Here is a 112,365-nt window from a genome sequence, read left to right on the forward strand (position 1 = left end):
GACTTGTGTTAGCGGCTGTTACTGTGCCGGCCAGAGCCAGGATACGCTGGCCTGGGTGCAGAATGTCGACAGCAAGACCGCCCGCTGCGCTGACCAGACACATGCCCGACGCCTTCAACTTTTCCGCCTCGCCGTTCGACTGCCTGACGCCCGATGAGCGCCGCCTGGTGCGCCACAGCGTGGACCTGGGCTACTACCGCGAGGGCGATACCCTGCTGGCCCCCGGCATGACGCCGACCCATCTGTTCGTGCTGATCAAGGGCCATGTCGCGCAATGGGACGGCGAGGAGCTGGTCGCGACCTTCGGGCCGGACGACTGCTTCGATGGCCGCGCCTTGCTGGCGGGCAAGGTCAGCGACCGCTTCGTCGCGACCGAGGAAGTGATCGCCTACGAGCTCAGGCAGCAGGCGGTCACCGAGCTGATCGCATCCAATGCCAGCTTCGGCGCGCTGCTGTTTGCCGACCTGGGCCAGCGCCTGGGCGCGCTGTCGCAGCGCCAGGACCAGCACCAGCTGCAGGCGCTCACGCTGGCGCGGGTGGACGAGGCCTATCTGCGGCCGGCGCGCGAGGTCGATGCCGGGACCGACATCGTCTCGGTCGCGCGCATCCTGAACCAGGAGCAGAGCAACAATGTGCTGGTGCGCGACGCAAGTGGCGCTGCGCCGCGGCTCGGCATCTTCACCGTGGCCAGGCTGGCGCAAGCCATCCTGGACGGGCGGCCGCTGGATCAGCTGCCGGTCGGCGAACTGGCCGACTACCCGCTGCTGACGGTGCAGCGCTCGGACCAGATCGGCGACGCGATGACGCTGATGCTGAGCCACCGCGCGCACCGGGTGGTGGTGCTCGACGGCGAGCGCATCATCGGCGTGCTCGAGGCGCTCGACCTGTTCAGCTTCCTGTCCAACCATTCGCACCTGATCAGCGTGCAGATCGAGCAGGCACAGGACCTGGACGCCCTGAGCCAGGCCGCCGCGCAAATCACGCGCATGATCACGCTGATGCAGCGCAGCGGCATGCGGGTGACGCTGATCGCGCGGCTGGTGCAGCAGCTCAATGCGCAGCTGTTCGAGCGCGCCTGGCAGATGATCGCACCGGCCGAGCTGGTGGCCAACAGCTGCCTGTTCGTGATGGGCAGCGAGGGCCGCGGCGAGCAGCTGCTCAAGACCGACCAGGACAACGGCCTGATCCTCCGCGACGGCTACCTGCCGCCGGCCGACCTGGGCGCCATCTGCGAGCGCTTCTCGCAGGCGCTGGCAAACTTTGGCTACCCCGAATGCCCGGGCCGCATCATGGTCAGCAACCCGGACTGGCGCGCACCGCTGGCCGATTTCTCGCGCCAGCTGCGCGAGTGGCTGATCCTGCCCGACCCCGACAGCCTGATGAAGCTGGCGATCTTCATGGATGCGCACGCGGTCTGCGGCGACACCGGATTGCTGCAGCAGGCGCGCGAGGCGGTGCTGGCGCTGGCGCCGGACAACCAGCTGGTGCTGGGCCGCTTCGCCGCGGCGATCACGGCCTTCGGCGAGAGCCAGGGCTGGTGGAACAAGCTGTTCTCGCTCGGCGAGGCCGATGCCGCGCTCGACCTCAAGAAGGAAGGCATCTTCCCGCTGGTGCATGGCATCCGCAGCCTGGCGCTGGCGCGCCGGCTGGCCGAGACCGGCACCGCCGCCCGCATCGCGGCACTGGTGGCCGACGGCACGCTGGAGCACAAGATGGGCGCGGAACTGAACGACTGCCTGAGCTTCTTCATGGGACTCAAGCTCAAGGCCGGCCTGGCCGAGCAGGACAGCGGGCGCGCGGTCACCGGCCGCATCGATCCGGCCAGACTCAGCCCGCTCGAGCGCGACCTGCTCAAAGACACGCTGGCCGCGGTCAAGCGCTTCAAGGCGCTGCTGCGGCTGCGCTTCCACCTGGATGCGATGTGATGGAGCACCCGCTGTTTCCCTACCGCCTGGCCGGCGCGCTGCGGCGCGAATGGCGGCTGCGCCACCTCAGCGATGCCCGCTACGGCTTCCTGTTCGATCCTGCGCCAGAAAACGAATGGGTCTCGCTGGCCTGCGCGACCACCGGCTACGACCAGCAAAGCGACCGGGTGCTGTCGCTGTGCGCGCTGCGCGTCTGCGGCAACCGTGTCGTGAGCAGTGACCGGCTCGAGCTGCTGCTGCGTCCCGACGGCCCGGTGCCCGCCGACGCCCTGCGCCGGCACCGGCTGCGCGAACAGGACCTGGCCCAGGGCTTGCCGGCGACAAAGGCGGCCGAGGCGCTGCTGCATTTCGTCGGCAGCCGGCCGCTGCTGGGCTACTACCTGGAATTCGACATCGCGCTGCTCGAGCCTGTCGTCAAGCCGCTGATCGGCATCGGCTTGCCGCAGGAGGCGGTCGAGGTCTCGGCGCTCTACTACGACTGGCGCTTGCGCCAGCTGCCGCCCTACCAGCAGGATGGCGTCCACATCGACCTGCGCTATGCCTCGATGCTGCAGGCGCTCGGCCTGCCCGAGCGCGAGTCGCCCGATCCGCTCGACCGTGCGGTGCTGACGGCGCTGGCCTTCATCAAGCTGCGCGAACTGGCGACAGGCTGAAGCGCCCGCCAGCGCGGCTCAATCCTGGCGCAGCGGCGCCGGCGCGCGCTCGACCTGCATGCGCGCCGCGGCGAGGACCGCCAGCAGGAACACCGCCGCCAGCAGCAGGAAGGCCTGCGAGTAGGCGGCCTGCAACCCGGCAGCGGCCGTCCCGTAGACCGACTCACGCCACTGCACGAAGACCGCGACCACCGCGATCCCGACCACGCCGCCGAGCTGGCGGGCGTAGCTGGTGACGACCGCCGCCTGACCCAGCTGGCGTGCCGCGACATGGCGCAGCGCCGCGAGATTGAGCGCTGGCAGGATCAGCCCGAGCCCGATGCGCCCGACCACCGTCGCGGCGATGATCTCGGCGTAGCTGATGCGACCCGCCTCGAGCGCGAACGCGACGAAGGAGGCACCAAAGGCGAGCAATCCGGCCAGCGTCACCTGCTTCGGGGGATAGCGGTCGGCCAGGCGGCCCGCCAGCGGCAGCGTCAGTACCAGCGCGAAGCCCGACGGCAGCAGCGCCAGGCCGGCTGCAGCGGCCTGGTAGGACAGCACGTTCTGCAGGAAGACCGGGACCAGATAGGTCGAGGCATAGAGGCCGAAGCCGTAGCAGAAGGAGACCAGGCTGCCCATCGCGAAGGTGCGATCGCCAAACAGCCCGAGCTGGATCAAGGGCGCGTCAAGCCTGCGCGCATGGCGGCAGAACAGCAGCAAGGCCGCCAGCGCCAGGCCGAGCTGGCCCAGCGTCCAGGGCGACAGCAGGCCGCTGTGCTGCAGGCTGGCAACCCCCTCGACCAGGGCGATGGTCGCCAGCGACAGCCAGCCCAGGCCGATCCAGTCGAAGCGCCGCGAGGCGAGCTCGCGCGGCAGCGGCAACAGGTAGAGCGCCGCGCCGCCGGCCAGCAGGCCGAACGGCAGGCCGAGCAGGAAGATCGCCTCCCAGCCGAAGCGCTCGAGCAGCAGGCCGCCGAGCGCCGGCGAGATGGCCGGCGTCAGCGCGATGCTGAAGGTCAGCAGCCCCGAGGCGCGGCCCTGGACCTCGCGCGGGAACAGGCGCAGCAGCGCCAGCATGGCGATCGGCTGCAGCACGCCCGCGGCCAGTCCCTGGATGACGCGCGCGAGCACCACCAGCGCGAAGCTGGGCGCGAAAAAGCCGAAGACGCTTGCCGCCATCAGCGTGAGCTGCGCGAGCAGGAAGACGCGGCGCAAGCCCACCCGCTCGAGTAGCCAGGAGGTCGGCAGCATGCCGACCGCCATCGCCGCCATGAAGCCCGTCATCGCCCATTGGACCTGGTCCTGGCCGATGCCGAAATGGCGGGTCATCGCCGGCACCGCGACGTTGAAGCTCGAGGTGCACAGCACGCCGGCCACCGTCCCGAGGCCGATGACCGCCAGCACGATCCAGGGATAGGCCGCGCCGTGGCGCTGGGACAGCTTGTCGTAGGTGGCGGGGTGGGGACGGAGTGGCATGTGTTCAGTCGCGCCGGCAGCCGCAGGCAAGGCTGGCGGCACCGGCTGTGCACGGGGCCTGCCAGTATGACAGCGCCACTCGGCGCGCAGCGCGCGCGCAAGAAAAAACCGGACCCCTGGGGTCCGGTTTTGCGACAGGCACGAGCGGGTGGCCCCGCCCGGTAGGGATCAGTGACCCGATGCGCCCGAGGCACCCAGGCCGGTCTCGGAGCGGACCTTCTGCACCGCGTAGGCGGCGCGCTCGTTGGCGGCGTCCTGGCTGCGGTCGAGGATCGAGAACAGCCAGATACCGACGAAGCCGATGGTCATCGAGAACAGGGCCGGCGAGCTGTACGGGAACCAGGCCGAACCCTTGGGGTTGCCCAGCGTGGCTTCCCAGACCGAGGGCGACACGACGGTCAGCGCAACCGAGGAGATCAGGCCCAGGAAGCCGCCGATCACGGCGCCCTTGGTAGTGCAGTCCTTCCACAGCACGCTCATGAAGAGCACCGGGAAGTTGGCCGAGGCGGCGATCGCGAAGGCCAGCGAGACCATGAAGGCAATGTTCTGCTTCTCGAAGGCAATGCCCAGGGTCACGGCCAGCACGCCGAGTGCCAGGGTGGTGATGCGCGAGACCTTCAGCTCGGAAGCGCTGTCGGCCTTGCCCTTCTTGAACACGGTGGCGTAGAGGTCGTGCGAGACGGCAGAGGCACCCGACAGGGTCAGGCCAGCCACCACGGCCAGGATGGTCGCGAAGGCCACGGCAGAGATGAAGCCGTAGAACACGTTGCCACCGACGGTCTTGGCGACCAGCACGGCGGCCATGTTGGCGGTACCGGCACCACCCAGGATGATGCCCTTGGCGACGTCAGCCATCTCGGGGTTGGTCAGCACCAGGGTGATGGCGCCGAAGCCGATGATGAAGATCAGCACGTAGAAGTAGCCGATCCAGGTGGTGGCCCAGAACACCGACTTGCGGGCTTCCTTGGCGTCCGGCACGGTGAAGAAGCGCATCAGGATGTGCGGCAGGCCGGCGGTACCGAACATCAGCGCCATGCCGAAGCTGATGGCGGAGATCGGGTCCTTGATGAAGCCGCCCGGGCCCATGATGGACAGGCCGGCAGCAGCAGCCTCTTCCGGCGTCTTGCCGGCGTTGGCAGCGATCGCGGTCTTGACCTCGACGCCCTTGGCGAACAGCGCCTCGGGCGAGAAGCCGTACTGCGCCATCACCATGATGGCCATGAAGGTCACGCCCGACAGCAGCAGCACGGCCTTGATGATCTGCACCCAGGTGGTCGCAGTCATGCCGCCGAACAGCACGTAGATCATCATCAGCGCGCCAACGATCACCACCGCCATCCAGTATTCGAGGCCGAACAGCAGCTTGATCAGCTGGCCGGCACCCACCATCTGGGCGATCAGGTAGAAGGCGACCACGACCAGGGTGCCCGAGGCCGCGAAGGCGCGGATCGGGGTCTGCTTGAAGCGGTAGCCGGCCACGTCGGCAAAGGTGAACTTGCCCAGGTTGCGCAGGCGCTCGGCCATCAGGAAGGTGATGACGGGCCAGCCGACCAGGAAGCCGATCGAGTAGATCAGGCCGTCGTAGCCGTTGGCCATCACGGCCGCCGAGATACCGAGGAAGGAAGCGGCCGACATGTAGTCGCCCGCGATCGCCAGGCCGTTCTGGAAGCCGGTGATGCCGCCACCGCCGGTGTAGAAGTCAGCCGCCGACTTGGTCTTGGCGGCAGCCCATTTCGTGATGTAGAGCGTGCCACACACGAAGATGCCGAACATGACGATGGCGGTCCAGTTGGTCGCCTGCTTGGCGGCCTCGCCGACATCGCCACCGGCGGCGTGGGCAGCGCCGGCGACCGCGAGGGCCAGCAGCGTGCCGAGGAATGCGCTGAGATTCTTCTTCATTTTGCAGCGTCCTTGAGGATTTGCTTGGTCAGCTCGTCGAACTCGCCGTTGGCGCGACGCACGTAGATGCCGGTGATCACGATCGTGAACACGATCACGGCCATGCCGATCGGAATGCCGATCGTGGTCACGCCAGCGCCCAGGGGCTGGGCCAGGAAGGGCTTGTTGAACGCGATCAGCGCGATGTAACCGTAGTACACGATCAGCATCAGGATGGACAGCAACACGCCGAAGCTGTTGCGCTTGCTTTGGAGTTCCTGATACTTGGGATTCTTCAGGATCTTGTCGACTACCGGATCACTCATGGATGTCTCCTCTCATGGTGTGGATGGGGCCAGGCATTAATGTGAGAAATTCACATGCATCCCATTCTCAAGCCGGGTCTGACGGTCTCCTTACGAAAGCGTCCAGATCGATCCGACGCGCGGGTTTACCCTAGACGGGAATTACCCTGCCCCCGTCAGGACAGGAGCGGCCAGTCCAGGCAATGCCAGCCGCCAAAGGCGGGCGCAGCGGCCGGCCAGTCGGTGGCCAGCAGGGGCTGGGCATCGGGGCGGGCATGCAGCAGGCTGGCGGCGCGGATCACGCCGGCATGGGTGAAGCAGACCAGGTCCTGGCTGCCGGGGCCTGGCGTGGCGGCGCTCGAATGAGCCGCCAGGTGGTCGCGCAGCGCCTGTCCGACCCGCGCGAGCAGTTCGCCCACGCTCTCGCGCCCGCCGAAGCGGTGCGAATGGAAGTCGTCGGTCCAGGCATCGAACTCGGCCCGGTCTATGGCGTCCCAGCGCTCGAGCTCGAAGCGGCCGAAATCCATCTCGTTGAGGCGCGGGTCAGCGACCGGCGGCGCGAGCTCGGGACGCAGCGCGTGCAGGGCAAGCGCGAGCTGCTGGGCGCGCTGCAGCCCGGACATCACCAGAGCAGCGCCTAGCGGCAGCACGGCGGCCAGCTCGCGGGCGGCGCGCTCGGTATCGGCCGCATCGGCCGGCAGGTCGCTGGCGCCGTAGCAAAGGCCGGGCTCGACCAGCGGGCGGGCGTGGCGCACCAGCCAGAGGCGGCGCGTGCCGTCCGTGCGGCTCATGTCACCGATGCCGCTCATGCAGCCACTCCCGTGCCCGCCGCAATCGCCAGGCCGAGGTAGAAGGCGATCTCGCCGACCTGCTGGGTGGCACCCAGGCCATCGCCGGTGAAGCCCTGCAGCCGGCGCCTGAGCAGGCGCCGCATCCAGAGCGCTGACAGCGCGGTTGCCAGCAGGGCCGCGCCCCAGACCGGATCGGTGCGCCAGCCGAGCAGCAGCGCCATCGCCCCACCCCACCAGAGGGTTCCGGTGAGCAAGGCGCCAGCGCTGATCGCATCGGCCAGCGGCTTGGACTTGGAGCGCGGCGTGTCGCCGACATGGGGCAGGGTCGCGATCACGAACAGCGGCGCCAGCCGCGAGCTGACATGGGCGCCGAACAGCGCGGCGACAGCCAGCGCGCCATCGACCTGGGCCAGCGTCGCGAGCAGCGCGGCCTTCAGGCCGAAGGCCAGCACCAGCGCCACCGAACCGAAGGAGCCGATGCGCGAGTCCTTCATGATCTCGAGCGCGCGCTCGCGGTCGTAGCTGCCGCCCAGGCCGTCGGCCAGGTCGGCCAGGCCGTCCTCGTGGAAGGCGCCGGTCAGCCAGCAGCTCCAGGCCGTGCTGGCCAGGGCAGCGACCCAGGGCGCGGCCGGCACCAATGGCAAGGCCGACAGCAGCAGGCCGAACAGCGCCGCCGCCAACGCGCCGATCAGCGCGCCGATGGCCGGCATGTGGGCGGCGCTCGCGCGCAACATGGCCGGGCTGTAGCCGACCCAGGCCGCCAGCCGGCCCGTGACCGGAATCCGGGTGAAGAACTGCAGCGCCAGCAGCCAGTGGCGCACGGACAGCAATAGGCGCTGCATCATCCCTGGCCCCGTCAGGCCGCGCCGTCCCGGGTCGAGACCCCGGCCGACTCGAAGCTGGCCATCTCGCGCAGGAGGGCGCAGGCCGAGGCCAGCAGCGGCCAGGCCAGCGCGGCGCCCGAGCCCTCGCCCAGGCGCAGGCCGAGGTCGAGCAGCGGCCGGGCGTCGAGCTGGGCCAGCATCAGGCTGTGGCCGCGCTCGCCGGAGCGGTGCGCGAATACGCAGCGCTGCAGCACCGCCGGCGCCAGGCGCGAGGCGACCAGCACCGCCGCGCAGGTGATGAAGCCATCGACCAGGATCACGCGCCGCTCGGCGGCAGCCTGCAGCACGGCACCGACCATGGTCGCGATCTCGAAGCCGCCCATCGCGGCCAGCACTTCCAGCGGCTCGGTCACGTCCGCGTGGCGCAGCAGCACCTCGCGCAGCACATCGGTCTTGCGCGCGATGCCGGGCTGGTCCAGGCCGGTGCCGGCGCCGGTGCAGTCGGCAATGTCGAGTCGCCCCAGGCGGGCCAGGATCAGCGAGGCCGGCGAGGTATTGCCGATGCCCATCTCGCCCAGCAGCAGGGCGTTGCCTGGCAGACCCTTGACCAGCTCGATGCCATGGTTGAGCGCCTGCTCGCATTGGGCGGATGTCATGGCTGGCTCGCTCGAGCAGTCGGCGGTACCATGGGCCACCTTGCGGATCTGCAGGCCCGGGCGCGGCGCGAAGTCGTGCGCGACGCCGCAATCGACCACCGTCATGCCGATGCCATGCTGGCGCGCCAGCACGGTGACGGCGGCGCCACCGGCCAGGAAGTTCTCGACCATCTGCCAGGTCACGTCGCTCGGATAGGCCGAGACGCCGCGCCGGGTCAGGCCGTGGTCGCCCGCGAACACCACCATCTGCGGCGCGCTGAGTGCGGGCGACTCGCTGCCCAGGATCAGTCCGATGCGCAGCGCCAGCGCCTCGATCGCGCCGAGCGAGCCCAGCGGCTTGGTCTTGTGGTCGATCTTGTGCTGCAACGACTGGGCCAGCGCCTCGTCGTGCAGGCTGTCGATCCGTGGCAGGGTGAAAGTCATGGTGTTTCCTATTGGGGTCAGAGACCGATTTTTCTGGCCGGCTACTGAAGCGCCGGCTTCAGGCGATCAGCGCGTCGAGCACGCCAGGAGCGACATGGCGCTCGAGATAATCCGCCAGGCCGTCGAACACGGCATCGAGCGTCGGCGCCGCGGCACCAAACAGCGCCTGCAGCACGGCCGGGTCCTCGAACAGGCCGTGCAGATAGCAGCCCAGCACGTTGCCGCGCGGGTTCTGCCAGGCCAGGCCGGGCAACACCTCGCGCGCCAGGTCGCCTGCGGCGGCCATGGCCGGATGCTGCGCGGTCTGGCCGTGGTGGATCTCGTAGCCCTGCACCGCCACGCCCGACAGGGCCGACCAGGCGCCCGCCAGCTCGCCAAAGCAGGCCTGGGTGCGCCGGACGGTCTTGTCGGGATCGAACTGGGTCACCAGCGGCAGCAGGCCGAGACCGGGTGCATTGCCGTCGACGCCATGGGTATCGATCAGCGCCTCGCCCAGCATCTGCAGGCCGCCGCAGATGCCCAGCACCGCACCGCCCTGCTCCGCGTGGTCGGCAATCGCGCGGTCCAGGCCCTGGGCCCGCAGCCAGGCCAGGTCCGAGCTGGTGTGCTTGGAGCCCGGCAGCACGATCCAGTCGGCACCAGCCAGATCGGCCGGGCTGCGCGCCCAGACCAGGCGCAGGCCGGGGATGTTCTTCAGCGGCTGGAACTCGTCGAGGTTGCTCAGGCGCGGATAGGCCACGACGGCAACGCTGCGCGAGACCGCACCGGAACTGCGGCTGCGGTCGTCGAACACGCCGTCCTCCTCGGGCAGGCCATGCTGCCACCACATCGGCAAGGTGGCCACGGTCGGCACGCCGGTCAGCTGCTCGAGCTGCTCGGGCGCGGGCGCCAGCAGCGAGGCGTCGCCGCGGAACTTGTTGAGCACGAAGCCCTTGATGCGCGCGCGGTCGGCCTCGGGCAACAGCGCCCAGGTGCCGTAGAGATGGGCGAAGGCGCCGCCGCGGTCGATGTCGGTCACCAGCAGGCAGGAAGCATCGGCCGCGCGCGCCACGCGCAGGTTGACGATGTCGCTGGCCATCAGGTTGATCTCGGCCGGCGAGCCAGCGCCCTCGATCACGACCACGTCGTGATCGGCGCGCAGCTCGTCGAGCGCCTGCTCGATCCGGGGCCAGACCTTTTCCGAGCGGCCGCGCCACGGCATGGCGCTCAGTTCGGCATCGACCTGGCCCAGCAGCACGACCTGGCTGCGGGTGTCGGCTTCGGGCTTGAGCAGCAGCGGGTTCATGCGCACCTCGGGCTCGGCGCGCGCGGCCAGGGCCTGGAAATACTGCGCCGAGCCGATCTCGCCCGCACCGGCCGGCGAGGCCACGACGCGCGCGTTGTTGCTCATGTTCTGCGCCTTGAACGGCGCCACCTTGAGGCCCTGGCGCGCATAGTGGCGGCACAGCGCGGTGGCGAGCCAGCTCTTGCCGGCGCCGCTCGAGGTGCCGAGCACCATCACGCATTTGGCCCGCTGGGGTCCTGGATTGGCTTGAGGATTCATGTCTGATGGCGGATGTGGGTCCAGGCCTGCGCCAGCGCGTCCTGCGCCGCGGGCGCAAGCACGCCAAGGCGCACGCAGCCGGGCAGGCCGAATGAGGTTGCGTCGCGCAGCTTGATGCCGGATGCGCGCAGTTGGGCCAGCTCGACCCCGAGGTCTGAATTGTCGAAGCCATCGGGACGGGCGACGAAGTAATTGGCATCGCTGGGCCGGGTCTGCCAGCCCAGTGTATGACAGAGCTCGAGCTGCCGGCCTTTCCAGGCGCGCAAGGTATCGAGGCTGGCGGCCAGCCAATCCTGCACCGCAGGCTGGGTCCAGGCCTGCAGCATGGCCACGCCATGGGCGCCGACCGGCCAGGAAGATGCCAGCGCCTGCAGGGCCAAGGCCTGCGCGCCTGCGGCACGCGGCGCGATCACATAGGCTGCGCGCACCCCGGTCAGGCCCAGCGCCTTGTTCGGCGTCCAGAGCTGCCAGACCCGGTCCAGTTGCTCGGCGTCCAGTGCCAGCCGGCCTGACAGGCGCAGCGGCCGATAGGCGCCATCGAGCACCAACATCTGTTCGGGGCGCAAGCCCTGGACCTGCTGCGCCAGGCCCTGATGGGACTGGCCGAGCGGACTCGAGGGGTCGCAGGCCCAGAGCAGGTCCGCCTCGGAGGGGTTTCTGACAGCCTGCAAGCCCCAGGCGCGGGCGGCCTGGGCATAGTCGACATAGTGGAAAGGCGGCAGCAGGACGGTGGCTGGCCGCTGGCATTGCCGCAGCCGATCCTGGGACGGCGCGGCTGCGGACTGGGCGGCCAGCGCGCTGATGCGGAAGATGAATTCGCTCGCGCTGCCGGCCAGCAGCAATCGCTCGGGATCCACCTGGTGAAAGCCGGCCAGGGCCTCGCGCAGCGCCTGGTAGGTCGGATCGGGATAGCAGCTCGGGTCGGCCGCCTGGACCGCCGCCAGCGCGGTCGGACAGGGGCCGCAGGCGTTGCTGTTGGTCGAAAAATCGAAGCGCGGCATGCCCAAGGCGTCCGGGCCACCGTGCAGCCGGGTGGAGTCAGCCATGCCCGCCTCCGCTGGCTGGCCACGCATCCGGCAGTCCCGTCCACAACTGCATCCAGAATTGCGTAAGTAACACGAACAAAGAAATCAGCACCAGCAGGCCGAGCGCCCGCCCTGCCAGCGCACAGGCCTGCCCGGTGTCCCGCGGCCCGGGCGCCCGCCCCTGCGCATTGAGCGTGTAGACCCCCGGCTTGCCGAGCCGGATGCCGAGCGACAGCGCCAGTGCCCCCATCGGCCAGCCGCCATTGGGCGAAGGCGTGCGGGCCGCCTCGCGCCTGAGCCTGGTCGGCGACAGGCCACCCGCAGCCAGCGCCAGCAGCAGCGCGCTCAGGCGCGCCGGCAGCCAGGACAGCAGGTCGTCGGCATGCGCCGCCCATTTGCCGGCCCATTCCCAGTGCCTCCCGCCGCGCTCGCCGCGGTAGCCCCACATCGCATCAGCCGTGTTGGCGAAGCGGTAGAGCGCCGCACCCGGCAGCCCCGCGACGGCAAACCAGAACAGCGGCGCGATGACCGAATCGCTCAGGTTCTCGGCCAGCGACTCGAGCGCGGTCTCGCGCACCTGCGACTCGCTCAAGGCGGAGGTGTCGCGGCTGCAGAGCCAGCTCAGGCGCTCGCGGCCCTGCGCCAGCGAGACCGACAGCGCCGCCTCGACCGCCTGCACCTCGCTCTTGAGCATGGCCCAGGCCAGCAGCGGCTTGAGCAACAGCCCGAGGCAGATCGCCGCCGCCCAGAGCGGCAGCTGCAACAGCAGGGATTGCATGGCAGCGGCCACTGTGAATACGACTGCACCACCCGCACACCAGGCCAGCGCGCCGCGAACGAAGGCGGCCAGATCAGCGGTTGCAAGGGGATGGATGGCATGAACCGCGCCCTGGTCAGGGCTCTGGCGCTCAGCCTGGCTGGCAGACGGCTTGGCGGCTTGAACTGCCAGGCTGACGCTTGCCAGCGGCGCGATGCGCTGCCCGGCCCAGCCCAGGTAGTTGCCGATCCAGACCACCGGATGCCAGCGGACCGGCGGCTCGCCGAGCCAGCGGTCGACCACCAGCGCCAGCAGCAGGGCCGGTGCCAGGATCATCCAATCGAGTTGGCCCAGCATCATGCGGGCTGGCCCTGCCCGCTCGAGCCAGCCGCTGGCGACACGGCCAGGTCAGCCGGTGTTGACGAAGCCAGCGGATCGACAGGATCGAACAGTGCGCTGGCCTGGCCCCAGCGCTGGTCGAACACCAGCTCGCCCAGGGGCTGGCGCCTGGCCCAGCCTTGCTGCTGCAGCATGGGCTGCTCGTAGAACTCGTGCACCGGACCGAGGCAGAGCAAGGCGATCGGCTCGGCACCGGGTGGCAGGCCCAGCAGCGCAGCCACTTCGGCCGGGTCGAACAGCGAGACCCAGCCCATGCCCAGCCCCTCGGCGCGCGCGGCCAGCCACAGGTTCTGGATCGCGCAGCTGGCCGAGGCCAGGTCCATCTGCGGCAGGGTGCGGCGGCCGAAGACATGGCGCTCGCGCCCGTCGGCCAGGCAGACTGCCAGCAGCTCGGCGGCGTCGAGCAGGCCCTCGACCTTGAGCCGCATGAACTCGTCGGCACGCTGGCCCAGCGCGCGCGCGGTCTCGAGGCGCTCGCGCTCGACCGCCGCGTGCAGCTGCTCACGCAGCGAGCGGTCCTGCACCCGGATGAAGCGCCAGGGCTGCATGAAGCCGACGCTGGGTGCGTGGTGCGCCGCCGTCAGCAGTCGGCGCAAGGTTTCTGGATCGACCGAACCGCCCGAAAAATGACGCATGTCGCGCCGCTCGAGGATGGCGCGGTAGACGGCCGCGCGCGCCTCGGGTGCAAAGGCCTGCTGGGACCAGGCCGCAGCGGCATCAGTCCTATCAGTCACATCAGCGACGGCGGCATCGGCTGCCCCGGCGGTGGCCCCGACAGCAGCAGCGCCAACAGCAACAGCGGGCGACGGGAGCTTGCTCATCGAGTATCAGTCCTCGATGCCGCGCTGGGCCGGAATGCCGGCCTGGAAGGCATGCTTGACCATTTTCATCTCGGTCACGGTGTCGGCCAGCGCGACGATCTCCTCCGGACAACGGCGGCCGGTCAGGCAGACATGGACCTGCTTGGGCCGGCTGTTCAGGGTATCGACCACGTCCTGCAGCGGCAGCCAGCCGTAGATCAGCGGATAGGTGATCTCGTCGAGCACGACCAGGAACAGCTCGCCCGACAGGATCGCGGCCTTGGCCTTCTCCCAGCCGTCGCGCGCGAGCTGGGCCGAGCGCTCAAGGTCCTGGCTCTTCCAGGAAAAGCCATCGCCCAGGCCTTCGATGGGCAAGCCGAGCTGCTCGAACATGCGGTGCTCGCCAAAGCGGGCCGACGGCACCTTCATGAACTGGAAGATGCGCACCGGCTTGCCGCGGCCATGCGCGCGCAGTGCCAGGCCGAAGGCCGCGGTGCTCTTGCCCTTGCCGTCGCCGGTGTTGACGATGACCAGGCCGCGGCGCTCGCCTTCGGCCTTCTCGTAGGGCTTGGTGGTCGGGGGGGTCTCGATCTGCATAGTAAATCCTCTGTTCATGTGACCGGTAGCGCCACCCACTGCCCGGCCAGGGCGTGGATGGCGATCCGGTGCTCGAAAACCTGTTCCAGCGCGCGCTGCGTCGCCGGATCGGCGCAGGCGCCATGGTGGGCGATGCGGCCCTGCTGCATGACCACCAGATCGTCGGCATGCAACGCGATCGAGATCTCGTGCAGCACGCTGACCACGCTGCGGCCGGCCGCGACGAGCTCGCGCACCAGCAGCAGCCAGTCGGCCTGATGCGGCGGATCGAGGTTGGCCAGCGGCTCGTCCATCAGCAACACCTGGGCCTCGACCGCGAGCGCGCGCGCCAGCAGCACGCGCTGGCGTTCGCCGCCCGAGAGCGCGCCGAGCGGGCGCTCGCGCCAGTCCCAGGCCTGGGTCTGGCGCAGCGCCCGCTCGACCGCCGCCCGGTCGGCCGGGCTGGCCGGCGCCAGCCAGGACTGGTGCGGCAGCCGGCCCAGCATCGCGACATCGTGGACCGTCAGGTCGTCGGCGGCCGACTGGTTCTGGCCCAGCCAGGACAGCGCGCGCGCGCGCTGCTGGCGCGGCCAGTGCTGCAGCTGGCGCCCGAGCAGCTCGACCTGGCCGCTGCAGGGCAGCAGGCCGCCGATCGCGCGCAGCAGGGTCGACTTGCCGGCGCCGTTGGGACCGACGACGGCGGTCCAGCAACCGGCGCGCAGCTCGAGGTCGATCTGGTGCAGCACCTCGGCCCCGCCCAGGCTCGCGCCCAGGCCGCGGATCAGGTAGGCCGGCGCGCTCACAGCAGGCCTCCGGCATTGAGTCCGCTGGTGCGGCGGTGCATCAGCCACAGCAGATAGCCGCCGCCGAGCGCGGCCGTGACCACGCCGACGGGCAGCTCCTGGGGCGCAATGACCCAGCGCGCCAGCAGGTCGGCGCTGGCCAGCAGCAGGCCGCCCATCAGGCTGGCCAGCCACATCAGCAGCCGATGCGGCACCTTGACGATGGCGCGCACCAGATGCGGCGCCGCCAGGCCGACGAAGGCGATCAGGCCGGTCTGCGCGACCGCGGTACCGGTGGCCAGCGCCAGCAGCGCGACCAGCGCCGCGCGCAGCGGCGCCAGCGGCAGACCCAGGCTGTGCGCCGTGGCCTCGCCCAGGCTCAGGCCGTCGAGCACGCGCGCCAGCGCCGCCGCCAGCGCCATGCACAGGCACCAGCAGGCGAACATCAGGCCCCAGGCGGTCCAGCCGACGAAGCTGGTCGTGCCGAGCATGAAGGCTTGCATCGCCTGCAGCGACTCGGGCGAGAACAGCAGCACCAGCGAGGTCATGGCGCCCAACACCACGCCGACGATGACGCCGGCCAGCAGCAGGCGCAAGGTGTGGCCGACGCCGCGCGCCAGCGCCAGCGTCAGCAGCACCGCCAGCACCGCACCGGCAAAGGCCGCGCCGGTCAGGCCCAGCCGGACCCAGATGCTGCCCGACAGCATGCTGAAAGTGGCCCCGTTCATCATGCTGCCGCCGACCATGCCGGCGCCGCCGCCGACGGCGGCCAGCGCGATCGCCACCCCGAGCGAGGCGCCCGAGGCGCTGCCGAGCAGGTAGGGGTCGGCCAGCGGGTTGCGGAACAGGCCCTGGGCGAGCGCGCCCGCCAGACCCAGCAGGCTGCCGGCGGCCCAGGCGCCCAGGGTGCGCGGCAGCCGGATTTCCCAGACGATCTGCAGCGCCATCGCGCGCTCGGCCGGATCGGCATGGTCGTCGAGCAGCGGGCGCAGCAGGTTCTCGAAGCCGGCGCTGCCGATGCAGGTGCCCAGCGCGGCCAGCAGCAGCCCGAGCAGCAACAGGCACCAGCCCAGCAACGCCGCCTGGCGCAACCTCACGCCTTGCCCCCGGCCGTCCTGGCCGATACCTTGGCCGGTGACGGATCAGGCTTGGCAGCGCCGGGCGCCTTCTCGGCCAGGCAGCGCGCCATCAGGCGCGCGCCTTCGGCCATGCGCGGCCCGGGTCGCACCAGCAGATCGGACTCGGCAACCGGGAAGATGCAGACCCGGCCCTCGCGCACGGCCCGGATGCCCTGCCAGCCCGGGCGTTGCAGCAGGCCCTCGGCATTGCGCTCGCCGATCATGATCAGGTCCGGATTGGCGCGCACGATGTACTCGGGGTTGAGCTTGGGGAAAGGCCCGAGGCTGGCCGGCAGGATGTTCTTCGCCCCCAGGCGCGCCAGGGTCTCGCCGATGAAGCTGGACTCGCCAGCGCCATAGGGGCCGCGGTTGACCTCGAAATAGACCCGGACCTGGCGCACGCTGGCGGGCAACGATTGCGCGGCGGCCGAGACGCCGGCATCGATCTGGCGCCAGATCTTCTGCGCGTCTGTCACGCCCAGCACCTGGCCAATCTTGCCGAGCACGCGCTGCACGTCGGCATGGGTCTTGGGCTCGAGCGCCAGCACCGGAATGCCCAGGGCGACCAGCCGCTCGGCCGCGCGCGAGGAAGTCGCGGCCAGCACCAGGTCGGGCCGCAGGGCGACGATGGCCTCGATGTTCGGGTCGAGCCCGCCGCCGACGCGCGGCAGCTGCTTGACGCTCTCGGGCCAATTCGAATAGCGGTCGACGCCGACCAGGCGCTGGCATTGGTCGAGCTGGCAGACCATCTCGGTCAGCGAAGGCAGCAGGCTCACGATGCGCTGCGGCGTCCTGGCCAGCGTGACCGGACGGCCCCGGTCGTCGGGCAGGGTCAGGGACCAGGCCGATGCCGAGGCCCACAGGGAACAACCCGCCAGCAGCAGGGTCAGCCAACGCTTCATGCTTCGTCCTTCAGGGTCAGCGGCAGGCCGGCAGCCATCAGCGTGGCGCGCGAGCAGACAGCGGCCACCGCCTGGTTGAGCCGGCCCAGCATGTCGACGAAGGCCCTCACCTCGCGCCCGAGCGGGATCACGCCCAGGCCGATCTCGTTGCCGACCAGCACCAGCGGGCCAGGCGCGGCAGCTATCGATTGCGTAAGTTTCATAATTGAACTTTCGACGGCCTCGGCCGGCAGGCCGCTGCCCTCGGCGGGCATCATCAGATGGGTCAGCCACAGGGTCAGGCAATCGACCACCAGCAGATGCTCGGGGCGGCTGTGCTCGGCCAGGCATTCGGGCAGGCGCAGCGCCTCCTCGAGCGTGGCAAGTCCCGGCACCCGCCGGGCGCGATCAAGCTGGTGACGCTCGATGCGCGCGCGCATCTCCTCGTCCCAGGGCTGGGCGGTCGCGATCAGCGTCGCGCGATGCCCGGGCGCAGCCTGCAGCCAGGCGCGCGCCAGCAGCTCGGCCCGGCGCGACTTGCCGCTCTTCTGCCCACCCAGGATCAGTTCACTGCGCGCGAGCTTCAGCACGATGCCCCCTGCGCCAGGAACAGGCTCGCCGCCGCCTCGGGGCTGGACGGAAACCAGGGATGGAAATAGCTGGCCTGGATCGACCCCAGGCAATAGACCGACTCGCCCTTGTCGGGCGCGGGCGCGGTGGCGGGACGCGCGGTGCGCGCGACCACCGCAACCTCGGAGGCCGCGGTCGAATAGTGGAAGGTGTGGCCGCGCAAGGTACCGGCCGGCAGCTCGAGCTGCTGCGGCCCGAGCGCCGCCAGGCGCTGCTGCATCGTGACGCGTCCCGGCAGCAGGCCCCACATCGGGTGCTCGATGTCCTGCTGGTCGACGATGGCATCGAACAAGGCCATCATGCCGCCGCATTCGGCCCAGACCGGCTTGTCCGCCGCGACATGGGCACGCAGGCTGTCGCGCAGACCTGAGTTGGCGCCCAGGCGCTCGGCATGCAGCTCGGGGTAGCCGCCCGGCAGCCAGAGCGCGTCGCAGGGCGGCAGTGCGCTGTCAAGCAACGGCGAGAAAAAGACCAGCTCGGCGCCGAGCGCACGCAGGGTGTCGAGATTGGCCTGGTAGATGAAGCAGAACGCCGCATCGCGCGCGACCGCGATCCGCTGTCCCGCCAGCAAAGGCGGCACCGACTCGCGCGCCGGCGGAGGCATGAAATCGACCGTCCAGCGCTGCAGCGCGGCCGCATCCATCCGGCCCAGCGGCGTGGCCGCCAGGGCATCGGCCGCGGCATCGAGCCGTTGTAACCCATCCTCGAGCTCGGTCGCCACCGTCAGACCCAGGTGGCGCTCGGGCAGGACCAGCGCCGGGTTGCGCAGCAGCGCGCCCAGCCAGTGCTCGGGCGCCACGCCCTGCTCCAGCATCCGGGCATGGCCCTCGCTCGCGACCCGGTTGGCCAGCGCGCCGGCCCAGGGCAGGCCGGGCCGGTAATGCTGCAGCCCGAAGGCCAGCGCGCCGAAGGTGCCGGCCATGGCCGAGGCGTCGATCACCGCCAGCACCGGCAAGCCCAGGTGCTGCGCCAGGTCGGCCGCGCTGGGCTGGCCATCGAACAGCCCCATCACGCCCTCGACGATGATCAGGTCGGACTCCTGCGCCGCCGCGTGGAGCCGGGCCCGCACATCGGCCTCGCCGGTCAGCCAGAGGTCGATCTGGTAAACGGGATGGCCGCTGGCGAGCTGGTGCCAGAACGGGTCGAGGAAGTCCGGACCGCACTTGAAGACCCGCACCCGCCGTCCCTGGCGCGCGTGCAGGCGCGCCAACGCCGAGGTGATGGTGGTCTTGCCCTGGCCGGAGGCCGGGGCGGCGACCAGGATGGCGGGACAGCGGACGGCGGCCGAGGCGCTGGCAGTCATTTACAACAGGCTTTCAGCGTCACTGCGGCGACCATTTCAGGCCGAGATAGAGCTGGCGCCCCGGCGTGTAGTAGCCGTTGGCCAGCTGATAGTCCTTGTCGGTCAGGTTGTCGATGCGGGCCTGCAGCGTGAAGTCGCGCGCGAGCTCGGTGCTGGCATGCAGGTTGAGCCGGCCGTAGCCGCCCAGGGCAATCTTGTTGTCCTTGTCGTCGTAGCGCTTGCCCGACAGCTGCAGTTCGGCGCCCAGCTGCCAGCGCTCCAGGCGGGTATCGGCCGCCAGCTTGAGCTGCTGGCGCGCGCGACGCGCGAGCAGCTTGCCGCTGTCGAGGTCGCGCGGATTCTGCCAGTCGAACGAGGCGCTCAGGTTGAAGCCGGCGACCGACTGGGCGCCCGACAGCGTCAGGCCCTCGAGCCGGGCCCGCTTGGTATTGCCGTAGCAGCCCGGGTACTTGCCGCTGCCGTTGACACAGCTGCCCGGTCCGCTGACATAGTTGATCAGGTCATCGATCTGGTTGCGGTAGAGCACGACGCCGAAGCGGGTCGATTGCAGCGCATAGTTCAGGCCGAACTCGACGTTGCGCGCCGTCTCGGGACGCAGGCTCGGGTCGCCATAGATGCTGAAGCGCTGGAACAGGGTCGGCGCGCGGAAGGCATTGCCCGCCGAGACGCTGGCACGCCAGTTCGGCGCGAAGGCATAGGCATAGGACGCGCTGCCGGTGTCCTGGCCGCCGAACTCGCTGTCCTCGTCATGGCGCAGATTGAGCTGCAGCGTGTGCGCCTGGTGCCGCAGGCCGTAGCCCAGCGCCAGCGCATCCTGCGAACGGTCGGTCAGCACCGGCGTGGTGCTGCCGTTGTTGAGCCGGTCTTCGCGCCGCTCGAGCGCGGCCGTCAGCAACTGGCCGCCGATGCGGTATTCGTTCTGCCACAGGTAGCTACGCACCTGGGTATCGGTCAGATAGGGCGAAGGCTGGGTCTCGTAGCGGTCCTTGCCCTCGCTGAAGCCGACCCGGGTCGAATAGGCCTGGCTCCACTGCGACTGCCAGTTCAGGCCGATGCTCTGCAGGTGATGCAGGTTGTGATCGTCGGTGGTCTTGCTGGCGTCGTAGCGCGAGTCGGACCAGCTGTCGAGCATATTGGCCTCGACGCGCTGCTCGGGCGACAGCTGCAGGCCCAGGCGCGCATTGGCCGAGCGGTTCAGGTAGCCGTCGCGGTCCGGGTTGCTGCCGGCCTTGGCATTGAAGCCCGCGCTGGTCTCGCGCGTCAGGCCGAAGGAGTAGTCGAGGCCCTGTTGTGCGCCACTGAAGCCGGCGTCGAGCTTGGCGGTGCGATCGCTGCCCAGGCCCAGGCCGAGATAGGGGGTGAAAGGGCCCTCGCCCTTGCGGGTGAAGATCTGCACCACGCCCGCGATCGCATCCGAGCCATAGATAGCGCCGGCCGGACCGCGCAGCACCTCGATGCGGTCGATCTGCGCCAGCGGGATCACCTCCCAGGGCGCGCCGCCGGTGGACTGGGAGTCGATGCGCACGCCGTCGAGGTAGACCGCGGTGAAGCGGGTATCGGCGCCGCGCAGGAAGACGCTGGTCGTGCTGGCGCTGCCGCCGTTGCGCGAGAACTCGACCCCCGGCAGGCGCGCGAGCAGATCGGCCAGGCCGGTCGCGCCGCTGCGCTCGATCTGCTCGCGGTCGATCAGGCTGACATCGGCGACGACATCGGTCAGCGGCTGGGCGACGCGCGCCGCGGTCACGACGACTGGAGCGAGCTGGGATTGCGCAAAGACGGGAAATGCCGCGGCCAGCGCCAGGTTGAGCACGGCCAGGCGTGCAGGGGAACTGCTGAACTTCATGGAATGGAACGGAAACGGATGCCCTCACCGCCTTCCCCGACGGTGCCTGAGCGTGACAGCCGCGCCTAGGCGCGACCACTTCGTTGGCCGGTATCCGGGCTGGCGGAGACAACCTTCATCGCCTTCCCAGGCGCACGAAGCGCCCAGTGGCTGGGAGATGAAAGCGGAGCCGGAAGGCTCGTCCGCTTACCGTTGCGGGGGCAGCGCTGGTTAAGAATCTGCCATGCGGCCGACTCCCCCCAGCTTCCCGTTGAACTGCCGCGCATGAACTGTGCAGCGAGCACCAACATGCAACATTCTACCCAGCTTGCACAGTCCGGACCTAAAATCGAAGCATGTCCTCTCAGACCCAGATAGACCAGATCGCAGACCGCGTCGAGCGGCTGCTGCTGCGCCATGCCGAACTGCAGTTGCGCAATCGCGAGCTCGAACGCGAGCTCGAGCAGCTCGGGCAGGAGCGCGACGCGCTGCGCCAGCGCCTGCAGCTCGCCACCGGGCGACTGGATGCCCTGCTTGAACAACTGCCGCTTCCCGTGGGAGACGAAGAATGAGCCAGCGCAACGCCAGTCAGAAGCTCGAGGTCCAGATCATGGGACAGAGCTACACCCTGTCCTGCCCCGAGGGGGGAGCGGCCGCCCTGCAAGACGCCGTCGACAAGGTCGATGCCACCATGTGCGCGATCCGCGACGCCGGCCGCATCAAGTCGCGCGACCGCATCGCCGTGCTGGCCTGCCTCAACATCGCCCACGAGCTCGGCCAGGGCCAGGCCGAGGCCAGCCACCAGCAACGCCTCGGCAGCCTGCTCGAGCGGCTCGACCAGGCCCTGGCGAGCAACGACAGCCCGGAGCCGGCGACGCGCTGAAGACCGGCACACCAAGGCCGGTTTTGCCCTTACAATGGGGCTGTCTGCTGCCATGGTCGGGCTTTATATTTCCTTGAACCAATGCTCTCTGAGCCCGGGCTTGGTACATTGCGCAGCTGGTGCGAGCGTCTCGCGTCAGATGAACCCGAAGCTGCGTTGCCCTCGCCCCCCTGAACCCCTCCGTTCAGGATGACGGTCCGGCTTGGCAGCAGACACCCTCATTTTCGGCCTGTGCGCCCAGCCCAGCGGCCTGCCTGCCCCTCCCTCTGCCCCAGACCTGGACCGCACCGATGACGTGCGGCTTGGCCTGCCATTGGCCAATCGGTCTTGCAGGCCTGCCACCCTGGTGCAGCCGCCGCTCGAAGCGCCATTGCCAGGGCAAAAAATCCCGGATTTGCCCCGGGTCGGCTAGGAAAAGCCCTGCTTTGCGTTTAGCATTCCACCACTCGCTCGCAGCCCTGCTGCCCGCGGAAACAGAATCAACCTCCACAAGGATTTGCTCTATGGCAACTGCAAAGAAAGCCCCCACCCAGACAGCTGTTGCTGCGCCCGCCGCCAAGCGCACCCCGAACGCCGCGTTCATGAAGGCCATGACGCCCAGCGCCGCGCTCGCAGCCATCGTGGGTGCTGCTGCCCTGCCGCGCACCGAAGTCACCAAGAAGGTCTGGGAATACATCAAGAAGCACGACCTGCAAGACAGCGCCAACCGTCGCAACATCAATGCCGACGCCAAGCTCAAGCCGATCTTCAAGAAGGATCAGGTCTCGATGTTCGAGATGACCAAGCTGATCAACGAGCACCTGTCCTGAGCAGCTCGCGATTCAAGCAAGAAACCGACCCCAGGGTCGGTTTTTTCATGCCTGTCGCTATCCGCTGCTGCTGCCGCGGCGCGCGGGGCCGCCTGGCTCAGGCCCGCGCCAGCGTGCGCCGCCCCACCCCGAGCGCCACGAATACCGCGAGAAGGAGCACCAGGCCGGCAGCCGCCAGCGTGGCCTCGTAATGACCATGGTCCATCAGGGTACCGAACAGCAGCGGCGACAGCGCCAGGCCGGCATCCAGGCCCGAATAGACGGTGCCGTAGATGCGGCCGGTCGCGCCAGGCGGAGTTGCGCGCTTGATCATCATGTCGCGGCTCGGGCCGCCGATGCCGACCGCCGCTCCGGTCGCGGCCAGGGCCACCATGGTGCCGGTCGCGCCGAGCCAGCCGCTGGCACACAACAGCAGCAGCAAGGCACCGCCGCTCATGCAAACCGCCACGACCTGCTCGCTGCGCCTGGCGCGCGCGGCGATGAAGCCGCCGGCCAGCATGCCGGCGGCACCGCACAGCATGTAGGCCGTCAGCGTGGTCGAGGCCGCCTGCAGGCTCACGCCATGCAGCGCGCGCAGGATCGAGACCGAGAAGGTGTGCACCACGGCCAGCGTCATGGTGGTCAGCAGGAAGAAGGCAAAGCACCACCAGACCACGGGCAGGCGCAGGAAATCGAACTCGCCCTCGACGGCCGGCCTGCCGTCAGCCCTGCGGGCGCCCCGGCCCACCGGAGCAGCCGGCCTCGGGGCGGCCGCCACCGTCGCCAGGTGCTGGCGTTGCCAGACCAGCAGCGCCAGCACCACCGCGTACAGCAGCAAGGCGGCCAGGCAGGCCAGGCGCCAGTTGCTCGAGGCCGCCACACCGACCAGCAGGGCCGAGCTCAGCGCCCAGCCCAGGTTGCCCGACAAGCCGTGCATGCTGTAGGCGTGGCCGAGGCGCGGCGCCGACACGCGCTGGTTCAGGATCGAGAAATCGACCGGGTGGAAGGGGGCATTGCCCAGGCCGGCGAGCAGCGCCGACAGCAGCAGGCCGGCATAGCCCTGGGCCAGCGCCGCCGACAGGGCTGCGCCCATGAACAGCACGATCGAGCCAAACAGCACCGGGCGCGCGCCGACCCGGTCGACGACAAAGCCCGACAGGGCCTGGCCCAGCCCCGAGACGGCGAAGAACAGCGTCATCAGCCCGCCGAGCTCGGAAAACGACAGGCCGAAGTCGCGCTGCAGGAAGGGAAACAGGCCCGGCAGCAGCAGGTGGGAGAAATGCGACATCGCGTGCGCGAGCCCGACCAGGGCCATGACGGTCGCGTCGGTGCGCCAGATCAGCGCCTCGGAGGCGCCGGATTGAAGGGGTTGACTCATGCCAGCGATATTAAGGCCGCACGACAGGAGGGACCGGCGTGGAGGGCCGATCTGCCGGCACAATATCGGCCATGAACATCGTGATACTAGACGACTACCAGGACGCCGTCCGCAAGCTGCAATGCGCCAGCAAACTGGAGCCCTATACCGTCAAGGTGTTCACCAACACCGTCAAGGGGGTGGGACAGCTCGCGGTGCGGCTGCGCGACGCCGACATCCTGGTGCTGATCCGTGACCGCACGCCGATCAGCCGCCAGCTGGTCGAGAAGCTGCCGCGCCTGAAGCTGATCGCGCAGACCGGGCGGATCGGCAACCATATCGACCTGGCGGCCTGCACCGAGCATGGGGTGGCGGTCGCCGAGGGCCTGGGCTCGCCGATCGCGCCGGCCGAGCTGACCTGGGCGCTGATCCTGGCCGCGATGCGCCGCATTCCGCAGTACGTGGCCAACCTCAAGCATGGCGCCTGGCAGCAGTCGGGACTCCGGTCAGCGTCGATGCCGAGCAACTTCGGCCTCGGCCAGGTGCTGGCCGGCAAGACGCTGGGCATCTGGAGCTATGGCCGCATCGGCCGCATCGTGGCGGGCTATGGCCGCGCCTTCGGCATGCGGGTGCTGGTCTGGGGCAGCGAATCGGCGCGCCAGCATGCCCGGGCCGATGGCTACGAGACCGCCGACTCCAAGGCCCAGCTGTTCGCCACCTGCGACGTGCTGAGCCTGCACCTGCGCCTGGGCGAGCAGACCCAGGGCTGCATCTCGCTGGAAGACCTGTCGCTGATGAAGCCGACCGCGCTGCTGGTCAACACCTCGCGCGCCGAGCTGCTGCAGCCCGATGTGCTGGTCGCGGCGCTCAACCGCGGCCGGCCTGGCATGGCCGCGGTCGATGTGTTCGAATCCGAGCCCATCCTGCAGGGCCATGCGCTGCTGCGGCTCGAGAACTGCGTCTGCACGCCGCATATCGGCTATGTCGAGCGCGACAGCTACGAGACCTATTTCACTGCCGCCTTCGACAATGTGGTCAACTTCCTGCACGGCCAGCCGAGCCAGATCGTCAACCCCGGCGCGCTGACGCTGCGTCGTTGACCCCTCCCCGGGGCGGGCCGGGCCGGGCCAGCCGCCCGCAAGCGCTCAGTCGTTGGTCGAGGCCCTGACCTCGGCCAGCGAGGTCAGTCCGGCCAGCACCTTCTCGATGCCGTCCTGGCGCAGCGAGCGCATGCCCTCGCTCAAGGCCAGGGCCAGGATCTCGGCCGGCCGCGCGCGCTTTTGCACCAGCTGACGCACGCCCGGGGTCGCGATCAGCAGCTCGTGCAAGGCCAGCCGCCCCATGTAGCCGGTACTGCCGCAATGGTCGCAGCCGGGGGCGTGATAGTCCTGCAGCATGCCGCCCTTGGCATGGCGTTGCCGCCATTGCTCGTGCAGGGCCTGGGTGTCGCGCAGTTCATGGCCCGGCGGCAAGGCGCGCTGGTAGTCCTCGGTGATCTCGCGCAGGCGCGGTGCCAGCATCGGACGCGATTGCCGGCAGCTGGTGCACAGCTTGCGCACCAGGCGCTGCGCCAGGATGCCTTGCAGCGAGTCGGCAAAGGAAAAACTGTCGACCCCGAGGTCGTTGAGCCGCACGATGGTGTCGGCGGCCGAGTTGGTGTGCAGGGTCGACAGCACCAGGTGGCCGGTCAGCGAGGCCTCGATCGCCATCTCGGCGGTCTCGGGGTCGCGCACCTCGCCGACCATGATCACGTCCGGATCGGCGCGCAGCAGCGAGCGCAGCGCCGCGGCAAAGGTCCAGCCGATGCGCGGATGGACCTGGATCTGGCGCAGGCCATGCTGGGTGATCTCGACCGGGTCCTCGGCGGTCCAGATCTTGCGGTTGGGTCGGTTGAGCCGCTGCAGCAGCGAGTGCAGCGTGGTGGTCTTGCCCGAGCCGGTCGGCCCGACGCAGAGGAACAGGCCGTTGGGGCGCTCGATGAGCTGCTGCAGCTGCTCGAGCTTGTCGGGCGCGAGCTCGAGTGCCTCGAGCGGCACCACCCGGAAGGCGGTCAGCAGACGCATCACGATGTCCTCGAGCCCATGCGCGGTCGGGATCGTGGCCACGCGCAGCTCCAGCGGCAGGCCACCGTACTTGGCGAAGGCGATCTTGCCGTCCTGGGGCTTGCGCCGCTCGGAGATGTCGAGCTCGGACATGATCTTGATGCGGGCGATCAGCGCGTTGCGGTAGCTCGGCGGCAGCTCCAGGTAGGGGCGCAGCTCGCCGTCGATGCGAAAGCGGATCGCCACCTTCTCGCGCCCGGGATAGGGCTCGATGTGGATGTCGGAGGCGCGCTGGTGATAGGCCTCGGTGATCATCGAGTTGATCAGCCGCACCAGGGTGTTGTCCGACTGCTCGAGCGGCTTTTCCTCCTGCTCGGGCTTGCTGTCGCCGCCGGTCAGCTCTGCCGCGAGCATCCAGGCATCCTGCTCGGAGGCAGCCAGCGGGGCGGCTGGTCGCTCGCGCTCGGCGCGCGGCGCCGACTCCTGCAGCGCCAGCTGGTCGGCCATGCCGATGCCGCGATAGGCCTTGGCGATCTGGGCCGGCAAATCGGTGCTGGTCGTGACCACCGGCCTGACCTTGCGCTGGCTGGTGAACTCGAGCTCCTCGAGGATGCGGAACTGCAGCGGATCGGCCATCGCCACCACCAGGGTGGATTGCCACTCCATCAGCGGCAGGACCCGCAGGCGGGAGGCCGTGGCAGCCGGCACCCGGCGCAGCGCGGCGGTATCGATCGGAAAGCGCTTGAGGTCGACGAAGGGATAGCCCATCTTGGTCACCAGCGCGAGCTGCAGGTCGGCGGTGGTGACCAGGCCCATGTCGAGCAGGATCTGGCCCAGCGGCATGCCCTTGGTCAGGGACTGGCGGTGCAGGGCCTCGGAGAGCTGCTCGGGCGTGATCTTGGCCAGGCCCAGCAAGGCCTCGCCGATCGGCATCGGCTTGAGCCGTGACTGCCACTCGAGCGCGGCGCGCAGGTCCTCGCTGCTGGCACGCACCGCATTGACCAGACTGACTGGCAGGGTATCAGGCGGCAAGCGGTCTCCTGGCTCGGACGAGGCCGATGGCACGAGGGTCGGCAGGCTTGGCGTCATGGTGCAGGCGAATGCCGGAAATGGCGCTTAGATGTGGATGAACCATTGAATCACATTCTTGGCAATGAAGCCCAGCATGCCAAAGGACAGCACGAGAAACAGCACGAAGGTGCCGAACTTGCCGGCCTTGGACTCGCGTGCCAGGTTGAACACGATGAACAGCATGAAGATGATGAAGGCGGCGACGCCGAAGGTCAGGCCGAACTCGGCGATCTGGTCCTCGGTCAGGCCGAACAATGAGTTGTCCATCTTCAGCGCCCCTTCGCAGCCTGGGCCGCCACGGCGCTGAGGTCGCGGTAGGCGTGCCAGCTCGCGTGACCGAGCAGCGGCACCAGCACCAGCAGGCCGAGCAGGAAGCTCAGCAGGCCCACGATGACCAGGCCGGCGATCAGGCTGGCCCAGAAGGCCAGCACCAGCGGCTGGTCGGCCACCGCGCGCCAGCTCGCGCGCACGGCGTCCGACATCGAGCAGTCGCCATCCAGCAGCATCGGCAGGGTCATGACGCTGGAGGCAAAGATGGGCGCGGCCAGCAGGCCACCGAGCAGCATCCAGAGCTCGAACAGGAAGGGCGACTCCGACAGCACGACATGGCGCAGGAAGTCGACCACGGTGTCGATCGGCGCCGGCGCGAGCAGGACCAGCAGGCTGGCCGAGGTCAGGACCCAGCAGGTGCCGGCCAGGCCCAGCCAGAGGCCGAAGCTGACCAGGCGCGGGTCGCGGCCACGCCAGAGCGCGACCAGCTCGGACAGGCTCATGAGCCGGTCGCGCTCGAGCTCGCGGCTGACCGCATACAGGCCGGTGGCCAGCACCGGCGCGACCAGCAGGAAGCCGGAGAAGGCACCCACCAGCAGGCCGAAATGGTGCTCGGCCAGCAGATAGAGCAAGGCGCCAAACAGGCTGACGCCCAGGCCGTGGAGCAGGCCCGGCAAGGGGTGGCGCACGAAATCGCGCCAGCCCCGGCCAAGCCAGAACAAGGGAGAGGCCAGTGTCACGCGGGACACCGGTGACACGCGGGCAAGCTTGTCGTTCATCGGATGGTTGATTGTGAGGGTGACAGCCCCGATTGGATCACAGGCCCGAGGCCTGGACGAGGCTGCGGGTATAGGACATGCGCGGGGAGCGCAGCACCGACTCGGCATCGCCCTGCTCCACCAGCTGGCCCGCCCTGAGCACCGTGACCTGGTGCGCCATGGCCCAGACCACCGCCAGGTCGTGGGTGATCAGCAGATAGCTCAGGCCGCGCTCGCGCTGCAGGCGCAGCAGCAGCGCGATCACCTGCTGCTGCACCGTGACGTCGAGCGCGCTGGTCGGCTCGTCGAGCACGATCAGCTGCGGCTCGATGACCAGCGCGCGCGCGATCGCGATGCGCTGGCGCTGGCCACCCGAGAACTCGTGCGGATAGCGCTGCAGCCAGGCCTGCTCCTCGGCCGGCGCCAGCCCGGCCAGCAGGCCGACCTCGCGCAGGGCGGCGAGCACGCGCAGCAGGCGCTGCTCGCGCGACAGGCCCGGCTCGTGCACCTGCAGGCCCTCGGCGACGACCTGCTCGAGCGTCAGGCGCGGCGACAGCGAGGCATAGGGGTCCTGGAACACGACCTGCACCCGCCGGCGCAGCCGACGCTGCTGCGCCCGCGGCAACTCGAGCCAGTCCTGGCCCAGCACACGCAAGCGGCCCTGGTGCGGCAGCAGGCCCAGCGCCGCCAGCGCCAGCGTGGTCTTGCCCGAACCCGATTCGCCGACCACGCCCAGGGTCTGGCCGGCCGGCAGCTGCAGATCGACGCCTTCGAGCGCCGCATGGCGACCACGCCGGAACCAGCCGCGCCAGCCGGGCAGCGCCACCGGGTAGGACACCTGCAGCGCCTCCGCCTCGAGGCAGGCCGGCTGGCCGGCCAGAGTCGCTTGGGTCGCGGGATCGAGCGGCGCCAGCTCGCGCCTGGGCAGGCTGTCCAGCAAGGTCCGGGTATAGGCCTGGCGCGGGGCGGCAAAGACCGCCTCGACCGTGCCCTGCTCGACCACGAGGCCATCCTTCATCACCAGCACCCGGTCGGCAAAGCGCCGCACCAGGTTCAGGTCATGGGTGATGATCAGCACCGCCAGCCCCAGGCGCAGCCGCATCTCGTCGAGCAGGGCCAGCATCTGCAGCCGCAAGCTGGCGTCGAGCGCTGTGGTCGGCTCGTCGGCCACCAGCAGCCGCGGCTCGCTGGCCAGCGCCATCGCGATCAGCGCGCGCTGGCGCTGGCCGCCGCTGAGCTGGTGCGGATAGGCGCGTGCCTGGGCCAGCGGATCGGGCAGGCCGACCGACGCCAGCAATTCCAGCACGCGCGCCCCCCCCGCCGCCCCGACCAGCCCGCGGTGCAGCTGCAGCACTTCGGCGATCTGCTGGCCCAGGGTCAGCAGCGGGTTGAGCGCACTCATCGGCTCCTGGAACACATAGGCGACCGCGCTGCCGCGCAGCCGGCGCAGCTCGGGCTCGGCCAGCGTCAGCAGCTCGCGCCCCTGCAGCCGGACCGATCCCGCCAGGCGGGCCTGCGGCAGCAGGCGCAGCAGGCTCAGCGCCGAGACCGTCTTGCCCGACCCTGACTCGCCGACGATGGCCAGCTTCTCTCCCGGCTGCAGGCTGAAGTCGATGCCGTGCACCACCTCGCGCCCGCCCAGGCTGACGCGCAGGCCCTGCACCTCGAGCAGGGGCGGCTGCGCGGCCAGCCCCGCATCCGCTGTCAGCGCTTGATCCTCCATGGCAGGCGCTTTCATGGCCGGGCCCTGCGCGGATCGAGCGCGTCGCGCAAGGCGTCGCCCATGAAGGTCAACAGCAGCAGCGTGGTCACGAGCAGCACGAAGGTAGAGAGCGTGATCCACCAGGCATCAAGATTGGCCTTGCCCTGGGCCAGCAGCTCGCCCAGCGAAGGCGTGCCCGGCGGCACCCCGAGGCCCAGGAAGTCGAGCGAGGTCAACGCCAGGATGGCCGCGCTCATGCGGAACGGCAGGAAGGTCACGACTGGAGTCAGGCTGTTGGGCAGCAGATGGCGCCAGATCAGCGGCCAGGGCCCGAGCCCGAGCGCACGCGCCGCGCGCACATAGTCGAGCTGGCGGTTGCGCAGGAACTCGGCCCGCACATAGTCGCTCAGGCCCATCCAGCCGAACAGGCTCAGCAGCAACAGCAGCAAGCCCACGCTGGGCTCGAACAGCGCCGAGAAGATGATCAGCAGATAGAGCTCGGGCAACGCGCTCCAGACCTCGATCAGGCGCTGCAGCAGCAGATCGGTGCCGCCGCCGAAATAGCCCTGGATCGCGCCGGCCACCAGCCCGAGCAGCACGCCGGAGGCGGTCAGCGCGAGCGCGAACAGCACCGAGAGCCGAAAGCCGTACAGCAGGCGCGCGAACAGGTCGCGGCCGCGGTCGTCGGTGCCGAGCCAGTTCTCGGCCGAGGGCGGCGCCGGATGCGGCTCGCGCGCGAAGTAGTTGATGGTGCCATGGTGATAACGGTTCGGCGCGCGCAGCACCCAGTTGCCCGGCTGCCCGAGCTGGCGCTCGATGAAGGGGTCGAGGTAGTCGGTCGGGGTGTCGAAGTCGCCGCCGAAGCGGGTCTCGGGCAGGTCCTGCAGCACCGGCACATACCACTGCCCCTGGTAGCGCAGCAGCAGCGGCCGGTCGTTCGAGATCAGCTCGGCGCCCAGGCTCAACACAAACAGCAGCGAAAACAGCCACAGGCTGAACCAGCCCAGGCGATGGGCACGGAAACGGCGCCAGGCCAGGCGCCAGGGGCCGGCCGGCGCAGCGCCATCGGCAGCCAGTTGATCAGTCGAACTTGACACGCGGGTCCACCCACAGATAGCAGAGGTCGCTCACCAGCTTGGTCAACAGACCGATCAGCGTGAACAGATACAGCGTGCCGAGCACGACGGGGTAGTCGCGCCGCAGCACGCTCTCGTAGCTCAGCAGCCCGAGGCCGTCGAGCGAGAACAGGGTCTCGATCAGCAGCGAGCCGGTGAAGAAGGCGCCGACGAAGGCGGCCGGAAAGCCGGTCACGATCGGGATCAGCGCGTTGCGCAGCACATGGCGGGTCAGCAGCTGGCGCTCGCCCAGTCCCTTGGCGCGCGCGGTCAGCACATACTGCTTGCCGATCTCTTCCAGCATGGCGTTGCGCGTCAGCAGGGTCGTGACCGCGAAGGCACCCAGCACGCTGGCCGTCACCGGCAGCGTGACATGCCACAGGTAGTCGACTACCCTGGCGCCCCAGCCGAGCGTTTCCCAGTTGGCCGAGGTCAGCCCGCGCAGCGGAAACCACTGCAGCTGGCCGCCAAACACCACCAGCAACAGCACGCCGAGCACGAAGCCCGGAATCGCGTAGCCGGCCAGCACCAGGATCGAGGTCACGGTATCGAAGCGGCTGCCGGCGCGCACCGCCTTGGCAATGCCCAGCGGCACCGACACCGAATAGGTCAGCAGGAAGGTCCACAGCCCGAGGCTGATCGAGACCGGCAGCTTGGAGCGCACCAGGGACCAGACATCCTGCTGGTGATAGAAGCTCTGTCCCAGGTCGAAGCGGGCGAACTGGCCCAGCATGCGCAGGAAGCGCTCGGGCGCCGGCTTGTCGAAGCCGTACAGGCGCTCGATCTCGGCGATGCGCTCGGCGTCCACCCCCTGGCGCCCGCGGTAGCCGGCGCCCGCCACGGCAGCGCCTTCGCCGCCGCTGTCGCGGCCCTGCAGCTGGGCGACCATCTGCTCGACCGGACCGCCCGGCACGAACTGGATCACGACGAAGGTCAGCAGCAGCACGCCGAACAGGGTCGGCACCATCAGCAGCAGCCGCTTGATGAGGTAGTTCAACATGGCAGGAAATCCCGTGGCCGCTCAGCGCCCGGCCCGGTTGGCCGGACTGGCCCACCAGGTCGAGAGCACCCAGGCCTCGGGCTGATAGTAGCGCGGCAGCCGACCCGGCCGCTCGAAGCGACCCGCGCGCCAGGCGATGCGGTGCACGCTGCCATACCAGTGCGGCAGCGCATAGTGGCCGTGGCGCAGCACGCGGTCGAGCGCGCGCAGCGCCGCGACCAGCTCCGGGCGCCGGCGCGCGGCCACGGCGCGCTCGATCAGCGCGTCGACCACCGGGTCGCGCACCCCCATCAGGTTGGACGAGCCCTCGATGCCGGCCGCGCGCGAGCCGAAGCGCTCGAGCAGCTCGGCGCCGGGCGCCTCGCTGCCGACGGTCCGGCTGCTGATCAGCTCGAAGTCGAACTGGTCCAGGCGCTTTTGCAGCAGCGCGAAATCGACCACCTTGTGCCGGGCCGCGATGCCGAGCTTCTCGAGGTTCCTGGCAAAAGGCGTGAAGACCCGCCCCAGCGCGCCGCTGCTGTCGACGAACTCGATCGTGAACGGCTCGCCGCGCACGTTGCGCAAGGCGCCGTCGCGGTAGGTCCAGCCGGCCTGCGCCAGCAGGTCGCGCGCGCGCCGCAGGTGGTCGCGCAGCATCTGGCCCGAATCCGGGTCCAGGCTGGTCACGGGCGGCAGCGGCACCGGCTGCTCGAAGACGGCCGCCGGCAGCCGGCTGCGCCAGGGTGCCAGCAGCGCGAGCTCGTCGGCGCCCGGCAGGCCGCGGGCCTCGAAGTCGCTGGCGACGAAATAGCCGCGCACCCGGGTATAGGCATTGAAGAACAGCTGGCGGTTCATCCACTCGAAGTCCAGCGCCAGGCCGATCGCCTCGCGCACGCGCGGGTCGCTGAACTTCGGCAAACGGCTGTTGAACAAGAAGCCCTGGAAGTCGCCCGCATTGCCATGCACGAGCTCCTCCTTGACCAGCAGGCCGCGCTCGAAGGGCCGGCCCTGGTAGGCCCTGGCCCATTCGCGCGCGATGAAGGCCTGGATGTAGTCGAACTCGCCAGCCTTGAAGGCCTCGAGCTGGGCCGTGCTGTCCTGGTAGAGCCGGTAGGTGATGCGGTCGAAGTTGTACATGCCGCGGCGCACATTGAGGTCGGCCGCCCACCAGTTCGGATCGCGCCGGTAGCTGACATCGCGCCCGAAGCCCCGGCTCTCGAGCCGGTAGGGACCGGAGCCGATCGGCGGCTCGGCGACGATGCGGTCGAGCGGCTGACGCTGCCCGTCCAGCAGGCCCCATTGGCGGCTGAACACCGGCAGGCTGCCCGCGATCAGCGGCAGCTCGGCGCTGGCGCGCGCGAAATCGAAGCGCAGCAGGCGCTCGCCGAGCACCGTGGCGCGCCGCACATCGGCGAAATAGCTGCGGAACTGCGGCGCGGCCTGCGGACCGGTCAGGCTGTCGAAGGAATGCTTGACATCGGCGGCCAGCACCGGGTCGCCATTGTGGAAGCGCGCTTTCGGGTGGAGCCTGAAGGTCGCCGACAGGCCGTCGGCGGCCACGCTGACATCGTCGGCCAGCAGGCCGTAGCCGGCGTTGGGCTCGTCGAGCGAGCCGGTCAACAGGGTCTCGAGCAGCAACGCGTTGAGGCCGGGCGGCGCCGTCCCCTTGAGCGTGAAGGGATTGAACTTGTCGAACTGGCTCACGCGGGTGGGCGGCACCAGCGCGATCTCGCCGCCCTTGGGCGCGTTCGGCTCGACATAGTCGAAATGGGCAAAGCCGGCCGGGTACTTGAGCTCGCCGAACTGGGCCCAGCCATGGGCCGCCAGCACCGGCAGGCAGGCGCACAGGAGCAAACTCGACAGCCCCAGCCGCAAGAGGGGTAAACGCATGAGACAATTCTGCCCAAGATTTTCTGGAGATTGACTCATGGGTTTTCTCGCTGGCAAGAAATTGCTGATCACTGGTCTGCTGTCCAACCGTTCCATTGCCTATGGCATCGCCAAGGCCTGCCACGCGCAAGGCGCCGAGCTGGCCTTCAGCTACGTCGGTGAGCGCTTCAAGGACCGCATCTGCGAGTTCGCGGCCGAATTCGACTCCAAGCTGGTGTTCGACTGCGACGTCGGCAGCGACGAGCAGATCGAAAAGATGTTCAAGGACCTGTCGGCCCACTGGCCGACCTTCGACGGCTTCGTGCACAGCATCGGCTTCGCGCCGCGCGAGGCGATCGCGGGCGACTTCCTCGACGGCCTGAGCCGCGAGGCGTTCCGGATCGCGCACGACATCAGCGCCTACAGCTTCCCCGGCATGGCCAAGGCCGCCAAGCCCTACCTGAACGACAAGTCCGCGCTGCTGACGCTGACCTACCTGGGCGCGGTGCGCACCATCCCGCACTACAACACCATGGGCCTGGCCAAGGCCAGCCTGGAAGCCAGCGTGCGCTACCTGGCCGAGGCCCTGGGCACCCTGCCCGACGGCCGCAGCATCCGCGTCAACGGCATCAGCGCCGGCCCGGTCAAGACCCTGGCGGCCAGCGGCATCAAGGACTTCGGCAAGCTGCTCGGCATGGGCGCGGCGGCCGCACCGTTGCGCCGCAACGTCACGATCGAGGAGGTCGGCAACGTCGCCGCCTTCCTGCTGTCGGACCTGGCCTCGGGCATGACCGCCGAGATCTCCTATGTCGATTGCGGCTTCAGCTCGACCGCCGGCGTCAGCCGCGACAGCGCACAGATCGCCTGATCGGCCGCTGCGCTTCTTCGGGCAGGCAGCGGTCAAGCTGCCCGCCTGAAACGGCCAGCCAGCCACCGGCAGCAAAAAACCCGCCAAGGCGGGTTTTTTTCATGGCTGGAGCGGGGAGCCCGTCAGGCCTGCGAGGCCTTCTTGAGGATCACGTAGAGCTCGTCCTTGAGCGCGAGCTTTTCCTTCTTCAGGTTCTCGATCTCGACCTGGGTGCCAGGAGCGACATGCGACTCCATGTTCTTGATCTGCTGGTCGATCTCGTTGTGCTTGTCGAACAGGCGCGAGAAATGGTGGTCGCTGGTCTTGAGCTGGGTGATCAGTTCGCGGTATTCGGGAAACATGTTGACTCCTGGTAAAAGCTGCATTTTTACGCCGTCCGGCGGACGGCGTATTGATCTAGTTCAAGAAAGCCGCACGCAGTCGGCGAAATAGCGCTTCTTGCCATCATCGCCCTCCTCGACCACCAAGCCGTGGATGTCGGTCTCGAAGCCCGGGCAGCGCTCGTTGAACTCGCGCGAGAACTTCAGGTAGTCGACGATCTTCTGGTTGAACACCTCGCCCGGGATCAAGAGCGGGATGCCCGGCGGGTAAGGCGTGACCAGGCCGACCGTGATGCGGCCCGCCAGGTCATCGATCGCCACCCGGTCGGTGTTCTTGCGCGCGATCTGGGCGAAGGCGTCGGTCGGCGTCATCGCCGGCTCGAGCTCGCTCAGGTACATGTCGGTGGTCAGGCGCGCGATGTCGTACTTGGCATACATCTCGTGCACATACTGGCACAGGTCGCGCAGGCCCATCTTCTCGTAGCGGCGGTGCTTCTGGCAGAACTCGGGCAGGATGCGCCACATCGGCTGGTTGCGGTCGTAGTCGTCCTTGAACTGCTGCAGCGCGGTCAGCAGCGTGTTCCAGCGGCCCTTGGTGATGCCGATGGTGAACATCACGAAGAAGCTGTAGAGGCCGGTCTTCTCGACCACCACGCCGTGCTCGGCCAGGAACTTGGTCACGATGCTGGCCGGGATGCCGGTGGCGGCAAAGTCGCCGTTCATGTTCAGGCCCGGCGTGACGATGGTCGCCTTGATCGGATCGAGCATGTTGAAGCCGGGCGCCATGTCGCCAAAGCCGTGCCAGGCCTCCTCGCCATCGACCGGCTGCACGCCCTCGCTGTCGGTGCGCTTGAGCACCCAGTCGCGCGCCTCGCCGATGCCCTCATCGGCCAGCTCGTCCGGACCCCAGACCTGGAACCACCAGTCGTCGGCGCCGAACTCCTCGTCGACCTTGCGCATCGCGCGGCGGAAGTCGAGCGCCTCGGCAATGCTCTCCTCGACCAGCGCGGTGCCGCCCGGGGGCTCCATCATCGCCGCGGCCACGTCGCAGCTCGCGATGATGCTGTACTGCGGGCTGGTGCTGGTGTGCATCAGGTAGGACTCGTTGAACAGGTTGCGGTCGAGCTTGGTGTTCTGCGACTCCTGCACCAGCACATGGCTGGCCTGGCTGATGCCGGCGAGCAGCTTGTGGATCGACTGGGTCGAATAGACCATGGTGTTCTGCGGACGCGCGCGCTTGCGCCCCATGGCGTGGAAGGAGCCATAGAAGGGATGGAAGGCCGCGTGCGGCAGCCAGGCCTCGTCGAAATGCAGGTTCTCGACATAGCCGTCGATCATGCCCTTGATGGTCTCGGTGTTGTAGAGCACGCCATCGTAGGTCGACTGGGTCAGGGTCAGGATGCGCGGCTTGACGGTCTCGGCATCGACGCCCTTGAGCAGCGGGTTGGCGCGGATCTTGGCCTTGATCGCCTCGGGGTCGAACTCGCTTTGCTGGATCGGACCGATGATGCCCCAGTGGTTGCGCGTCGGCTTCAGGAACACGGGAATGGCCCCGGTCATGATGATCGCGTGCAGGTTGGACTTGTGGCAGTTGCGGTCGACCACCACCACGTCGCCAGGCGCGACCGTGTGGTGCCAGACCATCTTGTTCGAGGTCGAGGTGCCGTTGGTGACGAAGAAGCAGTGGTCGGCGTTGAAGATGCGCGCCGCGTTGCGCTCGCTCTCGCCGATGGCGCCGTTGTGGTCGAGCAACTGGCCGAGTTCCTCGACCGCGTTGCAGACGTCGGCGCGCAGCATGTTCTCGCCGAAGAACTGGTGGAACATCTGGCCCACTGGCGACTTCAGGAAGGCCACGCCACCCGAGTGGCCCGGGCAATGCCAGGAGTAGGAGCCGTCCTCGGCGTAGTCGAGCAGCGCCTTAAAGAACGGTGGCTGGATGCCCTCGAGGTAGGACTTGGCCTCGCGGATGATGTGCTTGGACATGAACTCCGGCGTGTCCTCGTGCATGTGGATGAAGCCATGCAGTTCGCGCAGGATGTCGTTGGGCAGGTGGCGGCTGGTCTTGGTCTCGCCGTAGATATAGATCGGCACGTCCAGGTTCTTGCGCCGCACCTCCTGGATGAAGGCGCGCAGGTTCAGCACCGCCGGGTCGAGATCCGGGCCGGGCGTGAACTCCTCGTCGTCGATCGACAGGATGAAGGCGCTGGCGCGGCTTTGCTGCTGGGCGAACTGGCTCAGGTCGCCGTAGCTGGTCACACCGAGCACCTCGAAGCCCTCGGCCTCGATCGCCTGTGCCAGCGAGCGGATGCTCAGGCCGGAGGCGTTCTCCGAACGGTAGTCTTCGTCAATAATGACAATCGGGAAGCGGAATTTCATGGGGCGTATATATACCGATGGGCGCCAAATGGATAAGTGCACCGGTCTGCGGTGGCACAGCTTGCCCGCGACGAGGCCCCGCCCCATCGCGTGATGGCGCCAAGTGTAAGGAAATTCAATGACAGTCAAGCAGCGCATGGGCCGTTTCCTCTCAAATTCAGTCTCCCCAGCCGGAGAGGCCGGGCCGCCGCCGCTCCAGGCCAAGGTCGCGGCATGAGCGATTCAACCCTCTGGTGGCTGCTGACCGCCGCCGCGGTGGCGCTGGAGCTGCTCAGCGGCAGCTTCTACCTGCTGATGCTCGGCATAGGGCTGGCGGCAGGCGCGCTGGCCGCCCATCTGGGCGCCGGACTGGCCTGGCAGCTGACGGCTGCGGCGCTGATCGGCGGTGGCGCGGTGCTGCTCTGGAGCCGGCGCGCCCGCCCGGCCCCGGGCACCGAGGACAGCGCGGCGAGCGCCGACCTCAACCTCGACATCGGCCAGCTGGTCCGGGTCGAGCGCTGGAATGCCGACGCCAGCGCGACCGTCAGGCACCGGGGCGCCGAATGGATGGTCGAGCTCGCCGAGGCCGAGTCGGCTGCCGGCACCGACTCAACCCCGCCAGCCCCCGGCCGCTACCGCATCGTGGCCGTGCGCGGCAGCCACCTGATCGTGCAAGCCCTACCCCACTAGAAAGCCCGTCATGGAAATCGCCTTCGCCCTGTTCGTCCTCGCCGTCATCTTCACGATCAAGTCGATCAAGATCGTTCCGCAACAGAATGCCTGGGTCAAGGAGCGGCTCGGAAAGTACGCCGGCACGCTGGCGCCGGGGCTCAACTTCGTGCTGCCCTTCATCGACGAGGTGACCTACAAGCACAGCCTGAAGGAAATCCCGCTCGACGTGCCGAGCCAGATCTGCATCACCAAGGACAACACCCAGCTGCAGGTCGACGGCATCCTGTATTTCCAGGTCACCGACCCGATGCGCGCGAGCTACGGCAGCTCCAACTACGTGATGGCGATCACGCAGCTGGCACAGACCACGCTGCGCAGCGTGATCGGCAAGCTCGAGCTCGACAAGACCTTCGAGGAGCGCGAGATCATCAACGCCCAGGTGGTGGCTGCGATCGATGAGGCCGCGCTCAACTGGGGCGTCAAGGTGCTGCGCTACGAGATCAAGGACCTGACGCCGCCGGCCGAGATCCTGCATGCGATGCAGGCCCAGATCACCGCCGAGCGCGAGAAGCGCGCGCTGATCGCTGCGTCGGAAGGCCGGCAGCAGGAGCAGATCAACATCGCCACCGGCGAGCGCCAGGCCTCGATCGCGCGCTCGGAAGGCGACAAGCAGGCCGCGATCAACAAGGCCGAGGGCGAGGCCGCCGCGATCCTGGCGGTGGCCAATGCCTCGGCCCAGGCGCTCGAGCGCATCGCGGCAGCGCTGCAGGCGCCGGGCGGCGAGCAGGCGGTGCAGCTCAAGGTCGCCGAGCAGGCAGTGGCTGCCTACAGCCGCGTCGCCGCCGAGGCCACCACCACGCTGGTGGTGCCTGGCAACATGAACGAGGTCGCCGGCCTGGTCGCCTCGGCCATGCAGCTGATCAAGTCGAGCAAGGCTTGAAAAAATTTGCCCATCCTTGAAAAGGCCCGGATTTTGTGTCTACAATACGAGTCTTCACGGAGAGGTGGATGAGCGGTTTAAGTCGCACGCCTGGAAAGCGTGTGTGGGCTAATCCCCACCGCGGGTTCGAATCCCGCCCTCTCCGCCAGATAGCATATAAGCCGTTGATTTGATGGGATTCCCCTTAGAATCAACGGCTTATTTCTTTGTTTTTCTACACAAAGGTGCTACACAACATGTCGAAAAGGGATTCGGTGTCCATCAAGGAGCCGGACATGCCCCCACTTCCCACAGGCCTGGTACGCAACAACAAAAACGGCCGCTACTACCATCGCCGCAGAATCCCGGAGGATCTGCTCCAGGCCGATGGCAAGAAGGAACACCTCAAGTCTCTCAAGACCTCCGACTACCGAGTCGCTGTAGAGCGCTTCCACGTTGCCGATGCAAAGCTACAGGCTGACTGGCGCAAGCTCCGGCAACGCAAAGCAGACTTCTTTGCGGCGCGGCATGTCCAGGCAGCCACAGTGCTCAGGGAGTTGACCGCCGAAGACATCGACCGGATCGCCCAGCATGTCGAGGCAGCGGCTCTGGCAGGCGACGAGAAGCGGCGCGAGACTGGCACCTACGACATCTCCGAGATTGCAGACTACCAACAAGCCTACAACGATGTCCTGCCTGAAATGAAGGCGGCCGTGGCGGTTGGTGACATCGAGGTGTTGGGGCCTATGCTCAGGCAATTTCTGTACCTGCACCGTTACGACGAGCAACTGGGTGACAGTGACTTCAGACGACTGGCCATAGCCTACGGCAGGGCCGTCATCCGGACCAACGAGAAGCTGTTACGTCGCTACGAAGGTGAGGACGTGCCTACGCCCAAGACTGCCTGCCTGGAACAGCACCTACTGTCAGAGGTCATCAAAGACTACATCGACAAATACCAAGCCGACAAGTTTGAAGCCATGTACAAAAAGGTCTGTGCAGTACTCCCGATGTTCCAAGAGGTGGTGGGTAACAAGCCCATACACACGCTGAGGCAAACTGACATCAACCGCTTTTTTGAGGTCGTCAACAAGCTGCCGCCACGCTGGAAGGATGTCGCCCGGCAGAAAAAACTGACGGTTCTTGAGGTAGCGAACCTAGGGTTAGGAGAGATGGCGCCAGCGACCTTTGAAGGTACATATAAAGCCGTGATCACCCCATTCCTAAGCACGGCACGAACAAACTGGCAGGACAAAGGCTTCCCGACAACGCTGACTACGGAGATGATCCGCTACACCGGCAGCCGCGAAGAAGGCGAAGGGCATCAGCGAGCTTTTCTTCCTCAAGAGCTGGAACGCCTCTTCCAAGGACCAGAGATGGCGGGCTTTGCGAAGCAGCCAGATGAACTGCACATGTTCTGGCTGCCGCATGTGGGACTCCATACCGGTGCCCGGGTCAACGAGCTATGCCAGTTGAACCCCATGGTTGACATTCTCAAGGATGAGAGATCTGGCATCTGGTACTTGAACATCACCCCACAGTCTGAAGCCGCCGACAGTGTCAAAAAGACAGTCAAAACGAAATCTTCACGACGTAAGGTGCCTATTCACAGCCAGTTGATCAAGATGGGATTTCTGGACTATGTGGACGAACTTAAAAAGCAGGGAATAAAGCTACTGTTTCCCGGTTTCTCGCCTGGCAAAGGACGGGCAGCAACCGAGGCTGAGAAATGGTTCCGGCAGTTCTTACGTGATATAGGCCTGCGCGATGACACACACGGTGCAAAGATCGTGGGTATGCATGCATTCCGCTCAACACTCCTGAGCCGTGCAGCAAATTTAGGGGTCGTGAATGCAGAGTCTATAACTGGCCACGCCCAAAGCATGACTAACTTGGCCCAAGCACAGGACTCGATTGTCGCCGGGGAGGTATCAGCGGTGGTCAAAAAGTATCAAGGCGAGCTCGACGTCGATGTCAAGAGCGCGATCCTAGAACGCATCGTATTCCCCAACTTGGAATTTTTCACCCCCGTCCGCTTATCTTCAACAGGCCGTTAAAACCATTCTTCTACTTATTCGGCATAACGTGACCAACCTGCCGGACTTACTTGTAAACCTTGTGCAGGGCCGCGAGGATGTCGGTAGAGGGGCGTCTGCACCGTGATGCCCAGCAGCGACATGACGCGACTGACCGAGGACAGGGACATGGTATGACCAAACTGGGGCCGGATGAGCTCTCGCAGGATCGACAGCGTCCACGATCCGACCGCCAAGCTGTGCCCCACAATGGGGTCTTGTCAGTCACCGCCTCAGCCAGAGACTGCATCTGAGGCGCGTTGAGCTTCGTAGGGCGCCCCGGAATTGGCTTGGGCTTTAGCGCTGGCTCTCGCAAGGTCAAGCTTGCGAGAGCCAGTCTTTTTTCGGTGGTCATGCCTCGATTCTACGGAAGTAACTTTACCTCCGGAAACTTTAGTAAAACCAAGGCATCAATCAGGCATCGAACGACCTACTCATATCGACAGATTACGTTTAATAATAACTAAAAATTCGGATCAACACATTACATCAAGAAAATTTCAATCTTTATGCTGACTATCCAGAGCTTTAGATTATGACTTTAGCATGGTTGCGGTTGTCACCAATACAACCACATAACCATGGATTGAATGCGACCACATATCATACCTCACAACACGTGCTTGTGATGGTACTTTTGGTGATTTCAGTTTTTCAAGTGCGTTTGTTAGCAGGGTCTTGAAATCTGACTCCTTGCACCGAAGCCCCGAGAGTCGGTATAAATAACTAAGAGGAAGCTCTCTAGGATTTTTGTGTGAAGCAAAAAAGGAAGCAAGCCAGCCGACAAGGTCTTGCATTTTCAACACCTCATGCGGAAATCGCCACCATGATTGCCTACCAAAAAGCTCTGCAACCTCCTGACCTATCCTAAACTGAATTTTCTTAGGTCGCGATTGATCATCAAATTTAAACTTAACCTCCATCATCGGATTTAATGTAATTCTTGACTTTCCCAATGATTGACCAATTGTAAGTTTTGTATTTGCAAGGCGATTCAAGCTTGCCTTCATAGCCGCGTAGCTACTTGATCCGCGAGTCGTTCCACATAAATTCGCCAAGGCACCAAAGCTAAGTTCAATCCAAGGGCTGCCCGGCCCGCTAGAAAGTGGCTGATCTCTATATTTAGAAAGACATGCTGCGAAAATTGCACGATCATATGAATACAGGCGCCCACCCTCTAGTGTTAAGGTTATTTGCTTTTCCTTGGAAGAAGAAACTTCTATTTTATATATAGAACCTTCTTTAACATCCCGATCGACAGTCTCAAGATTTTGACCTTCTGTTACTTCTGCCGGGACTATATTTTTTACAAGCTCTTCTCGCTCAGTAGCAGGGAAAAGTGAAGACCGAGCAAAGCAGAGCGGGAGAATGCGTTCCAAAGGAGTGCAAAATGGCAGATAAACCTTCTCGCCAACTGAGACCGCTTGTAGAAGTCGCGCTTTTTTAACTACATCCTCATGCGTGTATATATCGAACTTTAAAATCGCTTCTTCTGATTTTCTTGGATTATCAATACGATCTGCAGCTATTTCTAAATTTTTCGCACCTTGGAGTAGCAAAATACGCTTTGTTTCGTCGAGTTTTGAACTTTCCAGGCTAGCTCGGACAGCTTCAGCCTGCTCGCGGTACGACCGAGATGAATGTGCTCCGCTGTGGCGGTAATCGTGTGAGTCTGAACTTTGTGTCATGTGCGTAGCAAGTCAGCAATCAGAATTTGGCGGGTCTAAATGCTCTAGGGATCCTCTGCAAAACCCGTCGCGTCGAAAATCGACCATACAAAATCAATGGGTTACATCTGTGTTTTCGTCATAAACTGTGGTTTTTCAGACCATCCCTAGGCAGGATGAGGTGTTATGTTATCTGCTCAGTATCCCTACTAAGGCTGAAGGTTAACAGTGCAGGCCAGATCATGAGCAGCATTAGACCCCGGCCAAGCCCGGCTCAACGCCTGAGCCGACCGAGTGGGGTGGTCACCGAAACCGTGATGCATTGGCAGATGGAGCACTGCGCCCACCCCGAGCAGCGCTACCGATCTTGCCTGGATGCGTTGAAGCGGCTGACTTGGCCAGTACGGCGACCAGCGACTGGAAGTGGCCTGTGAGGTACCCAGTCAATTCGCTCGCCCGTCATACAGGAGTGTGGATCCATCCTGAGCAGCGGACGGTGCAGTGCCCGCTCAACGTCCCAGCCGCTGCGCCACTTCCGCTACCTGGCCGACCTCAACGCGCAGGTACGGGTGTGGTTACAGACGAAGCGGGCCAGCGCTGCCACGGCACCACGCGCGTCGCCCCGCTGCAGCTCTTTGCGCTGGAGCGGACCCACCTGTAAGCCCTTGCCCGATCAGGCGCCCTACCTGGGCAGCTGGCACCTGGTCGTAAGCGTCGCCTCAATACCCGTCTTGACGGGGGGATGCGGAGAGCTCAAACGTCGAGGACGTGGCGCAGCAAGGAGAACCCCACGCGCCACTGGGTGCCGTCGCCGGGATCGATGGTGGCGGTACGACTGTTGATGCGCACGATGGTGCCCACCACGGTCTGCAGGTACTTGTCCTCGAAGGCGACCTTCTCGCCGCAGCGGAAGTCGTTGCGGGTGGGTCGTGGTGCTGCAGGCGGTTCTGGCTCTGCTGCCTGGGGAGGTGCCGCCGGATCGGGTTGCGGCGGCTCGATGGCTGCGTAAGGCAGCTTCCACTCACGGCGCTCACGCAAGTCGTGCAGCGTGACCTGGGTGTCGCGCATGGCCACGACCTTGCCCTCGCGCAGACTGCCATCGCGCCAGTCCACAAAGCGCACGGTCTGCCCCAGATGCAGGTCCTTGCGCACGGCAATGATGCGCCGCGGATCCGCCAGCAGACGTTCGATGACCGTGCTGAGCTGGTACAGCTCCAGGCTGCTGGCTTGCTGCAGGGCTTCGAGCACCCGCGCGTCAATGCTCGGTGCGCTCATGCCGCCAGCCGTTGTTCAATATCCCCGGTACCGATCGCCGCCAGGTTCCAGGGCAACAGTTCTTCGATGCGGTGGATGGGATGCTCGGCAATGCGGCTGAGCACCTCGCGCAAGTAGGCCTCGGGATCGAGCCCGTTGAGTTTGGCCGTCTGCACCAGACTGTAGATGGCGGCCGCGCGCTCGCCACCCGTGTCCGAGCCCATGAACAGGTAGTTGCCCCTGCCCAGGGCGACACCGCGCAGCGCCCGCTCGGCCGCGTTGTTGTCCATTTCAATGCGGCCATCGTCGCAATACCGGGTCAGGGCCCGCCAGCGCGTCAGGCTGTAGCCGATGGCTTGCGCCAAGGCCGATTTGGCCGACACCCGTCCCAGCAGTTGGCTCAGCCAGGCGTGCATCTCCTGCAGCAACGGACCCGCCCGCGCCTGGCGTTGCGCGCGCCGGACCTCAGGGGCTTGCCCCCGGATGTCGCGCTCGACGGCATACAGCTCGGCAATGCGTCCGAGCGCTTGTGCCGCGATGGAGGTCTCGTCCCGGCCACTGCTGAGGTACAAATCCCACCAGGGCCGGCGGGCGTGTGCCCAGCATGCCGCCTCGGTGATCTGCCCTGAGTAGAGCTTGCCCCAGCCGCCGTAGGCATCCGCCTGCAGGATGCCACGGTAGTGGCGCAAGTGGCGCTGCGGATGTTCGCCTTTGCGATCGGGTGTGTACTGGTACCAGGCCGCTGGCGGCTCGCTCGAACCCGCCGCGCGGTCGTCTCTGACATACACCCACAAGCGCCCCGTCTTGGTCTTGCCACGGCCTGGCTGCAGCACTGGCACTGGCGTGTCGTCGGCATGGACCTTGGCGGCTGCCAAGGTGTAGCGCCCGAGCGCTGCCACCAGCGGGTCGAGCAACTGGCCGGCCTGGTCGACCCAGCCCGCCAGCGTGGATCGGTCAAGCTCGACACCGCTGCGGGCGTAAATGCCACTTTGGCGGTACAGCGGCAGGTGGTCGCAATACTTGGCTACCAGCACATGGGCCAACAGCCCCGCACCCGCGACGCCTCGTGCAATCGGGCGACTGGGTGCGCTGGCCTGGAAGATCGCCTGGCAGCCCACACAGACCAGCTTGGGGCGCACATGCCGAATGACCTTGAAGTGCGCCGGCACATACTCCAGCTGCTCGGAGACGTCTTGCCCGATTCTGCGCAGCCGAGCCCCACAAGCCGTGCAGCCGCACGGTTGACCGGTGCTGTCGTGGTGGGTGTCGCGGGCCTCGGGCAGGTGTTCTTGGACTTCACGCCGCAGATGCGCTGGCAGTCGGCGGTCGATCTGCGCGTCGTTGGCTGAAGTCTGGGCGGGGGCTGCCTTGGCAGGCATCGCCACCGCAGCCTCGCCGCCATCGATCAGGGGGATTTGTGCCGCCCACTGTTCGCTGGAACTGCCGAACTCGGCGCGCACGCGGCGCAGCAGTTGCAGCTTGAGCTTGTCGACCATCAGCTTGAGCAGCGCCACCTCACTGTCGCGCGCTTCGATGATGCGCAGCAACTCTTCGATGGTGTGAGGTGGCTGATGGGACGTCGACACAGCCTTATTGTGCCGCAGTCTTTCTCCAGAAGACGTTCAGATTGAGACCATCCAACGAGCCAATGCGTCAGGTCACCTCGGTCATGTGCAACTTAGAGCGAGCTCCCAAATGTGACCTTGGCAGTCAAAAATGTGTCTATCAAAGCTAGAAATGTGACATCCATAGCAAATAAGGTGACACACATAAATGGAATAATACGAAGTGATTGGAATAATTTCAATTAAAACATATACTTACGTCGCCAGAAAGACCAGGAAATGGAGCTCCTAGGTAAAGCCTAGATGGTTTATATAGGTCTACCTACCCCCTCCCCGGCTTAACCCCTCGCTTCAGCTAAGCATCACTCAGGGGCTGGATCGTAACGCGAGCAAAAACACAACAACTACTCATTGGAAGGTTAAGCCAGAGATACCCTCAACCCACACGCTGCCTTGGCCGACAGCCCTTGTGGCGGAAGGATGGACTGTGACAAACACATCTCCTGGCTGCTGCCCTCACTGCTGCACGGTGCGGAGACATGGGGCCACAGAGTCCGAAGACTTAGGCTGCGGAGCATCTACAGGGTGCCTTGGCCGGTCTCGAGGTGCACTAGACCGTCAGGTGAGATAAGGTGGTAAGTACACCGTCTGCGATACCTCCAAAATTGTTCCGAATCAAGTCCAGCACGCCAAGCTCAAAGACGCGGAGACTCGGACCTAGTAAGCATCCTGTCGATGGCCCACCGGAACTACACGGTCAACTAAGCAAGAAAAGCCAACGAGCCGCCACTGGTCGGCTTGAACGACGAAACCTCTGTCCACGGCACAACAACCATCAGAGCCGGACTCGCACTACTCGCCAACAAGGATTGAAATGCCAGTTCTTACGACCTTGCAGCACCAAGTCAAAAATAAATAAGGCGAAATGGGTGAACTCTCTTGGACTGCGGTAGAACTGGTGGGCCATTGTTTGTACCGAGATACTTTACAGCAGCACCGCCTCGTCTGGTCGGTCTGTGTCCGCCAAACATATAGTCAACCGTGCTTCCACTTTTCAAGTGTTGCACCAACTATTTATGGGCATCCGGATTAGCATGTGGAATTTCGGACTCGCTAGCCAGGACAGGCGCTGCTCCACCTCAGCTTATCAAAATTCCGACCAGGATCAAGCTATGACTTCCGAGATCTAAAGTCAATCCGATCTCGTGGCCATCAGGTCTGATCAGCTTTCCATACAATATTACGAAAAGCCATACTTATAAAAAATTACCTCACAACAAGGCCACCATGTCATTATTAAGATTATCCAAAGATAAACCAACTACTTACTACCAGAAGGATTAACTAGCAGCCTCAAATCTGGCCAGATAAATACCCAAGTTTCGCAATGTGCTTTGTTAATACCTGAACTGTATGCAAGTGACTCTACAAAAAATTTGCTTGAAAATTTGGCCAACCAGGCATGGCACGACATAAGGTCAACACCAAAACAAAATCTTACAACTCAGCTTGCAAACAATCATATTTTGATTTTCAAATTGATACTGAAATTCAGCGGCATTAAGTCAAAAACAAATATATAATCTACATTGAAAAAATACCTAAACACCAAGACAACCAAGACAAGAATAGGAACGCATCAATAGAACCAGAATGGCTTAACCAGGAAAACACCCTCCCAGCTGTGAATGCGAATTGGCACCCAAATGAGGCTCCTCAGGTTAAGCCATAAAGGTAGAGTGCCTTAAAACAAGCCGAATTGCCACACCACCTAAAATACGGACCCTATGACTCCACATGATGGACCATGCTTTGCACGTTACTATCATGCAGAGCCTTAAATTGGAAAAATTCTCCCAAGTCAGGGCAACTCGATGCGCCAATCAGCCGCCCGCAGGAAATCCAAAGCAACAACTATCCAAGCGCACGGCGTAGTTCATATACCCTTTGAATGTGCAGCCCTATTTCTTGCGACACCTCTTTAGCACTCATCGTCCTATCTTTAATCATTTCTCGGCCAGCCTGGTTAATCTTGCACCTCCTATCATATTTAAAATCCCAATCATCAACATTCTCCCTACCAAATTTAACGATGTGATACGGATTTAAACAGTGCTTATTGTTGCATGCATGTATCAAGATATCATATTTATTCAGCGGCCCATTAAATAGCTGGTATATCTTTCTATGAGCTCCCACTACCGCCCCTGGATGCTCACTTTCACAAAGCTGCGGATATCCATCAAAAGTAAAATGAAGCCAATCAGCAAAGAAACACCTGTCCGGAAAGAAGCCGGGAAATCTTCTCGTCATAAGTGACTCTTCCTGACTAAGAGCTACAGGCTTAGGCTTTCGCACCCACTGCCCAACGTCTTCTGTAGAGTTCTCAACATTCATGGCAGCTCTAGCCGCCTCATGAAGTTTTCTATCCCTAGAGTTTTGATCAGCATCTCCAACATAAAGATGGTAGGGATTCAGACAGGAAGCGTTTCCACAACGGTGCAGCACCCAGCCATCCAGAGGCCCAAGCAACAATTTCACGACCAGCCGATGACCAACTTCAGTTCTGGGTTCTGCAAACTCTTTAGCACCAACAAAGTGATAACCAGCGTTGTTTGTCTTTCGCCAACCTGGGATGAAGCATAGTTCATCACTGAAACCCTCGAAGGGTGGATCAACAGGGTAGCCAGCACGCGCCAGAAAATTTCGAAACATAATATCAGCCCCAGTAAAAACAGGAACTGGCATAGTACATAAATTTCATGAAATAGCAAGTCTTTTGCTAAAACTCGCGCCAGGACACAGATTTCACAACCAAGGCCTGAGAACTCAAAATCAATTTACGGACGCAGTCAGAATAAATTGTGTACCCAAGCTCTTCAAGCAATTAAAATTCCAACCTCACGTCCGAAATATTGCCTAAAATTTCAGCGATTGTCAACAATTTCCAAAATATCTTACAGACATCATCTCACCCTGCCCGCAGCGCTTCGTACAGCTGAGCCGGTCCCAGCAGGATGTCCTTCAGCCCGGTCCGCACCCGCTCCGAATCCAGCGCCTGCTTGCTCATGGTGGTGTGCGCCGTCAGCGCATCCATGACGGCGTTCAGGATCTCGTTAGCCAGGTCCGGTGAATTGGCGAACTGTTCCTTGGTGTTGTTCACCGCCTGCTGCCGCAGCAGGTCGGACTCCATTAGCTTGCCCTTGAGCACGTGGTTGACGTAGACCAGCTTGTCGTCGTCGGTCAATTCGCCTTCGAACAGGTCATTGACCTTCTCGACGATCTCTGAGAGCAGCACCTTCTGCTTGTCCTGCACCTGCCCGCCACCAGGCTCGGTCAGGGGGCGCAGTCTGTAGTCGGCGCCCTGCTCGCCCAGCGGCAGATTCCGGCTTCCCTGGTCCTTCAGCCGGTGATGCGTCAGCACCACCTTGGACAGGTCGATGCCCTCGCGCTCGCGGCCGAACTCCAGCAGCGGCAGCAGCCGCTTGAAGAACAGCGCCCTCTTCTCGATCGCCGTGTTGCCGTAGTCGAACATCTGGCTCAGGAAGGCGTAGACGCGCACGTAGGTGCCCAGGTCGCGCTTGAACAGTAGCAGTGCGTCCAGCTCGTCCTTGGCCTGCTGAGATGCTGGCCCGCCTGGGTGTTTGGCCTCCGCGATCGCCATGGCCTGCTGGGCGGCCTTGTACTGCTTGAGCAGCCGGTCCGCCATAGGCTCGATTGCCGCCACCAGCATCGCCTGCGTGGCCTTGGGGTTCAGCTCGGCCAAGACCACACGCTCGACCTCGAAATCGTCGTAATGGCCGCTGCCGTCCAGCTTGGCGCGCAGGGTGTAGATCAGCTCCGGATCGGTCACGCCGGCCAGCTCGGCCGTCTCGTAATAGGTCTGGAAGGCGGCCAGCACCTCGTCCGGGTCGTTGACGAAGTCCAGGATGTAAGTGGTGTCCTTCAGGCCGAAGGGGCCGTTGTAGGCCCGGTTCAGGCGGCTGAGCGTCTGCACCGCCTGGATGCCCGCCAGCCGCTTGTCCACGTACATGCCGCACAGCAGCGGCTGGTCGAAGCCGGTCTGGAACTTGTTGGCCACCAGCAGGATCTGGTATTCGTCGGTCTTGAAGGCGTCGCGGATGTCGCGGCCCTTCAGGTTGGGGTTGAGCTGGGCGCTGGTTTCGGTCACGGGCTCGGGGAAGCTGTCGGGGTCGTTGACCTCGCCCGAATACGCGACCAGGGAGCCGAGCTGGTAGCTGTTGTCCTGGATGTACTGATCCAAGGCCACCTTCCAGCGCACGGCCTCGACTCGACTGCCGACCACCACCATGGCCTTGGCGTTGCCTTTGAGCAGGGGCTGCACGTTCTCTCGGAAATGCTCTACCACCACCGCCACCTTCTGGCTGATGTTGTACGGGTGCAGGCGCACCCAGCGCATCAGGCCCTTCATGGCCTCGCTGCGCTCGACTTCCTTGTCGTCCCACTCCCTGCCCTCGTTGGCGAGCCTGAAGGCCAGCTTGTAGGGCGTGTAGTTCTTCAGCACATCCAGGATGAAGCCTTCCTCGATCGCCTGGCGCATGCTGTAGACGTGGAAGGGCTGGGCTAGGTTGTCAGGTCCTGCGGGCTGCTCCGGATTCGGTCGGCGGCCGAACAGCTCCAGCGTCTTTGCCTTCGGGGTGGCAGTGAAGGCCACGTAGGTGATGCCCGCGTCATTCGCCCGGGCGGCCATCTGCGCTGCCAGCAGGTCTTCTGCACCGACCTCGCCGCCATCGGCCAGGTCCTTCAACTCGTCGGCACTGAGCAGTTGCTTGAGCCTGGACGCTGCCTCGCCGGTCTGGCTGCTGTGCGCCTCGTCGGCGATCACCGCGAAGCGCTTGCCCTGCGTCGCCGCCAGCTCCTGCACTGCCTTGAGGGCGAACGGGAAGGTCTGGATCGTGCAGACGACGATCTTCTTGCTGCCAGACAGCGCCTCGGCCAGCTCGCCGCTCTTGCTGCCGGCCTCGCCCTTGATGGTGGCGACCACGCCGGCTGTGCGCTCGAAGTCGAAGATCGCCTCCTGCAGTTGGGTGTCGAGCACGGTGCGGTCGCTGACCACCAAGACGGTGTCGAACAGCTTCCTGTTCTGGTCGTCGTGCAGGTCGGCCAGGAAGTGCGCGGTCCAGGCAATGGAGTTGGTCTTGCCGGAGCCCGCGCTGTGCTGGATCAGGTACTTCTGCCCAGGCCCTTCGGCCAGCACCGCCTGCACCAGCTTGCGGGTGGCGTCCAGCTGGTGATAGCGCGGGAACAGGATGGAACGGACCTGCTTCTTCTTGTCGCGCTGGGTGACGAGGTAGCGGGCGATGATTTCCAGCCAGCTGTCACGCTGCCAGACCTGCTGCCACAGGTAGGCGGTGCGGTGGCCCTGGCCATTGGGCGGGTTGCCGGCACCGCCGTGGTCGCCCTGGTTGAAAGGCAGGAAATAGGTGCTGGGGCCTTGCAGCCGGGTGGTCATCATCACCGTGCGGTTGCTGACCGCAAAATGCACCAGCGCGCCGCGCGGGAAGTCCAGCAGCGGTTCGGCAAACGGCTTGCCCTTCGGCTTGGGGATGCGGTCGAAACGGTACTGGTCCACCGCCGCGTTGATGTCCTGGGTGAAATCGGTCTTGAGCTCGGCGGTCGCCACCGGAATGCCGTTGAGGAACAGCACCAGGTCGATGATGTCGTCGTGGTTGGTGCGGCACTGGCGCACCACGCGCAGCCGGTTGGCGGCGTAGCGGGCCTGCAGATCCGGGTTCATGGCCAACGCCGGCTTGAACTGCGCCAGTTTCAAGGGGCTCTTGAGGCCCAGCATGTCCATGCCGACCCGCAGCAGTTCCAACGTGCCGCGTTCGTCCAGGGACTTGCGCAGGCGGTCCAGCAGCACGGTCTCGGCTGCCTTGCCATGAGTCTTGCTGATGGCTTCCCAAGCCTGCGGCTGGGTGGACTGCACCCAGGCGATCATATCGGCCGGAAACAGTGCGCGAGGGGTGTCATAGCCCTTGGCATCGCCTTCGGCATACAGCCAGCCATGGGCGCCCAGGTGCTGGCAGATGTCGGTCTCGAACTGGATTTCGTTATGCAGTGCCAAGTGATCCTCCCCTGCTTTGTTGTCAGAACTTCAGGGCCTGTATGGGTGCCTTGAGCGCCTTCTCGAGCTTGGCCGACTGTTCCGACAGCCACTGCTGCAACAGCGGCCATTCGGCGTCCGGCGACTTCCAGCCACCGGCGGAGTTGTCGATGCAAATCCGGCAACCGTCCTTGCCGGGCAGCTCCTGCCAGTCCAGCTTCTCGCCAAATGCGGCTTCAATGCTCTCGCGCTGAGCTTTCAGGGTGTTGAACAATTGCTTGTTGAGCGCGGCATTGTTCTTGCCCACCCGCCAGTAGCACTCCACTCTCGCTCGATCCTCGGTCAAGGACGCCGTAATGTTGAATCCAGCCCGCCCGATGCCGGCCGACAGCCAGTGATCCGTGGTGGAGGACCGATTCGCAAACAGGTCAGAGTGCTGAGTAGAGAGTTCGATGAACTGCGACCAGAAGCGTTTGAACGTCTCCTGCCGCTTGGTACGCAGCTTCTTAGTTTCCTGAGTCTGCTCGCGCAGCTTGACCTCGTAGTCGGCAGCCTCGGGCAAGGGAATGATCTGCGTCGCATCCACCAGCACCTTGTCGCCCATCTTGTAGGGGCACAAGCGAATGCAGCGAATGTCCAGCCCACGCTTGTTCAGCCACATCACCGAGGTGGTGATCTCGGACGAGAAATCGGCCGACACCAGGATGATGCGCACCTCACCCACCAGTTCGGCTTCCTCGATGGACTCCAGTTTCAGAAACTCGGCTACCGCGTTGCGAGCCTTGACCTCTGCCTCTGCCGGGTCGCCGCCCAGGTACCTGGCGTGGGCCGCTACTGCCTGGTCCAGCGTCATGCTCGACACCATGGCGGCGTAGCGGATGGCCTGCAATTCCATGTGGCCGCCGTCCTCGGTGCGCTTGATCTCCACCACCACCAGCGTAGCATCACGATCCAGGCACAGCAGGTCAATGCGGCGGTTGCTGTCCTCCCAGTTGCCGAACTCCTCGGCCAGCACCAGCAGATCTTCGCCAAGCGCTGCCGTGTCGGCACGTAGCAAGCGCTGCAAGTGCTTGCGCTCCAAAATGGCTTCGGCCACGAAGGTGGTCGTGGGTACCGGGCTCAATTTGTCGGTCTGGATTTCGTACAAAGCCATGTGTGTGGTTTCCAGGTTGCGCTGTTTCTCAGGTTCTCAGGTCGCGAATGTCGTTAGCGCGGCTGCCTTGGTAGCGTGCAGACCACGAACGGCGATCTGGCCGGTGTGAGAGGCGGGCAATGAGCGTCAAGCCATCTGGTTGCGCACGTCGATCTGGCCGGTGACGGCGGCGAAAATCAGGGCGGAGCGACGTTCCTGCAGCAGCGCGATGGCGGATTGAGCTTCCAAGATCAGCGCATCAAAACTGGTAGTTTCGCGGTCGAGGAATCGGGTCAACGTTTCCTGCTCACAGAGAGGCGGCACGGTGACGAGCAGACTCGAGACATCCGAAAGGCTGAGCTGCACCTTTGTTCCGCCATAGCCAAGCGACTCAAGACAGGTTTTTCCAACATCCGAGGCGGTGACATACGCGATCCATTCGGGTTGCAGTTGACGCCCGCGTGGTCGAACCAATGCCACATGCTGGCTAACGAAAGCACGCCCCAAGCCGGGCGGAACGACTGCGACTGAACCAAGGAACGCTGTTATCGAGAAAAGAACGTCGCCAGCCCGGACTTGGGTGCGTGCGACCTCTGCGCTTTCAGGTACTGTCACGCGCTGTGTATCTGACAGGTCGAGCCGGATGGAGTCACGTGTCAGATTGCCAATCCGGATAAACAAATCGCCTTCATCTGTGTAGTTCTCTGCCCAGCCACGAGCGCCACTGGTAACGAACTCGATGTCGCGCTTGATCGGCATGACCTGCCAGTGCGCCGGCACCTCCCCCAACCACTCGACGCCCGAATCCTTCATCGGCACCGACGGGTCCAGCCCCTTGGTCACGGCGTGGGAAATGACGGCTTGGCGCTTTTCCTTCAGCAGCTCGATGAGCCGGTCCTGCTCGGCCACCAGCGCGTCGATCTTGGCAGTTTCGCTGTCGAGGAAGGCGGTGATGGCGACTTGCTCCTCCAACGGTGGAACGGGAATCAACATGGCACCCCAGGCGTCCATCCGAAGAGCCTTGGTACCGTGACCGGCTTCGTCGAGGCGATCCAGCGTCTCGGGCTCAGTCCCCCTCAAGAGCCACGGCAGGAATTCCTTGCCCATGTGCTTGTTGGCTCTCAACGCCTTCAGGTCCTGATTGATCGCCATCGGGCTCCTGGCTGTCACGACCGGAAAGGTCCGGGCAAGGATCATGCCGCGAACCACAACCAGCACGGCGCCCTGATCCACGAGGGTGGCTGCGCCTTCCTCAACGGCTTGCTGGGTGATGTGGTCAACCGTGTCGTAGAGGTTGTCTACCTTCAAGTCCTTGGCAGAAGCCCAAGGGATGTCACCATCCCAGTATTCACGGTTCGACTTGTCGGGCGTTCCTCCACTGCGAAATTGAACGGCATGCTTCAGGGGTTGCACAAGCCAATGCGCCGGTACATCCCCCAACCAAGGCACGCCGCTGTCCTTGTAGCTCGGATACCTCGGAAAGCTCATGCCGAGAGCCCCTTGATCATGTCCAGGATGCGGTCGGTGCTGCGCTTGAGGTCGGCGTCGATCTCGGCCAGCGGGCGCGGCGGCTTGAACACATAGAAATGGCGGTTGAACGGGATTTCGTAGCCGACCCTGGTCTTGTCATGGTCGATCCAGGCGTCGGGCGCGTGCGGCAGCACCTCGCGCTCGAAGTAGGCTTGCACGTCTTCGCTCAGCGGCACGTTCTCGCTGTCGCGCAGGGCGCTGTCGGGCTGGGGCTTGCCCTTCTGCTTGCCCTTGACGCCCAGCACGGGCTGGCCGGCTTCGTCGCGCAGCGGGCGCTCGACGGTGATGGTGGTGTAGCCGAAGTCCTGGTTCCGGAAGATGCGGCTGATGGGCTTGCCGTCTTCTTCGGCCTGGACGAACTGGCCGAACAGCTGCGTGATGCGGTCGATGTGGGCGTCGCTGAGCTCCTTGCGCTTGCTCCCCAGGCTCTTGCGCATCTTCTGCCACAGGCCGCTGGCGTCTATCAGCTGTACCAAGCCATTGCGTGTTGCCGGCTTGCGATTGCTAATGACCCAGACATATGTGCCGATGCCGGTGTTGTAGAACATGTCATTCGGCAGGCCGACGATGGCCTCCAGCAGGTCGTTCTCCAGCACGTAGCGGCGGATCTCGCTCTCGCCGCTGCCGGCGCCACCCGTGAACAGCGGCGAGCCGTTGAGCACGATGCCGAAGCGGCTGCCGCCCTCGGCGGCCGGGCGCATCTTGGCAATCAGGTGCAGCAGGAACAGCATGGAGCCGTCCGATACGCGCGGCAGGCCCGGTCCGAAGCGGCCGTTGTAGCCTTGTTGCTCGTGCTCCTTGCGCACTTCCTTCTCGACTTTCTTCCATTCCACCCCGAACGGCGGGTTGGACAGCATGTAGTCGAACTTCTTGTGCGCGTGGCCGTCGTCGCTCAGGGTGTTGCCGAACGCGATGTTGGCCACGTCCTGGCCCTTGATGAGCATGTCGGCCTTGCAGATCGCATACGACTCGGGGTTCAGCTCCTGGCCGAAGACGGTCAGTCGCGCCTGCGGGTTGTGCTCGGCCAAGTACTCGCCTGCCACGCTCAACATGCCGCCGGTACCTGCCGTGGGGTCGTAGATGGTGCGCACCACGCCGGGCTTGCTCAGCACCTCATCGTCCTCGATGAAGATGAGGTTGACCATCAGCTTGATGACCTCGCGCGGGGTGAAGTGCTCGCCAGCGGTCTCGTTGCTGATCTCGGCGAACTTGCGGATCAGCTCCTCGAACACCAGGCCCATCTGCATGTTGCTGACGGCCTCGGGGTGCAGGTCGATCTGGGCGAACTTCTCGGCCACCTGATACAGCAGGCCAGCCTTGGCCAGGCGCTCGATCTGCAGCTGGAACTCGAAGCGCTCGAAGATGTCGCGCACCTCGGGGCTGAAGCCCTGGAGGTAGGTGGTGAGGTTCAGGGCCACGTAGTCCGGATCGCCCAGCAGCTTCTTCAGGTCCATGGGACTCTGGTTGAAGAAGTTCACCCCGGCCATGCGGCGCAGAAAGGGCTCGGGGTTGATGCCCATCCGGATCTTGGCTTCCAGCTCCGCCAGCACCGCCGCTTTGGTGGGTTCCAGCACGCAGTCCAGCCGGCGCAGCACAGTGAAAGGCAGGATCACCTTGCCGTAGTCGGATTGCTTGTAGTCGCCGCGCAGCAGGTCGGCCACCGACCAGATGAAGGCAGAGAGGGTTTGTTGGTTCATGCGTCCAGGCGGGCGTTGTTTTTTCTTCGTTCTGGCGAGTATGCCAGCTCAAATCCCACTTGCCTTGCCTGCCTGGCACAGACCCAAAGACCCAGCGCAAGCAGCTCCGGCATGTGCATTACCAGCATGCCTAGCAGGAGGCAAGGAACGGCTTGTTGGCAAGACAATCCTGGGCGAAGCGGATGGCGAGAAGGCTCACCCATTGCGCCAGGACCAGGCCTCGCAGCGCTGCGCCTGGCCCAAGCAGCACCGCACCAGTGAATCTCCGCAGCAGTTCCTAGTCGGCAGGACCGCACCCGGCTTGCCCTGTTCCGAGCCCACGTCAGGACAGTGGCTCGCCGACCCACATCACGGGGTAGTCTGGCCTGAAAAAGGCTCACCACCGCATGGGTAAAAAGGGGTTTGGAACGCTCGAAAAAGGACTCGAAAACGCCTCGCGCAAGTAGGTCAGCAGCCCCCGCACCGACAGTGGGAGAACTCTCTCGCCAGGGTGGAGGTTTTCCGGGATGTACGGTTCACGAGGGAGATCGCGGGAGGGGGTGGAGGCTGGCGTCTTGCCGGCGAGGGGGGAAAGAGGTTGGCTTGAGGGGAAGGCCGAGGGGAAAGGTGTGGGGTGCGGACGGATGGAGATATGGGTGAGCAGGTCTGCGACAGGGGTGTGCGGTGGGGGTGAGACGCCGCCGCGCGGCGGGGTACGCGAAGCGGGCCGCAGGGGAAGCAGGCGGGGTGAGAGTTTTCCAGCGCCACACCCTCCCACTACAAGCTCTAAGCTCTCGAGTAGGCCCGACACGACACGAATTTATGAGTAGGGTGGTCGTGCTGTACGACGTTAGAGAAGAGTCATGCAGCCTCCCCGAGCTCTCCGACTTCTCACAGCCCGGGATCGCTCGGACAAGATGCGGGACCGTCCGGTCGCGGTAGCGGTGCCATAAACGGGACCAAGACCTGTTTTTATGTCGGAGTCTTGGAGGTTCAGATTCCTATATCGGAAACCACTTACGAGCCTCACCATGGACGACGATTTTGATCCGCACCCTACCCGTCCGCCCCGAGACTGTACCGATGGCTCGGCGGGTTATGCGGAGATGAGGCAAAGCGCGAAAAACACATCGTCCGACGAATTGGGGTGGCAGCTACAGCTGGTTCAGTATGCACTCCAGAACGGGGCGACTTCGGAGACGATCCGGCAAGTGCTGGGTGACCAGCTTGCCTACGTCGTGACGGCTCAGCCGGAGCATCAAAAGGCGATTGTCTGTAGCACTTCCACAGGCGCCAATCTGGATTCCAGCCAGGCGACTCAGCCGGCAATTTCGCCAAGCACGGATCCGGCCAATCCGGTGAACCTGCTGAAGCCCTTGGGCAAGCTCTCGTCAGGCAAAAAGAATCCCGCTGCCGTAAGTTCGGACTCAGCATCCGTGGGTGCCAAAGGAGCGCTCCATCAGGCGCCTCGAAGCTGACTGATCTGGGATCCGCGTTGGTCGCCATCCGACTGAATACCGGCTCAGCCGCCTCTACGCCACGGCCGGCGTCATGCTGCTCGAGCTGCAGCCGGAGGGTAGCTGCCAACAGAAGCTCGACCTCGGCGACCAGGCGGGCATTGCCGACCATCGCAGCCAGCGACTGGTGCAGGCGCTCAATGCCGTCAACGACCGCTATGGAAAGGGCGCGCTACGGCTGGGTCGGGCACACTGCCGTGGAACCGAGTCACGGCGCAGGAGCAGAAGCACAGGGAGATGCGGCAGGCGTGGCGATCGCCGCGCGCTACACGACGCGATGGGAGGAGGTTCTGTCGGTCAGTTGAGGACGGCTAGCGACCCGATGAGTGCCTTCGCATAGATGGCTCATGTAACCGCTTTGCAGCGTCTCTTGCCCTTCATGCCTGGATGCCAATGTAATCCAGGCCTGCAGCCCCCCTTCGGGCGGGCTGATCCACTGGAGTTGCCAACCGTTGGCCTTAGCCAGTTCCCTGACTATGGCCAGCCCCAGCCCAAAGCCGCCAGTATCCTGGTTGCGTGAGGCTTCAAGGCGCTGGAATGGCAGTTGCATCCTGTCGAGTTCGGCCAAAGGAATCCCCGGACCTTGGTCCAGTACACCGATACGAGTGCCTTGAAGTCCTGGCTCACTGACCAGCCTCACGGGATGCCCGGAGGCGTAGCGTTGTGCATTCTGAATCAAATTGCTCAATATACGACGCAGGGCCAGAGGAGCAGCCCAAACCGTTCCGACGTCACAACGTGTCTGGAGAGGCGTTTTTTCGTCCTTGAAATCTTCCTGCAAGGAAGCAAACATCATGTTCAAGTCGAGCTGCTGTGGGGGTTCCGCCTCGAGCCCTCGTGCCAGCTCCATCACCTGAGTAATCAGCTGGTTCATCCGCTCCACTTCCCGCTCCATGCGGTCCAGGAGTGCAGGAGTCGGCGTGTCGCGCAACAATTCCAGTGCCAGCCGCATTCGAGTCAGGGGCGTGCGCAGATCATGTGACACCCCCGCTAGCATCGTGGTGCGAGCGGTCAGCAAGACTTGCACTTGCTGGACCATGACGTTGAACTGCCGACTGACAGCGGCCAGTTCCTGGGGGCCATCCTCAGGGAGCAGGGTCGGCGTGCCGCCTTCGCCCACGGCAGCCATGGCTTGGCCCAGCGATGACAGGGGCTGCACGATGCGGCGAGCCAGCCAGCGCGCACTCCACCACGACAACCAGAGGCTGCATAACAGTCCCACACCCAGGGCGATCAGGGGCTTGCTGTCGTTGCGGTTCTCAGGCCAGCCCACGGCCAGTTCCCGGTCGCCAACGGGGATGTTGACCCAGTACCAGACTTCACCAGCTCTTTGCTCGCGCAGTAAGTGGGTGGATTGAGGTAGGCGACGGTTGATGGATTGTTCAAACAGATAAACAAATGGTGGATGGACTGCGGGTGACGTGGTGGAGCCGTGAGCTTGCCGGATCTCCAGCCCATGGTTCGCGCGCAGTTCTTCCACGAAGGCTGGACGGGTTTCTGGTGGCAATTCGGACCAGGTTTGCGCCGACAGCACCACCAGGCCGGCCAGGTCATCGGCCGCACGTCGCGCGAGAGGCACGACCAGCAGAGCCAGGAACACGATGGCCAGCACCAGCTCAAGTACAACGAAAGCCACCATCAGGCCGAGCGTGTGCTGTTGCAGCAGGGTGCGGCGGGCCTTCACGCCTGCTCACCTTCCGGGTTGAACAGATACCCTTCGCCACGCACGGTGCGGATGTAGTGGGGTGATGCCGGCCCGGATTCGATTTTCCGGCGCAGTCGCGTCACCCGGTTGTCGATGCTGCGATCAAAGGCATCACGCTCGTAGCCTTTGAGCAGACTGATGAGCATGTCGCGCGACAGGACCCGCAGCGGGCGCCTGACCAACGCCTCCAGCAGTTCGAACTCGGCCGTGGTCAATTCAATGTCCTGCTCATCCCGCTTGAGGGTGCGCGCCGCCGTGTTGAGGCGAAACGGGCCAAACGTCAGGATGTCAAGCGCTGGTTGCGTCACGGGCGTGATCGAGGGGCCGGCGGATGGCCTTTCTGTCGCGTGTGGCGCTGGAGGGTGCCGGCGCAACAAGGCGCGCAAGCGAGCCAGCAACTCGCGCGGACCAAACGGCTTGGGCAGGTAGTCGTCGGCGCCGACCTCCAGTCCGATGATGCGGTCCATTTCCTCGCCACGGGCTGACAGCATGAGGATCGGAATGTCCCAATGAGACTTGATGAAGCGGGTCAGCGACAGGCCATCCTCCCCCGGCATCATCAGGTCCAGCACCAGCACGTCAGGGCTTGCCTGGCTCAGCATTTGTCGCAAGGCTGCGCCACCGTCGGCCACACTGACCTGGAAGCCGTTCTGGCTCAAGTAGGTGCTGAGCAATTCGCGAATGTCGGCATCGTCATCGACGACCCAGACCTGTGGCAGCGTGATTTGGTTCATGGCCGAAAGTTTAGGTGTGACCGAGCGTTACGACCTGTCAGGCATGTGACAGATACAAACCGCGACACATGGCGACAAGTCGCGACTTCGCCGCATGACGCCGGCACATGCCTGCGACAGGGCCAGCGCAAGATACCTCCATCGAACACGACACACCATGAAAGTGCTGCCTTACTCCATCTGGTTGGGATTGCTGCTGACGGTCAATGCCTCGGGCGTTCTCGCAGCCGAAGCTGAACAAGCAGAAGCAATACCCACCCAGTTGAACCTGAACCTTCCCCGTCAAACGGGAAATGCGGTCACTCATCAGCCTGCAAAGTTGCCAGAAACATTGCGCTCCTCGAACCTGCAACGTCTGCCTTACGGCAGTGGCTACGAGGCGCGACAGGGCGACTGGCGAGATACCGGTCATCGTTCCCCGATAGTTGGCGGACGCGGTGCAGGTCGTGGTCGATAAGTCTCACAAATGCATTCCAAGCAAGGACTCATCATGACGAACTGGAAACAACTCACCATTCTGGCCGCGCTCGCGGGCTTGACAGCCGTGGCGCATGCGCAGGGCGGCGGGCAGGGCAAGATGCACCAGTATGGCGCATCCGGTACGCAGCCGACGGGGCAAGGTGGGCACCAAGGCGGCGGCCAAGGCAGCCAGGCGCGCATGCAGGCTCGTTCCCAGGACGGGACCCAGATCGGCGGCGAGGCAGCCGTGCGTGAACGTATGCGTACCCATACGAGCGCCACCACCCCCACGACCAGTACCACTCAGTAATTCCAGTCTTTGACCAGGTTCGGAGGAGTTCGCTTCACCCGAACCGGCAGGGGTAGCCATGAAGAAATCACTCTACATGTGGGTCGCATTGGCGGCAATGGCCACGACGCCCGGTTTTGCGCAAGAAGTCGGCAAGGTGCTGTCATCGACGCCGATCGTGCGTCAGGTGGCAGTGCCGCGCCAGGTCTGTCGCGCCGAAACCGTGGCGATCCAGGCGCACAAGTCTGGGGCTGGGGCGCTGGTGGGGGCCATAGCCGGCGGTGCGATTGGCAATGCCATCGGGGATGGTGGTGGCCGGGCAGTCGCCACCATGCTGGGCATGGTCGGTGGTTCGGCGCTGGGTGACCAGCTCGAAAACCAGCCCGCGCCGCAACTGCAACAGGTACAGCGCTGCGACTGGCAGCAGGTCTACGAGAACCAGCCGGCGGGTTACCGGGTGGTTTATGAGTATGCCGGCAAACAGTACAGCGTGGAGTGGCCGACCGAACCGGGCGCCACGATACCGCTACAGATCAGCCCGGCCATGGCCGTCGATTCTGCGACCGCTGCCGTCATCAGCACGGCCGAACCGGTCGTCGTGAGGCAGGCGGCATACACCCCATACAGCACCCCGGTGCGGATTTACCTCGGGCCAGGTCGCTGGCCGGGCTTTTACGGCCATCACTGAGACCAGCCTTTCAACATTCAAAGGACGTGAAATGAAAAAGACCATCCTTCAGTTCGCCGCAGCTTCAATCACGGCTCTGACTCTGGTGGCTTGTGGGGGTGGCGATGATGCCACGCCAGCAGGTGGGCCTCCGATCATCGTCAACGCGGACGGCACCACCAATTTTGAAGGCACGGCACTGGCTTCCAGCCTGTCAGCCTTGCCGCTCGAGGCCCTGAGTGAGGCCGAGAAGGCGTCGCTGGCCTACATGCGCGAAGAAGAAAAGCTGGCACATGATGTCTACACCAGACTGGATTCGCTCTGGGGTAGCCAAGTCCGCGTCTTTGGCAACATCGCCAACAGCGAAGCCACGCACACCGAGGCGGTGCGACAGCTGCTCATCCGTTACGGCCTGCCAGACCCGGCCGCCAACCTGACCGAGGGGATGTTTGCCAACGCCACCCTGCAACAGCTCTACCATGACCTCGTAGCACTGGGCACGCCTTCTCAGGTGGCTGCGCTGCGGGTCGGCGCGCAGATCGAAGAACTCGACATCGTGGACATTCAGACTGCCCTCAACGACATCGACAACCAGGATATCCGGCTGGTCTACGAGAACCTGATGAAGGGATCCAGGAACCACCTGCGTTCGTTCGTCAAGACGCTGACGCAGCAAGGGGAGTCCTACAGTCCGGTCTACTTGAGTCAAGAAGACTACGATGCGATCGTGACCACGCCGATTGAGCGCTGAGCCGGTCTGACTTCACCCAGCCAGCCTGCACGGAAATCCTGGATCGTCGGGTAGCTCTCGACCTCGGTGTTCGTCACAATGATAAACTATCAGGCATGTTCCTGACGCGCCTGCAACGCCGCTTCACCGCCTGGGTCGCCCTGCTGGCCCTGGTGCTGGGCGCGCTTGCGCCCACGGTGGCGCACGCCATGGTGGCCGGCAGCGACCGCGCCGACTGGCTGGAGGTCTGCAGCGTCAGCGGCATGGTTTGGTTCAAGGCCGACACCGGCGAGGTGCGCGACCAGTTGCCTGACGGCAGAGCACCCGCCAGCGACACCAGCCAGCAGTGTGCTTGGTGCACGCTGAACGGTGGCAACGCCTCCCTGCCGGTGGTGGCGGCCAGCCTGTATCTGCCACCACGCCTGATAGATTTTCCGCCCGCCTTCTACCACGCGCCCCTGGCTTCCACCGTCTGGGCGCCAGCCCAGTCGCGCGCACCACCCTCTGCCGCCTGAAAACCCTCTACCGTGATGCGCTGGTCGAGCGCATCGTGTGTTGTCCCGTTTTCAGGAGGCGCCATGCCTTCCACCTCATCACCCATTGCATCCCGCCGCCTGGCTCTGGCCTGGCTCACGGCCAGCGGCACGCTGCTGCTGGCCGGCTGTGACCAGCTCGCTTCCGCATCACACGGCAGCGCTTCGCCATCCAAGGGGATCGACATCAGCGGCGCCTACTACGCGCGCAACTTCAAGCTGACCGACTTCAACGGCCAGACCCGCAGCCTGAGTGACTTCAAGGACAAGGTCGTGATGCTGTACTTCGGCTTCACGCAGTGCCCCGACGTCTGCCCTACCGCGCTCATCCGCGCCGCTTCGCTCATGCAGCAGCTGGGCACGCAGGCGGACGATCAGCAGCTGATCTTCATCACCGTGGATCCCGAGCGCGACACACCCGAGATGCTGCGCGAGTACATGACCGCGTTCCACCCGTCTTTCCTCGCACTCACCGGCAGCAACCAAGACATCCGCCAGACTGCCGACGAGTTCCGCGTGTACTACAAGAAAGTGCCCACGGGCAGCAGCTACACGATGGACCACACGGCGCTGAACTACCTGTTTGACCGCCAGGGCAGCATCCGAGTCGCGCTGCGCCACGAACAGACCGCAGACGACTACACCGGCGAGGTGCGCAAGCTGCTGGCCGAGCCTGCATAAGCCACTCCCCCTTTTTCATCTCCCAAAGCAAGGATCAACTGAAATGAAGCAACTCATCGTCACCGGCCTGCTGGCCATCACCACTGCCGCCTGGGCACAGACTACCGTCAAGGTGGAAGATGTCTGGGTGCGCGGTACCGTCGCCACGCAGAAGGCCACCGGCGCCTTCATGCGCCTGACGCCTTCGACCAACGCGCGCCTGGTCGCCGCCCAGTCGCCGGTGGCCGGCGTGGTCGAGATCCACGAAATGGCGATGGAAAAGGACATCATGAAGATGCGCAAGATCCCTGGTCTGGACCTGGCCGCCGGCCGCACCATGGAGCTCAAGCCCGGTGGCTACCACGTGATGCTGATGGACCTCAAGCAGCAGCTCAAGGGTGGCGAGCAGGTACCCATCACCCTGGTGTTCGAAGACGACGCCAAGAAGCGCTTCACGCAGGCGGTCCAGGCACCCGTGACCGCGCTGGGCGGCGGCAACGCACCGATGCCCATGAAGCACGGCGAGCACAAGCAATGATCACTTTCCCTGCACAACCGGAGTTCACCATGCAAACCACCATCCAGTTTCTTCGTCGCAGCGCCCTCCTCCTGGCCCTCTTGGCCGCTACCGGCCTGGCTGCTGCCAAGGGAGTGCCCGGCGACGGCGCCATTCCCGTAGTTGAGCTCATGCCGCTGACCATGAAGCACGAAGTCGAGCTCAAGCTCTCGGCCGAGCAGATCCAATCGCTCGACGCTTACCGCAAGCAGGCCATGCCTAGCCGCGTGGCGCTGCAGAAGAAGATCATCGAACTGCGCGGCCAGCTGCGCGTGGCCCTGCTGGACAACAAGCCGCAGGCGGACCGCGAAGCGCTGATGAAGCAGATCGCCGAAGCCGAGGTGCAGCATTTCCAAGGGCGAGAACGCTGCGTCGAGCACTTGCGCAAGCTGCTGAGCGCCGAGCAGTTCGCGCAACTGAGCAAGCTGTACCTCGACGGCTTGCGCTGAATTGACATCATATTCATTACTATAATCAAAACATGTTCATCACGCGTTCAACTCGTCGCATCACCGCATGGCTGGCCATGCTGGTGCTGGTGTTGAACGCGTTAACGCCGCTGGCCGCCCAGGCCATGTGGGCATCCGGCCAGGCGACCAACATGGTCGAGGTCTGCACCTCGACGGGCATGGTGCGGGTGGCGATCGATGCAGCGGATGACTTGGACGACGCAGGCAGCAGCGCTTTCGCGCAATCCTGCCCCTTCTGCCTGCTGCATGACGGGCAGGCCATGCCGCCACCCTCCGCAACGGCCTTTCCGTTGACCGAGTCCTATGCCGGGATGCCGCCGGCCTTCTATCAGGCGACCCATACCTCAGCTGTCTGGCTGGCCGCGCTATCGCGCGGACCGCCCTTGCTCCTGAGCTGATCTTTCCGCCTCCCGCTAGGGAAGCCTCCGGGTCGTTGCGCTTGCGCCTCGGCCCCGATCAAGCCAGGAGTTTCAAATGATTCAGGAAAAGAACCTGCCGCGCGAACTCGCGCGCGGCAACACGGTGTTTGTCGCGGGCGAATCCGGCCCGCTCTGGCGCGTCACCTGGGGCGTGGTCGCGCTGCAGTCCTCGCCAGGGGCCGACGGCCGGCTGGTGCAGCTGGCCGTCGCCGGCGACCTGCTCGGCATCGAGTCGCTGTGCGAGCAGGATTACGCCCTCGAGGCCCGCGCACTGACTGCATGCCGGCTTGAGCTGATCGAGCCCGTGGACGGGCAGCACCGCTCGCTGCTGATGCGCGAGGCGCTGCTGCAGCAACTCGAGCGCAGCATCGACATGGCCGAGTTGCGCACGGGTGCCGTCTCTGACCGGCTGTCGCAAATGCTGCACCTGCTGGGCCACGACTGGCTCGAGCTGCGGACGGCCCCGCGGCCGACGATTGAGGCCGTTCGGCGCGACCTGCCTTCACTGAGCGACCTGGCGCGTGCCATCGACGCCCAGAAGGAAACGGTCTGCCGCGTGCTGGGCCGACTGCTGCCCAGCCAGAAACCGCGCCGCGCGATGGCTACGGCTTTCGTGCCAGCAACGCTGGGCCTGGCCGCATGAAGCGCCGCAGCCCGTTGAATTTTCAAGACAACCCAGAAGGACGCCAGATGCCTCCCCTGAAAACCTCCCTGCCCCACAGCCTGCTCGTGCTCGCCCTGCTCGCTGCCTTCCCTGCTGCCCATGCGCAGAGCTCCGACGCGACGGCTCAGCTCCCCCTGGTCACCGTCAGCGCCGAGCGCGAGCTGCCGCTGCCGCAAGCCGCCGCCGAGTACCAGGCCGAGCAGCTGCTGTCGCGCCGCGCCGCCAGCAGCGACACCGCCAGCCTGCTGCAGGACATCCCTGGCGTCAGCCTGTACGGCGCCGGCGGTGCGTCCAGCCTGCCGTCCATCCACGGCCTAGCCGACGACCGGCTGCGCGTCAAGGTCGATGGGATGGACCTGGTCGCGTCCTGCCCGAATCACATGAACCCGCCGCTGTCCTACCTGGATCCGACCCAGGTCGGCAAGATCGAGGTCTACGCCGGCATCGCACCGGTCAGCAGCGGCGGTGACAGCATCGGCGGCACCATCCTCGTCGAGACGCCGGCGCCCGAGTTCGCCGCGCCGGGACAGGGGCTGCTGAAGAAGGGCGAGGTCGGCAGCTTCTACCGCAGCAACGGCGACGCGCATGGCGCCAACCTGTCGGCCACCGTCGCCAGCGACAGCCTGAGCCTGAGCTACAGCGCTGCCACCGCCCAGGCTGGCAACTATCAGGCTGGCGGCGACTTCAAGAGCTCGACCGCCACTGGCCGTGCCGGTCATGAACTGCCGCTGGACGAGATCGGCTCGACCGCCTACGAGACGCGCAACCAGACGCTGGGCCTGGCGTTCAAGGACGGCCGTCATCTGGTCGAGGCCAAGGTCGGCGTGCAGGACGTCCCCTACCAGCTCTATCCGAACCAGCGCATGGACATGCTGGACAACCAGCAAGAGCGCATCAACCTGCGCTACCAGGGCAACTACGACTGGGGCCGACTCGAGGCGCGTGCGTATCACGAGTCCGTCGACCACTTCATGGACTTCGGCGCTGACAAGCGCTTCTATTACGGCGAGGCCTCGGGGCCTGGCGGAACGGGGGGAAAGACAAGCCTGAATGGCGAATACTGTTCACCGATGAGCCTGACCTGCGCGCACGGCATGCCGATGTACACCCAGAGCAAGACCGACGGACTGAGCGTCAAGGCCGATATCGCGTTCAATGAAAGAGACCTGCTGCGCGTCGGGGCTGAGCTGCAGCAGTACCGGCTGGACGACTGGTGGCCGGCATCCGGTGGCAGCATGTGGCCGGGTACCTTCATCAACATCCAGGATGGCGAGCGTGACCGCAAGGCGCTGTTCGCCGAGTGGGAGGCCAGGCTGAGCCCGCAATGGACCACGCTGGCCGGCCTGCGCTACGAGCGTGTCAGCACCAACGCTGGCAATGTGCATGGCTACAACACAAACTATGCCGGCACTGATGTCGCCAATCAATATGCCGAAAGTACTGCCTTCAACGACAAGAATCGCAAACGCAGCGACGACAACATCGACCTGACCTTGCTCGCGCGCCACCAGATCGACGCCAGCCAGGACCTCGAATTCGGCTTTGCGCGCAAGACCCGATCACCCAATCTCTACGAGCGCTACACCTGGTCGACCTGGAGCATGGCTGCTGGCATGGTCAACTTAGTTGGCGACGGCAACGGCTATGTCGGCGACCCGAACCTGAAGATCGAGAAGGCCAATACCCTGTCGGCCACCTACGACTGGCATGACGCCAAGCGTGAGCGGGGCTTCAAGGCGACGCCGTTCTTTACCCAGGTGCAGGACTACATCGATGCAGTTCCGAATGGCAGCCTCACACCCGGCCAGTTCAACGTGCTGAAGTTCGCGAACCAGTCGGCGCGCCTGTACGGCATCGACCTGTCGGGCCATATGCCGCTGGCACAGACCGGCTACGGCCGCTGGGGCCTTAAGGGCCTGCTCAACTACACCCATGGGGAGAACCGAGAAACGGACGACTCGCTCTACAACGTGATGCCGCTCAATGCCAAGCTGACGCTGACGCACCAGCAGGGCGGCTGGGACAACGCGCTCGAGCTCGTGATGGTTCAGGGCAAGCACGACACGTCTGACGTGCGCAACGAGATCAAGACCGCAGGCTACAGCCTGGTCAACCTGCGCGCCAGCCACAGCTGGAAGCAGGTGCGCGTCGACTTCGGCATCGAGAACCTGTTCGACCGTGCCTACGCGCTGCCGCTAGGCGGCGCCTATGTCGGCCAGGGCAAGACCATGAGCCTAACCGGTGGTCCGGCCTGGGACACAGCAGTACCCGGCGCTGGCCGCACCCTTTACACGGGCGTGAACATCAAGTTCTGAGTCCGCTTTCTACCCATCAGGCAAAAAAACGTCGGCAAGGCAGGTCTCAACCTTGCTTTGCCTGCCGATTTCAAGCCCTGACTATTTCCGGAGCTGGTCCAGCGCCTGTTGCTGCAGCTGTTCCTGTGCCTGCAGCTGGTCGCGGGTCTTGAGCTGGACCTGCTCCTGCAAGCGCAGTTGCTCAAGCATTTGCAGTTGCGCCCGCTCCAAGGCCTGCAACTGTTCGCGAGCCCTGAGTTGTTGCTGGCTGCGCAGCTGGTCGCGCGTCTGGGCCAATGACTGCTCCTGCTCGCGCAACTGAACGCGGGTCTGGTTGATCAGCTGTTCCTGCGTCTGCAGATGCGCCTTGTTGCGGGTTTGCATGCCTTCCAGGCTTTGGACCTCAGCTCGTGACTGTGTTTGAGCCTCCTGTTGTGATTGCGACTGCGACTGTCCAGCCGAAGCCGAACTGCCGGCACCCGCGCCACCGGAGCCCGCCGAGCCTGAACCGGCACCACCCGATCCTGCACCGCTCGATCCAGAGCCACCAGAGCCGCCCGTCCCGCCGCCGCCTGCTCCGCCACCATGCCCTGCTGCCGAGGCCACGCCGCCAACTCCCATCGCAGCAGTCAGCAGCAACGCAAGCGGCCATGAAGTTCGTTTCATCATTATTCCCTCCCGTCTTGCATCAAGGATTGATGCGTGCGCATGGATCACGCCTGGGCTGGTCAAGGGCCTTGCGGCCCTGCTCCTTGGCGCGTGCCGTCATCTGTTCGTGATGCTTGGCTATGTAGGCCTGGCATTCCTCGCGGTTTTTCAGGCTGGACATGCGCTGCTGGTGCGCTTCGCGCTCCTCGGGCGTCATGAGCGACCAGCCCGGCGTGTTGTCGCTGTTCCAGTGCGACCCCTTGCCCTGTCCTCCACCGGCACCAGGTCCGCCTTGTGCGGCCGCAATCGACATTCCCAGAACGCAGAATGCCGATATGGCAACTTTCTTGAAGATATGCATGAAACCTCCCTGCTGAAAACGATCGGGTTGCATCTTGTCATCATGTGCGAGAAGAGGCAATAGCTGGGGCTGGCGGTCGTCGGAACGCTTGCACTGGCCATCTTGCTTGCTCGCGTACATACCCTGGTTTCGCGCCGGCTCGTGCAAGCCGAATTGCTTGGGCTGCTCGGAGGCGTGCTGTCGCTCAGCATCATGGCCAAGGTCTCGTCATCAGGCTTTACCGATGCGGGAGGCCCAGCCGACTGGTTCCTGATCGCCAGTGTCTTCGGTTTCGGGCTGGTTTCAACCACCATGCTCGCCTACACCCTGCTGGGCTGGATCAAGCCTGCCAAGCCTGCTGAGTGAGCGCTGCCAGTATCTTCAGCTCCAACGCATTAGATCAAGGCAGTCCGGTTGCCTGCCTCAAGCCTTCGACAGCACGATGATCGCTGCAACCAGGATGCCTCCACCCAGCGCAACCAGACTGTAGCGCCTCCGCTCCTGTTCGGCCCTGGGCAGCAGGTGGGTGGCGCCCACATAGACGAGAGCCCCCGCAGACAAGGCAAGCAGCAGCCCCAGCGTGGGCTGGTCGATTGTGCTGACCATCGGCCAGGAAACCAGCATGCCCATCGGCGTCGAGGCTGCTGCGGCCATGAAAGCCAGCCAACTGGCCCGGCGCTCGGCAAAGCCGCTCTTGACCAGTAGCAGATAGGTCACGATCCCCTCCGGAAACTCGTGCAGGACCATGCCCACGGTGGCCAGCAAGCCGGTCAGCACGCTGGAGGTGAAGGTAATCGAATAGATGCAGCCGTCGATGAATGAATGAAAGCCGATGCCAAGCATCGGCAGGATACCGAGCGCGTAGTCCTTTCGCTGCGGATCCCGGTCGCAAACGAATGCAGTGATGAAGCGGTTGAAGAGATGCATGCCGAAGAACCCGACGAGCAGCATGGCTGGCCCATGCGGGTTGAGAGCGAACGCCTTCGGGATCATGTGCAGGAACGAGGCCGAGATCAGCACCCCGGCAGCAAAGCACATGAAGTAGGCGCTGTGGCGCTGCCCCCAGTCGGCAAAGCGGCGTATGGTCCAGATACCCAGTGTGGTGACTATCGCCGCAGCCAGACTAGTCAGCAACGCGCTCCAGAAGGCGACAGGCATGCTTCGCATCCCAGTCATGTCCCAGCCTTGTCAGAGCTCGCATGAACGACCACGAAGCCCCCCTGCCCTCGCCCCGGACGAGCCGCTTCGATTTGCTCGTCATCCCCCAGTCCGTGCGTCAAGGTCTGGGCCCATGACCGGACAAAAAAACCGGCCTCGATGAGCAGACGCCCGACTTCGGCTGCTGAGTAGAAGGTCGCATCGCGGTAGAAGACGCTGGCCTCCCGGTACGCTTCATAACGCTGCCCGAGGGCACTGTCGCGGTCGATGAAGCCGATCACCAGCGCGCCGCCCGGCTTGAGCACACGCCTGGCCTGTGCCAGCATGGCCTGGGGTGAATCGACGAAGCACAAGGTCGTAACGACCAAGGCGTGATCGAAGCTGTGGTCGGCAAAGGGCAGCGCCTCGGCAACGCCCTGAACCACTTCGATGCCGCGCGTCCGGGCGCAGTCAAGCATCGCCCTCGACGGATCGATGCCGACCTGCACCCCCAGCGGTGCAGCAAAACGGCCGCTGCCCACGCCGATCTCCAGACCACGCCCGCTCAGCGGAACGGAGGGGCGCAGCGCCAACAGTTCGGCGATGTAGGCGGCTTGGTGGCGTTCGAACCAGGCATCGTAGCGATCGGAATGCGCCTCATAGGGTTCGATCTTGGCCATGGTGCAGAATCTCTCTCAAGGCCTCGACGAAATGGTCATTTGCTGCGCACAGCAGCAGCTTCGGGCCCTGGAAGCTGCCGCCACCCTTTTCAGCCAGGGTGCTCATCTGCGACCTCGCTGGTGGCGATGTTGGTGGCCGCCGCAGCCTGCGCCCTCGGCACCACGGCTGGCACAACGCTGAAAGGCCGGCAAGTGACGCTGCTGTGACGCCTCTTGCAAGCGCTGGAATACCGACAGAATGTCGGGCCGGTGCGTGGCCGCCAGCAGGCGCTCATAACAGCCGCTAACACAACTGGACAGGTCGGTGATGTTGCGGTAATTTCGCCGGCATGGCCAGAAGACCAATCAGTGATGAGCTGTGGCTGACGCTGGAGCCGCTGCTTCCACCCTTCATCCCGTCACCCAAGGGCGGACGGCGCCGCTCGGTCGATGACCGGGCCGCCTTGAACGGCATCCTGTTCGTGCTGCAGACGGGCATCCCGTGGGAAGACCTGCCCAAGGAGCTGGGCATGGGCAGCGGCATGACCTGCTGGCGACGCTTGCGCCATTGGCAGGCCAGCGGGGTCTGGGCGAAGCTGCACCAAGCGATGCTGGCCAAGTTGCGCGAGCACGACCGCATCGACTGGAGCCGTGCCAGCATAGACAGCGCCAGTGTGGCCAGCCCCCGGGGGTCAGGAGACAGGCCCGAACCCGACCGACCGGGGAAAGCTCGGCAGCAAGCGTCACCTTGTCGTAGATGCGCAGGGCATCCCGCTGGCCCTGACGGTCACGGGAGCGAACCGGCATGACTCGATGGCGTTCGAGGCAACGCTGGATGCGCTGGTGGCAGTACCAGGCTTGCGAGGACGCCCGAGGAAGCGTCCAGACAAGCTGCATGCAGACAAGGGCTACGACTTCGAGCGCTGCAGGCGCTACCTGAAGCGGCGCGGGATTCAGGCGCGCATCGCTCGCAGAGGCGTAGAGAGCAGCGAGCGCCTGGGGCGCCACCGCTGGGTAGTGGAGCGCACACATGCCTGGTTTGCCGGGTTTGGCAAACTGCGCATCCGCTTCGAGCGCAGCCTGCAGACGCATCTGGCGCTGCTGACCTTGGCAGCGGCCGTCATCTGCTCACGATTTGTTGAGGACTTGTGTTAGCGACTGTAAAGCGCGGCGTTGGCCACTTCGGCGGCCACTCCAGCCTCGCAGGCCTGCAGCAAGCTGGCAAAGCGCGGAACCTTGCCAGGCCAGTCGTTGTCGGGGATCGCCAGCCCGTAATGGCGGAACAGCACCAGCAGCGCCTCAATGTGGCGCGCCTCGGCGTCGCGGATGTTCATGAAGGGCATGACTTCGCCAAAGTCGGCGATCACCTGGTCATAGGTCGCCCAGGCCTGGTACTCATCATCGAGCGCATCGTGAAGCGCCGAAATCTCGCGATCTGCAAGCTCGCTCATGGCTCCTCCATTGGCGCACCAAGGCGCCGATCACGCCAGTCTAAATCCTGCGTAGGCAGGATGCAAACCGTCATACGCCCCGTCTGTCGGCCAGCTGGTGCGGACGTCGACGGAGGTCAGATTGGCTCGGGGCCTGCCAGTGTCAGCACGGCCTGGTGATGACTCAGGAACACGCGCCCGGACAAGTGGCGCAAGAAGTCGGTCCGGTTCAGGCGGTCCATCACAGGCCCCTTGATCTCCGACAAATGCAGCTGCAGGCCGGCGGCGCGCAATCGCTGGTCTATCGTCTCCAGGCTCTCGAGCGCACTGGCGTCGATGTCGTTGATGGCACTGCATTGCAGCACCACATGGCGCAGTGCCGGCTGTCGTGCCACGGCAGCGGCGACCTGGTCTTCCAGATACCGGGCGTTGGCGAAGTACAGGCTTTCGTCCACCCGTAGGCTCAGTACAGCCGGGTGTGTGATGACCTCATGCCGCAGCACGTTCCGGTAATGTTCGGTGCCGGGTACCTGTCCGACGGTGGCGATGTGCGGCCGACTCGTGCGCAGGAGCAGCAGCAGCACCGATACACCCACACCAGCTACAAGGCCGACTTCCACTCCAGCCAGCAAGGTCAATGCAAAGGTCAGCAGCAAAGCCGTGAAGTCGGCCTTGGCATAGCGCCAGGTGCGGCTGAACACCGAGAAATCCACCAGTGTGAGCACCGCGACCATGATGGTGGCCGCTAATGTGGCCTGCGGCAGATGGTAGAGCCAGGGGGTGAGAAACAACGCTGCAAAGGCCAGTCCGAGGGCCGTGAAGATGCCTGCGGCCGGGGTACGGGCGCCGGCGTCGAAATTGACCACCGAGCGTGAAAACCCGCCCGTCACCGGAAAGCCGCCACTCAGGCCTGCGCCCAGGTTGCTCAACCCCAGGGCACGCAGCTCGGCATCGGGGTCGATGCGCTCGCGCCGGCGTGCGGCCAATGACTGGCCCACCGAGACCGACTCCACGAAGCCCACGAGCGAAATCAGCAGCGCCGGCACCAGCAACTCCTTCAAGACGTCCAGGCTCTGTGCAGAAAAGCTGGGAAGCGTCAGCGGGGGCATGCCCTGTGGCACCAAGCCGACCACGCGAACGCCATGCTCGGCCAACTGCAATCCGGCCGCCAGCGTAATGCTCAACAACAACACCGTCACCGGCGCTGCCTTAGCTGCCAGGTCAGCCGCCATGCTCGAAGCGCCCAAGCGGCGCAGGGCGGGCTTGATCCCCTTGCGGGCGAGCAGCAGCAAACCCACCGCCCCCAGCCCCATGAGCGCGGTGGCCAGGTGGATCCGCTCGAGCTGACGGGCTAGCTGGGGCAGCAGATGCAGCAGCGTGTCGCCTTGCAGCGAGATGCCCAGCAAATGCTTGAGCTGACTGGCTGCGATCAGCAAGCCCGAGGCCGAGACAAAACCCGAAACTACCGGGTGACTGAGAAAGTTGGCCAGGAAGCCCAGGCGCGCCGCGCCCATCGCCAGCATCAGGGCTCCGCTGAGCAGGGCCAGCCATAGTGCGGCCTCGGTGTAGGAAACAAGGCCCTGCGTGACAACCGCCCCCACGCTGGCAGCGGTCATCAGGGAAGTCACCGCGGCCGGCCCCACTGCCAGCGAAGAACTGCTGCCCATCAGGGCATACAGCACGAGAGGCGCCATGCTCGCATACAGGCCCGCCTGCGCCGGCAGTCCGGCCAGCAAGGCGTAGGCCAGGCTTTGCGGAATCAGCATCAAGGTGACAACGGCAGCGGCGACGCCATCGGCGGCCAGCCGTGAGCGGTCATAGCGCCGTCCCCAGTCAAGGATCGGAAACCAGCGCTGCCATGCCGTGAGCCCTGTCACGCCTCAGCTCCGTGACCTGAACAGGGGGCCGACCAGGAAGGCCCCGAAAGGCACGAAGGCCGCCAGCAACAGGCCAGGCACGGCCACGGGCCGCAAATGGCCTTTCAAGGAATAGGACAGGACCATGGCCAGATAAATCAGAAATGCCGCGCCATGAATCGGCCCCATCACGGACACGGCCTCGGGCAGCCCGGCCAAGCGCTTGAGCGGCACGGCTACCAGCAGCAAGGCAATCAAGGTAGCCCCTTCGGCGAAGGAAGCCAGTCGCAGGGGTCGCAATATGGGATTCATAGCGCGTTGATCGGGATCTTGAGATAGCGCTGACCGTTGTCCTCCGGTGGCGGAAACTGTCCGGCTCGCATATTGACCTGCACCGAGGGCAGGATCAGCACCGGCATGGCCAGCGTGGCGTCGCGTTGTTGACGCATGGCCACGAACTCGTCCTCGCTCACGCCCTGGTGCACATGCACATTGGCACGCTTCTGCTCGGCTACGGTCGTGACGCACTTCGGCTCACGCCCATCAGGCGGATAGTCGTGGCACAGGTAGAGCTCGGTGTCATCGGGCAGGCTCAGCACCTTCTGGATCGAGCCGTAGAGCGTGCTAGCACTGCCACCGGGAAAATCGCAACGCGCCGTGCCGTAGTCGGGCATGAACAACGTATCGCCCACAAAGGCCAGCTGTCGTACCGGATCAGCGCTGTCGTCCGTCACCACATAGGTCATGCAGGCGGGGGTATGTCCTGGCGTGTGCAGGGCACGGGCCTTGAGCGATCCAATCGAGAATATCTCGCCATCATCGAACAGGCAGTCGAACTGGCTGCCGTCGCGGGCAAAGTCGCTGCCGGCGTTGAAGAGCTTGCCAAACACGTTTTGCACTGTCCTGATGTGCGAGCCGATGGCGAGCTGTCCGCCGAGCTGCTGCTGCAGATAAGGCGCAGCCGACAGATGGTCGGCATGCACATGGGTCTCCAGCAGCCACTGGACTCGCAGGCCCAGGGCCTTCACGCGCGCTACCAGCCGATCCGCACTGGCGGTGCTGGTCCGGCCTGACTTGGGGTCGTAGTCCAGCACGCTGTCGATCAAGGCGCACTGGGCGGTTGATGCGTCCCAGAGGATATGACTGAAGGTGTAGGTGTCCGGATCAAAAAACGACTCGACTTGCATGCGGCCCTGGCTCATGGCGACTCCGATTCAACATCCATCACGGAAGGCGAGAACAGCGGCCCGGAGCCTGCCTGCGCTGCAGGTCAGCCCCCCCGTGCAGCCGTGCTGCGGTTTACAGCGACTTGGTGGCGAAGTACCAGTCCTTCATCGCATAGCCTTCACCTTTGCGTGCTTCAATCGCCTCGGGTGACTTGGGCGGAGGCACGATCACATCGCAGCCAGGAGTCCAGCCCTCGGGGGTGGCGATCTTGTTGGCGTCGCTGGTCTGCATGGCCTGCAGCAGGCGCACGAACTCGTCGATCGAGCGGCCATTGCTCATCGGGTAGTACACCATGGCGCGCAGCTTGCCCTCGGGGTCGATGAAGAAGGTGGCGCGCACGGCCTGGGTGTCGGCAGCTCCGGGATGGATCATGCCGTAGGCCTGTGCCACTTCCATCTTGATGTCGTCGATGATGGGGAACGGGATCTCGACGCCGAAGTTGTTCTTGATGCTCTGCATCCAAGCCAGGTGCGAATAGATGCTGTCGATCGACAGGCCCAGCAGTTCGCAGTTCATGCTCTTGAACAAGTCGGCCTTCCTGGCAAAGCCCATGAACTCGGTGGTACATACAGGCGTGAAGTCAGCCGGGTGCGAGAACAGGATCAACCACTTGCCCTTGTAGTCCTCCAGCGAGCGGGGACCGTGAGTCGTGTTGGCGGTGAAGGCCGGTGCAGCTTCGTTGATGCGGGGCAAGGACATGTGGTGACTCCTGACGGGGTTGGAAAAGGCCGCTCAATGTGGCCGGTATCGAAGCAACGATCTGTGCTTCGATGAATTCATTCTACATACCCTGGCGGGTATTTTTGATAACCTGCCTCAATACCCTCAATTGAAAAAATTGAAGCCATGCTGGGCGCAGCAACATAGGAGCGCGCGCTCCAGGCCTCAGGGCTGCAGGCCCAGGGCGGCGCGCAATTCCGCCTCGGTCGCGGCAGACCGAATCCGGCTCACCTTGCCCTGCTCGAGGTCGATCAGCAGCACCGCATCAGACTGGGCCGGCCAGTCGGCCAGCACACGCTCGTCAAGCGACACGCCGACCCGGAACGGCTGCTCGCGCAGCGAAGGCAAGGCAAAGGTGCGTGTGACAAACCCCGGCATGCGGCTCAGGTCCGCCAGGTACACCGAGTGGCGCTGTGGCAGGAAATCCTTAGGCTGTGTGCTTAGCACGGCCAATGCCAGGTTGGACGCCTTGCGGCCGGCGGCGAACAAGACCAGCTTGGTGTCGGCCTCTATCTGCCAGGCCTTGTCATGCTGGTCCTTGAGCGTCAGAGCCGGCAGCGGCTGGCCGACCTCTACCGGTCCGGCAAACAGGGCCAGTGGCAGCAAGAGCGACAGGGTGCAAAGTGCTTTTTTCATGGATGCTCCAAAGTGGGTGTGGCAGTCACGACCGCTTCACCATCGGCATGCGGTCGATTGACTCCTATTGATAACAGGCCGTGGAATCGAAACGGTACTGCGGCCGGGCTGCAGATCAACTTGCCGTCAAGCTCAGTCCGGAACGCAAATCTGGCCACGTGCGGCGGCCTGCAAGGTCTTGAAAGACAGCAGCGTCACCACGATTGACAGCACGGCCAGCAGGATCCAGGACAGCAAGCCATAAAAATCTGCCCCGGTGCGCAGCGCCATCTCGAAAGTGGCCAGCGTCATCGCCGCGATCGGAAAGGAGTAGGCCCAGCCGGAGATGAAGAAGGGCAGCCGGAAGAATCGCATCGCATTGCTGGCCAGCAGCAGGGTCAGGAACAATGCGCAGAAATACAGGATGCGGGCAAAGGCATCGATCTGGTCGACCAGCGCCACATAGGACAGGAAGCCGACCGCAGGCGGTGCGATCAGGATGAACAGCATCGGTGTGAGGCGAGCCGGCAACGGTTCGTGGAAGAAGAGCCGGTACAGCACGATCGTCATCAGCACCAGCCAGAAGACCAGCCCAATGCTGAAGAAGAACCAGCTCAGGTCGGCAGGTGCCAGGCGCACGCCGGCAATCGGCACCAGGATGTTGCCCACGACCGGGATGAACCAGGCCGGATTGGCGTGCTTGATGTCGTAGCGGGTGTGATGGATCCAGCTGCTCATCGTGTAGAGCGTGAAGCCCAACTGCACTGCAGCGCCGACACCCCACATCCAGCGCGCCAGGCTGGGTGCCGGCTCGGACCACAGCAAGGCCAGCATCATCAGCCCGATCGAAGTCGCCGGAAAGAAGTTGAGCTTGACCGGGTGCTCCAGATCCGCCCGGACCTGGGCGGGATGCCTGAGTAGCTTGGCGCCAAACAGCAGCAGCAGGAACAGGTAGAGCCCGCTCGTAGCCCAGCGCAAGGTCATGCCAATTTCGACCGGCATGGCGCCAATTTGATGGGCCTTGAACCAAGCCACGGTCAGTGCGGCCAGTCCCATCACGCTCGAGAACAGGGCAACCGGGAAATGTGCCAGGGTAGAGGTTGGCTTGGCAGAGTGGTTCATGAGATCGGTCAGATTGAGCCTTCAGGCGTGAGCGTGACTGTGATGGCTGCAGTTCGGCAACCCATCGGTGTTGACCATGTGGTCGGCCATCTTCTGGAAGGTCTCGGTCAAGGCGTCACGCAGATCGGCGTCCTCGACCTGCTCGGTCAAAGCCAGGCGCATGCAGAGCATCCATTCATCGCGCTCGACCGGTCCGACGGCATAGGGGGCATGCCGCATGCGCAGCCTCGGATGGCCCTTTTTGTTGCTGTAGAGCGGCGGGCCGCCGAACCAGCCGGAGAGGAACTCGAACAGGCTCTCCGCGCTGCCCGCCAGGCCCTCGGGGTGGATCTTGCGCACTGTGTAGGCCTCGGGCAATTCATCCATCAACTCGTAGAAGCGGTTGACGAGTCGGTGCAGGGCAGCAGCGCCACCAAGGCGCTCATAGACTGAAGTGGGATTTGGATTTGACATGTCGGGTTCAGCAATCATGCGAGACATCGCATATTCAGGTGAAAGGGAAAGCCTGGCCGCTTGCTCTCAGCTGACATTCATGCGCAACAGCACGGCCGCAAGCAGCGCGATGGCGCAAGCCCAGCCGGAGAACAGCCAACGCCACGGCTTCGCCCGCGGGATGAAGCCGACCCCGCGCACGAAGCCTGCGCTCATGGCCCAGAATGCCAACATTGCCAGCCCATGATGGGCATGGCCCTGCGCGTCGGCCAGATAGACCGGAGCAATAGATCCCACCAGCATCAGGACGATCGCTACCAGCAATGAGGGCCAGTGCAGCCCGGCTTGCGCCTGCATCGCTGACCGCCTCAGTGTCCGCCTGGGCTATTCGGCCCCGGATCTGGCGTGTTCCCCTGCGGGGCGGCAAAGGCGACCTCGCGTGCCTCCTCGTTCTCACCCCACATCGCGTTCAGGATGGCAAACAGGATCGCGAAGCCTACCCCCAGCATCCAGGCAAAGTACCACATGGTTTTCTCCTCGTTTTAGTAGGCGCTGTGTTCGTTGGCGCGGATATGCGACTCGGTGACCTTGCCGCGCATGACGCGGTAGGCCCAGCTGGTGTAGATGACGATCAGCGGCATGAAGATCAGCGTGGCAACCAGCATCAGGCCCAGAGTCAGGTGGCTCGAGACACTGTCCCAGACCGTCAGCGAGGCGTTGGGCATGGTGCTCGACGGCATGATGAAGGGGAACATGGCGGCACCCGCCGTGCCGATCACGCCCGTGATGGCCAGTGACGACAGGATGAAGGCCAGGCCGGTACGGCGAGCAATCAGCAGCGCCATGGTCAGCAGAGCCGAACAGGTACCAATCACCGGCAACAGCCACAGCATCGGTTGCTGCTCATAATTGCGCCACCAGCCGTCGGCCGCACGCACCACGGTCTTGGCCAGTGGATCGGGCATGGCAGCTGCGTCAACCACCGAGGTGATGACGTAGCCTTCGATGCCGCCCAGGCGCAGCCAGAGTCCTGCCAGCAGGAAGCTGACCACCATCACCATGGCTGCGATCAGGGCGCCGCTGATGGCCCGGTGCTGGATCTGGCCTTCGGTGCGGTGCGCCAGATAGACACCGCCATGCATGGTGATCATGGCACTGCTGACCACGCCTGCCAGCAGGGCGAAGGGATTGAGCAATTGCCAGAAGCTGCCGGTGTAGGTGGAGACCAAGTAGTCGTTGAAGTGGAACGGTACCCCCTGCAGCAGGTTGCCAAACGCCACGCCGAAGATCAGCGGCGGCACCGCGCCCCCGATGAACAGGCCCCAGTCCCAGGTACTGCGCCAGGTGGCGTTGTGGATCTTGCTGCGGTAGTCGAATCCGACCGGGCGGAAGAACAGCGCCCACAGCACGGCCAGCATCGCCCAGTAGAAGCCGCTGAAGGCCGTCGCGTAGACCAGTGGCCAGGCGGCGAAGATGGCGCCCCCTCCGGTGATGAACCAGACCTGGTTGCCGTCCCAGTGCGGGCCGACGGTGTTGATGACCACCCGGCGCTCGATGTCATTCTTGCCGACGAAGGGCAGCAAGGTGCCCACGCCCATGTCATGGCCGTCCATGATGGCGAAGCCGACCAGCAGCACGCCAACCAGCAGCCACCAGATGACCTTGAGGATTTCGTAATCGAACATGGCAGCTTCTCCTTCAGGCGTGGACTTCGTTGTCGTAGCGGCCAGTGCCCAGGCTGCCTGGGCCCTGGCGCGCGAACTTGACCATCAGGTACATCTCGACGATCAGCAGCACGGTGTAGAAGCCGACGAAGCCGGCCAGCGAACCGTACAGGCTTTCGACACTGAGGGTCGAGACGCTCAGGTGCGTGGGCAGCACGCCATAGATGGTCCAGGGCTGGCGGCCGTACTCGGCGACAAACCAGCCGAGCTCGCAGGCGATCCAGGGTGCCGGCAACATCCACAGCGCCCACTTGAGCAGCCAGGGGCGCTGCGTCATGCCACCAGGCTTGAGCGTGCTCCAGAAGCTCAGGGTGAACAGGGCCAGCATCAGGAAGCCCAGGCCGACCATGACGCGAAAGCCCCAGAACATCGGCGCCACGCGCGGCACGGTGCTATCGACTGCCTTCTGAATCATCTCAGGGGTGGCCTGGCGCACATCGACGACATATTTCTTCAGTAGCAGACCGAAGCCCAGGTCGGCCTTGTGCTGCTCGAACAACTGCAGCGCCGCGGCGTCCTGGCGGTTCTTGCGCAGGGCCTCGAGCGCGACGACGGCGTGGATGCCGCTTTCGATGCGCAGGCGGTTCTCGGCCTTGATCTCCTTGATGCCGGGAATTTCCTTGTCGAGCGAGCGCGTGCCGATCAGGCCCATGACCCAGGGAATCTCGATGGCCCAGTCGTTGGCCTGCTTGGCCTCGTTCGGCCAGGCGATGACGTTGAAGCCAGCCGGCGCGGGCTCGGTCTCCCACATCGCCTCGATGGCGGCCATCTTGGTCTTCTGTGCCTCGCCGACCATGTAGCCCGACTCGTCGCCAAGCACGATCACGCTCAGCACCGAGGCCAGGCCGAAGGCCGATGCAACGCGGAAGCTGCGCTTGGCGAACTCGACATTGCGGCCCTTGAGCAGGTACCAGGCCGAGATCGACAGCACGAACATCGCGCCCGTGACGTAACCGGCCGAGACCGTGTGCACGAACTTGGCCTGGGCATCGGGGTTGAACACCACGGCCCAGAAGTCGGTCATCTCCATGCGCATGGTCTGGAAGCTGAACTCGGCGCCGACCGGGTTCTGCATCCAGCCGTTGGCGATCAGGATCCAGAGCGCGCTCAGGTTGGTGCCGATGGCCATCAGCAGCGTCACCAGCAGATGCTGCGTCTTGGGCAGTCGGTCCCAGCCGAAAAAGAACAGCCCGATCATGGTCGACTCGAGGAAGAAGGCCATCAGGCCCTCGATTGCCAGTGGCGCGCCGAAGATGTCGCCAACGTAATGCGAGTAGTAGGCCCAGTTGGTGCCGAACTGGAACTCCAGAGTGATGCCAGTCGTCACGCCGAGCGCGAAGTTGATGCCGAAGAGCTTGCCCCAGAAGCGCGTCATGTCCTTCCAGACGGTCTTGCCCGTCATGACATAGACGCTCTCCATGATCACCAGCAGCCAGACCATGCCGATGGTCAGTGGCACGAATAGGAAGTGGTACATCGCGGTCGCTGCAAATTGCAGCCGCGACAGGTCGACCAGTTGGTCAGAAATCATGACCTTGCTCCTTGCTTGAGTCAGTTATGGGGCGCATCAGCAGATGATGAGAAGCCCGCTCGGCATCCACCTCTACTTTCTGGTCGGCCAGGAAAAACCACCAGATTGCGGTCAGCAGCAGCAGCTTGATCGCTACGGCCCAGGCCAGCTTGCGTACCAGCGGATTGGGAGGATTTTTCATGCCTGCGCCCTCTTGTAAAAAAGCCCATCCGGTAGAACGGGCCAAATCAGCACCATGAGTGGCTTTGCTGAAAACCGGTTGTGACCCTGTCTCAAGCTTTCGCAGCTTGATCTTCGCCGATCAGCAGCTTGCTGTCATCCAAGTAGAAGTGCGGCGGGATTTCGAGGTTGGTCGGAGCTGGCTTGTTGGCGAAGACGCGACCCGCCAGATCGAAGGTCGACCCGTGACAGGGGCAGAAGAATCCTCCCGGCCAGTCTGCCGGTACGCTCGGGTTGGCCGAACCCTTGGCAACGTTGACTGGCGAGCAACCGAGGTGGGTGCAGATGCCGACCGCTACCAAGACTTCAGGCTTGATTGATCGCTGAGTGTTCTTGGCATAGTCAGGCTGATCGCTGCGGTTGGACGCTGGATCGGCCAGCCCGGGAATCTGCTCCAGCTCGGCGAGCTGCTCGGGCGTGCGGTGCATGATCCATACTGGCTTGCCACGCCATTCAACCACCTTGAGCTCGCCCGGAGCCAGGCTGGAGATATCGACCTCGACCGAGGCTCCAGCCGCCTTGGCACGTTCGCTAGGTGCAAAGCTCGAAACAAAAGGTACGGCCGTGGCTGCGGCTGCAGCTGCACCTGCCATGCTGGTAAGGGTCAGCCAGCGACGGCGTTCTACATCTATGCCCTGGGCTCTGGCATGTTCGTCAAGGGGTAGATCTGAGGTCATGACAAGTCTTTCGTGGATTTGTGCTCATTTACTCAAGAAACGTGCCATATTTCTCTTGCTCCCATTTTCTTTTTATTATTGAAAATATTTCTTTTAAATCAATAACTTGATGGCATCTTTCCGGCTGACTCCCCAACGTAGATCTGAAGACAAGGCATCTTCTGTCACTGACATTTGTCAAAAATGTCTGACATAGTGATGCAATCCTGCTACCTTCTGGTCTGTCATGACAAATAACGTTTCATCTGATTCCCAGTCCCAGTCCCAGCCGATCTTGAGCCCTGACCGTGCCGAACTGACCTCTTTTCTCGAGGGCTTGCCTGAGCCGCACATCCTGTGCGATCCGGACTACCGCATCGTTGCGGCCAACCAGGCCTATCGGCACCTGTACGGAGGTGAGGGAGAACTGACTGGCAGAACCTGTTATGAGGTTTCACATCACTTTGACCGGCCTTGCGATCAGGCGGGCGAATCCTGTCCGATGGCGCGTGCACGCGAATCAGGCCAACGCGAGCGCATACTGCACCTGCACCACACCTCTTGCGGGCAGAGCTACGTCAATATCGAGCTGACTCCCCTGCTGAATCCCCGTGGAGAGATGACGGGCTACATCGAGAAAATGGAGACCGTGCAGCATGCTCACCTGCAGCCACAAGCACAGGGTCTGATCGGGCGTAGTCCAGCCTTTCGCCAGATGCTGGCCTTGGTGATGCGGATCGCCCCAACCGATTCCGCCGTGATGCTGCTCGGCGAGACCGGCACCGGCAAGGACTTGGTGGCGCAAACGCTGCACGCCTCCAGCCAGCGTGCTGCAAAACCATTTGTGCCAGTAGACTGCTCCAGTTTGACCGAAACACTGTTCGAAAGCGAGTTGTTCGGTCACGAACGAGGAGCCTTCACTGATGCGCATCGAGCCAAAGCCGGCTTGGTCGAAACCGCTCATGAAGGCACGCTCTTTCTTGACGAGGTCGGAGACATTCCTCTCACGATGCAGGTCAAATTGCTGCGCTTGCTTGAGAACGGCGTGTATCGCAGGGTCGGGAGCACTGAGCAGCGCCAAGCCGACGTGCGTATCATCTCGGCTACGCACCGCGACTTGCCGACCATGGTGCGCGAGGGTCGCTTTCGCGAAGACCTCTATCATCGCCTGTGCACTTTTCCGATCCGTCTGCCCCCGCTCAGAGCTCGCGCAGACGATCTGCCCCTGTTGGCAGACAGCCTACTGAGCCGTCTGATGCCGCAGCGCCGCATCAAGCTAACATCCGACGCGCTGGAATTGCTGGGTCATCAGCCTTTTCATGGCAACGTGCGCGAACTGCGCAACCTGCTTGAGCGTGCCATCGTATTGACCGACGACACGCAGATTGGAGTAGAGGCTGTGGAGTGGGCGCTTCAACTTGACCGGGATCTGCTGAAAGACCCGCAGGACGGAGCCAAGGAGTCAACCTTGTCAGGATCACACTTGCCGATGGGGGGCACCGCAGAGGGGACACTGCGGGGTTCCTGGCAGCGGCTGCGAGTTGAACAGTTGCGCGAGCGCTTGCAAGGCTGGAGTGGCACCCGGACCGAACTGGCACGTGAGTTGGGCGTCAGCGAGCGGACGCTTTATCGCAAGCTCAAAGCCTTGGGCATGGTGTGAGCAGGGCTGCCTGGTCAGGCAGCGGTTGGCAATCACTTGAGGGAGGCAAGCAGGGACTGGCTGTCGTGCAGCAGGCAGGACGGAAGTCCTGCATCCGGGCGGCGACGGACTTGCCGGAGCCCTCACCTTCGTCAACTGACATGCGGACCATGCCAGTGGAAGTGCAGATCTCGACCACATCGACTTACCCGGTCGACACGAGCATGGCCTGGGCGGCCAGCGGCATCAGGGCGTTCACACCAGCACCAGCATGGATAACCATGCGGTGGGGCGGCGAATCGGGCAACGCTGCGACATTTGAAAAATATAGGGTGAGATGAAATCAGAACAGTCAAGCCAGAATATACTCCACGTAGTATTTCTCAGACGGAGCATCTATGAAAAACAATATCGGCGGCATCGATCGTGTGCTGCGAATCGTGGTTGGGGCTGCGCTCGTCGCTTCAGCTGTGGGTGGTTTCGTCGGAGCCTGGGGCTACATCGGCTTACTGCCGCTGTTGACCGGCTTGGTGGGCTGGTGCGGTCTTTACAGCTTGCTGGGCAAGAGCACCTGCTCGCTCAGAAAGTGAACTTGGTCGCGCCAGATTCAGCAAAACTGCGGACCGTATTCGGCTAGCAGCCGCAAATCCCTTTAGACAAGCAGAAAAGAAATGAGCACTTTCGATCATGCGGGCCTGATAAAAGACATCAATGCGAACCTGGCCCCGTTGCGCCAAGCGCAGCCAGAAGCGATGAGCGGTTTTGCCAAGCTGGCCCAAGCTTCGATGGCAGAGGGGGCGATCAGCGCCAAGCACAAGGAACTGATAGCACTGGCAATCGGCATCAGCCAGCGCTGCTCGGGCTGCATCGGCTTCCACGTCAAGGCACTGATCAAGCTGGGCTGCACCCGTGCCGAACTCGAGGAAATGCTGACGGTCTGCGTCTATATGGGCGGCGGGCCCGCGCTGATGTACGCGTCCGAAGCCCTCGCTGCCTGGGAAAAAATGCAGCCAGCCCAGGCGTAAGCGTTGCGGGTCTTGAAACCCTCAAGCCCAACATCACTCCAGCCAAGTAGCGCAGTTCGAGAGAGAGACCACCGGGAGGCTTTGTTCCGGGCGTTCAGCTACTTCCATAGAGGCATAAAAAATGTTCGGTGTCAAGTATTTTCAAGGCATCCCATTTGGCCTGAAACCTTATACGAGACAGCAAGTTAGCTCTGTATCGTGCCACCCGATGGCACCTCGGCGGTGTGGGCTAGGTGCCACATGAGAGCGTTGGGAGAGAAAGCCGGATCGCGCTACATCGGACACGGAGTGCAGCGTCGGCAACCGACCTGAACTCCCATATTACCGGCTTCCCAAACGAAGAACGCACGGCCTGGAGCCGCGCGTTCTTCATTAAATCTATGTCGGAGCATCGTCATCCTGACTTCGGGGTGGCGACGGCCTTGGCCTTGCCACCCCGCTTGAATCCCCGATCCCCCGCCATGAAGGCTTCGAGCATGTGCGGGATCAGCGTGGCCGCATCGACCGCTTCGCCATAGGTCTGCGCATGAAGAGCGGCGTACCGGTCTAGATCCATTTTCAGGCTGGCTGGACAAGCGAATGTCAGCTTGGTGCTGCTGGTCGATGGCAGCGGCCCAAGCCGGAGTTTTCTGGCCATGTTCATCGGGCACCTCCACGCTGAAGAAAGAGCGGCTGGTAAGGTCGAACCTGTAAATCCCTTGCCACGATGATCCGCACCGGCAACCCCGGCCGCGCTGTCAGCGTCGGCTGGATGTTCATGTTGCGCCGGGTCATCTCCTGCCCCACTTGGTTCACACTGTCCTGCAGACCATCGCGCCCGGCAATGACGATGCGGTTGCCGTTCTGCCGATTCTCCGGCGCGGCCAACTCGGCGCCGATACCCAGCAGCGTGGTCAGCGCCGCCCCGGCAAAGATGCGGCCCCAATGCTGATCCACTTCATCCTCCAACCCTGCGTAGCCCGCAGGATCGGTGCCGACAAGGTTGTCGAGCGTCAGCGAGGATGTGTCTGGCAAGATGATCCGGTTCCACACCATCTGCACCCGGCTCTGCCCGAAGCTCACCTGGCTGTTGTATTTGCCCAAAATGCGCGAGCCCTGCGGAATCAGCAGGAACCTGCCCGTAGCCGTGTCATAGACCGGCTCCGTCACCGTGGCGATCACATCGCCCGGCAGGTCGGACTTGATGCCTGTGACCAGCGCCGCTGCGATCACCGTCCCGGCCATCACCTGGTACGGCGAGGCTGGCATTTGGAGATTGCCGGAATTGCGAGTCTCCTTGGAGCCGCCTTTCAGGAACGCCTCTTTCTGGTCTTGCCGGTTCTGCACGGTGGTGGGATCACTGGGCTGGGCCGCCGTCGAGGCCGGACCGGCCGCCAGCGGATCGAACCCTGCCAAGGCGTTGGCCATGCCGGGTGCTCCGGGCGCCGCCTGCGCGACAGCGCCAGCGGCTTGGCCCGGCTTTCCCGAGCGGAAGAACACCGCCGAAGCCGCCGCCGCTTCGGCCTCCTTGCGCAAGGCGTCGTTGGGATCATGTCCCGGCGGCATGTAGGTGGGCTGCTGCGCCGCCACGATGGCCGGCCCCAGGTCGCCCGGCAGCGGCGGCCCCAGCTCGGGCGCCTTCGGCAGTTTCGAGTAATCGGACGGCAACCCATCCAGCCCTTCGGACTTTGAGACCCGATCCACGTTGTACAGCTCGTTCTGCCAGCCTGCGCCGCGCCGGTGCGGCTGCAGGGCCCAGATCGTGGCCCCGAGCACGGCGACCGACAGGCCGCCGGTGAGCATGGCCAGCGTGCGCCGGTTCAGGCGCGTGACCGGGCGCGGCTGGGCGCGCAACGCCATCGCTTCGGGCGCCGCCTTGCCCCCCTGAGAAGTGGCATGGTCGGGGGTGTTGTCTTGGCTCATGCTCAATTCCTCCGTGCCACGCCATCGGTGCGCTCAATTCGCACCACGGCGCCCTTATCGCCACCCAGGCGCAGCTCGGCCGCACCAAACAGCCGATCCACGATGTAGTACGGCGAGCGGAAGCGGTAGTTCACCAGTTGTCCGTCGCCTTGCGCGCCGATCACGAACATTGGCGGTAGCTCGCCTTGAGCGATGCCCGCCGGAAACTGGATATAGACCTTCTCGCCATCGTCAAAGGCCCGCAACGGCTTCCACGGCGGATTGCTGCCGCTGACCGCGTAGCGGAAACGGATCTTCTCCAGCGACAGCCCGGCATCGACCGGCGCGGCGGCGCTGGCCGCTTGTGCCTGGCGCTGCAGGGCCAGCATCCTGTCCTTGGGGTATTCCCAGGACACCGAAGCCATCCATGTCTTCTCGGTCGAAGTCAGTTCTAGCAGGTAGGTGCGCCGACTGGTCGTGATGACCAAATTGGTCTTGAGGCCCGAGCGGATGGGCTTGACCATCACATTGACGCGCAGCGCATCGCCGCTGCCGCTCGATGTGTCGCCCACGATCCAGCGCACCGTGTCACCGGCAGCCACCGTCACCAGTTCCTCGCCCGGCTGGAGCGCGATCACGGTCACGCGACCCACGGCCGCATAGACCTGGTACAGCGCGCCATCAGTGAACGGCCAGACCTGGATGGCGTTCACATAGCCCTCGCGTGTGGGCGCAACACGGGCCTCCGTGTTCGCACGGGTCACGCGCACCTTCTCGTCGGGCGATTCCAGTGTGGCCTTGGCATCACCGGCCAGCGGCTTCATCTGTCCAGGCAGTGCCAGCACCTCGGGCACGGTCACGACCTCCACGGGCTTCGGCGCCTCGGGCAGCGGCTGGGCCTGCACCGGCCCATCCAACGAGATGGATGGCGGCGGAGTCCCCTGCGTGGCGCAGCCCGAGAACAAAACGGTGGATGCCAGTAGGATCACAGGCAAGGCGGGTTTACGGAAATGTCCATTCATGGTTTTGCTCCTTCGTTTCCTTCCAGCTCGCGGCTCCACGCCAGCCCGTTGACGTAGATACCCAGCGGGTTCTTGCGCACGCGCTGCTCCGTGCGCGGGGTCTGCAGCACCGTGGAGATCACCGCGTTCCAGCGCTCGGTGCGATCCAGCGCGCCGTTGACGAAGCGCGTCTCGGTCCAGCGCACGTTGAAGGACTGGTCGCTGGCGCGGGTCACGCTGGACACCTGCACCGTCACCGACTCCTTGCCGATGCGCGAGAACGGATCAGCCACCCGCGCGTACTCATTGAGCACCACGGCGCCCTTGTCCGTGGTGTAGTCATAGGCATCGAGCCAGTTCTGCCGCACCACGATGGGGTCGATGGACAGCGAGCGCACCAGGCCGATGAAGCGGCCCAGGTGGTAAGCAATCTGCGCATCGCTGGGCTGGTACGGCGTGGCGGCTTCGCCGACAGCGCGCACCTGGCCCGCGTTGTCCACCTCGATCACGTAGGGCGTGACGATGGACTGCGCCGAGCGCCAGACCAGGCCGCCGGCCATCAGCACCGCCAGCGTGAGGCAGCCGAAGGCCATAAGCCGCCAGTTCTTCGCCTGCACGCGGGCCGAGCCGATGCGGTCGTCCCAGACCTGGGCGGCGGATTGGTACGGGGTGGCAGGCTGCGGCGTATCGGCGTAGCGCACCTGCGGTCGTTTGAATCGCATGGGAGTTCTCCTTATGAATCGGAATCACGAAGGCTTGGCCCCTGGCTGGAGCTGCCGCCGTCGCCGCCGCGCAGCGTGTGGGCGGCCGTGGTCGCGGCATGGGTGAGCTGCTGCCTGCGGTGCAGGCGCTTGGCCCAGGCAGGCTGTTCGTTGGATGGAGGCGCATCTGCGGCATCAGCGCCAGATGCCGGCGCCTCATCCGGCCGGAAGGCCGCTGCCACGCGCTCCTTCATCGAGCGTGCGCCGTCGGCTACCTTTTGCCCGGCGGTCTTGGCCACGTTGCCCGCGCCAGCGGCAGCGCCTTGGATGCCACTGCCTGCGGCCGTAGAGCCAGCATCGAAAGCCGCCTTGGCGCCGCGCGCGCCGCCGGCCGCAAGGCGGGCTGCACCAGGTGCCATCCGCGCCCCTGCAGCCACGGCGCTGCCGACGCCAGCAGCCGCAGCCCCGACGCCAATGGCAGCGCCTGCGGCCCCCAGCGTTGCTCCGGCCATCGCACCGGCTCCAAGCTGTGGCCCGCCGGACACCAGCCCGGTGGCAATGCCCGGCCCGAAGATGCCCAGGGCCAGCATGGACAGCGAAGCCAGCATGATGACCAGCGCCTGGTCGATGGAGGGCTCGGCACCTGCGGGAATCCTGAACTCGGCAAACAGCCCGGTGCCGATCCCCACGATGACCGCGAGCACCAGCACCTTGATGCCCGAAGACACCACATTGCCCAGCACCTTCTCGGCCAGGAACGCCGTCTTGTTCCAGAGGGCGAACGGCACCAACACGAAGCCCGCGAGCGTGGTCAGCTTGAACTCGATCAGCGTCACGAAGAGCTGCACCGCCAGCACGAAGAAGCACAGGAGGACGATGCCCCACGCGAGGAACAGCACCACGATGGAGGTGATGTTGACGAACACCTCCGGGAAGCCCGCCATCTGCTTGATCTGCTCCAGGATGGGGGCCGCCGCGTCGATGCCGGTCTTGGCCAGCCGCCCCGGCTGCAGGAAGTTGCCCATGCTCACGCTGGAACCGCTGGCCGTCAGGCCCAGCCCCGCGAAAGAGCGAAACACCACGCCCGCGAGCATGTTGAAGTTGCCGATGATGTAGGCGAAGGCGCCCACATAGAGCACCTTGCGGATCAGCTTGGCGATCACGTCCTCGCCCTGGCCGCTGGCATGGCCCATCGCCCAGAACAGTCCGGCGAGCGTCATGTCGATGACGATCAGCGTGGCTGTCAGAAACGCCACCTCGCCCTGCAGCAGCCCAAAGCCCGAGTCGATGTAGCGCGAGAAAACATCGAGAAAGCGGTCGATGACCGATACGTCGTTCATGGCCCGGCCCCGTCAGCGGTTGTAGAAATCGACGGGGTGCGGCGTGTATGGCGTTCCAGAGCCCAGAAAGCGCCGCGTGATTTCGCGCCCGCGCTCCGTGGCCGCGGCCTGCCGCGCCTGCTCCAGCGATACGGCGCGATCCTGCGTGAGCTGCAAGCGTTGCGTCTGGATCGACTGCTTGGCCTGCAGGGCCAGCAACTGGTTCATGGCCTGCATCGCTTGCAGCGCGCCCACGGCCGATTGGCTCTTACCCACGAGGTCAGCCAGCACGGCCTCGTCATCCTTGAGGTTCTGCGAGGCCTGGGCCTGCATCTGCATCGCGGTCTGCAGGCTGGTGAGCGTGTTCTTCCAGCGTTCCTGCGTGTCCCGGTACATCTGGTCGCCGCTCACGGTGGCAGCGTACTGCTCGGGATACAGGCGCTTGAACTCCTTGTCCATGTTCGTCACGTCGTAGGCCAGGCCCTTGGCCTGGTCGATCAGCCGCTGGGTCAACGCCAGGTTGGCGCGCAACTGACCGACCACGCTGGATGGCAAGCTCGCCAGGTTGCGCGCCTGGTTCTCCAACATCTTGGCCTCGTTCTGCAACTGCTTGATCTGGTTGTAGAGCTGCTGCAGCGTCTGGATGGCCGTCAGCATGTTCTGCACGAAGTTGGACGGATCGAACACGATGAGGGCCGCCGCGGGCTGGGCGAACATCAGGGAGCCGGTCAGGACGGCGGCGATTGCGGCGGGAAGGATGCGGGTTTTCATGGTGAGTTCTCCTGCGGGTGGGAAGGAAACGAGGACAGCAGTTCGGCGGCCCAATGCAGGCCGCGATGGCGCAGCCAGGTGGCCGCGAACGGGGTGGAAGCGGAAGATGTGGAGGTGGTGGCGGCAGCGAGCACCGCGTCGATGTCGCGCTGGTCTTGCGGCGTGGACGCACCCGCGAAGGCCAAGGTCGCGGCGCCCAGGTCGAGGTCGAACAGGCGATTGCCGAGACGCGACTGGTAGTAGTAGTCCCGCTTGGGCTGTGCAGTCGCCACGATCTCGATCTGGCGGCTGTTGAGCCCGAAGCCTTCGTAGATCGTGCGAATCTGCGGCTCGGTCGCCTGCGGGTTGGGCAGGAAGATGCGGCTCGCGCAGCTCTCGATGATGGCCGGCGCGATGCTCGAATCCTTGATGTCCGCCAGGCTCTGCGTGGCAAAGATGACGCTGACGTTCTTCTTCCTGAGCGTCTTGAGCCACTGGCGGATGTGCGCCGCAAACACCGGGTCATCGAGAAACAGCCACGCTTCGTCGAGGATCAGCAGCGTCGGCGCACCGTCAAAGCGTTCATCGAAGCGCGCAAAGAGGTAATGCAGCACGGCCATGACAGCGGCCTTGCTGTGCATCAGTTCCTCCATCTCGAAGCACTGCACGGAACCAGCGCCCAGGCGATCCGAATCCGCATCCAGCAACTTGCCGTGTGCGCCACCTAGCACATAGGGCGCCAGCGCTTGCCGCAGTGCGTTCGATTGCAGCAAGACGGAAAGCCCGGTCATCGTGCGCTGCTCCAGCGGAGCACCGGCGAGACTGCCGAGTGCCGACCAGATGGCCACCTTCTCGTCGGGGCCGACCGCGACACCCTCATGCCGCAAGCGGCCTTCGAGCCATTCGGCCGCCCAGGTGCGATAGCCCTCGCGGTCGATGCGGGCGAGCGGCTGGAAGGCAATTTCTCCATCCGTGCCCAGGTCGTAGTGCTCGCCGCCCAGGCCCAGGATGGTGGCGCGCATCGAGCGCCCCATGTCGAAGGCGAAGATGCGCGAGCCGCGATAACGACGGAACTGCATCGCCAAGGTGGCGAGCAAGACCGACTTGCCCATGCCCGTGGGGCCGGCCACCAAGGTATGGCCCACGTCGCCAATGTGCGTCACCAGCCGGAACGGCGTTGCCCCCTCGGTGCGCGTGACGATCAGCGGCGGGCCGTCGAGGTGGTCGTTCTTCTCCGGCCCGGCCCATACGGCGGACACCGGCATCAGATGTGCCAGATTCAGCGTCGAGATGATGGGCTGGCGCACGTTCGCGTAGGCGTGCCCCGGAATCGACGATAGCCAGGCATCCACGGCATTGAGCGTTTCGGGGATCGTCACAAAGCCGCGCCCCTGGATGACGCGTTCCACCATGCGCAGCTTCTCATCGGCCTTCGCCGGGTCGGCATCGAGCACCGTCACCGTGGTGGTGACATAGCCGAAGGCCACTTGGTCGCTGCCCAGCTCCTGCAACGCCGCATCGGCATCCGCCGATTTTTTGCTCGCGTCGGTATCGACCAGCGGGGTTTCCTGCTGGAAGATGGTTTCGCGCAGCAATGCGATGACGTTCTTGCGCTTGGCGAACCATTGGCGGCGCAGGCGGGAAAGCTCCTTTTCCGCATCGGCTTTGTCGAGGCACAGGAACCGGGTTGACCAGCGATACGCAAAGCCGAGGCGGTTGAGGTCATCCAGAATCCCCGGCCAGGTCGAGGTCGGGAAGCCGCGCACCGTCGCCACGCGCAGGTGCTGATCGCCCAGCATGGGCGCCAGCCCGCCAATGAGCGCGGAATCGGCCAGCAGCGCATCGAGATGGAATGGCACTTCCGGCACACCGACGCGATAGCACCGCGTGGAGATGGTCGAGTGCAGGTAGGTCAGCGTCTGGCTGTCATCGAGCCACGCGATCTCCGGCATCACGCCATCGAGCAGGTCAAAGATGCGATCCGTTTCCGCGACGAAGGCCGTCAGGCGCTCGCGCCAGTCCACGCCTTCGGTCGGACGGTTCTCGTAGAGCAGGCCCGCCGCGCGGGCGCGTGCCTCCTCGGGCGGCAGATACATCAGCGTCAGGTGGTAGCCGCTCTCGAAGTGGTTGCCCGAGTCCTGGAAGGCGGCGCGGCGTTCCTCGTCTACCAGCCACGACAGCGGCTCGGGAAACTCCGAGTGCGGGTAGTTGGCGGCGGGCCGGCGCTCGGCTTCGATGAACAAGGCCCAGCCCGAACCCAGCCTGCGCAACGCGTTGTTCAATCGTGCTGACGTAGAGATCAGCTCGCCCTGCGTGGCACTGTCGAGGTCGGGGCCACGAAAGCGCGCCGTGCGCTGGAACGAGCCATCCTTGTTCAGCACGACGCCCGGCGCAACCAGCCCGGCCCAGGGCAGCCAGTCGGCCAGCAATGCGGGCCGCTGGCGGTATTCGGCAAGGTTCAGCATGGCATTCCCCTCACACGTCCAGCAGCGGCCGGTGCTTGATGTGGCGGGCGAAGACCTGCATGAACTGCGGATCGACGCGCGCGCCCCAAACCGCCAGCGCATGACCGACGATCCAGAGCACCACGCCGGGAATCCACATCTGCAAGCCCAGGCCCACGGCAGCGGCCAAGGTGCCGTTGGTGATGGCCACGGTGCGCGGAGCGCCGCCCATCAAAATCGGCTCGGTCAGCGAGCGATGCAGCGGCACCTCAAAGCCGGGAGCGAAGCCCTGCACGCCATCGTGGGCCGCGTTCATACGACGGCCCCGCCCGAGAAGCTGAAGAACGACAGGAAGAACGAGGACGCGGCAAACGCGATCGACAGACCGAAGACGATCTGGATCAGCTTGCGGAACCCGCCCGAGGTATCGCCGAAGGCCAGCGCCAGGCCCGTGGCGATGATGATGATGACCGCGATGATCCGGGCCACCGGCCCCTGGATGGATTCGAGGATGGATTGCAGCGGCCCTTCCCAGGGCATCGAGGAACCCGCGGCCTGGGCGGTGCCCGCAAGCAGCAGCATCAGCGCCGCGAGCATCAAGCCTTGCATGGCCGGGCGAGCCAGGTTATCCAGCCGCGCGGGCCGGCGAAGAGGATTTGCGGAAGTACGGAAAGCAGGAACGATCATCTGCGTCATGGCAGTTCTCCAGAGTGGTCAGGGGACGGGGAGGAAAGGTCGGACTGCGGCAGCAGCTCCGGGAATGGAGCCTCCAGTGCATCCGCCAGTTGGTAGCCCACGCCATCGAAGCCGACGACGCGGGCGATGCTCTCGATGCGGCGCTTGCGCCCGCGCCCGGCGATGTGGATGACCACATTGACCGCTTCCGCGATCAGCGCACGGGGCGGGTTCACCGCCACTTCGAGAATCAGTTGCTCCAGGCGCAGCAATGCGCCCAGCGCGGAGCCGGCGTGGATGGTGGCGACGCCGCCTGGATGGCCGGTGCCCCAGACCTTGATGAGATCCAGCGCCTCGGCGCCGCGCACCTCGCCGACGACGACACGATCCGGGCGCAGGCGCATCGAAGACCGCACCAGCTCGGTCATGGACACCACGCCCTGGCGTGTGCGCAGCGGTACGTGGTCGCGGGCTGCGCATTGCAGCTCCACCGTGTCTTCGAGCACCAGCACGCGGTCGCCGGTGGCGGCGATCTCGGCCAGCAACGCATTGGCCAGGGTGGTCTTGCCGGTACTCGTCCCACCGGCGATCAGGATGTTCTGGCGCTCGCGCACAGCGCGCACCAGCAGGCCCGCCTGTGCGGCGGTCATCATCCCGTCCTCGATGTAGCGCGACAACGGGATCACGCCGAAGGCGCGCTTGCGCAGCGCGAAGGCTGGCCCCGGTGCAGCGGGCGGCAGGATGCCCTCGAAGCGTTCGCCGGTTTCCGGCAGCTCGGCTGTCAGCAGTGGCTGACCCCGATGCACTTCGGCGCCGACGTGGGCAGCCACGAGGCGGATGATGCGTTCGCCATCGGCCTCGGACAGCTCCACGCCCATCGGCGCGCGGCCCGTGGACAGGCGATCCACCCAGAGCGTCCGGTCGGGATTGAGCATGATTTCCACCACGTCCGGGTCTTCGAGCGCGGCAGCGATCAGCGGCCCCATTGCCGTGCGCAGCATCTGGATGCGGCGATCCAGCGATGTGGCCGTGAAGGAGGAAGGAACGGCGCTCATGAGGCTCGCTCCTGTGCTTCGGCCGTGTCCGCCATCCGCATCGGATCGGGATTCAGTTCGTCCACCACGTCGCGCACCAGACTGCGCCCACGCAGCAGGTGGCGGCCAAGCTGTTCGACAAACTGCTCGAAGCGGGCCTTACCCTGGGCGCGGGCGGCGTCCTGATGGGCCTCGGGAACAGGTGTGCTGACGGTCAGGAAGTAGCGGATGAACAGCGCCAGCGTTTCGATGGCAATGTTCTGGTCGCGCTCCAGGCGCTCGGCGTGGCGCGACAGGCGATCCAGTCGCTTGGCGATGGCGGCTTCGCGCTGGTCGCCAGCGTCGGGCGACAGCCACGATGCAAGCGCTGCCGCGACGATGCTGGACTTGGACACGCCCTTGGCGGCGGCCAGTTCGTCGAGCCGCCTGGCGTGCTCGGGCTGGATGAAGAGATTCAAGCGGTGCTGACTCATAGCGCGATTCCGTCGTCAGGGTCGAGGGATGCCAGCCGGGCCGTGCGCTGCAGGGCCGGGTCGAGCTGGCGCGGGAGGGAGACCGAAAGAGGCAAAGGCATGTCGTCGTCATCGAGCAGCCCGAGGTCGGCTGCGGGCGCAACCAGGTCGGGGTCGTAGGCGACGGTCTCGGAGAGTTCGGGCTGACGGCGCGGGCCGCCGTCATCGGTCGAACCCAGGTGCTCCAGGCCATCGGCCGATGCCGCGGCCGGTGCGACGGGCACGGCGGGAATCGCCAGCCCACTCCAGTCATCCGCACGGGCCGGCGGCACGTCGGCATAGCGCCCCGCGGCGAGCACCGGCGGCGGCAGCACCCGTCGCTTGAAGTTGGCGTCCGCGTAGTAGCGCAGCTTCCTGGCCTTGATCGGCGCCACGCTGGAGACCATCACCACCGCCTCGTCGGGCGGTAGCTGCATGACTTCGCCGGCCGTCAGCAGCGGGCGGGCTGTCTCCTGCCGTGACACCATGAGGTGCCCCAGCCAGGGCGCGAGCCGATGGCCGGCATAGTTGCGCTGCGCGCGCAGTTCGGTGGCGGTTCCCAGTGTCTCGGATATCCGCTTGGCGGTGCGCTCATCGTTGGTGGCGAAGGTCACGCGCACATGGCAGTTGTCCAGGATCGAATGGTTCTGGCCGTAGGCCTTATCGATCTGGTTCAGGCTCTGCGCGATCAGGAAGCTGCGGATGCCGTAGCCCGCCATGAAGGCCAGCGCCGTCTCGAAGAAATCCAGCCGCCCGAGCGCGGGGAATTCATCGAGCATCAGCAGCAGCTTGTGGCGGCGCTCGATGCCATCGGAGCCGTCAAGCGATTCGGTGAGGCGTCGCCCGATCTGGTTGAGGATCAGGCGGATCAGCGGCTTCGTCCGCGAAATGTCCGAAGGCGGCACCACCAAGTACAGCGACACCGGATGCTCGGCCGCGATCAGGTCAGCGATGCGCCAGTCGCAGCGCGACGTGACTTCGGCCACCGTAGGGTCGCGGTAGAGGCCCAAGAACGACATGGCCGTGGACAGCACGCCCGAGCGCTCGTTGTCGCTCTTGTTGAGCACTTCGCGCGCCGCTGAAGCCACCACCGGATGCGGGCCACCACCCTCCTCATTCACGAGGTGGGGCGTGGTCATCATGCGGTGCAAGGTCAGATCGAATGGGCAGGCAGGATCGGAAAGGAAGTTCGCCACGCCGCGCAGCGTCTTGTCTTCGCCCGCGTAGAGCACATGCAGGATGGCTCCAACCAGCAGCGCATGCGAAGTCTTCTCCCAGTGGTTGCGCCGCTCCAGTGCGCCTTCTGGATCGACCAGGATGTCCGCGATGTTCTGCACGTCGCGCACCTCATGCCCGCCGCGCCGCACTTCGAGCAGCGGGTTGTAGGCCGCCGACTGGCTATCCGTCGGGTTGAACAGCAGGCAGTGCGAGAAGCGCGAACGCCAACCTGCGGTAATGCTCCAGTTCTCGCCCTTGATGTCGTGGATGACGGCGGATGCGGGCCACGACAGCAGGGTCGGCACCACTAGGCCCACACCCTTGCCCGAGCGGGTGGGCGCGAAGGTCAGGACGTGTTCCGGGCCTTCATGGCGCAGGTACTGCTGGCGATGCAGGCCGAGGAACACGCCCGCGGACTGGTCAAGGCCCGCTTTGTGAATGTCCTCCGCGTTGGCCCAGCGCGCAGAGCCATAGGTCGTGACCAGCTTGGACTGGCGCGAGCGCCAGATCGACATGCCGATGGCGACCAGCACCGCGAACAGGCCACTGCCCGCTGCAATGACCCCGCCCACGTCGAAGACATGCGGCGCGTAGGCATCGAAGAAGAACCACCACTCGAACAGGCGCCACGGGTGATAGACCGGCGTGCCGAGGAAATCGAACCACGGCGATCCCAGGCGTAGCTGGTACCCCAGAGCCGCTGCCGTCCATTGCGTGGCGCTCCACACTCCGGCGATCACGATGCCGAATACGACGGCAATCTGACCGAACAGCACGTTCGTCCCTTGCATGATCCTGCCTCCGAGAACGGCACAACAACGTGCCGCCCCTATCAGGATCAATGCCATAGGGAGTACCGGTCAAAGACTGAAATCGCCGGGATTAAGGCTTAAAAAGCCATAGTTCTTGCTGTGGCGAAGACAATAAAAATGCCGCAGGCACAAAGGCGCTGCGGCGTATCGAGGTAACAGTGCGCAAGCTGTCGCAGAAGCGCGACGCCGGTGCGCCTTGCGTGGGCTACGGGGCTTTCTTCTGCTCCGGCCTGTCGCCGAAGAAGCGCCGTTCGGCGGCTGCGGCTGCGCGCATGCAAAGTTCATCGCCGATCTTCGCGCGATCTTCCTTGCATTGGCGCTGGATTTCCTTGATGCGTGCGGGGTTCGCCACCAGCTCATCCACTGTCTCTGTAGGATTGGCAGGACCACAGGCCGTCATCACAACGGCAATCACGGACATCACGATTTTGTTCATGGCGAGCGTCCTTTGGATTTCGGATTCACGAATCGGTCACGTTATCGGCACCAGCCGAATCCATGGTGACGACACGTTGAATGAACCGGGTCAGCATCGGTGACGGTTCAGTATCTCGACGCAGCAGATAAGTTGTCAGCATGGGTGGCGTTCCCGCCAACTGACGGGCCTTGACTCCAGGCTCTTTACTGGATGCGATATGCGCTGCACCTGCCAGACCAACCGCCAGTCCTGCGGATACCAGGGCCATCATCACGTCGAAGGTGGCAACGCGCTGGAGGATCTGCAACTCCTCGTCCCGCTTCTGCAGGATGCGGTCTATCTGGCGAGTATGCCCCTGGCATGCGGCCGGGTCGCCGAGCACCAACCGTTGCTGCAACACCATCTCCAGCGGAATGCGCCGGTGCTCCAGCAAGGGGTGGCGCAAAGACAGCGCCACCATCAATTCGTCATCCCACGCGGGAGTCGTCACGATGCCGTCGCCTACCTCGTCCGCCATAGACAAGCCCGCGTCGTACAGGTCTTCTTGCAAGCCTCTGATCTGCTGATCCAGTGGTACCTCGAACAGGCGGATTTCTACTTCGGGCTCTTCCTCGCGGCTACGGGCCAGCAAGGCAGGCAGCCGCGATGGCGTGATACCGTCGGACAGGGCAATGCGCAACTGGCCATGAAACCCACTGGCGGCCGATTTCGCACCATCGCGCGCTTGTTCCAGTGCCTCAAAGATACGTGGAACCCGCTCCAGAAATACTTTGCCGGCATGAGTCAGTCGAATGTTGCGTGTGGTACGGGTGAATAGCTTTGCTCCTAGTTCGTCTTCCAGATCTTTGATGGCACGGGATAGAGGTGACTGATCCATATGCAGTTTTTCTGCAGCCCGAGCAAAGTGAAGCTCCTCGGCGACCGTGAGAAAGTAGCGTAAATGTCTAAGCTCCATTGGAAAATTTTCCATTCCTGCGACACGCAAGCCCCCCCCGGATTCTTGGGACTTTGAAGGCGGAGAATACCGGTCGTAATGCCGATGTACCAATATATCGAGCCTGTAAGTCGTTGTCGGCGAGTTAGCGACTGAGTGCGATTACTACAAGACCCGCTTCATTGAACTAGTGGTACCTTGTTGACAATCGAAGATGGTCTGAATAGCACATTTGATTCCGCCATGGTTGATGGATCGATAGCAGCAATTTCGGTAAAACAGGGATTCAATATACTCGGCACTTCTTGGCTATCGCAACTTGCCGCGCCTGCCTCAAGGGCCGCTCGCAGTTCGAACAAATACTGGCGCAGCAAGGCCATAGTCATGCTCCTATTTAGATAATTGCTGTCATCTCCGGCACGGCGGCAAACAGGTCCGCCTCCAGCCCGTAGTCGGCCACCGAGAAGATCGGCGCCTCCGGGTCCTTGTTGATCGCCACGATCACCTTGCTGTCCTTCATGCCCGCCAGGTGCTGGATCGCGCCCGAGATGCCGCAGGCGATGTACAGCTGCGGCGCCACGATCTTGCCGGTCTGGCCGACCTGCAGGTCGTTGGGGGCGTAGCCCGCGTCCACCGCGGCGCGGCTGGCACCGATGGCGGCGCCCAGCTTGTCGGCCAGCGGGGTGATGACTTCCTTGAACTTCTCTTCGCTGCCCAGCGCCCGGCCACCCGAGACGATGATCTTGGCGGCCGTCAGCTCGGGACGGTCGCTCTTGACGATCTCGGAACCCACGAAACTGCTCTTGCCGGAGTCGGCGACGGCGGCGACGGTCTCGACCGCTGCTGCGCCACCGGTGGCGGACGCGGCGTCGAAGCCAGTGCCGCGCACGGTGATGACCTTGGTGGCGTCGCCCGATTGCACGGTGGCGATGGCGTTGCCGGCGTAGATGGGGCGCTCGAAGGTGTCGGGGCCGTCGACCTTGGTGATGTCGCTGATCTGCGCCACGTCGAGCTTGGCGGCCACGCGGGGGGCCACGTTCTTGCCGCCGGCGGTGGCTGGGAACAGGATGTGGCTGTAGTTGCCCGCGATGGCCAGCACCTGGGCGGCGATGTTCTCGGCCAGGCCGTGCTTCAGGCTCGCGCCGTCGGCGTGGATGACCTTGGCGACGCCAGCGATCTGGGCGGCGGCGGCAGCGGCGGCGGCGGCGTTCTCGCCGGCGACGAGCACGTGCACGTCACCGACGCAGGCCTTGGCGGCCGTGACGGTGTTGAGGGTGGCGCTCTTGATGCTTGCGTTGTCGTGATCTGCAATAACGAGTGCGGTCATGGCTGGTGTCCTTTCGATGTTGTTGTGATGAGCCTTAGATGACCTTGGCTTCGTTCTTGAGCTTGTCAATGAGGGTGGCCGCGTCGGGCACCTTGACTCCGGCGCCGCGCTTGGGCGGCTCGCTGACCTTCAGCGTCTTGATGCGGGGTGCCACGTCCACGCCCAGTTCCTCGGGCTTGAAGGTGTCCAGCTGTTTCTTCTTGGCCTTCATGATGTTGGGCAGCGTGACGTAGCGCGGCTCGTTCAGGCGCAGGTCGGTGGTGATGACCGCAGGTATGTTCAGCGCCAGGGTTTCGAGGCCGCCGTCCACTTCGCGGGTCACGTTCACCTTGTCGCCAGCGATCTCGACCTTGGAGGCGAAGGTGGCTTGCGGCAGGTCGGCCAGCGCCGCCAGCATCTGACCCGTCTGGTTGCAGTCGTCGTCGATGGCCTGCTTGCCCAGGATCACGAGGCCGGGCTGTTCCTTTTCGATCAGAGCCTTGAGCAGCTTGGCCACGGCCAGCGGCTGCAGTTCTTCATTGGTCTCGACCAGGATGCCGCGGTCGGCGCCGATGGCCATGGCAGTGCGCAGCGTTTCCTGGCACTGGGCCACGCCGCAGGAGACGGCGATCACTTCGGTGACCACGCCTTTTTCTTTCAGGCGCACGGCTTCCTCAACAGCAATCTCGTCGAAGGGGTTCATGCTCATCTTGACGTTGGCGATGTCCACGCCGCTGCCGTCGGACTTCACACGCACCTTGACGTTGTAGTCCACCACGCGTTTTACGGATACGAGAATTTTCATGAGAGGATTTCCTATTGAGGTTCAGGCCACCGAGGGCATGGCCTGGAGCTCGCTTGCTGCGCGCTGCGCACGCGAAGTGATCATCACCGTTGCCTCGCCCTCGATGACTACGGTGTCCTTGACTCGGCAGACCGTGGACAGCACTGCCCGTGCCTTGGCCACCTCCACCGACAGTACGGTGACCGCGGCATGAACGGTGTCGCCCGGTTTGACAGGCACCTTGAAGCGCAATTGCTGCCCCAGATAGACCGTACCTGGCCCCGGCAGCCGGTTTGCGACCGCTGCAGAAATCACGCTGGCCGTCAGAAAGCCGTGCGCGATGCGTGCGCCAAATCGCGTCGTGGCCGCGAACTCTTCGTTGAGATGTACCGCATTGGTATCGCCGGAGACGCCAGCAAACATCACGATGTCCGCTTCGGTAATGGTCTTCGAGAAGCAGGCGTTCATGCCCGGCTGCAGATCCTCGACGTCGTAGCCATTCAGGTCGTTCATCGTCTATATCTCTCAGAGCTGGTCGTCCGACAATGCCAACGTGCTGGCCGCGCCATGGACCACGATGTCGCGCAGCGCGGAGGCCTCCACCAGGATGTGCGTCGCATAGTGGCTGGCCGTGATGCGCTTGGCCCGCAGAAAGCCCGCATCGCTGGAATCCGCCGCCAACTGCGCCGTGGCGGCTTCGGCCATGCGCGCCGACAGCCAGCCACCGATCACGGTGCCCGCCAATCGCAGGAAAGGCACCGCCCCCGCGGCGCAGTCCTGCGGCTGCGCGTCACTGTGGGCCAGCTGCCAGTCAGCCCCGTCCTCCAGAGCCCGAACTGCTCTCATCAACGCGTCGCCGATGGACGAGAGCTCCGGGTCGCGCGCATCCATCAACTGGCGCGCATCGCTGTCGATACGTGTCAACAAGCCCTTCAGCGTGCGTCCCCCCTCGCGTGCCAGCTTGCGGCCGATCAGGTCGTTGGCCTGGATGCCGGTGGTACCTTCATAGATCGTCGTGATGCGGGCATCGCGGAAGTACTGCGCGGCCCCGGTTTCCTCGATATAGCCCATGCCGCCATGAATCTGCAGGCCATCGGAGGTGATGCCCTGTGCGCTGTCGGTGCACCAGCCTTTGACCACAGGCGTCAGCAGGCCAACCAGGGCCTGTGCCTGCGCGCGCTCCTGCGCATCGGGGTGTCCGGCGACGCGGTCCATCTGGCCGGCACAGAAATAGGCCAGCGCGCGCATGGCCTCGGTGCGCGCCTTCATGTCCATCAGCATGCGCCGCACGTCGGGGTGGCCAGCGATGGTGCTGCTGCCGGCCAGCGCCGGCTTGCCCTGCACGCGCTCGAGCGCATAGGCCCGGGCATGCTGGTAGGCACGCTCGGAAACGCCCACGCCCTCCAGCCCGACGTTCAGCCGTGCGTGGTTCATCATGGTGAACATGCACGCCAGCCCCTGGTGCGGCTCGCCGACGAGATAACCGATCGCGCCCCCGTTGTCGCCGAAAGTCATAGAGGCCGTGGGGCTGCCGTGGATGCCCAGCTTGTGCTCGATCGAGGTGCAGGCCAGGTCGTTGCGTTCGCCCAGGGAGCCGTCGTCATTGACCAGGAACTTCGGGCACAGAAACAGCGAGATGCCTTTCACGCCCGGCGGCGCATCGGGCAGCCGGGCAAGCACCAAGTGCACGATGTTCTCGGTCATGTCGTGCTCGCCCCAGGTGATGAAGATCTTGTTGCCGCTGATGCGGTAGTGATCCCCCTCGGGCACGGCGCGGCTGCGCAGCGCGGCCAGATCGGATCCGGCCTGCGGCTCGGTGAGATTCATGGTGCCGGTCCAGCGGCCGGCGACCATGGGCTCCAGAAAGCGCTGCTTGAGCGCCTCGCTGCCGTGGTGGGCAATCGCCTCCACGGCACCGAGCGTGAGCATCTGGCACAGGCTGAAGGCCAGGTTGGACGATTTCCACATCTCCAGCACGGCGGTGGACACCAGCGTGGGCAGTCCTTGACCGCCCCACTCTGTGGAGGCCGGCATTCCAATCCAGCCGTTCTCGCAGAAGCTGGACCAGGCCTCGCGAAAGCCATCGGCGGGCGTGACCTCGCCATCGTGCCAGCGCGCGCCCTGCACATCGCCCGTACGGTTGAGTGAATCCAGCACGCCGGCGGCATAGTGGGCTGCCTCCTGCAGGATGGCCTCGACCAGGTCGGGTGTGGTCTCTTCATGGCCGGGCTGGGCGCAGATCGCTTCCAGGCCTCCGACTTCCTTCATCGTGAACAGCATGTCGCGCAAGGGCGCGGTATAGACAGACATGGCGGACTCCTTTGATGGTAGCGATCAAGCGTTTTGCGGTGTCGGCTGCAACGGGCGCAGTTCTGGCACGGCCTCTTGCGGAGTCGCCGACGTCGGGCCGCCGTACTTGATAAACGCCAGGGCGATTGCGCCGAGGACTCCGAAACCGCCGATCACCAGGAAGTTCTGTTCCAGCGGTAGTTCCAGTGCGACGATCTGGCCGATCAGCAGAGGCGCCGCAATAGCACCCAGGCGCCCTACGCCGGAGGCCATGCCGATACCGGTCGAGCGGATGGACATCGGGTAGAACTGCCCGCAGAAGGCATAGGCCACCAGTTGCGCACCAGTGGTGCAGGCGCCGACCGCGCCAATGATCAGATAGCGCACCTCGGTCAAGGTCTGGAACGTCATCAGGTACAGCAGCACGCCGCCCAGCGCATACATCGCCACCAGCACCCACTTGATGTTGAACTTGTCGGCGAGCCACCCGCCGCACACGGCACCGATGATCGCGCCAACATTCAGCGCGATCACGAAGCTGAGGGCAGACCCCAGGCTGTAGCCAGCCATCGCCATCAGCTTGGTCAGCCAGCTACTGAGCGCATAGACCATGAACAGACCCGAGAAGAAGGCGACCCAGAACAGCGCCGTGCTCAGGCCCCGCCCGTCCTGGAAAAGGCGGGTAACCGGTGCACCTGCCATGCGGTCAGCTGCCGGCACGAAGAACTGGGCGTCCGCCGGGTGCTTGCCGCCCGGCTGGAGATGGCGTGCCACTTCGGCTAGCTCACCATTGCGACGCTGAGCGATCAGGTAGGTCATGGACTCCGGCACCAACTTCAGGATGAACGGAACTAGCAGCACGGGCACCCCCGCCGCGATGAACACGGCCTGCCAGCCATACTCGCCGATCAGTTGCTTGCCCAGCACCGCAGCCAGGATGCCGCCCAGTGCGTAGCCCGAAGTCATCAGTGCCGTCATCAGGCTGCGGATCTTCTTGGGCGAATACTCGACCATCTGTGCCACGATGACCGGGAGCACGCCACCAATCCCCAAGCCAGCAATGAAGCGCACCACGCTGAAGCTGATGGGGTCCTTGGTGAATCCGGCGGCCGCAGTGAACACACTGAACAGCATGACACCAATGGAGAGGGCCCAGCGACGACCAATCCGGTCGGACAGCGTGCCCAGAACCATAGCACCGAACATCATGCCAAACAGCGCCGAACTGGCCATGAAACCGGCAGTCGATGCGTTCACGCCCATCTGCTGCATGATGGACGGCAGGGCGATGCCCACCACGGCGATGTCATAGCCGTCAATGATGAGAATCAACAGGCACCATAGAAGCACCTTGGCATGAAAGCGGTTGAAGCGAGCGTCGTCGGCGAGCTTCTGCATGTCGATTTGGCACACGTGTTTGTCTCCTTTGAACTTGGCTCCGGATCGTGGGGACGGCGGTCATCGCCGCACCGCTACATATCGTCCAGCGCACGCAAGGAATCGTAGGTGCCGGTGCAGCAATCCGCGATGACGAAGCGCCCCGATCGAATGACAAACGGCCCCTTTCTGAGGGCCCCGTCAAGTGCGCCAAGAGGTCAAGCGTCAAGCAAAATTGAGATGAACCCTGTCGAGCATCTGTGAAAGGTGCCACTTCAAGACCAGTTTGAATCACACCGGCTTCGCAAACAAGGTGTTCAAAGGACCGAAGGCCATACACGGCGCGCTGGTGCAAATACCCATTGCTCTCGAAACACCCCCCCACAAAGAACCCAGTCAATGACTGGGCTTGATTGGGTTGCTTCTACATCCTTGAGGGCAAATTAGCGCATCAGGCGAGCCGATAGCGCATGGCGCCGTCTTCATCCTCTGCAGACACGATTTCCCCACGCTGGTCGAGATAGTTCAGGTGGGCGAGTGTCTCTCCGGTCGCGAGGTTGAGGTGCATTTGCTCCGCAACAGTGGACGAACGGTACAAGACGCGAACTAGGTCGATGACCCTTAAAGGCTGCGCAAGTTGTTGCCTGACACGGTCTGTGCCTTTCACGGCGCTCGCACGTAGTTGCTCCAACCGTAGGTGCAGGCCATAGAAAGGTTCGTTGTGGGCAGGCAGAACCAAGACGCTCCCAGGTACGCGTTGCAGCAATCGGTCGATGGAGTCGAGCCAGCCCTGCAAAGGATTAGCATGCGGCTCGGTGGCGTACACGGAGGTATTGGAACTGATCCTGGGAAGAACCTGATCTCCCGATATCAGCAAATCCAGTTCGCGCGAGTAAAAGCACGCGTGCTCGGGAGAATGTCCTGTGCCAACAATGACCTCCCATTCCTGATTCCCGATCCGCAACATCTGACCATCCGTGAGCCGTACAAAGCTGTCAGGCAAAGGATGAATCATTTTGCCGAAGTCACCAAACCGAGTGCGATACTCATCGACCTCGGTGTCGCTCCATCCGGCTCTCCGGTAGAAGCGAACACCATCGACTGGCGCTTCCCGCCCTGAATCGGCAAGCATCACCCGACAGCTTAAATACTCGTCTCGTGTCATCCACAGCGCGCATTCGAAGCGACGTGTCAACCATCCCGCCATGCCCACGTGATCCGGGTGCATGTGCGTCGCCATTACACGGGAGACAGGACGGCCTGCTAGCGGCCCCTGAGGAGCGAACAAGGCGAACCATGCGTTCATTACGTCCACGCTACGAATTCCGGTGTCCACGACCGCCCAACCAGAACCATCGCTCAATACCCAGAGGTTGATGTGATCCAGGGAAAACGGCAGCGGCATGCGTAGCCACAGCACACCTGGCTTGATTTCAATGGCTTGACCAGGCAGCGGGAGATGAGAGAACGGATACGAGAGTGCCGGGGCTGCGTCGGTCATGATGCTTGGTTTACATTCTGGCAATGCCGCTTCAATGGTGCACAGCCATCACTCTTATGCTGTGCGAGTTCATTTTTAGCTTAAGGTCAGCACTGACAAGTGACAATGACGAATGACCTCGATAGGCTGACGGAAAACGTCTGCGTCCTGGCGCAGCCAGTCACTGCGCTGCCGTCGGTGCAACCCCCAACGGCGGTCAACAGTCTCTTGAGCGCACAAGAGCCTCGCCCGAAGCAGGCCACGGCCCCGGTAGCCATGAAGGCGCCGATCTCCTCGGCGGCCAAGCTGAAATTGGTCGGATACCTCTATGTAAGGTACTGCTTGGTGCGCGAGCGGGCACGGTAGGCTCCCGGCGCGCTGCCGGTCCAGACCTTGAAGGCGCGTTGGAAGGCGGTGCTGTCGGTGAAGCCCAGGTCAGCGGCGATGGCGGCGAGCGAGGCTTCGCTGCTGGTCAGGCGTACGATCGCCATGTCGCGCCGCAGTTGGTCCTTTAGCGCCTGGAAAGAAGTGCCCTCGGAGGCCAAGTGCCTCTGCAACGCACTCACCGACATGTGCAGGCGCTGCGCAGTGATGGCCAGATCAGGCCATTCGGGACTGGCCCGCTGCAGCACCATGCGGACCCGCGCGCTGGCGCTGCGCTCGTTCAGGTACGGCCCCACCACGTTGCCTGGCGTGGCGCGCAGGAAGGACTGCAGCGCGTCCCGATCGCGCCGCACCGGCTGTTTGAAGGCATCGGCGTCGAACCAGGCGGCCGTGCGCGGCTGCCCAAAGCACAACGTGCCGGAAAAGATGCGTTGGTAGTTCTGCGCGTGAGGTGGCGGCGCAAAGTTGAAGTCGAAGCGCTGCGGCACCAGTCGGCCGCCGTGCAGCCATACCAGCAGTCGCCAGAACACGCGCAGCAGATGTGCGTGCAGGAAGTCGGCATGCGCGCCCGGGCCGCCACGCATATCGAGCGCGACACCCGTCAGCCTGCCCTCAGTCACGGGGACTAGCGCCACATCGTCCTGCAGCAAAGCAAAGGATTCACCCAGGCGGCGCAGGGCGAACGACAATGAGTGGGCAGTGAACGCACTGCGCACCATCAGTGCGAAGCTGCCCGGGCGCATCGGCCGCCCATGCAGGTAGCCCAGGCACTCGTCGTTCAGGCTGTCCTTGACGGCGATGAACAGCGCGTTGAACTGCTCCACGGTCACGCGCGACTCCTCCAACTCCAGCAGCGATTCACTGATGCCCGCGCGCCCCAGCACACCTACCAGCCATTCTGGCGTGGCCAGCCCCTTGCCGCGCGCACCGTCCAGCAGGCCATGCACGGCAAAGATGGGAGCGGTTAAGACGGGTTCCAGCATGGCGTGTGATTCTAAGGGGCCAACGCCGGTCGCATAGGCCGAAAGAAGTTAATTGTCAGTTGATTGAGGTAATCCGCCATCGCCCTTGCAGGGGCCAATTACTACGATTGTGTCATCCCCAAAACATTTCGGCAGTGGCACTGCGCGGAACGTCCGATGCGGGGACAGAAGCCAACATATAAGGAGACGCTCTCATGTTGCCACAGCTTTATCGCCACGCCTGGATGGACGGCGAGATCGACGCATTTCGCGAGCAGGTGCGCCGCTACGTTGCCGCCGAATTCACGCCCCGGCTCGATGAATGGCGCCGTCAGGGCTACATCCCGCGCGAGGTCTGGCGTCCATTCGGCGAGATGAGCTTTCTGCTGCCCGAGATGCCCGAGACCTATGGAGGCGCCGGCGCCAGCCTTGCCTACCAGTTGGTGGTGCAGGACGAGCTAGCCAAGGCCGAGATGCCAGTCAATATCGCGGTGCACACCATCGCTTCGCACTACATCCTGGACTTCGGCACGGAAGCGCAAAAGCAGCGCTGGCTGCCCAAGGTGACGAACGGCGAGATGCTGGCCGCCATCGCGATGACCGAGCCGGGTTGCGGCTCGGATCTAAAGGCCATTTCCACCCGGGCCCGCCGTGACGGAGACCACTACGTGATCGACGGCGCCAAAACCTTCATCACCAACGGCTTCACTGGCAACCTGCTGATCGTCGCGGCGCGCACCAGCGGCGCGGGCAGCAAGGGGGTGTCGCTGTTTGTGCTGGAAACCGAGAATCTGCCCGGCTTTCGCGTTGGCCGACTACTGGAGAAGATCGGCATGCAGGCATCGGACACGGCGGAGTTGTTCTTCGACGGCGTGCGCGTGCCAGCCGACCAACTGCTGGGCGAGGTCGAAGGCAAGGGCTTCGGGCAGTTGATGGGCGCGTTGCCCTACGAGCGCATGCTCATTGCCGTGCCGGCGGCCGCCACTATCGAGCAGGCACTGGCCGTCACGGTGGAGTACACGAAGCAGCGCAAGGCCTTCGGTGCGCCCCTCTTCGATATGCAGCTCACGCGCCAGAAACTGGCTGAGGTGGCCACTACCGCGCATGTGGTGCGCAGCTTCGTCAACGACTGCACCCAGCGCCTGTTGGACGGCACGCTGGATAACGAGGCCGCCTATATGGCCAAGTGGTGGTGCACCGAGCAGCAGTGCCGCGTGGTGGACGAATGCCTCCAATTGTTCGGCGGCTACGGCTACATGGCCGAGTACCCGATCGCGCGGATGTATGCCGCTTCGCGAGTGCAGAAGATCTATGGCGGCGCCAACGAGGTCCTGAAAGACCTGGTTTCGAGGAAGCTGTGAACATGTCGCACACGTTGCATACGCTGCAGATGCCGCTGCACGGCGTCCGCGTGGTGGAGTTCGAGGGCATAGGGCCAGGCCCGCTGGCCGCCAGGATGCTAGCTGACATGGGCGCCGAGGTGATTACGCTGACACGCGCCGAGCAGGCCGCTGCGGCGCGGCGGCTGGGCGGGGCGGTGGAGAACCCGCTGCGCCGCGGCAAGACGGTCGAGGTCATCGACCTGAAGTCGCCCGAAGGCAAGGCGCGTGCCCTGGACCTGATCGCTCAGGCAGACGCCTTGATCGAAGGCTTTCGCCCCGGTGTGATGGAACGGTTGGGCTTCGGCCCCGCCGAGTGTGCGGCGCGCAACCCCAGGCTGGTCTACGGCCGCATGACGGGCTGGGGCCAGGACGGCCCGCTCGCCCAGGCCGCCGGACACGACATGAACTACGTCGCGCTGACCGGCCTGCTGTCGCTGTCGGCACACAAAGGGCAAGCGCCCATCGTTCCGCCCACGGTACTCGGGGACGCGGCCGGGGCGCTGGGCATGGCTTTCGGCGTCGCCTGCGCGCTGGTCGATGCGCGCGCCACCGGCCGCGGCCGGGTCGTGGACGCCGCCATCGTTGACATCGTGGCAATGCTGGGCACCCTGGTGCACTGGATTCGCGCCAATGGGCAGATCGATGGCGCGCAGCCGAGTCCGTTTCACGATTCGCCGTTTTATGACGTGTACGCCTGCGCCGACGGCGGCTTCATCAGCCTCGGCGCGATCGAGCCGCCTTTCTACGCCTTGCTGCTGTCGAAGCTGGGCCTGGCGGACGTGGAGCCTGCCGACCAGTACGACACGGCAACGTGGCCGGCGCTGAAAGAGCGCATCGCAGCCCTCATCCGCAGCCAGCCCCGAGCGCACTGGTGCGCGCTGCTCGAAGGCAGCGACGCTTGCTTTGCACCCGTGCTCAGCCTCGCCGAGTCGGTGCAGCATCCGCATAACGCGGCACGGGGCATCTACCAGATCACCCCCTCCGGCGCCATCGAAGCGGCCCCGGCCCCACGGTTCCAGGCACTCGACACAACTACCTAGGAGACAAGCACATGACCGAAACCGTCCAGCCCACCAAGCCTGTCCGCGGCTGCCCGTCCACCACGGGCAACGAGCGCCAACTGAACACCACGACGCTGATCCGCCACGCTGCACGCACCCATGGGGATCAGGAGATCGTGTATCGCACACCCGGCGGCGGCTGGGACCGCTACACCTATGCCGACTGCTACGCACGCGTCTGCCGCAGCGCCAATGCGCTGCGCGCGCTCGGCGTCGAGCCGGGCGACCGGGTCGGCGTCCTGGACTGGAACAGCCGGCGCCACTTCGAGCTGTACTGGTCCATCCCCGGCCTGGGCGCGGTCATGCTGCAGATGAACCTGCGCCTGGGCCCCGAGGACCTGGGCTACGTTGTCGGCCATAGCGACGTGTCCTACGTTTGCGTGGACGAATCATTGCTGCCTATTGCCGAATCCGTCGCAGCGAACTCGCCCCAGATCAAGGGCTGGATCGTTATGACCGAAAAGCCGCTGGACCAGGTCAAGACCACGCTGGCGCCGCTGCTGCACTACGAAGACCTGCTGGCCGCCGCCGACGCCAAGATCGACTGGCCCGAGATCGACGAAACCTCGGCTTACAGCGCCTGCTACACCACCGGCACCACGGGCAAGCCCAAGGGCGTGTACTACTCGCACCGCGGCATCTACCTGCATTCCACGGGCATGGCCACCAACATGGGCATGACGCTGGACGACTGCGTCATGCTCATCACGCCCATGTTCCACGGGCAGTGCTGGGGCCTGCCGCAGGCGGCCACGCTGCTGGGCGACAAGATCGTGCTGCCGGGCCGCTACGCCGCCGAGGACACCAAGCCATTGGTCGACACCATGATCGCCGAGGGCGTGACCATCACCAACGGCGCACCGGCCATCTTCCAGCCTATGCTGCAGTACATCGAGACGTTGCCGGTCAAGCCGGACTTCAGCCGCATGCGCATGCTGTCCGGCGCCACCGAGCCACCTCTGTCGATGATGATCGGCTTTTACGAACTGACGGGTGCCGAGGTGGTGCACGGCTACGGCGCCACCGAAGCCACGACGCTGGTGGCGGTCAACCGCCTCAAGTCCACGCTCAAGAAGCGCCTGACCCAGGACGAGCAGTGGAACCTCAAGCGCAAGCAGGGCCTGATCCTTACCGGGGTGGACATCCGCATTCTCGATGCAGACGACCAGGACCTCCCGCACGACGGACAGTCGGCTGGCGAGATCTGCCTGCGCGGCCCCTGGATCACGACCAGCTATCACGACATGCCGGATTCAGGCGACCGCTTCCTGGAGGGCGGCTGGTGGCGCTCGGGCGATGTCGGCACGGTGGACGAGAACGGCTACCTCAAGGTTACCGACCGCATCAAGGACGTGATCAAGAGCGGCGGTGAATGGATCTCATCCATTGACATGGAGAACCTGCTCATGGGCCATCCGGCTGTGCGTGACGCCGCAGTGGTCGGCATTCCGCATGCTAAGTGGCAGGAACGGCCGCTGGCCCTGGTGGTGCTGAAGCCCGGTCAGCAGGCGACCCAGGAACAACTGCAGGAACACCTGAGCAGCGCGTTCGCCAAGTGGCAGTTGCCGGACCAGGTTCTGTTCGTCGAAGCCATCCCCAAGACCAGCGTCGGCAAGCTCGACAAGAAGCGCATACGCGTTGAGCATGCGGACCGCTACGCCGAGTGAGCCAACCTTTTGCTACAGGAAAACAACATGAATGACCATGAACCCGTCATCGTCGGTGCGCTGCGCACCCCCGTGGGCAAGCGCGGCGGGCGCTTGCAGAAATGGCACCCCGTTGATCTGCTGGGTGAGACGCTGCGTCAGCTGGTCGAGCGCTCCGGCATCAACCCCGCCGATCTGGACGATGTGATCGTCGGTTGCGTGCTGCAGTGGGACCAGCAGCACGGCAATCTGGGCCGGCATGCCGTGCTGGCGGCGGGGCTGCCAGAATCCGTCCCGGCGGTGACGGTCGACCGGCAATGCGGCTCCGGCCAGCAGGCGGTGAGCTTTGTCGTGCACGGTATTCAAGCGGGCGCCTACCAACTGGCCATCGGCGCCGGGGTAGAGTCGATGTCGCAGGCGCCCATGCCGCCGTCATTCAAGCCCGGCGCGCCGCTCGGCGCGCAATACAGCCCGCGTGAGCTGGCGCGCTACCAGGGCAACCCGCTGATACCGCAAGGCGCTTCGTCGGAGTTGATGAACAAGCGCTTCGGCCTCACGCGCGAGGCGCTGGACGCCTTCGCCGTGCGCAGCCATCGGCGCGCCATTGAGGCTTCGCGGGCTGGTCGTGTCCAAGACCAACTCGTGCGGCTGCATGAGGATCCGACCGACCCAGACAGCCCGCTCGTCACCGCCGACGAGGGCATGCGCGCCGACCCCAACCCCGAGAAGATGGCTACGCTTAAGCCCGTGTTTGCCGCAGACGGCGCTACAACGGCTGCTAACTCCTCGCAGATCAGCGACGGCGCCGCCGCGCTGCTGATCGCCAGCCGCGCCTACGCCCAGCAGCACGGCCTGAAGCCGCGTGCGCGCTTCGTCAGCACCGCAGTGGCGGCAGCCGACCCTGTCATCCAGTTCACTGCTGTGCTCGATGCCACCCGCAAGGCGTTGAAGGAATCGGGGCTGACCCCGGCCGACATCGACCTGTTTGAAGTCAATGAGGCATTCGGCGGCGTGCCGCTGATGTTCCAGCAGGAATTCGGCATTCCGGACGACCGCCTCAACGTCAATGGCGGCTCGGTGGCCATCGGCCATCCGCTGGGCTCCACTGGCGCGCGCATGCTCACCGACCTGCTGTGCGAGCTGGAGCGCCGAGGCGGCCGCTATGGCTTGCAGACCATCTGCGAGGCTTCGGGCACGGCCAACACCACCATCATCGAGCGCCTGGCATGAACGAGGCCACCATGAGCGAAGCCAGCGAAGTGCTCGTCAGCCGCGAAGGCGCCATCGTCACCTTGATCATCAACCGCCCGCGCGCGAAGAACAGCTTGAACCGCGCAGTATTCGATGGCCTGCGTGCACAGCTCGTGCAACTGCGCGACGACGATGCCGTACGCGCGGTCATCATCACCGGCGCCGAGGGCGTGTTTTGTGCAGGGGCCGACATCACGGCCTTCGACTCTCTGCGCGCCGAACCGCTGCTGGGCGACCGTGCGGCGGCAGGTGGCCACTTCTGGGCGGAACTGGAGCGCTTCCCTAAGCCCGTCATCGCAGCCGTGGAAAAGCTCGCGCTGGGCGGCGGCACGGAACTGGCGTTGGCCTGTGACATTGCTATCGCTGGCGAGTCCACCAAGTTCGGCGTGCCTGAAGTCAAGCTGGGCGCCATTCCCGGGGCCGGGGGCACCCAGCGTCTGATCCATGCCATCGGCAAGTCCAAGGCTATGGCCCTGCTGCTGACCGGCGATTTCATCGACGCCCGCAAAGCCTGCGATGCGGGCATGGTCGCCGAGGTGACGGCTGACGGCCAGGCCCTGCCGACGGCGTTGGCGATGGCCAACCGGATTGCATCCAATTCGCCG

General features: G+C 64.5%; 111 protein-coding genes, 1 tRNA gene and 1 riboswitch (1 of these 113 only partly in view). Of the genes, 33 read left to right on the top strand and 79 right to left on the bottom strand.

Annotated features, from left to right (window positions below):
* The first annotated feature begins 101 nt into the window (after positions 1–101).
* Both C6P64_RS06760 and C6P64_RS06765 read left to right on the top strand, forming a co-directional pair.
* Positions 102–1,925: a DUF294 nucleotidyltransferase-like domain-containing protein gene (locus C6P64_RS06760; RefSeq protein ID WP_105747831.1), complete on the top strand. Its 1,824-nt coding sequence runs from the start codon at positions 102–104 to the stop codon at positions 1,923–1,925.
* Positions 1,925–2,578: a 3'-5' exonuclease gene (locus tag C6P64_RS06765; protein WP_105747832.1), complete on the top strand. Its 654-nt coding sequence runs from the start codon at positions 1,925–1,927 to the stop codon at positions 2,576–2,578. The genes C6P64_RS06760 and C6P64_RS06765 overlap by 1 nt, the downstream gene beginning before the upstream one ends.
* 18 nt (positions 2,579–2,596) lie before the next feature.
* On the opposite strand, the gene C6P64_RS06770 is transcribed toward C6P64_RS06765, so the two are convergent.
* The 17 genes from C6P64_RS06770 to C6P64_RS06850 all read right to left on the bottom strand — a co-directional run bounded on the left by C6P64_RS06770 (position 2,597) and on the right by C6P64_RS06850 (position 20,570).
* A complete protein-coding gene (locus C6P64_RS06770) occupies positions 2,597–4,036 on the bottom strand; it encodes a DHA2 family efflux MFS transporter permease subunit (RefSeq protein WP_105747833.1) in 1,440 nt (479 codons plus the stop codon).
* 168 nt (positions 4,037–4,204) lie between these two features.
* Positions 4,205–5,935, bottom strand: coding sequence for a cation acetate symporter (locus C6P64_RS06775; RefSeq protein WP_105747834.1), 1,731 nt, complete (start codon positions 5,933–5,935; stop codon positions 4,205–4,207).
* Positions 5,932–6,240: a DUF485 domain-containing protein gene (locus tag C6P64_RS06780; protein WP_105747835.1), complete on the bottom strand. Its 309-nt coding sequence runs from the start codon at positions 6,238–6,240 to the stop codon at positions 5,932–5,934. Before C6P64_RS06780 ends, C6P64_RS06775 begins: the two co-directional genes overlap by 4 nt.
* Positions 6,241–6,395: 155 nt before the next feature.
* Positions 6,396–7,028 carry a histidine phosphatase family protein gene (locus tag C6P64_RS06785; RefSeq protein ID WP_245911652.1) on the bottom strand — a complete coding sequence of 211 codons (633 nt, stop codon included), beginning with the start codon at positions 7,026–7,028 and terminating at the stop codon, positions 6,396–6,398.
* On the bottom strand, positions 7,025–7,840 hold the full coding sequence (locus C6P64_RS06790) for an adenosylcobinamide-GDP ribazoletransferase (RefSeq protein ID WP_105747836.1): 816 nt from the start codon (positions 7,838–7,840) through the stop codon (positions 7,025–7,027). The genes C6P64_RS06785 and C6P64_RS06790 overlap by 4 nt, the downstream gene beginning before the upstream one ends.
* A 26-nt stretch (positions 7,841–7,866) precedes the next feature.
* Entirely contained in the window at positions 7,867–8,913 is a 1,047-nt protein-coding gene (cobT, locus tag C6P64_RS06795) for a nicotinate-nucleotide--dimethylbenzimidazole phosphoribosyltransferase (protein WP_105747837.1), read from the bottom strand.
* 58 nt (positions 8,914–8,971) lie between these two features.
* Entirely contained in the window at positions 8,972–10,456 is a 1,485-nt protein-coding gene (locus tag C6P64_RS06800) for a cobyric acid synthase (protein WP_105747838.1), read from the bottom strand.
* Entirely contained in the window at positions 10,453–11,502 is a 1,050-nt protein-coding gene (locus C6P64_RS06805; protein WP_105747921.1) for an aminotransferase class I/II-fold pyridoxal phosphate-dependent enzyme, read from the bottom strand. Before C6P64_RS06805 ends, C6P64_RS06800 begins: the two co-directional genes overlap by 4 nt.
* Positions 11,495–12,598: a CobD/CbiB family cobalamin biosynthesis protein gene (locus C6P64_RS06810; RefSeq protein ID WP_105747839.1), complete on the bottom strand. Its 1,104-nt coding sequence runs from the start codon at positions 12,596–12,598 to the stop codon at positions 11,495–11,497. Before C6P64_RS06810 ends, C6P64_RS06805 begins: the two co-directional genes overlap by 8 nt.
* Entirely contained in the window at positions 12,595–13,272 is a 678-nt protein-coding gene (bluB, locus tag C6P64_RS06815; protein ID WP_245911661.1) for a 5,6-dimethylbenzimidazole synthase, read from the bottom strand. Before bluB ends, C6P64_RS06810 begins: the two co-directional genes overlap by 4 nt.
* 192 nt (positions 13,273–13,464) lie before the next feature.
* Positions 13,465–14,034 (bottom strand): cob(I)yrinic acid a,c-diamide adenosyltransferase, encoded by a 570-nt coding sequence (gene cobO / locus C6P64_RS06820; protein ID WP_105747841.1) that lies wholly within the window; start codon positions 14,032–14,034, stop codon positions 13,465–13,467.
* Between the two features lie 14 nt (positions 14,035–14,048).
* On the bottom strand, positions 14,049–14,816 hold the full coding sequence (locus C6P64_RS06825) for an ABC transporter ATP-binding protein (protein WP_105747842.1): 768 nt from the start codon (positions 14,814–14,816) through the stop codon (positions 14,049–14,051).
* Positions 14,813–15,892, bottom strand: a complete 1,080-nt coding sequence (locus C6P64_RS06830; protein ID WP_105747843.1) for a FecCD family ABC transporter permease — start codon at positions 15,890–15,892, stop codon at positions 14,813–14,815. Before C6P64_RS06830 ends, C6P64_RS06825 begins: the two co-directional genes overlap by 4 nt.
* Entirely contained in the window at positions 15,889–16,815 is a 927-nt protein-coding gene (locus C6P64_RS06835) for an ABC transporter substrate-binding protein (protein ID WP_105747844.1), read from the bottom strand. Before C6P64_RS06835 ends, C6P64_RS06830 begins: the two co-directional genes overlap by 4 nt.
* On the bottom strand, positions 16,812–17,384 hold the full coding sequence (locus C6P64_RS06840; RefSeq protein ID WP_425436733.1) for a bifunctional adenosylcobinamide kinase/adenosylcobinamide-phosphate guanylyltransferase: 573 nt from the start codon (positions 17,382–17,384) through the stop codon (positions 16,812–16,814). Before C6P64_RS06840 ends, C6P64_RS06835 begins: the two co-directional genes overlap by 4 nt.
* On the bottom strand, positions 17,378–18,727 hold the full coding sequence (locus tag C6P64_RS06845) for a cobyrinic acid a,c-diamide synthase CobB (protein ID WP_105747845.1): 1,350 nt from the start codon (positions 18,725–18,727) through the stop codon (positions 17,378–17,380). Before C6P64_RS06845 ends, C6P64_RS06840 begins: the two co-directional genes overlap by 7 nt.
* Before the next feature lie 19 nt (positions 18,728–18,746).
* Positions 18,747–20,570, bottom strand: a complete 1,824-nt coding sequence (locus C6P64_RS06850; RefSeq protein ID WP_105747846.1) for a TonB-dependent receptor domain-containing protein — start codon at positions 20,568–20,570, stop codon at positions 18,747–18,749.
* Between the two features lie 68 nt (positions 20,571–20,638).
* Positions 20,639–20,872: riboswitch (cobalamin riboswitch) on the bottom strand.
* A 33-nt stretch (positions 20,873–20,905) separates the two neighbouring features.
* On the opposite strand from C6P64_RS06850, the gene C6P64_RS06855 reads away from it, so the two are divergent.
* From C6P64_RS06855 to C6P64_RS06865, 3 genes are all read left to right on the top strand, one after another.
* The gene (locus C6P64_RS06855; protein ID WP_105747847.1) at positions 20,906–21,121 is read left to right on the top strand and encodes a DUF904 domain-containing protein; all 216 of its coding nucleotides are present in this window, start codon (positions 20,906–20,908) and stop codon (positions 21,119–21,121) included.
* Positions 21,118–21,432 carry a cell division protein ZapA gene (locus tag C6P64_RS06860; protein ID WP_105747848.1) on the top strand — a complete coding sequence of 105 codons (315 nt, stop codon included), beginning with the start codon at positions 21,118–21,120 and terminating at the stop codon, positions 21,430–21,432. Before C6P64_RS06855 ends, C6P64_RS06860 begins: the two co-directional genes overlap by 4 nt.
* Before the next feature lie 494 nt (positions 21,433–21,926).
* Positions 21,927–22,241, top strand: a complete 315-nt coding sequence (locus C6P64_RS06865; RefSeq protein ID WP_425436739.1) for an SWIB/MDM2 domain-containing protein — start codon at positions 21,927–21,929, stop codon at positions 22,239–22,241.
* Positions 22,242–22,338: 97 nt separating this feature from the next.
* Here C6P64_RS06865 and C6P64_RS06870 read toward each other — a convergent pair whose 3' ends face one another.
* Positions 22,339–23,598 (bottom strand): MFS transporter, encoded by a 1,260-nt coding sequence (locus tag C6P64_RS06870; protein ID WP_245911653.1) that lies wholly within the window; start codon positions 23,596–23,598, stop codon positions 22,339–22,341.
* Between the two features lie 71 nt (positions 23,599–23,669).
* Between C6P64_RS06870 and C6P64_RS06875 the strand changes: the two genes are divergently transcribed.
* A complete protein-coding gene (locus C6P64_RS06875; protein ID WP_105747850.1) occupies positions 23,670–24,677 on the top strand; it encodes a D-2-hydroxyacid dehydrogenase family protein in 1,008 nt (335 codons plus the stop codon).
* 45 nt (positions 24,678–24,722) lie between these two features.
* Here C6P64_RS06875 and C6P64_RS06880 read toward each other — a convergent pair whose 3' ends face one another.
* The 7 genes from C6P64_RS06880 to C6P64_RS06910 all read right to left on the bottom strand — a co-directional run bounded on the left by C6P64_RS06880 (position 24,723) and on the right by C6P64_RS06910 (position 33,404).
* Entirely contained in the window at positions 24,723–26,651 is a 1,929-nt protein-coding gene (locus C6P64_RS06880) for a GspE/PulE family protein (protein WP_245911654.1), read from the bottom strand.
* 84 nt (positions 26,652–26,735) lie between these two features.
* On the bottom strand, positions 26,736–26,957 hold the full coding sequence (locus tag C6P64_RS06885; protein WP_245911655.1) for a DUF2788 domain-containing protein: 222 nt from the start codon (positions 26,955–26,957) through the stop codon (positions 26,736–26,738).
* 2 nt (positions 26,958–26,959) lie between these two features.
* Positions 26,960–27,739, bottom strand: coding sequence for a DUF2189 domain-containing protein (locus C6P64_RS06890; RefSeq protein ID WP_105747852.1), 780 nt, complete (start codon positions 27,737–27,739; stop codon positions 26,960–26,962).
* Positions 27,740–27,776: 37 nt separating this feature from the next.
* Positions 27,777–29,441, bottom strand: coding sequence for an ABC transporter ATP-binding protein (locus C6P64_RS06895; protein ID WP_105747853.1), 1,665 nt, complete (start codon positions 29,439–29,441; stop codon positions 27,777–27,779).
* An 11-nt stretch (positions 29,442–29,452) separates the two neighbouring features.
* A complete protein-coding gene (locus C6P64_RS06900; RefSeq protein ID WP_425436735.1) occupies positions 29,453–30,517 on the bottom strand; it encodes an ABC transporter permease in 1,065 nt (354 codons plus the stop codon).
* Complete coding sequence (locus C6P64_RS06905) at positions 30,501–31,535, bottom strand: ABC transporter permease subunit (protein WP_105747855.1); 1,035 nt, start codon at positions 31,533–31,535, stop codon at positions 30,501–30,503. Before C6P64_RS06905 ends, C6P64_RS06900 begins: the two co-directional genes overlap by 17 nt.
* 21 nt (positions 31,536–31,556) lie before the next feature.
* Complete coding sequence (locus C6P64_RS06910; protein WP_105747856.1) at positions 31,557–33,404, bottom strand: extracellular solute-binding protein; 1,848 nt, start codon at positions 33,402–33,404, stop codon at positions 31,557–31,559.
* A 37-nt stretch (positions 33,405–33,441) separates the two neighbouring features.
* Here C6P64_RS06910 and fabI point away from each other — a divergent pair, with 37 nt between their 5' ends.
* The gene (fabI, locus tag C6P64_RS06915; protein ID WP_105747857.1) at positions 33,442–34,251 is read left to right on the top strand and encodes an enoyl-ACP reductase FabI; all 810 of its coding nucleotides are present in this window, start codon (positions 33,442–33,444) and stop codon (positions 34,249–34,251) included.
* 122 nt (positions 34,252–34,373) lie between these two features.
* On the opposite strand, the gene C6P64_RS06920 is transcribed toward fabI, so the two are convergent.
* Complete coding sequence (locus tag C6P64_RS06920; protein WP_105747858.1) at positions 34,374–34,592, bottom strand: HP1242/YdcH family protein; 219 nt, start codon at positions 34,590–34,592, stop codon at positions 34,374–34,376.
* A gap of 60 nt (positions 34,593–34,652) precedes the next feature.
* Positions 34,653–36,947 carry an arginine/lysine/ornithine decarboxylase gene (locus C6P64_RS06925; protein ID WP_105747859.1) on the bottom strand — a complete coding sequence of 765 codons (2,295 nt, stop codon included), beginning with the start codon at positions 36,945–36,947 and terminating at the stop codon, positions 34,653–34,655.
* Between the two features lie 213 nt (positions 36,948–37,160).
* Here C6P64_RS06925 and C6P64_RS06930 point away from each other — a divergent pair, with 213 nt between their 5' ends.
* The 4 genes from C6P64_RS06930 to C6P64_RS06945 all read left to right on the top strand — a co-directional run bounded on the left by C6P64_RS06930 (position 37,161) and on the right by C6P64_RS06945 (position 40,574).
* Positions 37,161–37,616, top strand: a complete 456-nt coding sequence (locus C6P64_RS06930; RefSeq protein ID WP_105747860.1) for an NfeD family protein — start codon at positions 37,161–37,163, stop codon at positions 37,614–37,616.
* Positions 37,617–37,626: 10 nt separating this feature from the next.
* The gene (locus C6P64_RS06935; RefSeq protein WP_105747861.1) at positions 37,627–38,538 is read left to right on the top strand and encodes an SPFH domain-containing protein; all 912 of its coding nucleotides are present in this window, start codon (positions 37,627–37,629) and stop codon (positions 38,536–38,538) included.
* A gap of 58 nt (positions 38,539–38,596) precedes the next feature.
* Positions 38,597–38,686 (top strand) — tRNA-Ser (locus tag C6P64_RS06940).
* 127 nt (positions 38,687–38,813) lie between these two features.
* Entirely contained in the window at positions 38,814–40,574 is a 1,761-nt protein-coding gene (locus C6P64_RS06945; protein ID WP_245911656.1) for a site-specific integrase, read from the top strand.
* A 14-nt stretch (positions 40,575–40,588) separates the two neighbouring features.
* Here the strand turns inward: C6P64_RS06945 and C6P64_RS18785 are convergent, their stop codons facing one another.
* From C6P64_RS18785 to C6P64_RS06980, 9 genes are all read right to left on the bottom strand, one after another.
* A complete protein-coding gene (locus tag C6P64_RS18785) occupies positions 40,589–40,801 on the bottom strand; it encodes a helix-turn-helix domain-containing protein (RefSeq protein ID WP_425436736.1) in 213 nt (70 codons plus the stop codon).
* Between the two features lie 324 nt (positions 40,802–41,125).
* Entirely contained in the window at positions 41,126–42,280 is a 1,155-nt protein-coding gene (locus tag C6P64_RS17900; RefSeq protein WP_146115874.1) for a hypothetical protein, read from the bottom strand.
* A gap of 732 nt (positions 42,281–43,012) precedes the next feature.
* Positions 43,013–43,534, bottom strand: a complete 522-nt coding sequence (locus tag C6P64_RS06955; RefSeq protein WP_105747863.1) for a hypothetical protein — start codon at positions 43,532–43,534, stop codon at positions 43,013–43,015.
* Positions 43,531–45,099: an IS66 family transposase gene (gene tnpC / locus C6P64_RS06960; RefSeq protein ID WP_105747864.1), complete on the bottom strand. Its 1,569-nt coding sequence runs from the start codon at positions 45,097–45,099 to the stop codon at positions 43,531–43,533. Before tnpC ends, C6P64_RS06955 begins: the two co-directional genes overlap by 4 nt.
* Positions 45,100–46,992: 1,893 nt before the next feature.
* Complete coding sequence (locus C6P64_RS17905) at positions 46,993–47,826, bottom strand: hypothetical protein (RefSeq protein ID WP_146115875.1); 834 nt, start codon at positions 47,824–47,826, stop codon at positions 46,993–46,995.
* 223 nt (positions 47,827–48,049) lie between these two features.
* On the bottom strand, positions 48,050–51,166 hold the full coding sequence (locus C6P64_RS06965; RefSeq protein WP_105747865.1) for a type I restriction endonuclease subunit R: 3,117 nt from the start codon (positions 51,164–51,166) through the stop codon (positions 48,050–48,052).
* Positions 51,167–51,188: 22 nt separating this feature from the next.
* Positions 51,189–52,298 (bottom strand): DUF4268 domain-containing protein, encoded by a 1,110-nt coding sequence (locus C6P64_RS06970; RefSeq protein WP_105747866.1) that lies wholly within the window; start codon positions 52,296–52,298, stop codon positions 51,189–51,191.
* A gap of 126 nt (positions 52,299–52,424) precedes the next feature.
* Complete coding sequence (locus C6P64_RS06975) at positions 52,425–53,765, bottom strand: restriction endonuclease subunit S (RefSeq protein WP_105747867.1); 1,341 nt, start codon at positions 53,763–53,765, stop codon at positions 52,425–52,427.
* Positions 53,762–55,504, bottom strand: a complete 1,743-nt coding sequence (locus C6P64_RS06980) for a type I restriction-modification system subunit M (RefSeq protein WP_105747868.1) — start codon at positions 55,502–55,504, stop codon at positions 53,762–53,764. Before C6P64_RS06980 ends, C6P64_RS06975 begins: the two co-directional genes overlap by 4 nt.
* A 1,010-nt stretch (positions 55,505–56,514) precedes the next feature.
* Between C6P64_RS06980 and C6P64_RS17910 the strand changes: the two genes are divergently transcribed.
* On the top strand, positions 56,515–56,961 hold the full coding sequence (locus tag C6P64_RS17910) for a hypothetical protein (protein WP_146115876.1): 447 nt from the start codon (positions 56,515–56,517) through the stop codon (positions 56,959–56,961).
* A 304-nt stretch (positions 56,962–57,265) separates the two neighbouring features.
* Here the strand turns inward: C6P64_RS17910 and C6P64_RS06985 are convergent, their stop codons facing one another.
* Together C6P64_RS06985 and C6P64_RS06990 are read right to left on the bottom strand one after the other, a co-directional pair.
* Positions 57,266–58,684, bottom strand: coding sequence for an ATP-binding protein (locus C6P64_RS06985; RefSeq protein WP_105747869.1), 1,419 nt, complete (start codon positions 58,682–58,684; stop codon positions 57,266–57,268).
* Positions 58,681–59,439 carry a response regulator gene (locus tag C6P64_RS06990; protein ID WP_105747870.1) on the bottom strand — a complete coding sequence of 253 codons (759 nt, stop codon included), beginning with the start codon at positions 59,437–59,439 and terminating at the stop codon, positions 58,681–58,683. Before C6P64_RS06990 ends, C6P64_RS06985 begins: the two co-directional genes overlap by 4 nt.
* A 157-nt stretch (positions 59,440–59,596) precedes the next feature.
* On the opposite strand from C6P64_RS06990, the gene C6P64_RS17915 reads away from it, so the two are divergent.
* The 11 genes from C6P64_RS17915 (at position 59,597) to C6P64_RS07040 (ending at position 67,201) form a co-directional block, all read left to right on the top strand.
* Entirely contained in the window at positions 59,597–59,896 is a 300-nt protein-coding gene (locus C6P64_RS17915; protein ID WP_146115877.1) for a hypothetical protein, read from the top strand.
* Positions 59,897–59,929: 33 nt separating this feature from the next.
* Positions 59,930–60,208 (top strand): hypothetical protein, encoded by a 279-nt coding sequence (locus tag C6P64_RS06995; RefSeq protein WP_105747871.1) that lies wholly within the window; start codon positions 59,930–59,932, stop codon positions 60,206–60,208.
* A gap of 58 nt (positions 60,209–60,266) precedes the next feature.
* A complete protein-coding gene (locus C6P64_RS07000) occupies positions 60,267–60,875 on the top strand; it encodes a glycine zipper 2TM domain-containing protein (protein ID WP_146115878.1) in 609 nt (202 codons plus the stop codon).
* Positions 60,876–60,906: 31 nt separating this feature from the next.
* A complete protein-coding gene (locus C6P64_RS07005) occupies positions 60,907–61,605 on the top strand; it encodes a DUF2202 domain-containing protein (protein WP_211296807.1) in 699 nt (232 codons plus the stop codon).
* Between the two features lie 95 nt (positions 61,606–61,700).
* Entirely contained in the window at positions 61,701–62,099 is a 399-nt protein-coding gene (locus tag C6P64_RS07010; RefSeq protein ID WP_105747873.1) for a DUF2946 family protein, read from the top strand.
* A gap of 63 nt (positions 62,100–62,162) precedes the next feature.
* Entirely contained in the window at positions 62,163–62,798 is a 636-nt protein-coding gene (locus tag C6P64_RS07015) for an SCO family protein (RefSeq protein WP_105747874.1), read from the top strand.
* A 43-nt stretch (positions 62,799–62,841) separates the two neighbouring features.
* Complete coding sequence (locus tag C6P64_RS07020) at positions 62,842–63,315, top strand: copper chaperone PCu(A)C (RefSeq protein ID WP_105747875.1); 474 nt, start codon at positions 62,842–62,844, stop codon at positions 63,313–63,315.
* 29 nt (positions 63,316–63,344) lie between these two features.
* The gene (locus C6P64_RS07025; RefSeq protein WP_146115879.1) at positions 63,345–63,782 is read left to right on the top strand and encodes a Spy/CpxP family protein refolding chaperone; all 438 of its coding nucleotides are present in this window, start codon (positions 63,345–63,347) and stop codon (positions 63,780–63,782) included.
* 32 nt (positions 63,783–63,814) lie between these two features.
* Entirely contained in the window at positions 63,815–64,201 is a 387-nt protein-coding gene (locus C6P64_RS07030; protein ID WP_105747877.1) for a DUF2946 domain-containing protein, read from the top strand.
* A gap of 76 nt (positions 64,202–64,277) precedes the next feature.
* Positions 64,278–64,865: a cyclic nucleotide-binding domain-containing protein gene (locus tag C6P64_RS07035; RefSeq protein WP_105747878.1), complete on the top strand. Its 588-nt coding sequence runs from the start codon at positions 64,278–64,280 to the stop codon at positions 64,863–64,865.
* 47 nt (positions 64,866–64,912) lie between these two features.
* Complete coding sequence (locus C6P64_RS07040; RefSeq protein ID WP_105747879.1) at positions 64,913–67,201, top strand: TonB-dependent receptor; 2,289 nt, start codon at positions 64,913–64,915, stop codon at positions 67,199–67,201.
* An 81-nt stretch (positions 67,202–67,282) separates the two neighbouring features.
* Here C6P64_RS07040 and C6P64_RS17920 read toward each other — a convergent pair whose 3' ends face one another.
* Together C6P64_RS17920 and C6P64_RS07050 are read right to left on the bottom strand one after the other, a co-directional pair.
* Positions 67,283–67,564, bottom strand: coding sequence for a hypothetical protein (locus C6P64_RS17920; protein WP_146115880.1), 282 nt, complete (start codon positions 67,562–67,564; stop codon positions 67,283–67,285).
* 304 nt (positions 67,565–67,868) lie between these two features.
* Positions 67,869–68,309 (bottom strand): hypothetical protein, encoded by a 441-nt coding sequence (locus C6P64_RS07050; protein ID WP_105747880.1) that lies wholly within the window; start codon positions 68,307–68,309, stop codon positions 67,869–67,871.
* On the opposite strand from C6P64_RS07050, the gene C6P64_RS07055 reads away from it, so the two are divergent.
* Entirely contained in the window at positions 68,292–68,534 is a 243-nt protein-coding gene (locus C6P64_RS07055; RefSeq protein ID WP_146115882.1) for a DUF5368 family protein, read from the top strand. The two genes, C6P64_RS07050 and C6P64_RS07055, sit on opposite strands and share 18 nt — an antisense overlap.
* Positions 68,535–68,591: 57 nt before the next feature.
* Here the strand turns inward: C6P64_RS07055 and C6P64_RS07060 are convergent, their stop codons facing one another.
* Genes C6P64_RS07060 through C6P64_RS18705 form a run of 3 tightly spaced genes read right to left on the bottom strand, consistent with a single transcriptional unit; the run spans position 68,592 to position 70,091 of the window.
* Positions 68,592–69,326: a ZIP family metal transporter gene (locus tag C6P64_RS07060; RefSeq protein WP_105747927.1), complete on the bottom strand. Its 735-nt coding sequence runs from the start codon at positions 69,324–69,326 to the stop codon at positions 68,592–68,594.
* Positions 69,327–69,340: 14 nt separating this feature from the next.
* Positions 69,341–69,985: a class I SAM-dependent methyltransferase gene (locus tag C6P64_RS07065; protein ID WP_105747882.1), complete on the bottom strand. Its 645-nt coding sequence runs from the start codon at positions 69,983–69,985 to the stop codon at positions 69,341–69,343.
* Positions 69,963–70,091, bottom strand: coding sequence for a hypothetical protein (locus C6P64_RS18705; RefSeq protein WP_281257951.1), 129 nt, complete (start codon positions 70,089–70,091; stop codon positions 69,963–69,965). The genes C6P64_RS07065 and C6P64_RS18705 overlap by 23 nt, the downstream gene beginning before the upstream one ends.
* A gap of 223 nt (positions 70,092–70,314) precedes the next feature.
* Between C6P64_RS18705 and C6P64_RS07070 the strand changes: the two genes are divergently transcribed.
* A protein-coding gene (locus tag C6P64_RS07070; protein WP_105747883.1) for an IS5 family transposase occupies positions 70,315–71,119 on the top strand; the annotation gives its coding sequence in 2 pieces (ribosomal slippage) (positions 70,315–70,649 and positions 70,648–71,119; 807 coding nt in all).
* Here the strand turns inward: C6P64_RS07070 and C6P64_RS07075 are convergent.
* The 14 genes from C6P64_RS07075 to petA all read right to left on the bottom strand — a co-directional run bounded on the left by C6P64_RS07075 (position 71,116) and on the right by petA (position 81,517).
* Positions 71,116–71,415 carry a ferritin family protein gene (locus C6P64_RS07075; protein ID WP_105747884.1) on the bottom strand — a complete coding sequence of 100 codons (300 nt, stop codon included), beginning with the start codon at positions 71,413–71,415 and terminating at the stop codon, positions 71,116–71,118. The genes C6P64_RS07070 and C6P64_RS07075 overlap by 4 nt on opposite strands.
* A 116-nt stretch (positions 71,416–71,531) precedes the next feature.
* Positions 71,532–73,271: a SulP family inorganic anion transporter gene (locus C6P64_RS07080; RefSeq protein ID WP_245911657.1), complete on the bottom strand. Its 1,740-nt coding sequence runs from the start codon at positions 73,269–73,271 to the stop codon at positions 71,532–71,534.
* A 3-nt stretch (positions 73,272–73,274) separates the two neighbouring features.
* Entirely contained in the window at positions 73,275–73,562 is a 288-nt protein-coding gene (locus C6P64_RS07085; protein ID WP_105747885.1) for a DUF3817 domain-containing protein, read from the bottom strand.
* Positions 73,559–74,452, bottom strand: a complete 894-nt coding sequence (locus C6P64_RS07090) for an MBL fold metallo-hydrolase (RefSeq protein ID WP_105747886.1) — start codon at positions 74,450–74,452, stop codon at positions 73,559–73,561. Before C6P64_RS07090 ends, C6P64_RS07085 begins: the two co-directional genes overlap by 4 nt.
* Positions 74,453–74,549: 97 nt before the next feature.
* Positions 74,550–75,176 (bottom strand): peroxiredoxin, encoded by a 627-nt coding sequence (locus C6P64_RS07095; RefSeq protein WP_105747887.1) that lies wholly within the window; start codon positions 75,174–75,176, stop codon positions 74,550–74,552.
* Positions 75,177–75,362: 186 nt separating this feature from the next.
* Positions 75,363–75,833, bottom strand: coding sequence for a hypothetical protein (locus C6P64_RS07100; protein ID WP_146115883.1), 471 nt, complete (start codon positions 75,831–75,833; stop codon positions 75,363–75,365).
* 132 nt (positions 75,834–75,965) lie between these two features.
* Positions 75,966–76,934 carry an SLAC1 anion channel family protein gene (locus C6P64_RS07105; RefSeq protein ID WP_105747889.1) on the bottom strand — a complete coding sequence of 323 codons (969 nt, stop codon included), beginning with the start codon at positions 76,932–76,934 and terminating at the stop codon, positions 75,966–75,968.
* A gap of 21 nt (positions 76,935–76,955) precedes the next feature.
* Entirely contained in the window at positions 76,956–77,387 is a 432-nt protein-coding gene (locus C6P64_RS07110) for a group II truncated hemoglobin (RefSeq protein WP_105747929.1), read from the bottom strand.
* A gap of 66 nt (positions 77,388–77,453) precedes the next feature.
* Entirely contained in the window at positions 77,454–77,723 is a 270-nt protein-coding gene (locus C6P64_RS07115) for a cyd operon YbgE family protein (protein ID WP_105747890.1), read from the bottom strand.
* 11 nt (positions 77,724–77,734) lie between these two features.
* Positions 77,735–77,893, bottom strand: a complete 159-nt coding sequence (gene cydX, locus C6P64_RS07120) for a cytochrome bd-I oxidase subunit CydX (protein ID WP_105747891.1) — start codon at positions 77,891–77,893, stop codon at positions 77,735–77,737.
* Positions 77,894–77,908: 15 nt separating this feature from the next.
* Positions 77,909–79,051: a cytochrome d ubiquinol oxidase subunit II gene (gene cydB, locus C6P64_RS07125; protein WP_105747892.1), complete on the bottom strand. Its 1,143-nt coding sequence runs from the start codon at positions 79,049–79,051 to the stop codon at positions 77,909–77,911.
* 13 nt (positions 79,052–79,064) lie between these two features.
* Complete coding sequence (locus tag C6P64_RS07130) at positions 79,065–80,621, bottom strand: cytochrome ubiquinol oxidase subunit I (RefSeq protein WP_105747893.1); 1,557 nt, start codon at positions 80,619–80,621, stop codon at positions 79,065–79,067.
* Positions 80,611–80,802 (bottom strand): cytochrome oxidase putative small subunit CydP, encoded by a 192-nt coding sequence (gene cydP, locus C6P64_RS07135; RefSeq protein WP_105747894.1) that lies wholly within the window; start codon positions 80,800–80,802, stop codon positions 80,611–80,613. The genes C6P64_RS07130 and cydP overlap by 11 nt, the downstream gene beginning before the upstream one ends.
* A 91-nt stretch (positions 80,803–80,893) precedes the next feature.
* Entirely contained in the window at positions 80,894–81,517 is a 624-nt protein-coding gene (gene petA, locus C6P64_RS07140) for a ubiquinol-cytochrome c reductase iron-sulfur subunit (protein WP_105747895.1), read from the bottom strand.
* Positions 81,518–81,791: 274 nt separating this feature from the next.
* On the opposite strand from petA, the gene C6P64_RS07145 reads away from it, so the two are divergent.
* From C6P64_RS07145 to C6P64_RS07155, 3 genes are all read left to right on the top strand, one after another.
* Positions 81,792–83,156, top strand: coding sequence for a sigma-54 interaction domain-containing protein (locus C6P64_RS07145; protein ID WP_245911659.1), 1,365 nt, complete (start codon positions 81,792–81,794; stop codon positions 83,154–83,156).
* Positions 83,157–83,533: 377 nt separating this feature from the next.
* Positions 83,534–83,725 carry a YgaP family membrane protein gene (locus tag C6P64_RS07150; RefSeq protein WP_105747897.1) on the top strand — a complete coding sequence of 64 codons (192 nt, stop codon included), beginning with the start codon at positions 83,534–83,536 and terminating at the stop codon, positions 83,723–83,725.
* Positions 83,726–83,806: 81 nt separating this feature from the next.
* The gene (locus C6P64_RS07155; RefSeq protein WP_105747898.1) at positions 83,807–84,160 is read left to right on the top strand and encodes a carboxymuconolactone decarboxylase family protein; all 354 of its coding nucleotides are present in this window, start codon (positions 83,807–83,809) and stop codon (positions 84,158–84,160) included.
* Positions 84,161–84,554: 394 nt separating this feature from the next.
* Here C6P64_RS07155 and C6P64_RS07160 read toward each other — a convergent pair whose 3' ends face one another.
* The 22 genes from C6P64_RS07160 to C6P64_RS07260 form a co-directional block, all read right to left on the bottom strand.
* On the bottom strand, positions 84,555–84,803 hold the full coding sequence (locus tag C6P64_RS07160; RefSeq protein ID WP_008642645.1) for a DUF2274 domain-containing protein: 249 nt from the start codon (positions 84,801–84,803) through the stop codon (positions 84,555–84,557).
* A complete protein-coding gene (locus C6P64_RS07165) occupies positions 84,800–86,062 on the bottom strand; it encodes a TraB/TrbI/VirB10 family type IV secretion system protein (protein WP_034201268.1) in 1,263 nt (420 codons plus the stop codon). The genes C6P64_RS07160 and C6P64_RS07165 overlap by 4 nt, the downstream gene beginning before the upstream one ends.
* Before the next feature lie 2 nt (positions 86,063–86,064).
* Positions 86,065–87,063 carry a P-type conjugative transfer protein TrbG gene (trbG, locus tag C6P64_RS07170; protein WP_008640770.1) on the bottom strand — a complete coding sequence of 333 codons (999 nt, stop codon included), beginning with the start codon at positions 87,061–87,063 and terminating at the stop codon, positions 86,065–86,067.
* On the bottom strand, positions 87,060–87,764 hold the full coding sequence (gene trbF, locus C6P64_RS07175) for a conjugal transfer protein TrbF (protein WP_008640769.1): 705 nt from the start codon (positions 87,762–87,764) through the stop codon (positions 87,060–87,062). Before trbF ends, trbG begins: the two co-directional genes overlap by 4 nt.
* An 11-nt stretch (positions 87,765–87,775) precedes the next feature.
* On the bottom strand, positions 87,776–89,083 hold the full coding sequence (trbL, locus tag C6P64_RS07180) for a P-type conjugative transfer protein TrbL (RefSeq protein ID WP_034201269.1): 1,308 nt from the start codon (positions 89,081–89,083) through the stop codon (positions 87,776–87,778).
* A gap of 12 nt (positions 89,084–89,095) precedes the next feature.
* Positions 89,096–89,833: a P-type conjugative transfer protein TrbJ gene (gene trbJ / locus C6P64_RS07185; protein ID WP_008642622.1), complete on the bottom strand. Its 738-nt coding sequence runs from the start codon at positions 89,831–89,833 to the stop codon at positions 89,096–89,098.
* Positions 89,830–92,277, bottom strand: a complete 2,448-nt coding sequence (trbE, locus tag C6P64_RS07190) for a conjugal transfer protein TrbE (protein WP_008642621.1) — start codon at positions 92,275–92,277, stop codon at positions 89,830–89,832. Before trbE ends, trbJ begins: the two co-directional genes overlap by 4 nt.
* 10 nt (positions 92,278–92,287) lie before the next feature.
* Positions 92,288–92,572, bottom strand: coding sequence for a VirB3 family type IV secretion system protein (locus tag C6P64_RS07195; protein WP_008642620.1), 285 nt, complete (start codon positions 92,570–92,572; stop codon positions 92,288–92,290).
* On the bottom strand, positions 92,569–92,952 hold the full coding sequence (locus C6P64_RS07200) for a TrbC/VirB2 family type IV secretion system protein (RefSeq protein ID WP_008642619.1): 384 nt from the start codon (positions 92,950–92,952) through the stop codon (positions 92,569–92,571). The genes C6P64_RS07195 and C6P64_RS07200 overlap by 4 nt, the downstream gene beginning before the upstream one ends.
* On the bottom strand, positions 92,949–93,986 hold the full coding sequence (gene trbB / locus C6P64_RS07205; RefSeq protein WP_008642618.1) for a P-type conjugative transfer ATPase TrbB: 1,038 nt from the start codon (positions 93,984–93,986) through the stop codon (positions 92,949–92,951). Before trbB ends, C6P64_RS07200 begins: the two co-directional genes overlap by 4 nt.
* Positions 93,983–94,438, bottom strand: coding sequence for a ribbon-helix-helix protein, CopG family (locus C6P64_RS07210; protein WP_008642617.1), 456 nt, complete (start codon positions 94,436–94,438; stop codon positions 93,983–93,985). The genes trbB and C6P64_RS07210 overlap by 4 nt, the downstream gene beginning before the upstream one ends.
* A complete protein-coding gene (locus C6P64_RS07215; RefSeq protein WP_008642616.1) occupies positions 94,435–96,465 on the bottom strand; it encodes a conjugal transfer protein TraG in 2,031 nt (676 codons plus the stop codon). The genes C6P64_RS07210 and C6P64_RS07215 overlap by 4 nt, the downstream gene beginning before the upstream one ends.
* A gap of 226 nt (positions 96,466–96,691) precedes the next feature.
* Positions 96,692–96,922 (bottom strand): EexN family lipoprotein, encoded by a 231-nt coding sequence (locus C6P64_RS07220; RefSeq protein ID WP_008642615.1) that lies wholly within the window; start codon positions 96,920–96,922, stop codon positions 96,692–96,694.
* A 25-nt stretch (positions 96,923–96,947) separates the two neighbouring features.
* Positions 96,948–97,859: a LysR family transcriptional regulator gene (locus tag C6P64_RS07225; RefSeq protein ID WP_008642614.1), complete on the bottom strand. Its 912-nt coding sequence runs from the start codon at positions 97,857–97,859 to the stop codon at positions 96,948–96,950.
* A gap of 158 nt (positions 97,860–98,017) precedes the next feature.
* Positions 98,018–98,218 carry a hypothetical protein gene (locus tag C6P64_RS17925; protein WP_124988613.1) on the bottom strand — a complete coding sequence of 67 codons (201 nt, stop codon included), beginning with the start codon at positions 98,216–98,218 and terminating at the stop codon, positions 98,018–98,020.
* 14 nt (positions 98,219–98,232) lie between these two features.
* Positions 98,233–99,165 (bottom strand): electron transfer flavoprotein subunit alpha/FixB family protein, encoded by a 933-nt coding sequence (locus tag C6P64_RS07230; protein ID WP_008642612.1) that lies wholly within the window; start codon positions 99,163–99,165, stop codon positions 98,233–98,235.
* 34 nt (positions 99,166–99,199) lie between these two features.
* Positions 99,200–99,949, bottom strand: a complete 750-nt coding sequence (locus tag C6P64_RS07235; RefSeq protein WP_008642611.1) for an electron transfer flavoprotein subunit beta/FixA family protein — start codon at positions 99,947–99,949, stop codon at positions 99,200–99,202.
* Positions 99,950–99,970: 21 nt separating this feature from the next.
* Complete coding sequence (locus tag C6P64_RS07240; RefSeq protein WP_008642609.1) at positions 99,971–100,441, bottom strand: MaoC family dehydratase; 471 nt, start codon at positions 100,439–100,441, stop codon at positions 99,971–99,973.
* A gap of 12 nt (positions 100,442–100,453) precedes the next feature.
* Positions 100,454–102,238, bottom strand: coding sequence for an acyl-CoA dehydrogenase (locus C6P64_RS07245; protein ID WP_034201270.1), 1,785 nt, complete (start codon positions 102,236–102,238; stop codon positions 100,454–100,456).
* A 24-nt stretch (positions 102,239–102,262) separates the two neighbouring features.
* Positions 102,263–103,630: an MFS transporter gene (locus C6P64_RS07250; protein WP_017234568.1), complete on the bottom strand. Its 1,368-nt coding sequence runs from the start codon at positions 103,628–103,630 to the stop codon at positions 102,263–102,265.
* Positions 103,631–104,045: 415 nt separating this feature from the next.
* Complete coding sequence (locus C6P64_RS07255) at positions 104,046–105,095, bottom strand: MBL fold metallo-hydrolase (protein WP_021025934.1); 1,050 nt, start codon at positions 105,093–105,095, stop codon at positions 104,046–104,048.
* 305 nt (positions 105,096–105,400) lie between these two features.
* On the bottom strand, positions 105,401–106,441 hold the full coding sequence (locus C6P64_RS07260) for an AraC family transcriptional regulator (protein ID WP_034201272.1): 1,041 nt from the start codon (positions 106,439–106,441) through the stop codon (positions 105,401–105,403).
* A 194-nt stretch (positions 106,442–106,635) separates the two neighbouring features.
* Here C6P64_RS07260 and C6P64_RS07265 point away from each other — a divergent pair, with 194 nt between their 5' ends.
* The 5 genes in view from C6P64_RS07265 to C6P64_RS07285 are tightly spaced (at most 27 nt apart) and all read left to right on the top strand, a layout consistent with a single transcriptional unit that may run on beyond the window.
* Positions 106,636–107,781 carry an acyl-CoA dehydrogenase family protein gene (locus tag C6P64_RS07265; protein ID WP_008642589.1) on the top strand — a complete coding sequence of 382 codons (1,146 nt, stop codon included), beginning with the start codon at positions 106,636–106,638 and terminating at the stop codon, positions 107,779–107,781.
* Positions 107,782–107,783: 2 nt separating this feature from the next.
* On the top strand, positions 107,784–108,842 hold the full coding sequence (locus tag C6P64_RS07270) for a CaiB/BaiF CoA transferase family protein (protein ID WP_008642587.1): 1,059 nt from the start codon (positions 107,784–107,786) through the stop codon (positions 108,840–108,842).
* Positions 108,843–108,853: 11 nt separating this feature from the next.
* Entirely contained in the window at positions 108,854–110,530 is a 1,677-nt protein-coding gene (locus tag C6P64_RS07275; protein WP_008642585.1) for a long-chain-fatty-acid--CoA ligase, read from the top strand.
* A gap of 27 nt (positions 110,531–110,557) precedes the next feature.
* Positions 110,558–111,739 (top strand): thiolase family protein, encoded by a 1,182-nt coding sequence (locus C6P64_RS07280; protein ID WP_008642583.1) that lies wholly within the window; start codon positions 110,558–110,560, stop codon positions 111,737–111,739.
* Positions 111,736–112,365, top strand: partial view of an enoyl-CoA hydratase/isomerase family protein gene (locus tag C6P64_RS07285; protein ID WP_008642581.1) — the 5' portion only. It continues 171 nt past the right edge of the window; 630 of the gene's 801 nt are visible here — the first part of the coding sequence; its start codon is at positions 111,736–111,738; its stop codon lies beyond the right edge, outside the window. The genes C6P64_RS07280 and C6P64_RS07285 overlap by 4 nt, the downstream gene beginning before the upstream one ends.

It is taken from the genome of Malikia granosa (assembly GCF_002980595.1).
Lineage (GTDB): Bacteria > Pseudomonadota > Gammaproteobacteria > Burkholderiales > Burkholderiaceae_C > Malikia > Malikia granosa.

Excerpts from the sequence above, each read along its gene's own strand:
- C6P64_RS06760 (WP_105747831.1), top strand. The coding sequence starts at position 102 with ATGCCCGACGCCTTCAACTTTTCCGCCTCGCCGTTCGACTGCCTGACG.
- C6P64_RS06765 (WP_105747832.1), top strand. The coding sequence starts at position 1,925 with ATGGAGCACCCGCTGTTTCCCTACCGCCTGGCCGGCGCGCTGCGGCGC.
- C6P64_RS06770 (WP_105747833.1), bottom strand. The coding sequence starts at position 4,036 with ATGCCACTCCGTCCCCACCCCGCCACCTACGACAAGCTGTCCCAGCGC.
- C6P64_RS06775 (WP_105747834.1), bottom strand. The coding sequence starts at position 5,935 with ATGAAGAAGAATCTCAGCGCATTCCTCGGCACGCTGCTGGCCCTCGCG.
- C6P64_RS06780 (WP_105747835.1), bottom strand. The coding sequence starts at position 6,240 with ATGAGTGATCCGGTAGTCGACAAGATCCTGAAGAATCCCAAGTATCAG.
- C6P64_RS06785 (WP_245911652.1), bottom strand. The coding sequence starts at position 7,028 with ATGAGCGGCATCGGTGACATGAGCCGCACGGACGGCACGCGCCGCCTC.
- cobT (WP_105747837.1), bottom strand. The coding sequence starts at position 8,913 with ATGACTTTCACCCTGCCACGGATCGACAGCCTGCACGACGAGGCGCTG.
- C6P64_RS06800 (WP_105747838.1), bottom strand. The coding sequence starts at position 10,456 with ATGAATCCTCAAGCCAATCCAGGACCCCAGCGGGCCAAATGCGTGATG.
- C6P64_RS06805 (WP_105747921.1), bottom strand. The coding sequence starts at position 11,502 with ATGGCTGACTCCACCCGGCTGCACGGTGGCCCGGACGCCTTGGGCATG.
- C6P64_RS06810 (WP_105747839.1), bottom strand. The coding sequence starts at position 12,598 with ATGATGCTGGGCCAACTCGATTGGATGATCCTGGCACCGGCCCTGCTG.
- bluB (WP_245911661.1), bottom strand. The coding sequence starts at position 13,272 with ATGCGTCATTTTTCGGGCGGTTCGGTCGATCCAGAAACCTTGCGCCGA.
- cobO (WP_105747841.1), bottom strand. The coding sequence starts at position 14,034 with ATGCAGATCGAGACCCCCCCGACCACCAAGCCCTACGAGAAGGCCGAA.
- C6P64_RS06835 (WP_105747844.1), bottom strand. The coding sequence starts at position 16,815 with ATGAAGCGTTGGCTGACCCTGCTGCTGGCGGGTTGTTCCCTGTGGGCC.
- C6P64_RS06845 (WP_105747845.1), bottom strand. The coding sequence starts at position 18,727 with ATGACTGCCAGCGCCTCGGCCGCCGTCCGCTGTCCCGCCATCCTGGTC.
- C6P64_RS06850 (WP_105747846.1), bottom strand. The coding sequence starts at position 20,570 with ATGAAGTTCAGCAGTTCCCCTGCACGCCTGGCCGTGCTCAACCTGGCG.
- C6P64_RS06855 (WP_105747847.1), top strand. The coding sequence starts at position 20,906 with ATGTCCTCTCAGACCCAGATAGACCAGATCGCAGACCGCGTCGAGCGG.
- C6P64_RS06860 (WP_105747848.1), top strand. The coding sequence starts at position 21,118 with ATGAGCCAGCGCAACGCCAGTCAGAAGCTCGAGGTCCAGATCATGGGA.
- C6P64_RS06870 (WP_245911653.1), bottom strand. The coding sequence starts at position 23,598 with ATGAGTCAACCCCTTCAATCCGGCGCCTCCGAGGCGCTGATCTGGCGC.
- C6P64_RS06875 (WP_105747850.1), top strand. The coding sequence starts at position 23,670 with ATGAACATCGTGATACTAGACGACTACCAGGACGCCGTCCGCAAGCTG.
- C6P64_RS06885 (WP_245911655.1), bottom strand. The coding sequence starts at position 26,957 with ATGGACAACTCATTGTTCGGCCTGACCGAGGACCAGATCGCCGAGTTC.
- C6P64_RS06890 (WP_105747852.1), bottom strand. The coding sequence starts at position 27,739 with ATGAACGACAAGCTTGCCCGCGTGTCACCGGTGTCCCGCGTGACACTG.
- C6P64_RS06895 (WP_105747853.1), bottom strand. The coding sequence starts at position 29,441 with ATGGAGGATCAAGCGCTGACAGCGGATGCGGGGCTGGCCGCGCAGCCG.
- C6P64_RS06905 (WP_105747855.1), bottom strand. The coding sequence starts at position 31,535 with ATGTTGAACTACCTCATCAAGCGGCTGCTGCTGATGGTGCCGACCCTG.
- C6P64_RS06910 (WP_105747856.1), bottom strand. The coding sequence starts at position 33,404 with ATGCGTTTACCCCTCTTGCGGCTGGGGCTGTCGAGTTTGCTCCTGTGC.
- fabI (WP_105747857.1), top strand. The coding sequence starts at position 33,442 with ATGGGTTTTCTCGCTGGCAAGAAATTGCTGATCACTGGTCTGCTGTCC.
- C6P64_RS06920 (WP_105747858.1), bottom strand. The coding sequence starts at position 34,592 with ATGTTTCCCGAATACCGCGAACTGATCACCCAGCTCAAGACCAGCGAC.
- C6P64_RS06925 (WP_105747859.1), bottom strand. The coding sequence starts at position 36,947 with ATGAAATTCCGCTTCCCGATTGTCATTATTGACGAAGACTACCGTTCG.
- C6P64_RS06930 (WP_105747860.1), top strand. The coding sequence starts at position 37,161 with ATGAGCGATTCAACCCTCTGGTGGCTGCTGACCGCCGCCGCGGTGGCG.
- C6P64_RS06935 (WP_105747861.1), top strand. The coding sequence starts at position 37,627 with ATGGAAATCGCCTTCGCCCTGTTCGTCCTCGCCGTCATCTTCACGATC.
- C6P64_RS06945 (WP_245911656.1), top strand. The coding sequence starts at position 38,814 with ATGCCCCCACTTCCCACAGGCCTGGTACGCAACAACAAAAACGGCCGC.
- C6P64_RS17900 (WP_146115874.1), bottom strand. The coding sequence starts at position 42,280 with ATGACACAAAGTTCAGACTCACACGATTACCGCCACAGCGGAGCACAT.
- C6P64_RS06955 (WP_105747863.1), bottom strand. The coding sequence starts at position 43,534 with ATGAGCGCACCGAGCATTGACGCGCGGGTGCTCGAAGCCCTGCAGCAA.
- C6P64_RS17905 (WP_146115875.1), bottom strand. The coding sequence starts at position 47,826 with ATGCCAGTTCCTGTTTTTACTGGGGCTGATATTATGTTTCGAAATTTT.
- C6P64_RS06970 (WP_105747866.1), bottom strand. The coding sequence starts at position 52,298 with ATGGCTTTGTACGAAATCCAGACCGACAAATTGAGCCCGGTACCCACG.
- C6P64_RS06975 (WP_105747867.1), bottom strand. The coding sequence starts at position 53,765 with ATGAGCTTTCCGAGGTATCCGAGCTACAAGGACAGCGGCGTGCCTTGG.
- C6P64_RS06980 (WP_105747868.1), bottom strand. The coding sequence starts at position 55,504 with ATGAACCAACAAACCCTCTCTGCCTTCATCTGGTCGGTGGCCGACCTG.
- C6P64_RS17910 (WP_146115876.1), top strand. The coding sequence starts at position 56,515 with ATGGACGACGATTTTGATCCGCACCCTACCCGTCCGCCCCGAGACTGT.
- C6P64_RS06990 (WP_105747870.1), bottom strand. The coding sequence starts at position 59,439 with ATGAACCAAATCACGCTGCCACAGGTCTGGGTCGTCGATGACGATGCC.
- C6P64_RS17915 (WP_146115877.1), top strand. The coding sequence starts at position 59,597 with ATGAAAGTGCTGCCTTACTCCATCTGGTTGGGATTGCTGCTGACGGTC.
- C6P64_RS06995 (WP_105747871.1), top strand. The coding sequence starts at position 59,930 with ATGACGAACTGGAAACAACTCACCATTCTGGCCGCGCTCGCGGGCTTG.
- C6P64_RS07000 (WP_146115878.1), top strand. The coding sequence starts at position 60,267 with ATGAAGAAATCACTCTACATGTGGGTCGCATTGGCGGCAATGGCCACG.
- C6P64_RS07005 (WP_211296807.1), top strand. The coding sequence starts at position 60,907 with ATGAAAAAGACCATCCTTCAGTTCGCCGCAGCTTCAATCACGGCTCTG.
- C6P64_RS07010 (WP_105747873.1), top strand. The coding sequence starts at position 61,701 with ATGTTCCTGACGCGCCTGCAACGCCGCTTCACCGCCTGGGTCGCCCTG.
- C6P64_RS07015 (WP_105747874.1), top strand. The coding sequence starts at position 62,163 with ATGCCTTCCACCTCATCACCCATTGCATCCCGCCGCCTGGCTCTGGCC.
- C6P64_RS07020 (WP_105747875.1), top strand. The coding sequence starts at position 62,842 with ATGAAGCAACTCATCGTCACCGGCCTGCTGGCCATCACCACTGCCGCC.
- C6P64_RS07025 (WP_146115879.1), top strand. The coding sequence starts at position 63,345 with ATGCAAACCACCATCCAGTTTCTTCGTCGCAGCGCCCTCCTCCTGGCC.
- C6P64_RS07030 (WP_105747877.1), top strand. The coding sequence starts at position 63,815 with ATGTTCATCACGCGTTCAACTCGTCGCATCACCGCATGGCTGGCCATG.
- C6P64_RS07035 (WP_105747878.1), top strand. The coding sequence starts at position 64,278 with ATGATTCAGGAAAAGAACCTGCCGCGCGAACTCGCGCGCGGCAACACG.
- C6P64_RS07040 (WP_105747879.1), top strand. The coding sequence starts at position 64,913 with ATGCCTCCCCTGAAAACCTCCCTGCCCCACAGCCTGCTCGTGCTCGCC.
- C6P64_RS17920 (WP_146115880.1), bottom strand. The coding sequence starts at position 67,564 with ATGCAAACCCGCAACAAGGCGCATCTGCAGACGCAGGAACAGCTGATC.
- C6P64_RS07050 (WP_105747880.1), bottom strand. The coding sequence starts at position 68,309 with ATGTACGCGAGCAAGCAAGATGGCCAGTGCAAGCGTTCCGACGACCGC.
- C6P64_RS07060 (WP_105747927.1), bottom strand. The coding sequence starts at position 69,326 with ATGCCTGTCGCCTTCTGGAGCGCGTTGCTGACTAGTCTGGCTGCGGCG.
- C6P64_RS07065 (WP_105747882.1), bottom strand. The coding sequence starts at position 69,985 with ATGGCCAAGATCGAACCCTATGAGGCGCATTCCGATCGCTACGATGCC.
- C6P64_RS18705 (WP_281257951.1), bottom strand. The coding sequence starts at position 70,091 with ATGAGCACCCTGGCTGAAAAGGGTGGCGGCAGCTTCCAGGGCCCGAAG.
- C6P64_RS07075 (WP_105747884.1), bottom strand. The coding sequence starts at position 71,415 with ATGAGCGAGCTTGCAGATCGCGAGATTTCGGCGCTTCACGATGCGCTC.
- C6P64_RS07085 (WP_105747885.1), bottom strand. The coding sequence starts at position 73,562 with ATGAATCCCATATTGCGACCCCTGCGACTGGCTTCCTTCGCCGAAGGG.
- C6P64_RS07090 (WP_105747886.1), bottom strand. The coding sequence starts at position 74,452 with ATGAGCCAGGGCCGCATGCAAGTCGAGTCGTTTTTTGATCCGGACACC.
- C6P64_RS07095 (WP_105747887.1), bottom strand. The coding sequence starts at position 75,176 with ATGTCCTTGCCCCGCATCAACGAAGCTGCACCGGCCTTCACCGCCAAC.
- C6P64_RS07100 (WP_146115883.1), bottom strand. The coding sequence starts at position 75,833 with ATGAAAAAAGCACTTTGCACCCTGTCGCTCTTGCTGCCACTGGCCCTG.
- C6P64_RS07105 (WP_105747889.1), bottom strand. The coding sequence starts at position 76,934 with ATGAACCACTCTGCCAAGCCAACCTCTACCCTGGCACATTTCCCGGTT.
- C6P64_RS07110 (WP_105747929.1), bottom strand. The coding sequence starts at position 77,387 with ATGTCAAATCCAAATCCCACTTCAGTCTATGAGCGCCTTGGTGGCGCT.
- C6P64_RS07115 (WP_105747890.1), bottom strand. The coding sequence starts at position 77,723 with ATGCAGGCGCAAGCCGGGCTGCACTGGCCCTCATTGCTGGTAGCGATC.
- cydX (WP_105747891.1), bottom strand. The coding sequence starts at position 77,893 with ATGTGGTACTTTGCCTGGATGCTGGGGGTAGGCTTCGCGATCCTGTTT.
- cydB (WP_105747892.1), bottom strand. The coding sequence starts at position 79,051 with ATGTTCGATTACGAAATCCTCAAGGTCATCTGGTGGCTGCTGGTTGGC.
- C6P64_RS07130 (WP_105747893.1), bottom strand. The coding sequence starts at position 80,621 with ATGATTTCTGACCAACTGGTCGACCTGTCGCGGCTGCAATTTGCAGCG.
- cydP (WP_105747894.1), bottom strand. The coding sequence starts at position 80,802 with ATGAAAAATCCTCCCAATCCGCTGGTACGCAAGCTGGCCTGGGCCGTA.
- petA (WP_105747895.1), bottom strand. The coding sequence starts at position 81,517 with ATGACCTCAGATCTACCCCTTGACGAACATGCCAGAGCCCAGGGCATA.
- C6P64_RS07150 (WP_105747897.1), top strand. The coding sequence starts at position 83,534 with ATGAAAAACAATATCGGCGGCATCGATCGTGTGCTGCGAATCGTGGTT.
- C6P64_RS07155 (WP_105747898.1), top strand. The coding sequence starts at position 83,807 with ATGAGCACTTTCGATCATGCGGGCCTGATAAAAGACATCAATGCGAAC.
- C6P64_RS07160 (WP_008642645.1), bottom strand. The coding sequence starts at position 84,803 with ATGAACATGGCCAGAAAACTCCGGCTTGGGCCGCTGCCATCGACCAGC.
- C6P64_RS07165 (WP_034201268.1), bottom strand. The coding sequence starts at position 86,062 with ATGAGCCAAGACAACACCCCCGACCATGCCACTTCTCAGGGGGGCAAG.
- trbG (WP_008640770.1), bottom strand. The coding sequence starts at position 87,063 with ATGAATGGACATTTCCGTAAACCCGCCTTGCCTGTGATCCTACTGGCA.
- trbF (WP_008640769.1), bottom strand. The coding sequence starts at position 87,764 with ATGCGATTCAAACGACCGCAGGTGCGCTACGCCGATACGCCGCAGCCT.
- trbL (WP_034201269.1), bottom strand. The coding sequence starts at position 89,083 with ATGAACGACGTATCGGTCATCGACCGCTTTCTCGATGTTTTCTCGCGC.
- trbJ (WP_008642622.1), bottom strand. The coding sequence starts at position 89,833 with ATGAAAACCCGCATCCTTCCCGCCGCAATCGCCGCCGTCCTGACCGGC.
- trbE (WP_008642621.1), bottom strand. The coding sequence starts at position 92,277 with ATGCTGAACCTTGCCGAATACCGCCAGCGGCCCGCATTGCTGGCCGAC.
- C6P64_RS07195 (WP_008642620.1), bottom strand. The coding sequence starts at position 92,572 with ATGAACGCGGCCCACGATGGCGTGCAGGGCTTCGCTCCCGGCTTTGAG.
- C6P64_RS07200 (WP_008642619.1), bottom strand. The coding sequence starts at position 92,952 with ATGACGCAGATGATCGTTCCTGCTTTCCGTACTTCCGCAAATCCTCTT.
- trbB (WP_008642618.1), bottom strand. The coding sequence starts at position 93,986 with ATGAGCGCCGTTCCTTCCTCCTTCACGGCCACATCGCTGGATCGCCGC.
- C6P64_RS07210 (WP_008642617.1), bottom strand. The coding sequence starts at position 94,438 with ATGAGTCAGCACCGCTTGAATCTCTTCATCCAGCCCGAGCACGCCAGG.
- C6P64_RS07215 (WP_008642616.1), bottom strand. The coding sequence starts at position 96,465 with ATGCAAGGGACGAACGTGCTGTTCGGTCAGATTGCCGTCGTATTCGGC.
- C6P64_RS07220 (WP_008642615.1), bottom strand. The coding sequence starts at position 96,922 with ATGAACAAAATCGTGATGTCCGTGATTGCCGTTGTGATGACGGCCTGT.
- C6P64_RS07225 (WP_008642614.1), bottom strand. The coding sequence starts at position 97,859 with ATGGAGCTTAGACATTTACGCTACTTTCTCACGGTCGCCGAGGAGCTT.
- C6P64_RS17925 (WP_124988613.1), bottom strand. The coding sequence starts at position 98,218 with ATGGCCTTGCTGCGCCAGTATTTGTTCGAACTGCGAGCGGCCCTTGAG.
- C6P64_RS07230 (WP_008642612.1), bottom strand. The coding sequence starts at position 99,165 with ATGACCGCACTCGTTATTGCAGATCACGACAACGCAAGCATCAAGAGC.
- C6P64_RS07235 (WP_008642611.1), bottom strand. The coding sequence starts at position 99,949 with ATGAAAATTCTCGTATCCGTAAAACGCGTGGTGGACTACAACGTCAAG.
- C6P64_RS07240 (WP_008642609.1), bottom strand. The coding sequence starts at position 100,441 with ATGAACGACCTGAATGGCTACGACGTCGAGGATCTGCAGCCGGGCATG.
- C6P64_RS07245 (WP_034201270.1), bottom strand. The coding sequence starts at position 102,238 with ATGTCTGTCTATACCGCGCCCTTGCGCGACATGCTGTTCACGATGAAG.
- C6P64_RS07255 (WP_021025934.1), bottom strand. The coding sequence starts at position 105,095 with ATGACCGACGCAGCCCCGGCACTCTCGTATCCGTTCTCTCATCTCCCG.
- C6P64_RS07260 (WP_034201272.1), bottom strand. The coding sequence starts at position 106,441 with ATGCTGGAACCCGTCTTAACCGCTCCCATCTTTGCCGTGCATGGCCTG.
- C6P64_RS07265 (WP_008642589.1), top strand. The coding sequence starts at position 106,636 with ATGTTGCCACAGCTTTATCGCCACGCCTGGATGGACGGCGAGATCGAC.
- C6P64_RS07270 (WP_008642587.1), top strand. The coding sequence starts at position 107,784 with ATGTCGCACACGTTGCATACGCTGCAGATGCCGCTGCACGGCGTCCGC.
- C6P64_RS07275 (WP_008642585.1), top strand. The coding sequence starts at position 108,854 with ATGACCGAAACCGTCCAGCCCACCAAGCCTGTCCGCGGCTGCCCGTCC.
- C6P64_RS07280 (WP_008642583.1), top strand. The coding sequence starts at position 110,558 with ATGAATGACCATGAACCCGTCATCGTCGGTGCGCTGCGCACCCCCGTG.